The sequence below is a fragment of the Vibrio sp. RM-41-2B genome (genome assembly GCF_024744415.1).
GTDB classification, from domain to species: domain Bacteria; phylum Pseudomonadota; class Gammaproteobacteria; order Enterobacterales; family Vibrionaceae; genus Vibrio; species Vibrio diabolicus.
The window spans coordinates 1-115,343 of sequence record NZ_JAMQWD010000003.1 but is presented as its reverse complement, the minus strand read 5'-3'; the positions used below and the strand labels follow the sequence as shown (position 1 = coordinate 115,343).

Sequence of the window (115,343 nt, the reverse complement as noted above, 5' to 3'; positions counted from 1 at the left end):
TAATGCGCAACCAAGAGGGCGATGATCCAACGAAATTGGAGTCGGTTTTGGTTGGTAAGCCAGTTCCTGAGTTTCACTTAGAAGACTTAGCTGAACCTGGAAAACAATACGACCAGTCAATTTTTAAAGGTGAGCCGTTGCTCTTGAACGTTTGGGCTACGTGGTGTCCAACGTGTTATGCAGAGCATAAATACCTAAACGAATTGGCGGGTAAGGGCGTTAAGATTATCGGTATGAATTACAAAGATGATCGTAACAAAGCGGTAGGCTGGTTGAATGATCTCGGCAACCCTTACTTAATTAGCCTATTTGATGGTAGCGGTATGCTTGGTCTTGACCTTGGCGTTTATGGAGCACCAGAAACATTCATTATTGATGCAAATGGTGTGATTCGCTATCGCCATGTGGGGGATGTTAACCCACGTAATTGGTCAGAAACACTGGAGCCGCTTTACAACAAATTGGTTGAGGAGGCGAAGCAATGAGAAAGCTGATCCTTGCAGTTTTTGCTGCCATGACATTATCTCTTGCTGCTCACGCTGCCATTGAAGTATACGAGTTCGATAACTTGGAACAAGAACAGCAGTTCAAAGAGCTAAGCCATACGCTCCGTTGCCCTAAATGTCAGAACAACACGATCTCGGATTCTAACGCTGAACTTGCTCAGGACTTACGCCATAAGGTGTACGAAATGACCAAAGAAGGTAAGTCCAAAGATGAGATTGTTGATTACATGATCGCCCGTTACGGTAACTTCGTGACTTACAACCCACCATTTACGGTCGCGACTGCGATTTTGTGGCTAGGGCCACTCGCTGTAGTACTGGGTGGTTTTGGTTTGATTGTGCTGCGCAGCCGTAAATCTAAAGTTAAGGCAAAAGCGAGCAGTGACGAGCAATGGGATGAGCAAAAAGAAGCTCGTTTAAAAGCATTGCTTGAAGAAGAGAACAACGGAGATAAGAAGTAATGACACTATTTTGGATTTCCACCGTTGCTCTTACGCTTATTGCTTGTGCGCTGGTGGCTTTGCCGCTGCTTAAACAAAAAGCGAACAATGATGATGTGTTACGCGATGAGCTCAACAAGGCATTTTATAAAGACCGTCTATCTGAGCTTGCAGAAGAAACCGACGAAGGGCTGGTTGAAAGCGAAGACGAACTGATTTCTGATCTAAAGCAGTCTCTCCTTGACGATATTCCGGGTGATAAAGCGCAAAAAGAAACCAAGGTTTCACCAATCGCGGTTTTAGTTCCATCGGTAATTCTGACGGTGGCGTTGAGCTATGGCTTGTATTACAAATTTGGCGCGTCAGACGATATTGTTCAATGGCAAGAAGTGTCTGCAAATCTACCTGAGTTATCGAAAAAGCTGATGTCGGCTTCTTCTGAGCCGTTGAGTGACGATGAAATGGCGGATTTGACCCTTGCCCTTCGAACTCGCTTACATTACCAGCCGGAAGACTCGACAGGTTGGTTACTGCTAGGTCGTATTGCGTTAGCAAATCGTGATGTCACCACGGCTATCGATGCGATGGAAAAATCATATCGCCTAGAGCCAAAAGACCCAGATGTGATGTTGGGTTATGCACAAGCTCTGATGCTGTCTCAAGAGGAAATGGATCAAGCGACGGCTCGCTCATTACTCGGCAAGCTGATGCAGCAAGACTATGTCGATCTGCGTGTGTTTTCTTTGTTAGCGTTCGATGCGTTTGAGCGTCAAGACTTCCCGGCAGCCATCAAGTACTGGGGAATCATGCAGCAAATGATTGGTCCAGAAGATAGCCGCTACGAGATGTTGTCACGCAGTATTGAGAGTGCTCGTAAGCAAATGGGCGAAGCGGTTTCACCGGATAAGAGTGTTGCTGTGACAATTAATGTGGTACCAAATGCTCAGTTGGATCCAAACGCAGTTCTGATTGTGTCAGTACATCGTTCAGATGGCTCCCCAATGCCTGTGGCTGCTGCTCGTTATCCGCTAGGCACTTTCCCTCGCACAGTCGTATTAGATGATGGCAATGCCATGATGCAAGGACAAAAGTTATCTTCACTCGATAAGCTAATCGTCCGTGTGCGTATAGATTCTGACGGTAACGTAGCAACGCGTGATCAAGATTGGCACGGAGAAAGTGACGTCGTTGAATTTGGCGCACCAGTAGACGTGACCATTGATCAGCAATATTAATCGTTAGCGTCTGTCTCTGAAATATGACAACGGGGTAGAGTCTGTTGCCTTTAGTGGTATGACTTTAAACGATCGAGTAGAATACCGAAGGCCAGCGATTGCTGGCCTTTATTTATTCCCATATCTGAGTCATCTTTACTACGTATACTGCTCAACATACGTACAACGGTTCATTGGGTGACTTAGGTACATTAATAGTCGTTATGGAAAATAAAATGTATAACAAGGGTAAATCTACCTTCTTGTTACTGCTTGCAGTTGGACTGGTTGGCTGTTCAAGTGCGCCTGATGAAGCAGTAACAGGACAAGAAACAAATCAAACGACTTCTGATGTGTATGACCCGTTGGAAGGCTTTAACCGAACCATGTGGGAAATCAACTACGAATATTTAGATCCGTATTTGGTTCGTCCTGTATCACTTGCGTATGTGGAATACACGCCAGTTCCTATTCGTTCCGGTATCGCTAACTTCTTGTCGAACTTAGATGAGCCAGCCAGCATGGTTAATAACTTAGTCATGGGTAACGGCACGAAAGCCGTGGACCACTTTAACCGTTTTTGGATTAACTCGACGTTTGGTATTTTCGGTTTATTCGATATTGCAAGTGCCGCGGGTATCACGAAGTACGACGAGAAAGCGTTCAGTGATGCAGTAGGCCACTATGGTGTTGGAAATGGCCCTTACTTCATGATTCCAGGTTATGGCCCGTATACCTTACGTGAAGTGACAGATACCGTAGATAGTACGTATTTACCCCTCTCTTACCTCAACTTCTGGGCGAGTTTGGGTAAGTGGGCGTTTGAAGGCATGGAGAAGCGTGCTTTGTTAGTACCGCAAGAAGCACAGCTAGAATCGTCGCCGGCTCCATATATTCTTACTCGCGATGTTTATATTCAGCGTCAAAACTTTAAAGCAGAAGTTGAAACGGTGGAAGAAGTTAACATCGAAGAAGAAGAGTATTTAGACGAATACCTAGAAGACTTTTAAGCGCTGTTCTTTACAATATACAAATAAAAAAAGGCTTAGCTGATGCTAAGCCTTTTTTGTATTTTTGCTGTTTGGTTAGAAACGGTAGTTTGCTTGAACACCGATTAGCCAAACATTACCCGTAGTTTCGCCTACGAATTGGCCGCCGACTTGTTCTGCAGCGTCGTCTGACTTGTAACCACGAGACTCAACGATTGGTGCGTCTTTCGCGAAAATATAGGTGAAGCCAGCGTCTAGGCTGAAGTCTTTTGTCCAATCGTACGTTGCACCAATACTTAGCCAAGTACGGTCAGTTTCTGGAATAGTGATCGTACGGTTTTTGTCGCTTACCGCTGAAGTATCGTACGCAATACCAGTACGTAGCGCTAGCTTAGGATCAAGCTGGTAAGTGGCACCAACAGCAAAGCGGTAGTTATCTTCCCAGTTTTCTACTTTAACCATATGCGTGCCAGCGGTATCTAGACGTGCTTCCAATTTCTCGAAAGAGCTCCAATCCGTCCAGTTAAAGCTTGCGTGTAACGCAAGTTGGTCTGTTACTTGGTGGAAACTTGCCAGCTCAGCTGTTGCAGGCAGGTTTAGGTACATATAGCCGTTGTCACGCAGCTGTGGAAGCTCAGAAGTACCGAAGCCAAAACCTAGACCTTCAGCATGGCCTTCAAGCTTCAGTTCAACTTCAGATTTGTACGCGAAGCCGATACGGTTATTTTCATTGATCTGCCATGCAGTACCAACTTGCCAGCCCCAAGCGGTATCGTCACCTTCCATGTATTTTAGAGCGGTACCTTGAGGAACACTGATAGGATCGCCAGTTAAAGGGTGCTTTCCTACAACGTTATTCTTAGGAGCTGCTGCGCCAAAGCTGCCTTCGCCGATGATGTAACGGATACCACCACCAACGCTGATTGATTCATTGACTTTGTAAGCTGCATTTAAGTTCGCTTCCATTGTCGTTACGCTTGCTTCGTTACCGAAGTGCGATGCACCAAAGCCTTTCCCTAAATCGGTTTCCATGCCGTAGTTGGTGCCAAATGCCAAACCAATCGCGAATTTCTCATTGTATTGGTGTGATAGGTAGAAGTTTGGAATGATTGCATCATGGGCGAAATCATCTGAAGATGCAGAAGAAGTACTACCGTGGAAGTTTACATCACCTTCAATATCAATATTTGGGTTCACATAGATTGCACCAACGGACACTTGAGTGTCTTCCAAATAAGTTAGCATTGCTGGGTTACGCCATTGTGCACTTGCGTTGTCAGCCATTGCTGCTTCACCAGCATATGCTCGACCTAGGCCTGTTGCAGAATATTCAGCAAGTTGGAAACCTGCTGCGTTAGCCATGCCCGTTGTGCCAAGTAGGCTTAATGCCACTGCTGTTGATAGAAGAGTCTTGTTGGTTTTCATTCGAATGTTCGCTGATTTGTTTATAACGTGGGACGAAAGTTTAAAGGTAGAGTTTTTACTTTAGAAATGAAAATCCAACATAAGTAGTCATTTGGAATATTATTCTTTCAAGTGTTACTTGGGTGGTTTAATTGTCTGACTGTGAAAGGCTTGTAAATGGGATTCAGCGAACAGCTGTGCGTCCTAATTGTGAGATTTAGATACACGTGTTCACTCAAATTGAGTGGGCAATAAATCGCAGATATGAAAAAAGGCTGGAAATCCAGCCTTTTATATAAAGTATTTTTCTACTAACTAACAGCGAAGCGCTTAGAAGCTACGACTGTATTGTAAGCCGAATAGAATTGCGTCAGCATGAGTTGTTGCTGTTACACCGGTAGAAAGACTAGGAGCTAATTGAGTATTCTCATTAACTTTTACATCTTCACCTAACAAGTACGTGAAGCCAAAATCGATGTTTGAGCTATTATCAATATGGTAAGAGAAACCTGTGGAGAACCACTGGCGATCTGAGTCTGGTACCGAGATAGACGTTACTTTATCTTGAGCGCTTGTGTCGTACATGTAACCAGCACGAAGTGTCCAGTTGTTGTTTAGGTAGTAAGTACCACCAATTGCGTAGTGCCAGCCATCTTGCCATTGATAGTCTTTCGAGTAACCACCTTTAAGTAAACCCTGATTTAGGTTCTCAAAATCAATTTGGTCAAAATCTTTCCAACCGATGTATTGGATGCTGTAGTGTACAGCAAACTTAGTGTCTTGGATTTTGTGGAAACCAGAAAACTCGGCCATATCTGGTAGAGGTAGCGTGATTTCCTGACCTTTGTCGTCTTTCGCCGTAAATTCAGGGCTGTAACGATACGCTAGACCAAAACGGTTGTTTTCATCTAGTTCGTACACAGTACCAACGTTGAAACCAACAGCCCAACCATCAGCTTTATCTACGTCCAGAATTTTTTGACCGCCAACCCCTGGGACTGAAGAGCTAGTTGTACGCTTCATTGTGCCTTGGCCGTAGATTAAATCTAAACCAGCACCAAAGCTCCATTGTTCGTTTAAACGGTAAGAACCCGCAAAGCCAAAGTTGAAGCTTTTTACATCCGTAAGACCACCGTACTCGGTTGCGGTGTAGTTATCTGAAAATTCAGTTTTAGTGCCGAAATTAGAGTATGCGTTTACGCCCCATGCAAACTTGTCATTTACTGGAACGATTAGGTGAATGTTTGGAGCTATTGACGTATCACCCACATCATCAGTGTCAGCAACATTTACAGTACTGGAACCCAAAGGAGTATTAACGTTATATTTCGCATCTTTCACTTCAATCATTGAAGTAATGCTTTCGAAACCTAGCGAAAGCTCCATTTTATCAAATAGAGCCATTGCTGCTGGGTTACGAGCCATTACTGCGGCGTTATCTGCGATTACTGCATCACCAGCAAATGCACGGCCGATGCCAGTTGCTGATTGAGCGTTGATTTGGAAACCCGCTGCCATCGATTGACCTGAGGCAAAAGCTACCGTTACTGCTAGGAGAGTCTTTTTAAACAGACGCGTGTTCTGAGTCATTTGTTTTTCCTTATTAGATTCGTCTCTTTGGACGATAAATTGAGCTTTTGCTCAGTGGCGCAGATAGTAGTATCAATCGTTGCTTGGACAAATCCGACCATTGGATAAAATTGAATAAAAATTGCAGAAATGATGTCTAAAAGACGGGAAATTGCACTTAAAATGCGTAATTTAGAGTTTAAGCTCTAAATGCTATAGCGATGGTGAATGTTTTGTGTTCTATTTATACAAAAATGCCGCTAAATAAGATCATTTAGCGGCATTTAACCTTTTGAAGGCTGGAAATCGTCGAAGTTATTACATCGGTTTAATCATTGATGCAAGAGTCGTAGCGATAGCATCAATATTTTCACCTTCTTCTCCGACTAAAATCAGGCTTGAACTCCCGACGGGCTGAACGATTCCGGTCATGCCATCCTTATTAAAGTCGGTACTTTGTTCGCTAGGAATACCAGTAATAAATAACGTTACTTTACCTTTTGGACCTTGGAATACCATATGCACCGCATTGGATTCGCCAAAACCGCAGTGGTTTAGGTAGTAAACGTGATATGGAAAGTTTTCACTAAACTGGTAATGAAATGGCGACATTTTCGCATTAATTTGCGAGCTCGGTACATCCTCATCAAGATGACGAACAAAAGGTTCTTCATGAGTAACGTGTTTCATCGCGGTATCAGCTAAACTGGCTTGTGCTGGAGATACCAAAACATTTCCCCAGTTTACTTGACCAACTAATAATCCTGCGGTGAACGCAATAGAAGCGGCAAGTGCCATTGCTTTGCGCACAAAGTTTGGTCTGACGACCTTCTCTTCATCAAGTGCACTCGACGTCTGACTAAATAAAATCTTATCAGCGAGATCTTCAGGTACATCCACATTCATGGCTTGTTTAATTTTTACGTCGAGATCCAAAACGTCATCAACAAACTTATTGTTGGCGTCGCTACCAGCTAAAGCTTGCAGAATCTCTTCATCCTTTTGTTTTGGATCCGACAAAATACGACGACGAAATTCTAAATCATCCATTCTTTTGTCCTCTCTTAGTATCTTGAGAATCCAACATCTCTTTGAGTTGATTACGAGCGCGAAATAATCGAGTCATCACTGTATTTTTATTTAAATCAAGAATGTCGCCAATCTCTTCTCCGCTGAAACCACCGACAACTTGGAGAAATAAAGGTTCGCGGTATTCAACGTCGAGTTTCATGATCTGTGCTTGCAGCCATTCTTGCTGATGATGTGGGTCATCGCTGACTTTAGCATCATTGCCGTAATCATCGATATCAACTAAATCAAATTGTTTACGTTCGAAGCGGCGCGCATTTTCTCGTCTCAATATGGTGATGAGCCAAGACTTGGCTGCTTTTTCATCCTGGAGACTATCGAGTGACTTCCAGGCTCTAAGACAGGTTTCCTGAACTAGATCTTCCGCTATCGCTTTATCTTTGCACAACCAGTATGCGTAGCGATATAAGTCACGATGGTACCCTCGGACGAGCGCTTCGTATTTTCTTTGCTTGTCCATATCAGAGTTGACCGGACTGTTGGAATTTTTCTTTCCAAACATTTTTAATATGGCCACAGGAGCCTCCATCCTCGCTCTGTGAGTTTCTTATTTGTTCTGAGCATGACTTTACTTTTCAATAGCCTCGCGGTTTCGGTTGAGCGTGTGTCGTAGATAACCTCTGACACAATAAGCTATGTGGTTACTTAAAAGTGTATACGCAAATGCCAAATATCATCGAACATGAATTGGTAAAGATTGTTAACAATATCATCATTAGTAATCAATGGTTTGGATAAGTTCATTCGATGGGACATAAAAAGAGACTGTTAGCGGTGAATTTTTGAATAGGTTTGCATCGCTGAGCCTTTTAGATGTGCTTAAAGCTCGTAAAATCACTATAAAATTGATCTATTTCAAAATATCAAGCAGTGAAGGGGTTATAGTACATCTTGTCATCTCGTTAGTCATTGCGACTAACATGTTGAGCAAGATGACACTTCCTTTTGAAGGCTGACTTTACTTTCTCCTAATCAGGAAACTGATTAATTTTCAATTGGCGTAAGTTAATTGTTTTATAGATATTCCGACCACACAGTTATGTGTGGTTTTTTTTTGCTTCGATTTTACCTTCCATATACCTCTTACCGTTTTAACTCTCTATAGTTAATCATTATTAATCGCATAAGAATCAAAGAGGTAGAGTAATTGATCTACTTGCTTCACGTTTATTTAAACGCATGTTTGATAAATTTAACAAATTCATTACAATGCATCAGGTCAGACCTCTTGTATTTAAGGAGAAACAATGGGCAAGCAGGAAGTAAAAACACGCAATGGTGAGCGTGTCGCTATTGTCGCGGGGCTTCGAACTCCCTTTGCTCGTCAAAGCACGGAATTTAGCCAAGTGCCAGCGGTCGATTTAGGGAAAATGGTAGTAAGCGAAATGCTTGCTCGAACAGATATTGATCCGAAGTTAATCGAACAAGTGGTATTTGGACAAGTAGTACAAATGCCTGAAGCGCCAAACATCGCACGAGAAATCGTGTTAGGCACCGGTATGAACATTCATACTGATGCTTACAGTGTGACTCGTGCGTGTGCAACGAGTTTTCAAGCGGCGGTCAATGTCGCAGAAAGCATCATGGCGGGAACCATCGATATCGGTATTGCTGGTGGTGCAGACTCTTCTTCCGTCCTGCCTATTGGCGTATCTAAGAAACTGGCCGCTAATCTGCTTGCTCTAAGTAAGACAAAAACAATGGGTCAGAAGCTTAGCATCCTCAAAAACTTGAGCTTTAAAGACCTTATGCCAGTGCCTCCTGCAGTAGCCGAGTACTCGACGGGCTTGTCGATGGGACAAACTGCGGAGCAAATGGCAAAGACGCATGGTATTTCTCGTGCAGAGCAGGATGCGCTAGCACATCGCTCTCATACGCTGGCTTCCCAAGCTTGGAAAGAAGGTAAGATCCAAGGTGAAGTGATGACGGCTTTTCCCGAACCATACAAAAAATGGATTTCGGAAGACAACAATGTCCGTCACGACTCAACCGTAGAAGGGTACGCGAAACTTCGACCTGCCTTTGATCGCCAGTATGGCAGTGTTACGGCAGCTAACAGTACGCCACTGACTGATGGTGGTGCGGCAGTGATGTTGATGCGCGAAGGTAAAGCGAAAGAGCTTGGCATGGAGATTCTTGGCTACATACGTGGCTACGCATTTTCAGCGATCGGTGTGGAAAAGGACATGCTGATGGGACCGACGTATGCCACAGCGAAAGTGTTAGAAAATACAGGCTTGGAACTGTCTGATCTGACGTTGATCGACATGCACGAAGCGTTTGCTGCGCAAGCATTGGCGAATGTGAAGATGTTTGCTTCAGATAAGTTTGCTCAAGAAAATCTAGGTCGTTCGAAAGCGATCGGTGAAATCGACATGGATAAGTTTAACGTGCTTGGTGGCTCAATCGCTTACGGTCACCCATTTGCTGCGACTGGTGCGCGTATGATGACGCAAACTCTACGTGAACTGAAACGCCGTGGCGGTGGTATTGCATTGAATACCGCATGTGCTGCTGGTGGTCTTGGTGCGGCAATGATTCTGGAGGTTGAGTAATGAGCGAGCAAAAAGCATTTAGTCTAAAGGTTGATGAGCAAAATATTGCTTGGTTAGCGATTGATGTTCCTAATGAAAAAATGAATACGCTGCAGGCGGCTTTTGCTGATGAAATGAAAGAAATCTTTGCTCAGCTAAAAGACGCCAGTGGCATCAAAGGGATGATCATTCATTCCCTAAAGCCGGACAACTTTGTCGCGGGGGCCGATGTTCGCATGCTAGAAGCGTGCACGACCGCAAGTGAAGCAGAAGCATTAGCGAGGCAAGGTCAAGAGCTATTCCAGCAGCTTTCGGACTTACCATATCCTGTGGTTGCCGCTATTCACGGTCCATGTTTAGGCGGTGGCTTAGAGCTTGCTCTTGCATGTGATTATCGTGTTTGTACGGATTCAGATAAAACGCGTTTAGGCCTGCCAGAAGTACAGCTTGGATTGCTGCCAGGTTCCGGCGGTACGCAGCGTCTGCCACGTTTGATTGGCCTGTTACCGTCGTTGGACTTGATCCTGACGGGTAAACAACTTCGTGCGAAGAAAGCTAAAAAACTGGGCGTTGTGGACGCCTGTGTGCCTGACACCATTTTGCTCGACGTAGCAAAACAGTTTATCGACAAAGGTAAAAACAAGGGTACGAAAAAGCTATCCACGAAAGAAAAAGTGATGTCGGGTAGCGGGTTAGGGCGCAAGTTTGTGTTTGAACAGGCAGCGAAGAAAACCAATCAGAAAACCCGTGGTAACTATCCAGCAACGGTCGCGATTTTAGACGTTATTCAGCATGGTTTAGAGAAAGGTTTCGCCCAAGGACAAGAGCTTGAAGCGAAACGCTTCGGTGAGCTTGTGATGAGCTCTGAATCAAAAGCGCTCCGTTCTATCTTCTTTGCGACAACGGAAATGAAGAAAGAAAATGGTACGGATGCGAAACCCGCGCCAGTTCATAAAGTTGGCGTGCTTGGCGGTGGCTTGATGGGCGCAGGAATCAGCCATGTGTCTGTTGCAAAAGCGAAGGTGCCTGTCCGCATCAAAGACGTCAGCAACGATGGCGTTCTAAACGCACTCAACTACAACTACAAGTTATTCGAGAAACAGCGTAAACGTCGCATTCTATCAAAAGCCGATTTGCAAGCGAAAATGTTGCAACTGTCTGGCGGTGTCGACTTTACCAGCTTTAATCATATTGATGTCGTAATTGAAGCCGTTTTTGAAGACTTAGATCTTAAACAAAAAATGGTGGCGGATATTGAAGCGAATGCCAAGCCGGAAACCATCTTTGCGACCAATACTTCTTCGTTACCAATCCACAAAATTGCAGAAAAAGCGGAGCGTCCAGAAAACGTAGTGGGTTTGCATTACTTCAGCCCGGTAGAAAAAATGCCGTTGGTGGAAGTGATTCCGCATGAAACGACATCAGATGAAACCATTTCAACAGTCGTTGCACTTGCTAAAAAGCAAGGTAAAACCCCGATCGTAGTGAAAGACAAAGCGGGCTTTTACGTGAACCGCATTCTTGCGCCATACATGAACGAAGCGGCGCATATTCTGCTGGCTAACGAACCGATCGAAAAGATTGATACGGCGTTGCTTGATTTTGGTTTCCCTGTCGGCCCGATTACCTTACTGGATGAAGTCGGTGTCGACATTGGCGCGAAAATTATGCCGATTCTAGTCAACGAGTTAGGTGAGCGATTCAAAGGCCCTGACGTGTTCGATATCTTATTGAATGACGGTCGCAAAGGACGTAAGAGCGGGAAAGGTTTCTACACTTACAAAGGTAAGAAGAAAGAAGTCGATAAATCCATCTACAAGCTGCTTAAGCTCGATCCTGAATCTAAGCTGAGCGATAACGATATTGCGTTGCGCTGTGTACTACCAATGCTGAATGAAGCGGTACGTTGTTTGGATGACGGCATCATTCGCTCGCCACGTGATGGTGATATTGGTGCAATATTTGGCATTGGTTTCCCTCCATTCTTGGGCGGTCCATTCCGTTATATGGATCAGTTTGGCATTAAAGAACTGGTTGAGAAAATGAATGAGTTTGCATCGAAGTATGGCGATCGTTACGCACCGTGTGATGGTTTGCTTACTCGAGCTGGAGAAGGAACCACATTCTATTAAACGTTGCTTCGGTAAAGAAAAAGGCTTGCCAGTGGCAAGCCTTTTTCATAAATAAGAAATAGTTACTTCTTCTTGTCTTTCTTATCTTTATTGTGGCCTTTACCTGGGTTGTCGTCCCCGTGAACGCTGCTGTTGCCTTTGTTGTCTTTATCTTTCCACTGTTTTGAAGAGCAATCATCTGATTTGATAGAAACATTGTCTCCGCTTAGGCGGACACAGTCGTTACTTAGCTCAAAGCCATCACCTTTCACCGAGATTTCAGCGTGTGCAGATGCCAGTGGCAGTAAAATAGCCGCAAGTAGTAGTGCTTTTTTCATGATTACCTCATTAATTTATTTTTAGTGTGGTAATTAGAGCATAAGCCGCAATGGCGTAATTTCAATTTTCTGCCAATTATGGTGTCGATTCTATTTATGAGACCCACAATCTCATTGGTTTGTAGGTATATAGTTATTAATCGATAATTTTATTACTGCGCAATTAGATCATCCTAAGCCGCAATCTTTTGGCCTAAGTTGGAACTCTTCAATCGATCCAATTTCTTGCCCTAAGTGGATGCGCGGAGCGTCCGAATGCGATTGCCCTTGAGAGTGCATGACCAATCGGTTTGCCGTGCGAGGTTTCAACTCATTAACGACAAAGCGAATCATGTCTGCTCGGGTCAATTTCTTCAGTTCAGCAAGTACCTTGTCACGTTGGTTAAACTCGGTGTCTTTGTTTCCTATTGCAACCCAAAGACGCTGAGCACGACCTCGCAGTGTGGTGTCCGGCGTCGCTATTTGATTCCACAAGCCGCGCTTACTGCTATGCCACTGGTAATCGTTCAGTTCTAACAGCACCATATAAAAGGCATTTAAGAACTCATCGATTGAGGTAACCAGCTCGGCAGGCGCTGCATTGGGTGACTGCACATAAAGCACAATACCCGGATGACGGTTAAGTGGCATATTGCCAGTGCCCACCATGTAACCTAATTGCTGTTTTGTGCGGATCTCGTGGAAAAATGTTGCCGACATGAGATGGTTCGCCAATGAGTATAGAGCAATGCTACGAGGCTCAATATCCTCACACTGGTGGTAAATAACGACCGCCGAATCTTGCTGGTTACAATGTACTTCACGTTGAAAACTGCCGTTTTTTCCCAGCATGATGAGTGGGCGGAGCGCCTCTTCATAACGCTGCTCTTTTACTCTTAGGGCATCTTTTAAGGTCGTCGCCATGTCATGCGCTTGTTGACGCTGCCAATCTCCGTAAACAAACATTTCAACGTGCAGTTCTGCAAGAATTGATTCTACGAATACCGAGAGTTCATCGACTTCGATTTCTTCTAGCGCTTCGACTAAGGTTGCGAAAGGCGGGTTATTGGGTTGAAGTAGCCCTGTAAGTGCGTTAAACAGCTGCGAAATAGGACGATCTTGTGAAGCATTTCTCCAGTTACGTAACAGTTGCTGCTTGATGGTTTCAAAGCGTGCAGGGCTGAAATCTCGAGAAGCAAAACGGTGCAGGATCATTTCCAACAATTGAGGCAGTTTTTGGCTGAACCCTGAGAGGGTTAAGGTAACCCCGCCTTGGTGAGCATACATGTTGTAACCCATCCCTGCGATTTCCGCTTGATAGGTTTCTTTTGCTAGCGAATCGAGGAACATCTCGACACATAGGCGAGTTTTGACAATGTTCTTCGGTGATGCAACAGCATGAGAGCTGTCGATAGCGACATATACAACGCCTTTTGGCACGCGAAATTCATCATCTTGTAAATGCCAAAGTCGGAAGCCTTCGAGATCTTCAATTAACTCTGGTAGTGAACCACCATTTTCGAACGGCATGGGATCGAGATCGTAGCAAATATAAGGGTTCTTTTCTGGTAAGACGAACTGCCAGCTTGGATCGATTTGTTGATAGAAGCGGCGTTGCTCATCACTAAAAGGCGTGACGGAATACGGAGTAAAGTACCATTCGGCAGTACGGTTGTATTCCAGTCCTTTTGCAATCAGGGTTACGCGAACATTATCGATGGTTAAGTATTGCAGCAACGAACGCTGCAGTTGTTCATCATAGCCCGCCATTTTGTAGTCGCCATAAATGGTATCGTCTGGCTGATAATGCTGCATATTGATAACAAGATGGCTAACCAAATCCATTGGTCGAGATGGCTCCTGGAAACGAAACGCCGACTCAAGCACCGCTTGTTTTTCGAGATAGCGCCATTCATCTAGCCCGTCTTGTTTGATCATCGAGAGGTATTGAAAAACCGCTTGGATGATGTCGTCAACGTGGTTGAGACCCTGTGGGGTGAGTGTGCAGCTAACCGTAAAATCTCGATAGTTGCTACCACTAGCGCCGCCGCCCGCAGAAAGCGACGTAATCCAGCCCTCATTTTTTAGCTGGAGCATTAAGCTGCCTTCGCCTTCATAGCCGAGTAAATGCGCGAAGTAAGAGAGTGGTTTAACGCCGTAGTGCTTATCCATTCCCGGCATTGGGAAGGTGAGAATGAGTTTTCGAAATTCTTTGATGGGTTCAACTTGAACTAAAATCCCGGTACTTTCTTTGGTGCTAATGGGGACATCAATCGATTTTCCACGAAGGTGGTGGTTTGGGATATTGGCAAACATGGCTTCTACCCACGCTTGCTGTTCATCGAGCGACTGCGGCCCAAAGAGCGTCAACGTCATGAGATCGGCAGAGTATTGAGAGTGGTGAAACTCGACAATTTCGTCGCGGATGGATTTACCATCTCGGTCACCTAATGTATCTAGGTTGCCGACTGAGAACTTAGAGAAAGGGTGATCTGGATTGATGACTTCTTTATTGACTTGATACAGGCGGCGAGAATCGTCATTAAGTTTGAGTTTGTATTCGGAGTCGACAGCCTGGCGTTCTTTGTCTAAAGCTTCTTCGTTAAACAATGGTGCGGTAAAGAATTGGCTAAATCGATCTAAGGCATTTTCAAAGGCATTCGGAGTAACATCAAAAAAGAAACAAGTGTGCTCAGTACCCGTCCAAGCGTTATTTGTTCCTCCATGCTGGCTAATATAGCTTTGAAACTCGCCCACTTTAGGGTATTTTTCCGTACCCAAAAAAAGCATATGTTCTAAATAGTGTGCCAGACCTTGGCGATCGTTTGGGTCGTCGAAGTGTCCAACGTTCACTGCTAGAGCAGCTGCTGACTGTTGAGCTGTCTCGGAATGAATCAGCAGTACACGCAGATCATTGCTCAAGGTAATGTAGCGGTATTGATTTGAATCGTTAGGACTTAGATGCACGATGCGTCTCCAGATTTCGCATTACAGTAATTATGAACCCCTAGCTAGGGGGCGCAAAGTTTGCGTTTCGACAAATACTGCTTGCCGTATTTTTGTTATTCGTAGACTTCTGCACAGGCCCATCGCGTTTGCGTATGGGGAAGAACTGTTTGAATGAATGCTCTGAACTCAAAGCACAGTTAAATACTGTGATGAACTGAGTACATTCTTTTTAATAGATTGTTAAGAAAGTCGCTATCTTTAGCAAGCGAATTGGTATAATGAACAGATAATTATATCAGTATTTTTGTTTCGTCATTATTAAAGTTAGCCCCGTCTATCTAATAAAGATAGCAGTCAACCTTTTGGTAGCGTTAGCTATCCCTAGGAAATAACATGAAAATATTCATCATGCGTCACGGCGAAGCCGAGCATTTTGCAGATTCAGACGCAGCACGACAATTGACCCCAAGAGGCAGAGTCGAATCAGAAGCGGTTGCGAGAGCCTGTAAAGAACAAGGTTTTGCGCAATTCGATAAAGTGTTGGTGAGTCCGTATATTAGAGCTCAACAAACTTGGCAAGAGATCAGCGAGTATTTTGCTGCAAAAAGCATCGAAACTTGTGAAGATATTACACCTTACGGTCAATCTGAGCATGTATTTGATTTTGCAAGTGCATTGATTGAAGTGGAAAAACTAGACTCGCTTCTGCTTGTCTCTCATTTGCCTTTGGTTGGTTATCTCACTTCAGAGTTTGTAAAAGACATGGCACCACCGATGTTTCCTACATCAGGTCTAGTGTGTATTGAATACGATCTACAAACGCAAAACGGTGAAGTGCTGTGGCATATTACGCCATAAGCGTCGAAACCAAATAAGCATTTAAACATTAGATATAGAATGAAGAAAGGCAGGAAATTTCCTGCCTTTTTGTTTAATTGCTTCTACAGTGAGCTAGTTACTTTTCTGGAATAGAGAGCAAAACTAACAACGCACCATCACCGCCGAATTCTAGTGGCGCTTGGTGGAAAGCCATTACGTCTGGGTGTTGTGCTAACCAAAGTGGCGCTTTCTGTTTCAGGATGTGTTTACCAATGCCATGTTGCACACACGCACAGTGAATCTCGTTTTTGACGCAGTAGGCGATCATCGCACCAAGTTCGCGTTTAGCTTCTTGTTGTGTCATGCCGTGCATATCGAGGAATACGTCCGGTACATACACGCCGCGACGTAGACGTTTAACTTCATAAGTGGAGACGTCGTCACGTGCATAACGAGTTGGGCCTTCTTCATTTAAGAGAGGGACAAACTCGTCGGAGAAGTAAAACTCAGAATCACTCGCTTCCCGGTTGGAGCGCTTGATTTCTTTTTGCTTAGTATTTTTTTTTGGTTGCTGGATTATGGTATCCTGTCGCAACTTTTTTACGCCCTGTACTGCTTCCTGAAACAAGGCGAAATCGTCATCGTGTTCGGTGTCTTTTTTGCTCATTAGGTAAACAATTTCATTAATAAACTTTTATTGGCAGTATTGTAGCGCTTTTCGGAGGCAATTTTGGATAAGATTTTTGTAGAAGAAGCGGTATCGGAGCTGCATACCCTTCAAGATATGATTCGTTGGACGGTAAGCCGCTTTAACGCAGCGAACCTGTTTTACGGTCATGGTACTGATAATGCGTGGGATGAAGCGGTTCAGCTTATCCTGCCAACCTTATACTTGCCGATTGATGTGCCTCCGCACGTATTAAACTCTCGCCTAACGACCAGCGAGCGTCTGCGTATTGTTGAGCGTGTAGTAAAACGTATCAATGAACGTACACCAACTGCATACCTAACCAACAAAGCTTGGTTCTGCGGTCTTGAATTCTTCGTTGATGAGCGCGTACTTGTGCCACGTTCTCCAATCGGTGAGTTGATTCAAGCAGAATTCCAACCTTGGTTGGTGGAAGAGCCAGCGCGCATCATGGACCTATGCACAGGCAGCGGCTGTATCGCAATTGCATGTGCTCACGCGTTCCCTGAAGCTGAAGTGGATGCGATTGATATCTCAACGGACGCACTACAAGTCGCGGAGCAAAACGTACAAGATCACGGCATGGAGCAGCAAGTATTCCCAATTCGCTCTGACTTGTTCCGCGACCTACCAAAAGAGAAGTACAACCTGATCGTGTCTAACCCACCATATGTGGATGAAGAAGACATGAACAGCCTGCCAGACGAGTTCACACACGAACCTGAGCTTGGTTTAGCAGCCGGTACGGATGGCCTAAAACTTGTGCGTCGTATTCTTGCAAACGCACCAGACTACCTAACAGATAACGGCATTCTTATCTGTGAAGTTGGCAACTCAATGATTCATATGATGGAACAGTACCCACAGATTCCGTTCACTTGGATTGAGTTTGAGAACGGCGGTCACGGCGTATTCATGCTAACGCGTGACCAGCTGGTTGAGTGTGCCGAAGAGTTCAAACTGTACAAAGACTAATAGGGTCTTGCACTAAACGTCAAAACACCGAGCTTTATGCTCGGTGTTTTTTTATGCATAACTCGCCGATATTAACTCTTTACATCAAAACGTAATAAAGCCACTATGAATCCACGAAGAATTGGAAAGCAGTTGCGCTCTGGTTTGAGAGGGCGTAGCGATAAAAACTTGAGGAAGTAATGGCAGGAAACAGTATCGGACAACATTTCCGAGTGACGACATTCGGGGAAAGTCACGGTATCGCACTGGGATGTATCGTAGACGGATGTCCTCCGGGGTTAGAAATTACAGAAGCAGATCTGCAAATCGATCTCGACCGCCGTCGTCCAGGCACATCACGTTACACCACACAACGTCGTGAACCGGATGAAGTTAAAATTCTTTCTGGTGTTTTTGAAGGCAAAACCACAGGTACATCGATCGGTTTGCTAATTGAAAACACCGATCAGCGCTCAAAAGATTACTCGGACATCAAAGATAAATTCCGTCCGGGTCATGCTGATTATACTTACCACCAAAAGTATGGCATCCGTGACTATCGGGGTGGCGGCCGTTCGTCTGCTCGTGAAACCGCAATGCGTGTGGCGGCGGGGGCAATCGCGAAGAAATACTTGAAAGATGAGTTTGGTGTTGAGATTCGCGCGTACTTGTCACAAATGGGTGATGTTTCTATCGACAAGGTAGATTGGAACGAAATCGAAAACAACGCGTTTTTTTGCCCAGATGTGGACAAGGTAGAAGCGTTTGACCAACTTATCCGTGACCTGAAAAAAGAAGGCGACTCAATTGGCGCGAAAATTCAGGTTGTGGCAACTAACGTGCCTGTTGGTCTTGGTGAACCTGTATTTGACCGTCTGGATGCAGACATCGCGCACGCGCTAATGAGCATTAATGCGGTGAAAGGCGTTGAGATCGGTGATGGCTTTGATGTGGTAAACCAAAAAGGCAGTCAACACCGTGATACGCTTGCTCCTGAAGGTTTTGGCAGTAATCACGCGGGCGGTATTCTTGGTGGTATCTCAACTGGTCAAGACATTGTGGCTAACATTGCGCTTAAGCCAACATCAAGCATCACAGTTCCGGGTGAGACCATCACAAAAGAAGGTGAGCCAACTCAGTTGATCACCAAAGGCCGTCATGATCCTTGTGTGGGTATTCGTGCCGTACCAATTGCTGAAGCGATGCTAGCGATTGTGGTGATGGATCATTTGCTGCGTCATCGTGGTCAAAACCATGGCGTAACAACTGAAACACCGAAGATTTAAGAGCTTTGTGTCATTCCAGCGAGCTATAGCGAGACTAGGAATCTAATTTCAGCGCGATGAAAAGAGAAAGAAACATCTCTGACAACAGAGTGCTCGGATAATAGATCCTGAATCATGCTCCTTCGTCGCTGTTCAGGATGACTGAATATAAAATTATGCCACTCACTTAATCGCGGGTGGCACAATTTTATCAGGCAACCTTTTTTGTTTAAGTAGTTTTTGCTTAATGGAGTGAGCCTTCGGTTTCCAAATTGAAAGAAGGGAGACGCCACTTAAAACGTACCGCGGCCATACGCAGCATATAACCGGTGATCAGTGTAATGATAGTGGCTGTTACATCGGGAACATTAAATTCTAATAGCGCTAAGTACATTCCTGATGCGATAAGAGCGACAGAAGCGTAAAGTTCTTCATGCAGCACCAACGGTGTTTGGCGACAGATTAAGTCGCGGAGTAGCCCACCGAATACACCCGTTACTAGCGCTGAAACCATACAGATCCCAGGGTGTAAGCCCATGCCCATCGCAATCTTAGTTCCGATGATGCTGAACACGATCAAACCTAACGCATCAAGGCGGATGAATAGACCTTTTAGCTTAATCACCCATTTCGCTAAGCCTGTGGTAAGTACACCCGCAACACACGTGATTGCCAGGAACTCTGGGTTTTTTACCCAACCAAGAGGGTAGTGTCCCAGTAAAATGTCACGTACGGTGCCACCACCAATGGCCGTTGCACTGGCCACCAACATAACACCAAACCAGTCCATTTTTCTTCTACCAGCGCTCAACGCACCTGTCATGGCTTCAGCCGTGATACCAATGATATACAACACACTTAGCAACATAGGGAGACACTCAACGTAAAAAGTCACTACGTTCTACGTGAATCATCGTAGGCGCAGCAACAACACTTACAAAAGGTTTTATCATTCTTAAAAAGTGATTAAAACCAGCAACATGCCTGTAATCAAACCGCTTAAAAAACAGCAGTTTGAGCAGCATCAAAATAAGGCGAGAGTGTAGTAGCAAATGAGTACGCTGACGAATGAGAAATTATATGGAGAAAGCGATGTTCAGATAAATTCAACTAATAACCAAAACTGTGGGAGCACCTTTACCTTATAGATAAAAACAGCGACAATACGCAGCGCATGTCAAACTGAAGTACAAACTCGACGATGACCCACGAATACCAAGACCTTATCACCATTTTCAATGACACCTTTTTAGACCAATTTAATACGAAATTGGAGTTAGGTGGTGATGAGCCTATTTATCTTCCTGCTGATGATGAGCATCCTCATCATCGGATTATTTTTGCTCGGGTTTTTTATGCCTCCGCATTACACGAAATCTCGCATTGGTGTGTGGCAGGGCCAGAGCGTCGTTTGCTGGAAGATTTTGGCTATTGGTATGAACCCGATGGGCGCACGGAAGAAGTTCAAGCGGAGTTTGAGAAAGTTGAAGTGCGTCCGCAAGCTTATGAATGGATTCTGGCACAAAGTGCTGGCTTCCCTTTTACGGTGAGTTGTGACAATCTACACGGCGATTTTGAACCAGATAGGCTCGGCTTTATGCAGAAAGTGCATAAAGAAGTGTTGGGTATTTTGGAAGCTGGCTTGCCTTTGCGAGTGAGAATGCTTTCGGATGCTCTGCGTGCGTTTTACCAAACCAAGCCGCTGGAAGCGTCAGACTTTTGCGTTAAATAACCTCAAATAACCTCAGAGATACACCATGATTATTGAATTTGAAGAAAAACTACTGGAACTGATTGATGCTCGAATTGAAACAGCATCTGACGATGAATTGTTTGCTGGTGGTTATCTACGTGGTCACATCTCTTTGTCTGCGGCATCTTGTGAAGAAGAAGGCATTAGCGATATTACTGAACTGAAGTCACGCATTGAGAGCAGTTTGGAAGACGCTCGTACCGAATTAAGCCCAGCTGATCGCGCGATCGTCAGTGACTTGTGGCAAGAACTGCAGGCTCAGGCTTAATCTCCGAACGTCGTTCTCCATTTATCAGTCCAAGTCATTTACTACTTCGAAAAATTCGAACCTCTCCATAAAATTTTTGTGGTTGTAGCGAAACTGTTCAACTTTTATTCTGGTTAGCATAAAACGTGAACAAAGGATTACAACCATGAAAATTGTCGCATTTGGTGCTTCTACCAGCTCTACCTCAATCAATAAACTACTTGCTACTTACGCAGCAAACCAAGTCGAAGACGCTCAAGTGAACGTTTTAGACTTAAACAATTATCAAGTACCGATGTTTAGCGAAGACAAAGAGAAAGAAATTGGTCAAGCTGAAGGTGCTGTCGCATTTTTACGTGATTTGGCTGAGGCTGACGCTATTGTTGTTTCCTTCGCAGAGCATAACGGTTCATACCCAGCAGCGTATAAAAACCTATTTGATTGGGCGACGCGCATTGAGCGCAACGTATTCCAAAACAAGCCAGTCGTTTACTTAGCAACTTCTCCTGGTCCGGGTGGCGCACAGAGCGTTCTTGCAGCGGCAACAGGTTCCGCGCAATTTTTCGGAGCAGATGTGAAAGCATCGCTATCTGTGCCGAGCTTCTACGAGAACTTTGACGTGGAGTCTGGTGAGGCGGTAAATCCGGAAGTAGCAGAGCAAGTGAAACAAGCAATTGCACAGCTGAAGTAATTTCAACACGAGTGACTTAATGAGTTAGCGATTCCCGACACATACCTGCGTCGGGAATGTAAATGAGAGAATACTCTTACAGCTCGGTAATGGCTTTGCCTTTTCTTAGTTTACGAACCCACATTCGACTTGGATGAAGTTCGGTCAATACATCAACAGGTAATGGCAGCGGGTCTCCACAGATTTGCGAGGCCAACACTTCAGCTAACAATGGTGCAGAGCTCAGCCCACGAGATCCTAAACCTAAGAAGCAGAATAGGTTAGCGAACTGATGAACGGTTTCTACCTCTTCTGCTTTTTGATTTTGTAAGTTGGCGTATTGCGTTTTTATCGTCTCAAAGTCACCCACATTTCCGACAAATGGTAAGTGATCTCGGCTCACGCAGCGAATACCTTGGCGAGATCGATTGCCACTGATATCTACCTCTTTTGGCCATTCTTGGTTCGGTACGCACTTAACTAATTTTTCTGCGTTATCCTTCTGAGCGTTTTCATCAAATTCGTAGTCTAGGTGACAGCGATCGTAGCTTGCGCCTATGCACAGGTGCTGATTGTTTGGGTTAACAGGCGTCATGTAGCCGTCGTAACACAATACCGTTTTCAATTGACTCAGCGTTTCGGTTGCCGGAGCATGACTGACTTGCCCTTTCACCTGTCCCATCGGCAGGGAAGCGGTTTGGCTCAATGTTTGGAACTCATGGCCATTCGCAACCACAACGGTTGAGTGCTCAAATGTTTGACCACTCGCCGTTAGTAGCCAGAGCTGACGCTTTTCATCCCAATTTAATGCTTCAACGTGATGTTCAAACTTCGTTGAGAGTAACGATGTCTGTTCTAATTGTCTGGTTAACCCACGCGTTAGCTCGGCAGGGCACAACCATCCTCCCATAGGGTAGTGCACAGACGCCATATCAATAGGTAACCCGATAGTGTTCGCAGTTTCCTCGGCGGACAGCTTTTGAATGAGCTCTGGAGTGAAGTTACCCGCAAGCATTTTCTCCAGTTTGTCTGTGGATTTGTCATCCCACATCAACTGAGTTACGCCACACCAGTCATGATCAAAATCGATCTCTTGTGCTGCTTGTTCAACAAACTGACGTGCGAACAAAAATGCAGGAGCAAACACACGCGAAACGCCAGTATGGGGACCGTTCAACAATGGATACACGGCCCCTTGACGATTACCCGACGCTCCTTCGGCTGGTTGAGTGTCTTTGCAGTAAAGCGTGACGTTTTGGCCACGACGAACTAACGTTTTCGCTAACGCCGCGCTGGCTATACCACCACCAATGATGGCAATCGAATTAAGATTGCTAGATGCTGTGCGATTGAACCACGGGAGATGGTTCGACTGCTTTTCACGTTGCTCCATAGAGCCGGCGATCATTTCTCGCTTCGTGCCGAAACCTTTCACCTTCTTCATTGTAAAGCCTGCTTCGTTCAAACCGCGACGTACAAAGCCTGCTGCGGTAAACGTGGCAACTGTACAATCTTGCTTGGCTAGCTTTGCCATGTTGTTGAACAGGCCTTGGTTCCACATCTCTGGATTTTTACTTGGCGCGAATCCATCTAAGAACCAAGCATCAATCAAACCTTGTTCGTTGTATGGGACTTGCGGCATGCAGTCTTTAATGTCACCAAACCAAAGGTCGAGTGTGATTGCGCCGTCTTCTAAAACAATGCGATGACACTCCGGCACAGCGGCAGGGTAGTGCTTTTGTAACTTTTCCGCGTACTCAGCTAGCTCAGGCCAAGCTTCATGCGCCTTCTTTAAATCGGCTTTGCTTAATGGGTATTTTTCAAAGCTAATAAAATGCAGCTCTTTCAATGTTGCGTCCGGATGCTGACGACGAAACTCACTAAACCACTGGCATACTGCTAAGAAGTTTAATCCCGTGCCAAATCCTGTTTCACCAATGACAAAACGTCTTTGGTCAAATTCCTGCCATCTTTCTGGGAGATGATTTTGTTTTAAGAAAACGTAGCGTGTCTCTTCAAGACCGTTTACGTTAGAGAAGTAAACATCATCAAATTGGTCTGAAACCGGAGTACCAGCTTCGTTCCAACCAAGTTCTGCGTTTTTTATTGAAGTCATAATGGTGCAAATTTGTGATTTGGCGCGGTAAGAATGGGGCGATTGTACGAATTTATGGGAAAGCTGACCACTTTTGTTGACTATCTTAGTTATCATCTAGCGGATTTTTGAATTATAGGAATGTCATAATGAAACGAGTCGTAATCACCGGTATGGGTATTGTTTCAAGTATCGGTAACAACGTCGAAGAAGTTCTAGCGTCTCTTAAAGCGGGCAAATCTGGCATCACTGCATCTGAGCAGTTCAAAGAACACGGTCTTCGTTCGCAAGTATGGGGTGACCTAAAAATCAACCCGACGGAACACATCGACCGTAAGCAGATGCGCTTTATGGGTGATGCGGCTGCTTATGCATACCTATCAATGGAGCAGGCAATCGCAGACGCTGGTCTTACAGAGGATCAGGTTTCAAACGATCGTACCGGTATCGTTGCGGGTTCTGGCGGTGCTTCTGCATATAACCAAACGGTAGCGACAGACACGATGCGCGCAAAAGGCGTAAAACGAGTTGGTCCTTACATGGTTCCTCGTACTATGTCTTCTACGGTTTCCGCTTGTCTTGCTACGCCATTTAAGATTCGTGGTGTGAACTACTCAATGAGCTCTGCATGTGCTACTTCTGCACACTGTATCGGTCACGCGATGGAGCTTATTCAACTTGGTAAACAAGACATTGTTTTTGCTGGTGGCGGTGAAGAGCTTGATTGGTCTCAAACCATGATGTTTGACGCCATGGGTGCGCTGTCAACGAAATACAACGACACTCCAGACAAAGCATCTCGTACGTATGATGCGGACCGTGATGGTTTCGTTATCTCTGGCGGTGGCGGCATGCTGGTTATCGAAGAACTTGAGCACGCTCTAGCACGTGGCGCGAAAATCTACGGTGAGATCGTAGGTTACGGTGCGACTTCAGATGGCTACGACATGGTAGCACCATCAGGTGAAGGCGCGATCCGTTGTATGAAGATGGCGATGCAAGACGTTGACGGTGTGGATTACATCAACACGCACGGCACGTCGACACCAGTTGGTGACGTGAAAGAGCTTGGTGCGATCCAACAATTGTTTGGTGAGAACAGCCCAGCAATCTCTGCAACAAAAGCAATGACTGGTCACGCACTAGGCGCCGCTGGTGTGCACGAAGCGATTTACTCAACACTTATGCTAGACAAAAACTTCATTGCTCCAAGCATCAATATTGAAAACTTGGACGAAGCAGCTCAAGGTCTGGACATCGTGACAGAAGCACGTGATGCAGAGTTAACAACCGTAATGTCAAACAGCTTTGGCTTTGGCGGCACAAACGCAACTTTGGTTATTAAAAAGTACCAAGGTTAACTGAATTTGTTGGCGCGCCACGTGAGTGAGTACAGCGTCAACAATCCAGTTTCCAGAGCTTGATCAGTCACACTGATCGAACAGACGCAGACTCTATCCCATGGAGAGCGGGATAGGATCCTTTTGTTCTGGAACTTTGCCCGGCTATTTAGCCGGGCTTTTTCTTTTCTCAATTTCTGCTTTTTATGTTGCTTCCCGTTAAACGATTTCTTTGGAGCCAATCTCCTTGAGGTTTATTAGGGTTATTTCTTGAGATTTTTCGGGAAAAGGGCACAATCGTTTTAGTTTCGCATCTTGCGAATAAACGAACTCATACAAATGGATGTTAAAACGCTGGCGCTATGAAAATTATTGTTGATGAAAATATGCCGTACGCTGAAGAGCTATTCAGCCAACTCGGTGAAGTGATTCTAAAACTAGGTCGTACACTGACGGCTGATGATTTAGTGGATGTTGATGCCCTAATGATTCGCTCGGTAACCAAAGTGAATGCCGACCTGATCAGCAAAGCAAACAAGCTGAAGTTTGTTGGTACGGCAACAGCAGGTATGGATCATGTTGACCAAGCACTTTTAAAAGAGAAAGGCATTTTCTTCACTGCGGCGCCAGGGTGTAACAAAGTGGGGGTGGCGGAATACGCGTTCAGCGTAATGATGGTGCTCGCTCAGCAACAAGGCTTCTCGGTATTTGACAAGACGGTAGGTATTATTGGTGCAGGCCAAGTAGGTAGCTACCTAGAGAAATGTTTGAAAGGCATGGGAATTAAAGTTCTCATCAATGACCCATTCAAACAAGAGGCTGGTGATCCTCGTAGCTTTACTCCGTTGACAGAACTGATTGAAAGCTCAGACATCATTACACTACATACGCCAATCACCAGAGATGGTCCATATCCAACTCATCACTTAATTGATGAAACGGTTTTAAACTCGCTTCGTGGTGATCAGATTTTGATTAACGCCGCGCGAGGTCCAATCGTTGATAACGAGGCATTGAAGCAACGTCTTTTGAAAAACGACGGTTTTACCGCAGCGCTTGACGTATTTGAATTTGAACCAGAGGTTGATATGGAGCTTCTGCCTCTGCTAGCATTCGCAACCCCTCACGTTGCAGGCTATGGCTTGGAAGGGAAAGCTCGCGGTACGACGATGATTTTCAACAGCTACTGTGAGTTCTTAAATAACGAATTACGTGCGCATGCCAGCGATTTACTGCCAACCGCGCCTGTTCCTACTATGGTATTGGACAGAGCTTGGGATGAAGCAACACTGCATAACATCACGCAGTTAATCTATGATGTGCGTAGAGATGACGCTCTTTTCCGTCGTGAGATCAGTAAGCCAGGCGCTTTTGACCTGATGCGTAAAAACTACTGGGATCGCCGTGAATACAGCGCTGTCACGCTAGTGGGTAACAAAACATGTAACCTTGCTCCATTAGCAGAACTAGGTTTTCAGATTGAGGTAAGTCAATGAGCCAGCAATATAATGTTGCCATTTTAGGTGCGACCGGTGCGGTCGGTGAAACAATTTTAGAAGTGCTTCAAGAACGTAAATTCCCAGTGGGTGACATTCACTTATTGGCAAGTGAGCGTAGCGAAGGCAAGACTTATCGCTTTAATGGCAAAACGGTTCGCGTACAGAACGTTGAAGAGTTTGATTGGTCTCAAGCTCATATTGCGTTGTTCTCTGCTGGTGGTGAGCTATCTGAAAAATGGGCGCCAATCGCGGCAGATGAAGGTGTTATCGTTATCGACAACACTTCACACTTCCGTTACGAGTACGACATTCCTCTTGTTGTGCCAGAAGTAAACCCAGAAGCGATTGCAGAGTTTCGTAACCGTAACATCATCGCGAACCCAAACTGTTCGACCATTCAAATGCTGGTGGCACTAAAACCAATTCACGATGCAGTGGGTATTGAGCGTATTAACGTATCTACATACCAATCCGTATCTGGTGCTGGTAAAGCGGGCATTGACGAACTAGCAGGTCAAACGGCTAAGCTTCTAAACGGTCTGCCAGCGGATAAGAAGCAATTCTCTCAACAGATTGCGTTTAACTGTATTCCGCAAATCGATCAGATGATGGAAAACGGCTACACCAAAGAAGAAATGAAAATGGTGTGGGAAACACAGAAGATCTTTAACGATCCATCAATCACAGTAAACCCAACGTGTGTGCGTGTGCCGGTATTCTATGGTCATGCTGAAGCGCTTCACATTGAGACTCGCTCTCCAATCGATGCACAAGAAGTAGTTAACTTGCTTGAGCAAACTGACGGTATCGAAGTCTTCCACGGTGATGACTTCCCGACACAAGTGCGTGATGCGGGCGGTAAAGATCATGTTATGGTTGGTCGTATCCGCAACGATATCAGCCACCACAGTGGGGTAAACTTGTGGGTTGTGGCGGATAACGTGCGTAAAGGCGCAGCAACTAACGCGGTACAAATCGCTGAAGTCCTGATCCGCGATTACTACTAAGTCACTTACAGTTCATTTCAAAGCCTCGCACTGTGCGAGGCTTTTTTGTACGAACGGAACAAAATAGTGTGAGATTAGTACGAATATGGCGAGAGCCACACATTTTTTATTCTCAACGCTATAGTTTTGCATGTGATATCCGATATATTTAACCGATCACCATTTCAAATTGTATTTAGCACAAAACTGAGCCTTCTATGCGTCAAAATTATAAGCGTTTGTTAGCAGCCCTTGTGTTGATGAGCGCGACTCAGACATCATCAGTGGTTCAAGCCGAAGGAATTCGTCTTGTTGGACCGTCTGGTGAAGTGCAATCATCTCCGAGCTATGCTGAAGATATTGAGCGAGCATTACCTGCTCCTCCTGCAAATACTCAGCCGTCACGTTTCTTTGGTCCGACTGGTGAAAATCAAACACTATGGTCGATCGCTTCAGAATTACGACCTTCACGCGGTGTTACCGTTCAACAAACGCTTCTTGCCATTTATCGAATTAACCCTCAAGCGTTTGAGAACCAAAACATTCATGAGTTGATCCCAGGGAGTCGACTGCGAGTACCGTCTCTAGAGCAAGTGCAAAGCGCGACTACAGAGCAAGCTGTTGCGATTATGAAGGCGCACGAGGCTAAGTTAAAACAGCCGAAGCCGACAAATAGAGCCACGCCAGCGCAACGCGTCGCCGAGCAACCAAAGCCACAAATAAAAGTAGAACCCAAGCCTGTTGCTCCTAAACCAGAAACCACTGTAGCTGCGGAACCAAAACCGGTTCAAAAAACAATACCAGTTATTCCTGCGCCACCTGTGAACACCTCTCCGCAGGGTGAAAAGCAGGTCAGTGCGTTAAAAGACAAACTTCAAGGCTCACAAAGTGAATTAGAGTCATTGGAAGAGAAGAACCATCGTCTTCGCTTAATGTTGTCAGAAGTGCAAAGCGAAGTTGAAACCTTGAAAAATGAGCTGAATGACGAAGAACGCATTCGCTCGGAAGTCGAGAAACTGCTTGCTGAAGAGCGCCAGCGCCTTGCTGAGCAACAACGCATGCAGCCAAGTACGATTGACAAGATTTTGTCTAATGGTTGGCTTGTCGGCTTAGCGGCGCTTATTCCAGGTGCATTGCTGGCACTGTTGGTTGTGATGTTGCTTGGTCGCCGTTCTAAAAACAAAGAGGAAGAGCCTGCTGAGCAATCGCCACAGGAAACCGATCCATTAGCTGCGCCAATTGGTTTAGCGGCGACGGACGAGCTGGATGAAGAACTCACACTTGATGATGAGTTGTTCGCAGATGAAGATATAGATACTCAGGCTACACAAGAAGAGAAGCCAGACTTAGAAGAAGACGTCTTTGCCAACCTTGACGATGAAGAACTTGATTTCAATCTAGAAGGGGACGATGACCCATTTGCGGGTATCGGTGATGACGGCGATCTGGATGTTGGTCTGGATGAGTTTGAGTCATCAAACAATGGTATCCAAGTTAACGGCGAAGAAAAAGCGCTTGGTTTAGAAGAGATGGAGCGAGCCTTAGATGAGGTTGCTCCAGAACTAGAAGTGCTCGATGACGATGAGGCTGGCTTCGATCTTTCAGATGATACGAACGAGAAAGCAGACTCGCTTTCAGACGACGCGTTTGCGGAACTACTTGCAGCAGATGAACCGTCAGAAGAGTTACCAAGTGACACTGTCGATCAGGATATGCTTGATGACTTGTTTGCGGAACTTGGCAATGACGACTTCGACCTAGATACCGATGAACCTGAACTAAAACAGCCCGTATCGGATGATGATTTCAGCGCAGGAGAGGCATCTGATGACGATATCGATAAGCTATTAGCTCAATACGAGCAGCCTGTTACTGAGTCGACAGAAGTTGAAGGTGACGCCAGCGAAGACGCCGTTCTAGATGAAAACAGTACGGACTTACTCGATGAACTGATCGATTTTGACGAAGATGAAACAGACGACGAGTTTGACCCACTGAATGAGCTAGAAGCACTCTCTGGTTTTGAAGGTGATGACTCGATTGAAGAGTTAGATGCAGATAGCACAGATTTACTGGATGAACTCATTGATGACGTCACATCCGAACTTGATGAAGAGACAGAAACTGAGACTGAGTTAGATCCGTTTGATGATCTGATTCGAGAGGACGAAAGCCCTGCACAGAATAAATCGGAAGAGGAAGAGTTACTCGCTTCACTTGGTTTTGGCGAACCAGACGGCGACGAAAAACCATCTTCAATAGCCGAGTCAGAGCCCGCTCATGAAGAGCCGGAAATTGAGTCTGGTTTGGACATCGACGCTTTATTAAGTGACAGTCAACCAGACCCACAACAAACCGCGCCAGAGCAACCATTAACCGAGCCAGAAACTGCTTCAGAGCCATTTAGCAGCGATGAGTTTCTGGGTGATTTAGAGGACCTCTCACCAGAGAACGATCCTTTAATGAGCGAGCTAGACGACTTGTTTGAGTCAGACAGTGAAGAGCTTCAGCCTACAGAGCAAGAAAACGCGGACTTTTCTGCTGAACTGGATGCGCTATTTGATACTGAAGATGATTTAGCGCAGCAACAAGTTGAAGAGACGCAAGCTGAGATAGAGGAATCTTCGCCACAACAAGAAGAGGATGCCAATTCTAAGTCAGCGCAAGATGCATCAGTAGAGCCTGATGCTAAAGTGCCGCCTCAAGTTGAGACAGTAGAAGACGCTCCAGCGTTCACTCCGACACCAAATACAATAGAAAATGAATTTGGTGTTCCACAAGAAGAGGATTGGCTACTGGATGAGCCTGAACTAGAAAGTGAAACTCAACCAGAACAAGAACAAAACTCGGGTAACAAAAGTGAGCCAGAAAGTTCAGAACTAGCATCAGAAACTGAGTCGGCAACCAATGCAGAAGAAGAGTTCGATTTTGATGAACTCGATCTACCAGAGTTCAGTGAAGAAGACGCGCTGGCGTCCATGGCGGACGAACCTGCGTTTGATGACCCAGAGTCTATCGAGCCTGAGCGCTCTGAAGCTGAGTCGGCGACTGAAGCAGAAGAAGAGTTCGATTTCGATGAACTCGAACTGCCAGAGTTCAGCGAAGAGGACGCATTGGCGTCTATGGCGGACGAACCTGCGTTTGATGACCCAGAATCTATCGAGCCTGAGCGCTCTGAAGCTGAGTCGGCGACTGAAGCAGAAGAAGAGTTCGATTTTGATGAACTCGAACTGCCAGAGTTTAGTGAAGAAGATGCACTCGCATCCATGGCGGACGAACCTGCGTTTGATGACCCAGAATCTATCGAGCCTGAGCGCTCTGAAGCTGAGTCGGCGACTGAAGCAGAAGAAGAGTTCGATTTTGATGAACTCGAACTGCCAGAGTTTAGTGAAGAGGACGCATTGGCGTCTATGGCGGGCGAACCTACGTTAGATGAACCAGAATTTATCGAGCCTGAGCGCTCTGAAGCTAATTCGGCCACTGAAGCAGAAGAAGAGTTCGATTTCGATGAACTCGAACTGCCAGAGTTTAGTGAAGAGGATGCATTGGCGTCCATGGCAGGCGAACCTACGTTAGATGAACCTGAATCTATCGAGCCTGAGCGCTCTGAAGCTGAGTCGGCGACTGAAGCAGAAGAAGAGTTCGATTTTGATGAACTCGATCTACCAGAGTTCAGTGAAGAAGACGCCTTGGCATCTATGGAAGAAGAGCCAGAATTACCGAGCTCTGAGACTGCAGATATAGAACCAATCTCCGGTGAGGATGAAGAGCTAAGTTTTGACGACCAAGATCTTCCTGAGTTCAATGAGGAAGATGTTCTCGCATCAATGAATGAGAGTGCGCCAGAGACTCCTAATGTTGAAGCTGAGACATCGAGACCAAGTCTTCAAGCCGATAACGATCATGATGCTTTGTTTGAAGTCTTTGCGCAGCAAAACGGTTTTGATACTGAACCAGAAGTGCAGCCAACGGCGACAGAGGGTGAGCCGCTAAGTGACTTAGATGATGAATCTTCAATGGCTAACCTTCTTGCTGAAGACGCAAGTTCAGAGGTATTTGAAGGTCAGTTAGACAGTGACACCATCGCAAGCGCAGGTATGGATTTTGAAACCATGCTTGATGTTGGAGATGATTGGGATGGCTTTAAACCAGCTGCCGATAGCGTAAGTTCTGCGGAAGATGTGCCTGAGGACCAGCGTGATGTTTGGAATTCGAGTGACGCACTAAGTCAGCCAGAGATCGCGCAAGAAAACTGGGCAGAGCAAAGTGACTTGGATGACTTCGACCCAAAGAAAAATCAATTTATGACGATTGATGAATTGATGGCTCAGGTCGATAAAGAAGGTGGTGAGTTCGAAGAGGAAGATCTGAAGCTTGATGTCGGATTGAACGAGTTTCCAGATGTTATCGGTGAGATCGGCGATGTTGACGTAGATAGCAACGCTGAAGCTGCTGGAAAACTGGACCTTGCTAAAATCTATCTCGAGATGAACGATTCTCAAGGGGCGATAAAATTACTAGAAGAGGCGATTGTTTACGGTGAAGATGATATTCGCCGCGAAGCAAAGAGCCTGATTGATGCCATTAATGGCCGATAAATTGAAAAGGGTAGCGTTAGCTACCCTTTTTGTGTCTCGCTAGTATGGTGCAACCTCTACGTCATCCTTGTTGAAACTGGCAACTTGAGGTGACTTGAGTATATACTTCCCGCCCCATTTTAGAGTTCGAAGGTTAAGATGAGAATCGCATTAGGTATCGAGTACAACGGTACAAACTACTTTGGTTGGCAGCGCCAAAGAGAAGTGAAAAGTGTCCAAGAAGAGCTAGAGAAAGCATTGTCCGTTGTTGCTAATCACCCAGTTGAAGTGCAGTGTGCTGGTCGGACAGACGCTGGCGTGCATGGCACAGGACAAGTTGTGCACTTTGATACCAACGTTACTCGAAAAATGGTAGCTTGGACTATGGGCGCAAACGCGAACATGCCGAGTGATATAGCGGTTCGTTGGGCTAAGGAAGTCCCAGATGATTTCCATGCACGATTCTCAGCGACAGCGCGCCGTTATCGTTACATTATTTTCAATCATGCTTTACGACCTGGTATCTTAAACTCTGGTGTGAGCCACTATCATGGTGAGCTCGACGAGAAAAAAATGCATGAGGCAGGGCAGTATCTGCTTGGTGAAAATGATTTTACGTCGTTTCGTGCGGCGCATTGTCAGTCTCGTAGCCCATTTCGAAACTTGATGCATCTGAACGTTACGCGCCATGGGAACTATGTGGTTATTGATATTAAAGCCAATGCGTTCGTGCATCATATGGTTCGTAACATCACGGGTAGCTTGATAAAGGTTGGACGTGGTGAAGAGAGCCCTGAATGGATCAAATGGTTGCTAGAGGCTAAAGATCGCAAACTAGCGGGTGCGACAGCGAAAGCGGAAGGTCTGTACCTGGTAGATGTAGACTATCCAGAAGAATTTGGGTTACCTGAAGTGCCGATCGGTCCACTGTTTTTGCCAGATAATTTGAACTAATTTTACAAACTTATTTCAAAATATCGGTAGTGTTTACATTGAATGTGAGCGGAAAACATACGCTATTTATGATATCAAAAATAGGTACAACCAGTTTTTTATCTACAGTAGCTGCAAGATATGGTTTAATCCGTCGGTATTATGTCGAATTTATATCTTTCGCAATGAAGCGGAAGAGTTGAGAGAAAAGGTCTTCCATGAGTTGGCTTGAAAAGATTTTAGAGAAAAGCAACCTAGTAAGTTCACGCAAAGCTTCTATCCCAGAAGGTGTGTGGACTAAATGTACCTCTTGTGAACAGGTTTTATACCATGCTGAACTAGAGCGTAACCTAGAAGTTTGTCCAAAGTGTAACCATCACATGCGCATGAAAGCGCGTCGTCGTTTGGAAACGTTTTTAGATGAAGGCAATCGAGTTGAATTAGGTACCGAACTTGAGCCACAGGATAAACTGAAATTTAAAGATTCTAAGCGATACAAAGAGCGTATCTCTGCAGCACAAAAAAACAGCGGAGAGAAAGATGCGCTAGTTGTGATGCAAGGTGAACTGCTTGGTCTACCCCTTGTGGCGTGTGCGTTTGAATTCTCCTTTATGGGCGGTTCAATGGGTTCAGTTGTTGGTGCTCGCTTCGTAAAAGCGGTGGATGCAGCAATTGAAAACAATTGTGCACTTGTTTGTTTCTCAGCAAGTGGTGGCGCTCGTATGCAAGAGGCATTGATGTCTCTTATGCAAATGGCAAAAACCAGTGCTGCGCTTGAGCGTCTATCAGAAAAAGGTCTGCCGTTTATTTCGGTTCTCACTGACCCTACAATGGGTGGTGTATCAGCAAGTTTGGCTATGTTGGGTGATATCAACATCGGTGAACCTAAGGCGCTGATTGGCTTTGCTGGTCGTCGTGTTATCGAGCAAACAGTGCGTGAAGATCTTCCTGAAGGTTTCCAGCGTAGTGAGTTCCTGCTTGATCACGGTGCGATTGATATGATCGTTGACCGTCGTGAAATGCGTCAGCGTGTGGGTGGTCTAATCGCTAAGATGACTAACCACAAGTCTCCTTTGGTGGTTTCGGTTAACGAATCTCCAAATGAAGAGCCATATTCTGTACCAGAAGCGGACGAAAAAGGGTAAAGTATCAACTAACATAAAAACCAAAGAATTTAATGGTTAAAGTTAGATGACCCAAAACCCAATTCCTCAAGCCACATCTTCATTAGAGATGTGGCTTGATTATTTAGCAAATATTCATTCCTCAGCAATTGATCTAGGCTTAGACCGTGTCCAAGCGGTAGCAAACAAAGCCAATCTTACCAAACCAGCTCCAACCGTAATCACCGTTGCCGGCACCAATGGCAAAGGTTCAACGTGTGCGTTAATGGAAGCCATTTTACTCGATGCTGGCTATTCCGTCGGTGTTTACAGCTCTCCGCACCTGATTCGTTACAACGAGCGTGTACGTATTAATGGCGTCGACGTTGTAGATGCAAAGCACTGTGAAGCATTCGACTATGTAGAAAAGCAGCGTGGTGATATCAGCCTTAGCCTCTTTGAATTCGGTACGCTTGCTGCGCTACGTATTTTCCAAGTAGAGAAAGTTGACGTTGTCTTACTTGAAGTAGGACTTGGCGGCCGTCTAGACGCCACCAACGTTGTTGACCATGATGTTTCTGTTATTACGAGCTTAGCTATCGATCATGTGGATTGGCTTGGTGATGACATCAATGTCATTGGTTTTGAAAAAGCAGGCATTTACCGTCCAGGGAAGCCAGCAATTTGTGGTCAACCAACGCCACCGGCGACCGTGGCGGCTCATGCTGACGATATTGACTCTGAGTTCTTCCAAGTGGGTATTCAGTATGATTACCAACTGACTAATAATGGTTGGAAGTGGAGCAGTGGTGCATTTGCGTTAGAGGATTTACCTGTCCCATCGTTACCGCTACAAAATGCGGCAACAGCATTGATGGCGTTAGGAGCATCGGAATTGCAAATCACTGACATAAACATTGTCAATGGCTTGAATAATGCTCGCCTGGCAGGGCGTATGCAGGTACTGCATCACGAACCTGAAATAGTCCTTGATGTCGCTCATAACCCGCACTCTGCTGAGTATTTGGTAGAGAGAGTGAAGCAACAATATCTGGGTAAGAATATCCATATTGTGGTTGCAATGCTGCATGACAAAGACATTAAAGCAACCATTGAAGCGCTAACTCCAATTGCAACACAATGGTATCCAGCGTCGCTAACCGGACCGAGAGCGGCGACTGCTGGAGAGTTGTGCCAATACTTACCTGATGGGCAAGTTCATTTTGAAAACCCTGTTGACGCCTTTGAGAATGCAAGAAGCCACGCAAAGCAAGAAGACGTCATTCTGGTGGTTGGTTCATTCCATACTGTCGGAGAGGTATTGGAACATTGGCAATCAAAGAATAAATAAGCAAAGGTATTTTGATGGCAAGTAAATTCCAAAGTCGTTTAGTCGGCACCATCATTCTAGTCGCAGTCGGAGTGATTGTTCTTCCCGATGTGCTAGATGGTAAGAAACTGCACTACAAAGAAGAATTTGCCAGTATTCCTATCAAACCTGAACTTGATAGTGATGTGGAAAACTTCGAAATATTAGAGCCAGTGGAAGACGACATAGCGTTACCGGACTCTCCAGTTGAAGCGGTGGTGCAGGAGCAAGAGGGCGCCCAAGTGGCTGCTTCTGAGCCTGACCCAACGCCGACGCCTAAATCAGAGGTCATCAAACAGCCAGAGCAAGTTGAGGTGGCCACTCGTCCTGTGCAAGAAAAAAATCAATATGAAGATTCTGCTTGGATCATTCAGTTGATGGCGCTTAAGAATCACGAAAATGCGGTCGCGCTTGTCGCTGATTTGCAAAAGCGTGGCTATCAAGCTCATACAAAGAAAGAAAACGAGTTTACGAGAGTGATTGTTGGTCCTGATGTGTCAAAAAGTAAACTTGAACGACAAGTCAAGGAATTACAAAAAATTACAGGCTCAAAAGGTCAATTGCTTAAATTTAAGCCATTAAATCCATAAGAAAACGTTTGCGTCGGCATTTTTTCTGTTAAAATGCGCGCCAACTTAAGATGAAGAAAACATGAATTGGATAGATTTTATCATTTTAGGTGTGATCGGATTTTCAGCTCTGATCAGTTTAGTTCGCGGTTTTGCTAAAGAAGCTTTGTCTTTGGTGATTTGGTTTGGAGCGTTTTTTATCTCCAGCAACTACTACGCCAAATTGGCGGTGTACTTCACCAACATCGAAGATGACATGTTTCGTAACGGAGCGGCGATTGCGGCTTTATTTGTCGCGACCTTGGTAGTTGGTGCAGTGGTGAATTATGTCATTGGTCAACTGGTACAAAAAACAGGGCTATCAGGTACGGACCGAATTCTTGGGATTGTATTTGGTGGTCTACGCGGAGTCTTAATTGTTTCTGCGGTGCTGTTTTTTATGGATGCGTTTACTGCATTCCCAAGCTCGGATTGGTGGAAAGATTCACAGTTGATCCCTGAGTTCAGCCGTATCATCGCCCCATTCTTCGAGCATTTACAAGCAACATCAAGTTTTCTGTCTGGCACTATCTAGTAGTGCCAGCTACTGTCGCAAATCGAGGATTAGGACATGTGTGGTATTGTTGGAATCGTGGGCACAACGCCTGTAAACCAGTCTATTTATGACGCGTTAACGGTGTTACAGCATCGTGGCCAAGATGCCGCTGGTATTTGTACCATAGAAAGCAATCGTTTTCGTCTGCGCAAGGCGAACGGTTTAGTCAAGGATGTATTTGAAGCAAGACATATGCAGCGCCTGCAAGGCGAGGTCGGAATTGGTCATGTTCGTTACCCAACAGCAGGCAGTTCAAGCGCTTCAGAAGCTCAACCTTTCTACGTAAACTCTCCTTTCGGTATTACACTTGCCCACAATGGCAACTTGACCAACGCTAACGAAGTTCGTCAAAAGCTGTTTGAAAAAGATCGCCGTCATATCAATACCACTTCAGACTCCGAAGTATTACTAAATGTACTGGCGCACGAAATTGACTCAGTAAAAGGAAATGTCACGACAGAAGACGTATTCCGTGCAGTCACCAATGTGCATCGCACAATTCGTGGTGCTTACGCTGTGACTGCCATGATTATCGGTCATGGTATGATTGCATTTCGTGACCCACACGGTATTCGCCCTCTATGTTTAGGTAAGCGTGAAGTTAATGGCAGAGCGGAGTACATGGTTGCGTCTGAATCGGTAGCATTGGATGCCGTCGGTTTTGATTTTGTTCGTGATGTTGCACCTGGTGAGGCTATCTACGCAACGTTTGACGGTGAACTGTACACGAAGCAGTGTGCAGACAATCCTAAGCTGAACCCTTGTATTTTCGAGTTCGTGTATTTTGCTCGTCCAGACTCGTTCATCGATAAAATTTCGGTATACAGTGCTCGCGTTGAAATGGGTAAAAAGTTAGGCGAACGTATTCGTGAAGACTACGCAAATCTTGATATTGATGTCGTTATTCCTATCCCTGAAACGTCTTGTGATATCGCACTTCAAATCGCTCAAGCGATCGATATCCCTTACCGCCAAGGCTTCGTGAAAAACCGTTACGTGGGACGTACGTTTATCATGCCTGGTCAGCAACAACGTAAGAAATCTGTACGTCGCAAGTTGAATGCAATTCGTTCGGAGTTCAAAGATAAGAATGTGTTGCTGGTGGATGACTCTATCGTTCGTGGTACTACGTCAGAACAAATCATCGAAATGGCACGTGATTCTGGTGCGAAGAAAGTGTACATGGTATCAGCAGCACCAGAAGTTCGATTCCCGAACGTGTACGGTATTGATATGCCAAGTGCTACCGAGCTTATTGCTCATGGCCGAGACAACGATACAATTTGTAAGCAGATTGGTGCTGATGCATTGATTTATCAACGTCTAGAAGATTTGGTTGAGGCTGTCGGCCTTGGAAACCAAGATATTACTCAGTTCGATACATCCGTGTTTAACGGCGAATACGTAACGGGTGATATTGACCAACAATACCTAGACTTCTTAGATGGTCTTCGTAACGATGATGCGAAAACACAACTTGAAATCCAACAGGATTTAGCAAACCTAGAGCTGCATAACGAAGGCGCATAATAGGCGTTTTCTTGAGGCGTAAAAAAAACCAGAGCTCCGGCTCTGGTTTTTTGTATTCGCTATCGAATTAGTGAATGTTGTAAGCGATCACAAAGTCGATAAAGAGACGAACTTTCTCTGGCAGGTGATCTTTGTGGTTGTAAAGCATATAAATGTCGCGCGGGTTTGCACTCCAATCTGGCAGTATGCGTACCAAATCGCCGCTTTCGATGTATTCTTTGATCATGACATCTGGCATTAGCGTGATGCCTAAACCTTCGGAACAAGCACTGCGTACTACATTTAGTGCATTCGCCTGAAAGCGACCACGATCAACGTTTACTACAGACTCGCCTTTGCTATTAATTAAGGTCCACTTGATAAGAGGGTAGCCTTTTAGCAATGAATGGTTAGAGAGCTCTTCTGCGTGGTTTGGTGCCGGATTCGAGGCAAGGTAGTCAGGACTTGCGACAAGAATATCCTTCACTTCGCCAATCTTGCGTGCGATCAGGCTAGAATCACGTTGGGGCCCCACTCGAAAAATGACATCCCATTCAGTAGGGTCAAGCTTGTCTGCATTATTTTCTGTCGTTAGTTCGATATTGATGTCCGGATACTGCTTCATAAAGCTGTTGAACATCGGCATCATCATGCGCTTAGTTAAGTTATAAGGCGCCGATATCTTAATCTTGCCTGATGCTCCTCGGCAGTCGTCAGTGATTTCCTCTGCTGCCGTGGTTAGCCTTTGTAGCAAAGGGGAGCACTCATGGTAAAAACGTTCCCCGGCTTCTGTAAGCGAGAGTTTGCGAGCGTGACGGTTCAATAGTCGAAGATTGACAGAGTCTTCTAGCGCTTGAATGCGTCGGGTGATGGTCGCAACCGGGATCATGGTTTTTCGCGAAGTTGCGGTGTAGCTCCCATTTTCGACAACCAGTCGAAACAGGTTTAAGTCATCTAATTTCATATTTCCAGACACATTAAATTACCGATTACGGCTAATTTATAATTAACTTTGTGATCAAAGCTTGCTTTAAGTCAACATGTTGCATCATTTGAACACAGCAACCCTGTTTGAGTAAATACTGTTATACCCCGTAATATTTGTATAAACGCCGTTTTCAAGCTACGTTTTATAACAAGGCGGAACGGCCTCAAGTCTTGCTGCGCAACGTTTCGCCGGATGTAAACACAACAAAAATAATGACTTAATAATAAATCTGTTTTTTGACTTAGCTTTGTGAGGTGTAAAGGTATGTTTAAGACTCACAGTCAAACGGCAATGGTCTCGGCACAGGAAGTGGTTAATCAAAAACTAATTATGTTGGTGGATGATGATCCAATATTTCGTAAAGTAACCAATGCTTATTTAGAAAGTCAGGGTTTTAAAGTAGTAGAAGCTGAAAACGGCCTAGAGGCGCTTCAACAACTCAGGGAATGCCAACCCGATCTTATCTTGTGTGATTTATCGATGCCGGTATTAGATGGCATTGAATTCGTCGAAGAAGTCAGTCTTGAATATCCATACTTGCCGCTTATCGTGGTATCCGGCACGGATGAAATGTCCGATGTCGCGAAAGCGTTGCGATTTGGTATTAAAGATTTTCTTCCTAAACCGATAGGTAATTATGAGCACCTATCTCAGGCGATAGACAATACGCTCGAAGATACCGATAGCCATTTCTCCGAACAGCGAGACTTTTCAAGTCAGTGGTTCCGAGTCGATGACGGTGGCGAAATCCCAGATGAGCAAGAGCTTCACTGGCATCTAGAGTATTTGCAGCAGAACCCGAGTGCTGCAAGAGATTTACTGCATGCTCTATTGCCAGAGAAAGATGCTTCTCAAGGTGATTGGCGCTGCTCATACCGTTTATTGCAATCGACGGACGTTATGCCACTGGTGTTCGATTATCGTTGGTTAATGAATGGGCAATTTGCGTTCTATCTCGTTGACTCTGCTTCCCAGAGTAATGATGGTGTCGCGACGACATTGCTTGTTAGGGCTTTGTTTGACGATTACCTGCGTAATTTGAAGAGTTTCAGTGCTGATCTGAAGGATATGGTAGGGATCATTGAAAAAGGAATCGAGTGTTCAGAGTGCGCTGGTGCGGTTAATGCTGTATTTGGTGTCGCCGATCTGGCTTCGTCCTCCGTTTCTATCCTGCCTGCGGGTTTAGATAGCCATTGGTCTGACGGAAATACTAATCAACATATCGCGGCAGGTAACTGTTTAGGGGCAGGAAGTATGAAAAACTTCATAACCCGAGATTTACCGCTAGGTGTTGCTGGTCAGTTATCCATCGGTTGTTTAGGCTCTTCAAGTTTTAGCTTAAATATTGCCCGGAAATCACGACTGGTATAATTCTGACTTCATAACACAATAAGCAGCGTCTTGGCGCTGCTTATTGTCTTTTTAGAACCACAAAAAAACAACAAATGCTCGAACAATAACCTTACTTTTTGCTGGTGTTTAGATTTGGCTGTTTAAGGTATAGTCAACGCCTAAAACAATAATGACCCATTTGTGCAACGATAATTTAACGCTGTGCCTTGGGAGAAGCAAAGTCAACTAGTGAGAAGATACATCATGGCAGACAAAGATTTTAAAGAGCCTTATAATATTTTTTACTTTTTAGGTTTCATTGCAGTACTTTTAATTCCAACATTACCTGCAACGCTAACCTGGCTTCGTGTAATGAATGGTTACGCAGGCTTTTAATCTAGCTATTTTGTACCGGAGTTCACCATTCGTATTAAGCGTTACTTTTTCAATACCGTTGGTGGACTCTGTATTGTGCTCGGCATTGCCGGCATAGCCCTTCCGCTTTTACCCACCACTCCTTTCATTCTACTTGCTAGTGCATGTTTTATGCGTGGTAGCCCCGCATTTCATCATTGGCTACATAACCACAAAACGTTTGGACCGATTCTCGATAATTGGCATAAGCACCGGGCTGTTACTTCAAAAGTAAAACAGCGTGGCGCCATTTTTATTGCACTTAGTTTCATGGTTTCAATCGTTGTTGTTCCCCTTGTTTGGGTGAAAATTGGTCTTTTAGTGATGCTAATCGTTTTACTCGGCTGGTTTATGCGTCTGCCTGTGATTGAGTTGGTTGCTGACAGAGAAGAAAATCACTAAGATTGTAGAGAATAGTGTGCCCGCTCTTCGAGTGGGCGTTTGTATTTTCAGCGCCTGTGACTGTTACGAAAATAAGCACATAGTGGTGAAAACCTATTGTTCGTTGCCCTCGTGATACTGCGATTAGAGAGGGCGATGAGCCAATCTAAGTAAATCGGTATTATGACTACAGAAACAATTTCACTGATCAAATCTAGCATCAAAAGCATCCAAGACTACCCAAAGCCAGGCATTCTATTTCGTGATGTGACGAGCCTTCTTGAAGACGCAAAAGCATACCAAGCGACGATCAACCTTCTTGTTGAACGTTACAAAGATATGGGCTTTACCAAGGTTGTGGGTACGGAAGCTCGTGGCTTTTTATTTGGTGCGCCTTTAGCGCTTGAGCTAGGTGTTGGTTTTGTACCAGTGCGTAAACCAGGCAAGCTACCACGTCCTACTGTTGCTCAATCTTATGAGCTTGAATACGGCGTGGATACACTGGAAGTCCATACAGATGCCATCGTTGAAGGCGACAAAGTACTGGTTGTCGACGATTTATTGGCAACGGGCGGTACTATTGAAGCGACGACTAAGCTGATTCGCCAACTGGGCGGTGAAGTTGAGCACGCTGCGTTCGTTATCAACCTACCAGAAATCGGTGGTGATAAACGTTTAGAAGCACTAGGTCTAAACGTATACAGCATTTGCGATTTTGAAGGACATTAATACATTCAATGAGTTATTTAGCTTTAGCGCGAAAATGGCGTCCTAATCAGTTTGACCAAGTTGTCGGACAAAAACATGTCCTGACGGCGTTGGAAAACGCACTGGCGCAAAACCGTTTACACCATGCTTATCTGTTCAGCGGGACTCGTGGTGTGGGTAAAACGAGTATCGGTAGGTTGTTTGCCAAAGGCTTGAACTGCGAAACCGGTATTACCGCGACACCTTGTGGTAAGTGCGATACTTGTCGTGAAATTGATGAAGGTCGCTTTGTCGATCTTCTTGAAATCGACGCGGCATCACGTACTAAAGTTGAAGACACTCGCGAACTGTTAGACAACGTTCAATACAAACCTGCTCGTGGACGTTTTAAAGTGTACCTCATCGATGAGGTGCACATGCTATCGCGTCACTCTTTCAATGCGTTGTTGAAAACCCTGGAAGAGCCGCCAGAGTATGTGAAGTTCTTACTCGCGACAACCGATCCACAAAAGCTGCCAGTTACTATATTGTCGCGTTGTCTACAGTTCCATCTCAAACCGATCAGCGTTGATGATATTCATCAGCAACTTGACTACATTTTGGGTCAAGAGCAAGTATCGGCAGAACCAAAAGCACTGGGTATGATTTCACATGCTGCAGATGGCAGTATGCGTGATGCTCTCAGCTTGACCGATCAAGCAATTGCGTTAGGTAACGGTGCGGTGCAAACCGATATTGTCAGCCACATGTTGGGGACGATTGATACCGACCAAGCGATTCACTTACTGGAGTCAATCAGCAGCAAGCAACCTCAACAAGCCATGGATAAAATCCAGCAATTAGCAGCAAATGGTGTTGAGTGGGATGGTTTGTTGCAGCAAGTCGCAACACAGCTTCATCGAATTGCGATGTATCAAGCGCTGCCAGCGTCGCTAGACCGAGCGCAGCCAGATGCAGAAAAAATAGAGTTGTTGAGTAAAGCACTAAGTCCGCAAGACGTTCAGCTTTACTACCAAATTGCATTGAAAGGTCGTGAAGATTTGACTCTCTCGCCAAATGGGCGAGTCGGTCTGGAAATGATTGTGCTGCGTATGATGGCGTTCCGCCCATCAAATAACAGTGGGGCAAATGTTGTTTCTAGTAACTGCGAACCAGCTTCAGCCCCAGCTCAAAGTGCCAGTCAGCCAAAGACTGCACCAGCTCAGACAGTAGCTGCTCCTCGAACTCAGCAGCCGAGTCCAGCGCAAAGCACACCACAAGTGGCGCCTCAACCTTCATCCAATTCACAACCTGAGTATCACGCGAGTGGATATGAGACGGTTCCGCCACAGTATGATATGGCGCCGCCGATGAGCGAAAACCCAGCGCCGCAGCATGAAACGCCACCTCAACAAGTGCAAGAGAGCGTTTCAACACCGGCGCGCGGTGGTCTAAGCGGTTTACGTCACCAATTACGTTCTCAGCGTCAAGGCCTACAACAGAGCACTCCTCAAAATGGTGGCTCAAAAAAGCCTAAAGCGGCATCTGCACAACCAGAATCGGTTATCGACCGAGTAGCGCAATTGCATGGCAATTCCGCGCAGGTGTCGCCAAACTCAGCTCCGAAGTCGACGGAGCCGCAAGTTGAGGAAGCGTATCGCTGGCGTCCAAGTAAGCCTGTTGAGACAAAAGTGAATACAAAACTGACACCTACGCAGCTCAAGCAGGCACTTGAGCATGAGAAAACGCCTGAAATGGCACAAAAGCTCATCGATGAATCGTTAGAACATAATGAATGGGCGAAGCTAATCAGCTTAATGGAGATCCCTAAGCTGGTAGAGCAACTTGCGCTAAACTCTCATTATAGTAAGGAAGGAACAACCGTTTCGTTGCTATTGAGAAGCAGCCAAGCTCATTTGAATACAGATAGAGCTCAAGCCGAATTGCTTAAAGCACTTAATACCGTGTTAGGTGAAGAGTGCCACATGAGCATCGAAATAGGGGAGAGTGGAGAAACACCACTTGAACTTAGAGATAGGCTCTATCAAGAGAAATTACAGCAAGCGCTGAACAGTTTAGAAAACGATCCAAATGTTCAATTTATTGAACGTCGTTTTGCTGCAGAGCTTGATAAAGATAGTGTGCGCCCTATCTAATAATCGAATGGAATGGGGTTGAAAACCTAAGGTTATAACCCCATTAATTGATGCAACACCTCATTAAACCAGAGAGATAAACATGTTTGGTAAAGGCGGTATGGGCAACCTAATGAAGCAAGCCCAGCAAATGCAAGATCGCATGCAAAAGCTTCAAGAAGAAATCGCGAATATGGAAGTAACTGGCGAGTCTGGTGCTGGCCTAGTAAAAGTTACTATCACTGGTAGTCACAGCGTACGTCGTGTTGACATCGATGAAAGTTTGATGGAAGACGACAAAGAAATGCTTGAAGATTTGATCGCTGCGGCGTTTAACGATGCGGCCCGTCGTGTTGAAGAAACTCAAAAAGAGAAAATGGCTTCTGTAACTGGCGGTATGCAACTACCACCAGGTATGAAAATGCCATTCTAATCTGCTGATATTTAATTAAGCGGACTTTTAATGCGTACCAGTCATATGCTGGAGCAATTGATGGAGGCCTTACGTTGTCTACCTGGGGTTGGCCCCAAGTCGGCGCAGCGTATGGCCTTTCATTTGTTACAGCGCGATAGAAAAGGCGGTTTGCAACTTGCAGATGCGCTTAGCCAGGCAATGACAGAAATCGGTCATTGTACTGAGTGTCGAACCTTCACCGAAGAAGAAGTCTGTCATATTTGTACTAACCCAAAACGCCAAGAAAATGGTCAAATTTGTGTGGTAGAAAGCCCGGCAGACATTGCTGCAGTCGAAGCAACGGGCCAGTATTCTGGTCGATACTTTGTTCTTATGGGACATTTGTCACCACTAGACGGTATTGGTCCAAGTGATATTGGACTGGATGTGCTGGATTACCGCTTACGTCGCGGTGATATAGCCGAAGTGATTTTGGCAACAAACCCGACGGTTGAAGGCGAAGCCACTGCACATTACATCGCAGAGCTATGTAAAGAACACCAAGTTGATGCCAGCCGCATCGCGCATGGTGTGCCTGTCGGTGGAGAACTTGAGCTTGTTGATGGCACGACGTTGTCACACTCGCTGTTAGGTCGACACAGAATTTAATAAAAAGCCGCTGAATTCAGCGGCTTTTTTGATTTTGGGAGTTTGGGGTAAGTTAGTTGCTTAGTATTTCTACACCATGAACGTTCAGTCCCAAAACATTATGACAACTTTTATCAATAAGAAGCATAACCTTTTTGTTTTGAGCTTGAGCAGTTGCTACAGCTGAGAATAAGTCCATAGAGGTCGGTTGGCTATCTGGTAGATAAGTAAACTTCTTCTCGCTATTCGACACTTCACAGGGAGTCTCTGGTGTTTCATTAACATGAACTGACATCTTGTGTCCACCATCCCAGTAACGAGCTACCTTATCAATCGTGAATGGTCCATACCACTTCTGCCCTGAGCCAGCATTAGTTTCAGCAAGTGAGCTAAACGATAATAGAATAGTGAGTATGCCAATTAGTTTTTTTTTCATCTTTCTAGCCATGTTGATATTAGATTTTAGCTATAATATTCATTGAATATTATTAATAAACTTAAATATTAAGATATTAATTTGTTTGTGATGTCTATCACGCATTTTTGTTTTTGATATATGAAGTTTGGTTTTTTTTATTATATTGCCTGGTTTTGTCAATTTAGTGTCATATACATGCCTGTTAAAACCAAGTTATCCTTGTGTGCATTTTTGTTGGTCATAATTATTGCGACTGTTGGCTACGTTTTTAGGCTCAACTTCTCATATAAGAATAATGATGAAAATCTAAAGGAAAATAAGAAGATGGATACTTTGAATGTAACTAGTTTTTCAAAGTATGATAACTCTATAAAAATGCTGAGAACTGAATTGTTAAAGAGTCGGATTTTGGAAGGTGATTCAGAAGAACAGTCCGAAAATATAAATAAAAGAATTACTAATTTAGAAAATCAAATATCAGAACTATCTAATTGAAAGGCAGTTAAATGAAAAATTGGCTAGGTGTAATCTTTGCGGGGTTGTCTATTCCTGCAATAGCACAAACGATCGGTACTTTGCCCGGAGAGCTATCGATCGACAAGGGTGTCGCATATTATCAAATACCGATAACACTACCAGCAGGGAAAGGGGGTATAGCTCCTAATCTAGCGCTAAGCTACTCAAGCTCTGGGCCCGTAAGGTCTGAACTAGGGGGCGGCTTCTCGTTTAGCGGCCTGTCTGCCATAAAAAGGTGTGGTGACCATCAAGCGATTGAAGGGCAAGTAAGCTCAGTGACTTATAGTTTAACTGATAATTTTTGCTTAAATGGCACGCGTTTAATTGGTGAAAAAGGTGTAACTGGCAAAGATGGCTCTGAATACCGTTTACATGTAGATAACCAGTCAAAAATTATTCTGAATGGTGATTCAAATGCAGCATCAAGTTACTTCATTAAGCATGATAAAAGCGGTGCTGTTGAAGAATATCATTATAATAACCTTTCGAAGAGTTGGTTGTTGAGCTCCTATAAAAGCAACCCAAGTTCAGAGAGTATCTATTATAACTATGATAATTTAGGCCAGATATCATCGATACATTACGATTCTTTCAGTGTTGTCTTTAATTATCTTCCTATCAATAGTGGTGTTCCTACAAAACATTATAAGATAGACGGAAATGTCCATAGGTATGAATCAAAGCTGACAAGAATTGATATAAGTATAAACAATAAAATAAAAAATTATTACCGACTAGGTTATAAGGAGGTAATCGAAGGTCTTGGTGCCTCCTTTATTGATAGTATTACATATTGCGATGCGAAGGATGATTGTTTACCTGCCACTCAATTTGATTGGAAGGAACATAAAAGCCCAATGAAAGGCCAGATATTCTTTGATGAGAAAATCGCTAATATTGACTTAGGTCACTGGGGGAAAAACACTATCCCTAGTGATTGGGGAAATGCTAATAGAAGTTGGTGGGTTGATATTGATGGGAATAGCGTAGGTGACTTCTGTAAGACTGATGCCCATGGATTTACTTGCCACATGGATGTGTCTCAATCTAGTGTCGCTCGCACCTACAATATAAGTCAGTGGGGAGACGCTCATAGCCATTGGTGGTTAGATATAAATGGTGATAGTAAAACAGAGTTTTGTCGTATAGATGATGGCAAATTACTTTGTGATGCTTTTCATTCAAATAATACAACGACACAACTTTCTTGGATTGTGTTGAACTCCGGGATGAAGGACTTCCGTTGGTGGAGGGACATGGATGGTAATGGCGTACCAGAGTACTGTCGTCGTATAGGTGATGAACTTTTATGCAGTGAACCCAAAGAAGATGGCGAGTGGTCTGATTCAGTACACGTTCGTGGCATAGAATGGGGGCCAATTAAAGACACTTATTGGACCGATATAAATGGCGATGGTGGTAGTGAACTTTGTTCTGTCGAAGGGCAAACGATTAAGTGCACGTCTTTTTCGGGTAAATATCTAGTTCAAAAAAATATTAGTTTTCCAATTAGTTCTGTAGGTCAGCAAGATTCCCGTTGGTGGGTGGATGTGAATGGCGATAATGCCATCGACTTTTGTCGCATGACGGATAACGATGCTAGCAAAACAGTTAATCTAACTTGTTCTCTTGGCTCTCTTGGCTCTCTTGGTTCGTTGCATAAATTCGAAGACGATATAGAGTTTGTTAAAAGTGATGATTGGACAGGGGAGCTCGGGAGCGTAGATAAACGTTGGTGGCTCGATTTGGATCAGGATGGTGTTATAGATTTCTGCCGTGGCGTCGGTAACAAGGTCCAATGTGTCAACGCTTATAAGTACCAATATGAATTTGATGTTGATAATTGGGGGACTGGTTTTAACTCATTCCTTGATTTGAACCAAGATGGTAAGTTTGAGCTCTGTAAGAAGAGATCTAACCGTCTAGAATGTCAAACCACTGCTCAGAGCAACCATTCTCCATTATTGCTTGAAAAAGTGACAAATGGTCTAGGACATATTTCTTCAGTATGGTTTGGCCCATACGGTAATCACACGCCTTCTGACTCTTTTAAGTCTGATGATTCTGGTCTTTTTAACTTACCAGGCTCTTTCCCTGTAGCTTATCGTCTTGAGACCGACAACGGACATGGAAAAAATAACTACTTATTCCAATATGGTCCTGCAAAGCGCTCTAAAGATGGTCTAAAACACAATGGTTTCGAATGGATTCGACAGCGAAGCTTTGTTAATGAAAAAAACACTCTCAACCAAGAGTTTCAATTTAATACAGAATTTCCTTACTCAGGCACATTGAAAAAGCAAACCGACTATTTTGCGAATGGACAAAAGTGGTTAAATGGTTGCGGTGATTGTAGATCGGATGACTTTTGGAACTTTAGAGAGCTTAGTAAAAGTTCCAAATCTGAATTTGAATTTAAGACGCTAAAAAAAGAGTTCAGTGCTACGCAAATCGTTAAAAGTTCCCAACAGCTGTCTTCTGCAGCAGATAAGCATTTAAAGGGTTATAAGCTTATCGAATACAAAGATCAAAAATACGCAGCAAGCGCTGACAAATTTGTTCCTGTTGGCGGTTCAACACTGATGCCAATCATGATTCCTGCCACAGAGTTTTCTTTGGTTGAGGAGCGAACAACGGTACTAGAAGATCAAATACCAGTGTGGTTCATGACGCCAGTATCGGATGATTTGAATCGCGAGCTATCTGCATTATCTGGTCAAGCTCGATTCGTGAAGGCGATCACAGCTACAGAATACGATGAAATCGTCGAATGGGTTGAAACTCCAACAGTCGGTAACACCTTTGCATTTTATACCTCAGAACGAAAGGACTACCAATACTCTGAAAGTGGTGAACTTCTTAGTACAGTTACCGTAGAGCAGAGTGATGTCGATACATTTCTGAATGTTGGTAAAATTACAACGACAACAACCGGACTTAATCCGGTCACCGGTTATAGTGACACGTTTGTTGAAATTACCCAAAACGCGTATGTAAATAAGGTAGATTCTTGGTTAATCGGGTTGCTCGATTCGACTAAAACAACTTACATTCACAGCGATGGTAGCAGGATCTCTCAAGAGGCTACTTTCAAATATGACAATGAAACCGGTTTGTTGCGTGAGCACACGACGCTACCAAATACGCCATATTCCATGGTTACCATCAAAGAGCGAGATGAAAACGGTATTGTTACTAAAGAAAGCGTTACTGCGACTAACGGGGGGAGATTAGAAACTCGCTCTACTTCCTTTAAACATTCCTACGTAGGGAATAGTGTTGTAACCGAGGTGACAAACCCTGCTGGACACGTCTCGTCTCAAACTGTTGATCTATTGTCAGGGCTAATTGTAAAAGTTGATGAAAATGGTCTTTCTACTTCGACAAAACTCGATGGTTTTGGTAGAGAAGCCGAGGTGTCTGTTGTAAACACTTCTGTAAAATCTGAGATCAGTCGCTTTCCTGCGGGAGACAGTCGTTGCTTATTCAATGTTAACAATGCGAGTTACTGTGTTATCAATCAATCGAAAAACTCAGGCAAGAAGATCAGCTTTTTTGACTTTTTAGAAAGAGAAGTGAGAAGAGCCTCTTTATCGGTAAACGGTAAGTGGGTTTTCGTTGATTCTGGCTATGATGCATTTGGCAATTTAGTCTCTGCTTCAAAACCTTATTACCAAGGTGATATTCCTCAGTATATTGTCACTCAGTACGACAAATTAGGAAGAGTCATTTCGATAAAAGAACCTGGTCCTGCAGGTAAAGAAGACAGCTGGATTTCTTATTCTTACGGTCCTTTCACAGTAACCAAAACGGACGCCAAAGGTCGAGTTTCTAAAACTTTTACCAACGTATTAGGTTGGGAGATTGAGAAACAGGAGCCGAATGGTGGCAAAGTTATCTACGACTTCTATGCCAATGGAATGTTGAAATCTGCTATTGCGTCAGAAGGAGAAACAGTTCGTACCGAGTACAATATTCAAGGCAATAAATCTTTAGTAGATGATCCAGATCTAGGTTTGTGGACTTATGAATATGACGGTTTTGGTCAACTCGTTAATCAAACTGATGCTAAAGGTCAAAGTACTCATTTTGCTTACGACAACTTAGGTCGCAAAGTCGCTGAGAAAGTAGAATCCAAAGTTAAGCAAAGTGAGAAAGAAGTAACACACATCACCACAAAGGCATGGTTTTACGACAAAGTGGATGGACGCGTCTGGTTAGGAGGGCTACTAAAAGCAACTGTAGATGGAGAACTGGTTAAGAACTACTTCTACAACGGTCTGGGTTTACTGAGACGCGAAGAGACGATTACTCCAGAGCACACATTCGCACGAGATTTAGAGTATGACTCTAACGGGCAACTAATTCGAGAACATAGACCTAACAAGTTTACTCTAAACTACACCCGAGATGCTTTAACGGGTATTAATACGGAAGTCTGGGGAGATATTTCTCAAGCTCAAGTTAATTACACTGCAGCTGAATATCGCAACGTGATTGAGCCTCTAATCAATGAAGCCCTAAATAAAGCGAAAGATTATTTAGTTAAAGTAAAAGATTTACAAGAGCAGCAATTCTTCTACAAGCGACGCAAGGAAGAGTATCAGAAGCTTAAAGATCAGCTTATCTCATTTGACGGAGTGGCTGAAAATGAGGCATTTGCGCGCCAAATGAGGGCGGAGCTACATACTAGACCATTGCATATGTACACAAATGAATATGGCGAGCGTTATTTCAAAGTTTCCCCAAGGACAGTGGTGGTCTCTGGAAATGGTTTGATACCTGTAGTTCAGCAACCTAACTTCCATCTTAAGATTGAAGGTAACTTATTAAGAGAGGTAAGCCTTGATGAATGGGCTGCTTTTGAAGCAGGGTTGATCAATCAAAACCAAACTGCGTACTACGGCAACTATTCTGATGGCGGAAGTATAAGTTTAGCGACATTTGATTTGGAAAGGGACGATCCGCTATATGATCAAAGAATGCGTCAAATGTTTGATGAACTCAATTCACTCTCAAAAGAAGTAGATAGGCTTGAATATGTGCAAGATACAACGGAATTACGTGTAAATAGCTATCTTTTAGCTGCAGAACAACTAGTAAAATTAGTTAAGCAAGTCAAGCTTGTTTCACAGAAGTACAATAACCTAGCTGTGGAATCTGAAAATGAGTCAGATGCACTACGTTCCCTCAAAGATGATAACCCAGCTGCTGGACGGATTTCGTACTGGAAGCTCAACGATATGGACGCCGAAGGTCGAATTACATCAGAGGTTTTAGGAAATGGCTTAGTTAATAGTTTCGATTATCATGAGAGTAATGGTCAACTACTCAATATATACACTAGGCAAGGTTCCAAGCTGCTGCGTGGCGTTCATTACACCTACGACAGAATGGATAATGTGCAGAGTCGCCGAGATCTTGTTAATGATATACAAGAAAATTTCTACTACGACGATCAAGACCGACTAACAGACTACCATTTGTCTGGTATTGGTGCAGCACATGCTGAGAATCCGTTATTTAACAAAAAGTATTCCATGTCTTATGCTGCGAATGGCAATATCAAATATAAGTCTGACGTTGGTCATTATATCTACGCAGATCCGTTACACAAGCATGCGGTAACTCAAGCTGGGGATAATACATATCGCTACGATGAAAACGGAAATATGCTATCTGGCGGAGGGAGAACAATTGAGTGGACAGGCTTCAACAAGCCTTCACGTATTCAGCAAGAACAAGGCTGGGTTGACTTTAAATATGATGAGTCGAATCAGCGAGTCAGCAAGCGTAGTAGCGATGGAAGCAGAACTTGGTACCTCGGTAAGTCCTACGAGTTAAAAGAGCTAGCATCCGGGGACATTCAACAAACTCAGTACATTTATGCTGGGAATGGTCTGGTCGCTATAAATGTGAACTCATTGAAGACTGATGGACAAGGAAGCTATGCATCTGTAGATCGCCAAATTCGTTATAGCCATACAGATGCGCTTAAATCGGTTGATATGGTAAGTGATATGTGGGGGAATATTGTTGACCGTAAGCTATATGACCCTTGGGGCAAAGAGAGAGCGTTTACTTGGAAAGTTGACAATGTGTTGTTGCCTCAACCTGTATTGTTGAATCGTGCATTTACAGGGCATGAGATGCTTAATGAAGTTGACTTAATCCATATGAACGGTCGTTTATATGATGCAACATTAGCACGATTTATCAGCGCTGACGTTTACATACAAGCTCCTGATAATAGTCAATCATTCAATCGATACAGTTACGTTCTCAATAATCCTCTTAAATACAACGATCCTTCTGGCCATTTCTTTAAGAGAATTAAAAAAGAACTTAAACGTCAATGGAACGACGTACGAGAGTTCACCTCTCGTTACTCGAGAGAAATCGTCGGTATCGTTGTGGGGATCGTCGTCACTGTCGCCAGTGGTGGTACGTACAGTGTGTTGCTAGCCGATGCTGGTGCAAGTTTCTTCTCTGCAGGATCTCTTACTAATGCCATTGCTGCCGGTGCACTTGGTGGCGCCACTGGTGGGGCTGTAACCGGTGGGATCATTAGTGAAAGCTGGAACGGAGTTGGCAAAGGGGCTGCGATTGGTGCAATTACAGGCGCTATCGGAGGTTACAATAGCTTTAAGCCAACGAGAGGATTTGCACATGCAGCCACGAAAGTAAGTGTCGCAGCTGCTGGTGGTTGTGCTACAGGTGAGATCGCGGGTGGTTCATGTGAAAAAGGTGCAAAATTTGCCGCATTATCACAAGTTGTTGTGCTTAGCTTTGAGTACATGAAAAATGTTACAGATCGCTATAAGATTAGGTCTTGTGAAGTTGCTAACTCAGGCTCAGTCTGTAAGAACAATGTTGATGGTGAGCTATTGACTGACGGTACTCGTGGTAGCAAGCCTATGTGGAACGAGAAACCGACGCAAACTTTGTTCACGGAAGGAGGTATGGCGCGAGAGGCTTCTGGCGCACATCTTTACAATGAGAATGGGCTCATAGGACGTTTCGTTAACAAAGTATCTAAAGTTCATGATTACTTTAACTCTGATGTTTCGAGATTGTTTGGCTTCCATGGATATGACCAGATAACTGGATTTTGGTTAGAAGGAGGGACAATGTATAACCACTTGTTTCAAGCTTATAGTTTCTCTGGGATGCTGCCTGCTGCAATATATACAGGTGGTGCACTAGTCGCACCATATCCTATTTATCCTTATTCGCAGTTAGGGGATTAGGTAAAAGACAAAAGCCGCTGAATTCAGCGGCTTTTTTGATCTTGTGAGTTGGGAACGATTAATCGTTCGATTCTTTACCAAGAAGATTTTTGTAGATAACTGCACCAAGTACACCACCCAAAATAGGCGCAACCCAGAACAGCCATAATTGAGAAACTGCCCAGTCACCAACATACATTGCGACTGCTGTACTACGAGCCGGGTTTACTGAGGTATTTGTGACAGGAATGCTTATCAGGTGAATAAGAGTCAGACACAAACCAATCGCAATAGGTGCAAAACCTTGAGGTGCACGTTTATCTGTCGCCCCCATGATTACGATAAGGAACATCATCGTCATTATAACTTCAGAAACTAGCGCAGCGAGCATGGAGTACTGACCCGGCGAGTGTTCACCATAACCATTGGCGGCAAAACCAGAACCCACAACATCGAATCCAGCTTGTCCTGTCGCGATGACATAAAGAATGCCACCAGCGATCAGCCCGCCGAGCACTTGTGCGATGATGTAAGGCGCAACGTCTTTTGTCTCAAAACGACCGCCAGCCCAAAGACCAACCGTCACTGCCGGGTTCAAGTGACAACCTGAAATATGACCGATTGCAAATGCCATGGTTAAAACGGTTAAACCAAAGGCCAGAGCAACGCCCAGCAGACCAATACCCACGTCTGGGAAACCTGCAGCCAACACTGCGCTACCGCAGCCGCCCAATACTAGCCAGAACGTACCAAAAGCCTCTGCCAAATACTTGTTCATGTTATTTCCTAATTTCTGCTTAAATGACCCGCTGAACATAGTCGAGAATTGTCAATAAAGTGTGAGGGTGATCGCGCAAAAACTGCAAATAGGACGGTATGTGGCAAGAGTTCTCAAGGATGAGATAAAAGTAGGGAGAAGGGAGGTTGAATCTTAAAGTTGCCTTGGCCATCACTACCTGAGTAACAGCCAAGGCAAAGTAGGTTTTAGCTAAATGCGACGAAAGGTGATACGCACAGCAAAATACCAGTCGCAATAATCAAGTAAAGCGACGCGCCTTTGTATTTGTGTAAAGAAGGCACTTGATAGACAAGGTAAGCTGGAATCAAACAGCCAATCAAACCAAAGATAGGGCTACATACTGATGTGAAGCTCAGAACTGGTAGATTCAATACAATTGCACCCCACGCCATGAGAATCGCAAAGAGAATGATTCCTTTGGTGACCAAGTCTTTATTGATCTTCTCTTCAGGCATGACCTTTTTTAGAGCCAGCATCGCTAGACCTTGGCAAGAATCGCGGAAACCCAAGTACACGCCAAAAAACGCAGTCATTACTGAGAAAATATTCAGCATCAAACTCATTAGTTTTAGCGTCGTGCCGTCCATGCCTTGCGCAACCATCGCAAGAGCAGAGATGTTCTCTTCTGCTGCTTTAACCGCTTGTTCATGTGACATCGCAAGCGTAAAGGAAATCGCGTAGAAGAAGACGGTCACAAACAAGATACCGAAAGCAATTTTCATTGCGCGCATGGCTTTAAAGCGAGCAACCTCAATCGATTTTTCTTTTGATCGGTACGAGATCACCATTGGGCTCAAGCTTTGAATGAAGAGAATAGACGTTAGAGTAAACGGCAGTAGCTCAATTGCATCTTTCAAACCAGCGCCTGTTTCTGGAATTGCACCGACATTCGCTACATCCCATTTTTCGATCATCATGACGCCAAGTAATGCAACGGTACAAAGTTTAATCAGTACAAGACCAGTACTGACCTTAAACAAAATCTTTTCACCACGAGATGCAATAGCGACCAGCGCGCACACCAAAGCCAGACCATATAGCGGGTTTTCAGACAATAAGCCTTCCGTGATGCCAAAGCTATGTAAGAAAGATGCCGAGTCATTGTTGATGGCTGTTGAGTAAACAAAGACCCAAATCACCAACATGATGAAGTAGAGCACACCTAATAACGCCCCCCATTTTTTACCAAGGTAACCAGAAATGACGCCAGCGTAATCTTGGCACTTTGGTGAACTTGAGAGAGTGTTGATGAAAAGGCGTTGGAACAAGTACATCGCTGGGTAGCCGATCACGGCAGAGGCCAAGAATACCCAAAGGCCCAATACGCCTACTTTTACTGGTAAAAAGACAATACCGGCACCGATTGCCATGCCGATACTCATGATCACCCATCCCCAGTCTGTGCTATCAAACTTGGTCGCGGCTTTCCACTCGTCTAGGGCCATGCCTGCTTTTACGTGCGGTGGCTCTTTACCGATAGGTAAGGTTTGTGTAGGTGCTGTCACGCTCATTTTATTGTTTCTCTTGTTAGTATGAATTTTTCTCAAATTTAATTGAGAAAACATATATCACCAATTTTTTTGTGGAAAATTCAGATAAATTTGAGATCTTGGCGAGGAAGTTCAAATAAATTGGAGTTTTTAACGAGTTTTGTGATCTGATCTAGTTGTTTTATTCATATTTAATTGAAAAAATAACGCTAATACGGGAGTTAAATTAGAAAATTATTAATAAAAAATAAAATTTATGTGAGGATTTAAAAATGAAAAAATTGATTTCATCTGAACACGCGCCTGCTGCTATCGGACCTTATTCACATGGCACTAGCTATGGCGATTTGATTTTTACTTCTGGCCAATTACCCGTTGATAAGGCAACAGGAAAAGTAGTTGAAGGCGGCATCAGTGCACAAAGTCATCAATCTCTTACTAACTTGAAGCACGTTTTAGAGGCTGGTGGTGGCAGTATCGATACTGTTTTAAAAACAACGTGTTACCTATCGAATATTAATGACTTTGCCGAGTTTAACAAGGTCTACGCAGAGTTTTTCCAACAAGATTGTCCGGCACGCAGTTGCTTCGCAGTGAAAGATTTGCCTCTTGGCGTGTTAATTGAAGTCGAAGCGATTGCTCATAAAAAGTAATACGGAGAACAGAGCATGAACCAGCAATGGACACAATATATCCAAATCATTAAGCAAGTTGTGAAACCTGCATTAGGATGTACAGAACCCATTGCTGCTGCGTACGCGGCAGCAGTTGCTAGAAAAGAGTTGGGCACATCCGATATTGATGCGATAGAGGTGCGTGTTTCAGACAACCTATTTAAAAACTCGATGGGTGTTTTCGTACCCGGAACGGGCAAGATAGGCCTCAAAATTGCCGCCTCAGTTGGTGCATTAGCCGGTGACCCAACAGCAGAACTGGAAGTGTTGGCTCGGATTAATGAGCAGGATGTCGCTGCTGCGCAACAATTGATAGATGAAGAGCGGGTAACTGTAGCGCGCATGGATACGCAAGAATTCATTTATTGCAGCGTAACGCTCACTTCTGGTGACGATGTTGTTTCGGTCACGATCAGTGGCGGTCACACCAACATTCTTCAGATCATGCGTAATGACGACGTGATTTTTGATGCCCCATCACAGCAACGCGTTGCGACCGCTTCCGTTTGTGAAGGTGTAGATATTTCGATCAAACAAATCTATGAGTTTGCCACTCAAGCGCCTTTTGAAGAGATCAAATTCATTCTCCAAGCTGCAGAGCTCAATACCTTGCTGGCTCAAGAGGGTATCGACCGAGGTTACGGCCTAGAAATTGGACGCACGCTAAAAGGCAACATCGAGCAAGGCTTATTGGGTAATGACTTAATGAGTCGCATACAGATGATGACATCCGCGGCGTCTGATGCTCGCATGGGAGGGGCGACGTTGCCAGCCATGAGCAATTTCGGCAGTGGGAACCAAGGTATTGCCGCTACAATGCCAGTTGTAGTTGCCGCAGAAGCATTTCAAAACGACGAAGAACAGCTGGCTCGCGCGTTGATCATGAGTCATTTAGGGGCTATTTACATCAAATCTTATTACCCACCGTTATCCGCATTTTGTGGCAACACTGTTACCAGTGCGGCGGCATCTATGGCGCTGGTGTATTTAGCTGGTGGTACATTCGAGCAATCATGCTACGCCATTCAAAACGTCATCAGCGACAGTTCAGGTATGGTGTGCGATGGTGCGAAGTCCTCTTGTGCGATGAAAGTGTGTACTTCATCGACAACGGCGGTGCGCTCATATTTGATGGCGATGGGTAACCACAGTGTTAAGAATCAAGGTATAGTAGGCGAAGAAGTTGAGCAAACGATAAGAAATGTTGGCTCAATGGTTCGTTTCGGTATGCCGTATACTGACAAATCTATTATCGATATTATGTCGGCCTAACCTCCAGTTTTTGCTAAGGGAAGTAACATTGCTACTAAAGAAACTCACCAAGAGTGATCTCGATATTTTGAACTCTATGAAAAACGTCGTGGATGGCATTGCACGTATGTATGGTGAACACACTGAAGTGGTTCTCCACAGCTTAGATGCCGAAGCGCCGGAAATCATCAAAATCGCAAATGGGCACGTGACGGAACGCAGTGAAGGTGCCCCAATTACCAACTTAGCGAGAATGAAGTTAAGAGAGGGCAAGGACGTTTCTGATTCGTACCTGACGAAAACGTCGAACGGAAAGACCTTGCACTCCATTACGACAATTGTCAGAAATCCAAAAAACAAACCGATTGGTTTGCTGTGTATCAACGTGGATATGGATGCACCGATGCAGGCATTTTTAAAGGCAATGCTGCCTCAGCAACACACCGAGTGTTGTGTTGGTGGTGCTCGCTCACCAGAAACGTTTGCGCGTAATATCGATGAAACCATCATCAGCACGATAGAAACCGTACAAACAGAAGTGTGGGAAAATGAAGCCATTGCGCCTTCTAAACGTAACCGTGAACTGGTGACGCGACTGCACGGCTTAGGCATTTTTAAATACAAAGATGCTGTTTTAATGGTTGCAAACCATCTTGGCATCTCGCGCGATACCATCTACTTGTACTTACGAGAGCTTGGTAACGACTAAACGGGGGCTCTGAATAGATTAAGTAAGTTGCTCTAGCTCAGTGATGTTGTCGAGCGCTTCTTGGTTGGTTTTGCCACACACAACCGGACACGGTTTAAAATCGTGACAAACGTTGGGGCGCTCAGGCTTACCAAACAGCTTACACAAATTATCATCGTTGAGTTGTACGCAACGAACACCTGCTGGTTTGCCCTTGGGCATTCCAGGTATCGGTGAAGAGATACTTGGCGCAATACAGCAAGCTCCGCATCCTAATCGACAATCCATAATGTAAACCTCTTAAAAATTGAGGGGCAATTATGGTCATTTTGACGTGGATTGGAAGAGTCGCCTAAGAAAAAATAAAAAGGAGCACTCAATAGAGTGCTCCTTTTGGCTTTTAAACCGTTGTGATCATCTCAAGAAGCGGTTGTAAACAAACAGCAGAATAAATGCGCCTAGCGTTGCGGTGATGATGCTACCGATATTTACGCCAGTTGCCCCGCCGAAACCCAGAATACCGCCAAGAAAGCCGCCGACAAAGGCACCGGCAATACCGAGTAGCATTGTTGCAATCCAGCCACCCCCATCTTTTCCTGGCATGAGCCATTTTGCGAGTGCACCGGCGATTAAGCCCAAAATAATCCAAGAAATAATACCCATGAAAACTCCTTAATGCCTTCTTGATCAATTGAGTAATGGAAACTCGTTTAAGGATAGAACAGTAAAGCGAAAGTAGTTGAATATCTCTACTGTTATGTGTGAATGATTCGAGATCTTCTCAAAACTTGAACTTTTGCGTCGAGAGGGGTATAAATCGCCCCCTAAATTCCCTTGGTGAGACCTGAAGTATGAGCACTCCATTTTGGCAAAGTAAATCGTTAGAGCAGATGACAGAAGAGGAATGGGAATCTCTCTGTGATGGTTGTGGTAAATGTTGCCTGCATAAGCTAATGGACGAAGATACCGATGAAATCTATTACACCAATGTGGCCTGTAGCTGGCTAAATAGCAAAACGTGTTCTTGTAAGGATTACCCAAATCGTTTTACTTCGGGTGAAGAGTGCACCAAGCTGACGCGCGAAGACATCGACGATTTTACTTGGCTGCCGCATACGTGCGCTTACCGCCTGTTGGCTGAAAAGCAGCCTTTACCAGAATGGCATCCGTTGATTACGGGCTCGAAATCTGCGATGCACGCGGCGGGCGAAAGTGTCCGCAATAAAGTGGTATACGAGATTGATGTGGTGGATTGGGAAGACCATATTCTGAATCACCCCAATCGCCCGTAGTTAAATGTAAACAAGCCTTTCATCTAATAATGAAAGGCTTGTTTGTTATTGGGTTTCTCAACTTTGACGCCCAACTAACGAAATGCTGCTCAGTTTATTATTTAGTGTTGTAAACTTAGGTATATAATTTCAAGGCTTTACACTTCTATTCTTGGTCGTTTTGATCAGAACTGTTCCCTAAGAGGTAAACATGACGTTTCATTTCCCCCAGAAAATACGCCTGACATCTTGGGTGGTATTATTCGCGCTCATCCTCGGTATGATGGCCCCGATGGTCATCAATGCGAAAGATATTCAGGATACGCCAGAGCCCTCTGCTGCCGAAACTTCTATTGATAACTTGAATCGAGAAATTGTGGATTTATCCCAAGGTCTCTCGCAAGCGAGTGGTGATGAGCGCGACGCGCTTCAACTACAGCTGTTCCAAAAAAATGAAGAGTTAAGAAGTCAGTTAGCATCAGCGATTGAACGTGAAACTATCCCTCGTGACAAATTGATCTCCTTGGTTAAAAAGCAGGAAAAATACTCCGAGGACGCCACGAACTATCTGTCGGAAAAAATAAAGAAAGTCGTTGAAGATTTAAATAAAGCCAAGGATGAAGAGAAACTTGCTCTTGTTAATGATTACCGAGAGTTACAGCATTACCTCGATGTCAGCTTCGATTCAAGTTGGCAAAACCTTGCTTGGCTGAAAGAGTTAGGGGCTCAAAATGAGCGCGCAGAAGCGGAACTAAAGGATAAAGTTGATAAACGCATGCGTTTGCTGTCTGCCTCAATTGAGTACTTGAGTCAGCAAAGTGAGATCATCGGCTCTCAACTTTCGTCAAGCCCTGAATCGGAAAAAGCGTCACTGCAGCTAAGTCAGCTTATTACTAAGCAAAGACTGAATATTGCGACGGAAAGCCTACGCAATTTAATTTCGATTGGCGATAAAGTCGGTTTAGAAACGTCCGAATATAAACGCCAAATTTTCGAAGTGACAGGGAATATCACCCACGATTTACTGAATACTAAAGTAGTGTGGTCAATACTGAGCCATTGGTCCAACTCGGCACTAGACTGGTTTGCCGAAAATGCGCCACAGCACATTTTCCAGTTGTTTGTATTTGCGCTGATTTTATTGATAGCTCGTGGGCTTGCGAAGTTAACGCGCAAAGTGGTCAGCAAGGCGGTTTCATCGAAAAACTTAAAACTCTCACACTTGATGCAGGACTTCTTTATCTCAATGTCCGGCAAATTCGTGTGGGTGATTGGTATCATGGTGGGCCTATCTCAGCTCGGATTGAACCTAGCACCAATCCTAACCGGTTTTGGTATTGCTGGTGTGATTATCGGCTTCGCCTTACAAGACACCTTGTCCAACTTCGCGGCGGGTATGATGTTGCTTATTTATCGCCCATTTGATGTTGGTGACTTTGTGTATGCTGGTGGTGTGGATGGTAAGGTAAGCCATATGAGTTTGGTGAACACCACAATCCGTACGTTTGATAACCAAATTATTATTGTACCTAACAGTAAAATTTGGGGGGATGTGATTAAGAACGTCACACACGAGCGCATTCGCCGTGTGGATATGGTGTTTGGCATTGGTTATGCGGATGACTTGCTGAAAGCCGAGTCAGTGCTGTCTGATATCATTACTTCTCACCCTGCAGTACTTCGTACACCAGAGCCGATGATCAAAGTGCATACGTTAAACACATCATCTGTAGACTTTATTGTTCGTCCTTGGGTAAAAACTGATGATTATTGGGACGTGTATTGGGATGTGACAAAAGAAGTGAAACTGCGCTTTGACCGAGAAGGCATTTCGATTCCTTTCCCACAACAAGATGTGCATTTGCACATGGTAGAGAAGCAAGACGCGTAATCACAGCCACAACAGTACGAAAAGGCACTCTAGTAAAGAGTGCCTTTTTATTTGCATTAAGCGGTGTTTTTACAGTTCGTTAAAGAACGCCAATTTCGGTTCGCATTCTAACAAGTTGTCGATTTGGCTAATCAAAAGAGAAAAGTGTTCTGTTTTACCATGAAGATCGAACGCTTGTTGGTCTTTAAATTGCTCTTGAAAAACGAAGTGGCACGCATTGTCTTTATCTTGGAATAACTGATAACGAACACAACCTTCTTCATTGCGAGTGGGTTCAAGTGCTCGGGTGAGCACTACTTTCAGTTCCTGTTCTTTTCCCGGTTGTGCGTGAAAGGTAGCAGTCAAGTGAATCATGATGTTTACTCTTTTTGTTATAGGTAACGCCCTTGGCGTTGTAAGAACTCAATTTTGTAACCATCAGGATCAGTCACAAAAAAGAACGTTGCCAAATGCTTTTGTTGGTGATCAAAGGCTTTGATGTCACCCGCTTCAATACCGAGAGATTTAATGCGTTTGTGAGTTTGTTCGATGTCCTCTACGCTGACTGCAAGGTGACCGTAGCCTGAGCCGTGAGTATAAGGCTCAGTTTGATCGTGATTGTGTGTCAACTCTAATTCAAAGCCAGTTTCTTCGTTGGCTAGATAGGTCAGAGAAAAACCATCAAAGATGTATTGGTCTTTGATTTCTAGTTCAAGTACGTCGCGGTAAAATTGTAGAGAACAGTCCAGATCGCTGACTCGGATCATGGTATGAATCATTTTTGTCATGGGTACTCCTTGATAGTCCGCATAGGTTAGCGAGTTCAAAAGGAGTCTGGGTAGTACTCTAGTACGACAAATTAGAACATGCTCAATGGCTTACAACTCTGTTGCATAGCCTAAGAGGGTTATTGGTAGGTTGGTTAGCGGTTGGTTGTTATTAAGTGTTTAGTTGTGTCAGTGCTTGACGAATCGTCTCTTTAGGTTGGCGAGCGTAAGTGAGACAGGCGCAGCGGAGTAGGGAGGCAAAGTTGTTTACTTCACCATTGTATTCGAGCGCTTCTTGATAGACCGTACTAATAAACTTAGGAACAGTCATGTTTTGAGCGTTAGCAATTTCCTCAAGAATCGTCCAAAAGCTCGCTTCAAGTTTTACACTCGTTGCGTGACCATCAATACGGATAGAGCGGGTGATGAACTGATAGTTATCTTGGGGCTGCTTAGCAAATATTTCGCACATTTTTTTCATTCATATAATCAAAGACCTATAATTATTGAGGTTTATTGTTTAAAACGTCAACTATTTTCATGCATAAAAAAACGCTCCCTTATGAGAGCGTTTGAACTTCACGAGTCGTGAAGTAAGTGCAAGCCGATTATTTGATTTGTTGCTTTAAGTACTCACCTAACTGAGAGTGGTGCATGATTTTTGATACCGGAAGGATAGTTTCTGCCGGTCCCCAAGCAAATACGTTGACTGGGGTATGCGTATGAGTACCCGTTCCCCACACTGTGTTTTGCTTTGTTGCATGCTCACGCGCTAGCAAGTTGCCACGGTCGTTGTAAGGAAAGAACGCATCAAAGTCATTGATTGTAGGAACGCTCTCTTCGCTTAAGTATTTGTGTCCTGCGAGTCGGTATGGATTTGGTTTACTTGCTAATACGCGTTCTGCTTGCTCTGGTGTAATCGAAAAATCACTATTTGCATTCACAATTTCTGCAAACTTCTCTGGAGTTTGCTCTTTCTTATCAAGCTCTTGGAATTCGCTGATCATACCGTAGTAGCTTTTCTTCTGGTTGTATAAACCATCGAGGATTTCGAACTGACCAAAGTTGAAGTTTGGCGCGTAATCTTGATTTTTGAATGCTTCGCCATCGCGTTTTTGCGGTTTAGGCAAGTTTGCTGATGAGTAACTAAAGCCGAAAGAACCGGTCTCGTGGTCAGCGGTAACAATGATCAGTGTGTCATCACGGCCTTTTGCCCACTCATAAACCGAGTCTACCGCTTCGTCGAACTTGATCATTTCATGCAGCATCGTACCCGCATCGTTACTGTGGCCAGCCCAGTCAATTTGACCGCCTTCAACCATTAAGAAAAAGCCGTCTTTGTCTTTTGAAAGGATGTCGATTGCTTTGGTGGTCATTTCTTCCAGCGATGGCTGCGTACGTTTTGGATCGTTTTTGCTTTGACTGTAGGCAATACCATCGTTCATGCCCGAGTAAGCAAAAAGTCCAAGTAATTTGTCACCTTTAGCTTGTGTGAGCATATCGCGGCTGAAAGCCAGGTTGTAACCTTGGTCTTGCGCCTCAGTAAGTAAGTTGCGCTCATCTTTACGTTTCGACTTTAGGTAGACATTACCTTCAGTGAGCTTTTCAAGTTGCTCGTATGTCTCTCCCTTGTCGTTTGTCGACTTTGGAATCCAATGACGAAGTCCGCCAGACATCATCACGTCAACGCCAGTTTCTAGCATGTCCGCCGCAATACTGTTTTCTAGAGAACGGTGTGGTTGATGAGCGGCAAATGCGGCTGGCGTTGCATGAGTCATACGTGTATCAGAGACGAGACCCGTAGCCTTACCTTTGCTTTTGGCTTTTTCCAAAATGGTTTCAACGTGGTTGCCTTGGCTATCAATGCCAATGACTTCAGAAGCGGTAGGTATTCCTGTTGCTAGCATCGTTGCGGAGCACGCAGAGTCGACGACAATCGCGTCTTCTGGATTAGTCAGTGATGATCCAATCACACCTTCTTGAGCGAGTTTATACAAAGCGGTAGTTTCGCCTTGGTAAATCGAGTTAGGTGCGTGTTTGGCGTAGGTCTCTAGTAGACCAACTTGTTGAGGCCCCATGCCATCGCCGATCATCAAAATAACGTTTTTGATTTCGGCCGAGAGTGCATTAAAAGAGAGGGTTGATGCTGCCACTGCGGTAACGATTGGAGATACTAAGCGCTTCATTATATTTTCCTTGTTTATTAAAAGCGCTGGCATTAAAACAATGATTTATGACGATTTTGTGTCGGTAATAAAAGTTTAACTAAATTGTCGTCTTTGCTTGGGTTTGTAGAAAAAGTGAATCAACCTCTAACGTTTGTGAATTTAGAAAGAAGAAAGCCCACAAACGTGGGCTTGGATTACGCTTAGGAGTTGAAAGCATGGACTAAAGTTATCCATTCAGTGCCTTCACAAGAAACCTAGTTTAGGGAGCAATAAACGAGTATGCGTTTTAAGGTCATAAGAGCGGTCGAATTGAGGAGTATATAACCTACGTTTACGACATATCGTTCTTTGACGTATCAAATTATGGGCTGCAGTTAGTGATTTATTCAAATAGGATTTATTGTCGTAACGATTATTAGACCAACGCTAATATGATGCCACCGACAGTGAGGGCCGCAGAAAGGTATTGACCCGCAGAGTATGAGCCGTCTTCTTCTTCCTCGATTTTGTCAGGGTGATCCATGCCAAGTGCGCCATGTGTAAAGGACTCCACTTTTTCACCAACAGATTTATCTTCTGCTTCTACTCTCTTACTGTCGTGTTCGATTTGCTGCAGAGCGGCGAGGAGCGCTTTGCCCTCCGTGGACAGTGTCACCTTATTGTGTTCGACTTTTAGCGGCGAAGCGTTGCCTTCCTCTTGTGCAATACTTGTTTGCTTAGAGGCGACAGATTGTTTGGCATAGCTATTAACAGAAGTGCTTCCTACTGGATTCATCGAATACTCCTTGGAACATCGACACTCGGTCACTGAGTGCGGTAAAAAGCAGTTATATTACTATCGGCGGCAAAGTCTATTTCTGAAGCTATTTGGATAAAAACAGGTCTGCTTTTGCCGCTTCTGGTTTCTATTCGTGATCATTAGCAAAAAATAGACCAGCAGGAAGCAGACCGTTGTCACTCTATGAACTCGGAGCACTGTGATGATGCAACGCAACGACAAGGTAGTAACTTAAATTGGAGACCAGCTACTTACATTGAAGGTCGCTATTGCGCTTAGTGAGGTGTTGATATGCCGCCATACGGTGAGCATCTTGTACATATCGTACTGGTGGTGCAAGAACCTCTAACTGATAGTCAGTATTATCGGCAAGCACATTATCTGTTGGGCTAATTACAACTACTTTTAAGCTCGGATTGCGGCTTAAGATGGATGCAGCCGTACCTAACCCTTGCTCGGTATGAAACTTGCCCGCGACATGAACAACCTGAGCACCTGGTTTGGCGGTTAGGTAGTTAACAATAGACTCTGCCATGGTTTCATCCCAAGTTACTTGAGCTGCAAACTGTTTCTCGGTTTGTTCTGGTTTCCCATGATGCATGGATGCCATAAACTTCTCTTTGTATGGACTACTGGCCGTGTTGATGGATTCTGCAATAAACGTTCGCTGCTCATCATCGAGCTTGTTAACGTAGTCTATCCCCTGACGACCAATACATCGGACAATGCCCTTTGGTGCATTCGCTGCAATCACCGGGAGATTTTTCTGCTTAGCAAACTCAACGAGAGGGCGATAGTCGCTCTCATAATTGGGCCAAGCATTGGCTTGTTTCATCAAGTACTGTTCACCGATTTCCCCACGCAGGTAAGCGTCAACAACAGGTTGTTTGTCGCGGGTAAATTGTTCCATTGATAACGCGAGTGGGCGGTCATAAGATGAAAGTTGTTTGAGCATATCGGTTTGAAAGCGATGAACGCCAGCATGTGTGTGCCATTCACCAATAAGAATGACATCTGCTTGTTGCAGCTCTTTTGGTAGCTCGCTTAGAGCGATGTGCTCGCCAGAAGGGGTGTAAAGTTGGTAGTCGTAAAAAGTAGTGACTTCCGCAGAGGTAGGGTGAGAGTTGGTTGATGGAACAGAAGAACAACCAGTAAGTAAGCCAGCAAAGAGCAAGCTTAAAATAGAAAAGCGCATTGAAAAGCCTCCAAAAATGTCCGGATGATATTAATGGAGGCTGAACAATGAATCAATATAAATGATAACTATTTGCGTTTGTTGTCTGCCACTATTATTACAGAGTGGACTTTTTGCGATATACGCGCAGCATAAAATCAGCCTCACATTGATAGAGTGTAGCGGACTTCAACTCTTCACGAAGTGCATCGGTTGCTTTCCATGCGAACGGCGTCATTTGCAATAAATCGAATGCGGCCCCGTCCTTCAAATTCATAACATAGTTAAGATGTTGTTGATGCTCTAATTCATATCCTTCAATATGTTCTGGCTCTTCACTGTGAAGACGAACATCTTGATAAATGCGTTCACGTAGTTGGTATAAGTGACGGCTTGCAGGTGTCACCGTGATGACCACACCGTTCTCTTTTACAACGCGCTGAAGCTCTTCTGCCTTGCAAGGGGCATAAATGCGCAAAATAGCATCTAAGGATTCATTCGCGAAAGGAAGCCGATGGCTAGAAGCGACGCTAAAGTGACACTGTGTGTAGCGCTTCGCCGCATAACGAATCGCAACTTTTGAAATGTCCAATCCATATATCGTCGCATCGTCCGTTTGCGTTTGTATCGTTTTCTGCACTTGATCCGTGTAGTAACCCTCGCCGCAACCAATATCTAATAACTGATGACCGGTTCCCTCAGTGTATTTCGCGCACAGCTGCGCAACCTCTTGGCGCATTGGGTTGTAGTAATTCCCCTCAAGGAATCGACGACGAGCTTGCATCATCTCTTTATTGTCACCAGGATCTTTAGAACGTTTGTGGTGCGCTGGCATCAAGTTAACGTAGCCTTCTTTTGCTAAGTCAAACTGATGATTGTTTTCGCACTTAAACGTTTTTTCATTTAACTCTAGAGCTTGGTGGCATAAAGGGCATTGATAGTTCATGACGATCTCGAACAGAAAGTAGGGCGGCAAATTCTATCAAAAAGCGTGGTCTCAAGTGAAACAAAAAGAGCCGATGGAATCGGCTCATATTCAGTATTAGTGGAAGAAGTCGACTTGCTCTTTCAAGTTCCGAGCTTGTTGTTGCAGTTCAATGGCACTTTGCGAGGTTTTCGCGCTGGTGTCGCGGCTTTCTCGGTTTAGCTCACTGATAGAATGGGCATTTGCAGCAATTTCTTGGGATACTTGCGCTTGCTCTTCTGAGGTCGCAGCAATGGCGTCGGCTTGAGACGCTATCGACTGGACTTGTACTGCGATAGCTTCTAATGCTGTACCCGCGTCTTGTGCTTTGTCTAAGACCTGATTGGCACTGCGTTGGCTGTCAGTCATCATATTAACTGCATTATGAGTAGAGCCTTTTAGCTTCTCAATAATTTCAACAACATCCTGAACTGAGCTTTGTGTACGGTGCGCAAGTGTACGCACTTCATCTGCTACAACTGCGAAGCCACGACCTTGCTCACCTGCTCGTGCGGCTTCAATGGCTGCATTCAACGCAAGTAGGTTGGTTTGCTCTGCAATCTCATCAATCATCTTCGTGACGGTTTGAATACTCTCACTATCGCGATTGACTTGCTCGATAGCCGCTGCTGATTGATCCAATTGATCGTTAAGTTGAGCAACGTCGATACATACGCCTTCAACAATCGCGAGACCAGACTGGCTATCGGTATTTGCTGAGCGTACGTTTTCCGCAATGCTTTCGACTTGTTGTGCGACAGATTGAGCGGAAGAGGCCATTTCTTCAATCGCTGTCACAACTTGCTCGACTTCTTCTTGTTGGCGGTCAGCTTGGGTCAAATTGCTATGGGCATCGTTGGCAACGCTGGTGGAGTTGCTCTCTACTAAGTCGCTTGTGGAACGGATCTTACCAACAAGTTCATTGAGTTGACTTGCCATACTTGCGACACCCGTATTCAGGTTCGTAATTTCATTTTTTGATGCCTTACGAGACGATGGGACGTTCAAGCTGACCTCGCCGCCCGCCAAGCGAGTCATATAGGAGTTTAGAACGGTCAGAGGTTGTAAGCTGCGATTCAAGAAAAGTGTCAGTACAACAAAAGTAATGATTGCTGCTACCGAAGAAATGATGGCGATAAGTTTGAGTAGTGTATCACTGCCTTTGGTCACTTCTTTGATGAACGTACCACCCAGTAGTTTCCAGTTCCAGCCTGGTACTTCGGTAAACACTAAGTACTTTTCGCCGACTGTTGAGCCGAATTGGTAAGGGTAGAGAATTAATCCGCTCTTTTGTTCAAAAATTTTATGGAAAGGCTTATTACCCTCGTAGTCACGAACTTCTGTGATTGAAGGGTCGGTTGCACTTTTGGTCGGATGGAGTAGGTACTTACCAAGATTGTTGTCGTCGTTGTCGACAATGATGGTATAGCCAGTATCGCCCCATTTAATCTCCTCTAGCGCATCGAATAGCGTTTGTGTTGCTTGATCTACAGGCAAACCAATAAACGATAACCCTGCAACTTTTCCTGTAGCATCTTTAATTGGAGAGTAATAGGTAATGTATCGTTCGCCGTACAACTTTATTTGAGCGTAATATGGCTGACCAGCTTTTAGTTGCTGATAACCTGGGTGGTCGAGACCTAGCGTGGTTCCCACTGCTCGTTGACCTTGTGGATCTTTTAGTGAGGTAGATACACGGATAAAGTCATCTCCCAAAGGCGCGAATAAAGTCGCGATAGCACCGGTATCACGTGTGAAGCTATCGACCAGCTTTGTGTCGTTAATTAAGCTTTCACTGTATTGAGTGATGTTTGGTATTTCGTGACCCATGAAATCAACGGTATAGTTTTCGACATAAACACCGGCAAGGTAGCCATTACGAAAAGTGGACTCGAGCACTTTAGCGGTATGCAGATAAGCATCGAATTGGCCAGCAATGGTTTTTGCCATCGACTCTACTTTAGATTGGTGCTCTTTAAGGGTGCTTTCCAATAGAACATCGGAAGCGTTACGGTAAACAAGCGCAGCAATACTGCTGAAAGCAACGAATAGACACAAAGTGATAACCAGCTTTAACTGGAATCCGACACTTTGATTTCGGTATCTCTCTAACATAGATTAGTTCCTGATATTTTTATTATTTATGAGTTTTGTATCGGCATGCTATCGGTTTATATGATCGAATTTTTTGATATTTATTAATGAAATAGTCAAAAGTGACTGATAACCAATAAGTTAGTTGAGAGAGGACCATCTAGTCGGGGCTTTTATTACAAAAAAGGTCGGGTATTCCCGACCTTTGATCTGGTTATAACTACTGCACTGAAATTACAGTGACAAGTTCATGAGTCTCACCTGGCTGGAGCGTTTTACCTTGCTCGATACTTGGAGCGTGAACAGTAGATTCAACACACAGCATGGTTTGGTAACCATCGTCAGCCATATCAGCCATACCTTGTGCACCTTCTGCCCAAGGGTTCCAAAGTACCGCGGAGTTATGACCATGGTTTTCCACGCTTAATGTACGATTCAGTTCCGGATCTTTTACCAAAATTTTCGCTTCTGGTTGCGTGTAAACGCGATCAATGGTGTCTGTGAGTTGCAGAACATCACCACCTTGGCATACCGCATCAGCTTTCAAGCTATCAATGTACTCGGCACCCATGCCTGTTGTTTGTGCTTGCTTAATGTCTCCAACGTTTAGGTAAGTATGTAACGCGCCAGAGAAGGTCCAAGCTTCGTCATCGATGTTCATGACTTTGAGTGTCACTTTTAGCTCATCGCCAACTTCAACCACTAAACGAGCGTCAAACATATGTGGCCAAATATCGTGGATTTCTTCTGTCGGGAACAGAGCAAGTTCAACAATCACGCCGTTATCGTTCTCGCGATGTTCAACCAGCTCCCATTCAGCAGTACGTGCGAAACCATGAGCCGGTGCTGCAATACGGCCAAACCATGGCCAGCAAACGGGAATGCCGCCTCGCAGGGCTTTTTTCCCATCGAAAATCGCCTTCTCGCTCATCCAAATCAAATCTTCATGACCAGCAGGAGTGAACGAAACAACGTGACCACCATGTAAGGATATGCCTGCTGTCGCTTTCTCATGAATAACACGTACTACTTTGACCTGATCAATTTCAACGACAGTAACGTTATCAGATAACACGGTTAGAGCTGGGAGAGTTTTTAAATCCATGTGCTGTTTCCTATCATTGGGGAAAGTAGGGTTTCGACATCCGTCGCAAATACAATGCAACAGCGCCGAGGTATTCTCTCAAATTCCAGATACAAAAAAGGCGACTCTAGAGCCGCCTTTTCTTTAACGAAGTTATTCGCTAATTGCTAACTATCTAATTACTTAGAGATGTGAGCGATTAGGTCTAGAACTTTGTTTGAGTAACCGATTTCGTTGTCGTACCAAGATACAACTTTAACGAAGTTATCAGTTAGAGCGATACCAGCTTTAGCATCGAATACAGAAGTTTGAACTTCACCGATGAAGTCTTGAGATACTACTGCATCTTCAGTGTAACCTAGAACACCTTTTAGTTCGCCTTCAGAAGCTTCTTTCATTGCTGCACAGATAGCTTCGTAAGATGCGCCTTCTTTTAGGTTAACTGTTAGGTCAACTACAGAAACGTTAGCTGTTGGTACGCGGAAAGCCATACCAGTTAGTTTGCCGTTTAGTTCTGGAAGAACAACGCCTACAGCTTTAGCAGCACCAGTTGAAGATGGGATGATGTTTTGAGAAGCACCACGACCACCGCGCCAGTCTTTAGCAGAAGGACCGTCTACAGTTTTTTGGGTTGCTGTAGTAGCGTGAACTGTAGTCATAAGACCAGATTCGATACCGAACTTGTCGTTAAGAACTTTAGCGATAGGCGCTAGACAGTTAGTAGTACAAGAAGCGTTAGAAACGATGTCTTGACCAGCGTAAGTAGCGTGGTTAACGCCCATTACGAACATTGGAGTAGCGTCTTTTGAAGGACCAGTTAGAACAACTTTCTTCGCGCCAGCTTCGATGTGCTTACGTGCAGTCTCGTCAGTTAGGAAAAGACCAGTTGCTTCTGCAACAACGTCAACACCGATTTCGTCCCACTTAAGGTCCGCTGGGTTGCGCTCTGCAGTAACACGTACAGTTTTACCGTTAACGATTAGGTTACCGCCTTCAACTTCAACAGTACCGTTGAAACGGCCGTGAGTTGAGTCGTACTTAAGCATGTATGCCATGTAATCTACGTCGATAAGGTCGTTGATACCTACAACTTCGATGTCAGCACGCTCTTGCGCTGCACGGAATACGAAACGACCGATACGGCCAAAACCGTTAATACCTACTTTGATAGTCATTATAGTTGCTCCACAACTTAATTTCTGATTAAAGATAACTGGTAGTAAAATTACAGAATCCAGTAAACATCTGCAAGTGATAATCGGACTTAACTTGTTTAAAGTCAAAAAAAAGCGACGCTTTTTTTAACAATTCTTCGCAAATGTTCGTTTTTTAAACTTTTAACTGATTCTTCTGTAGTCCAGTTGGCGTAATATAACTGGTGAGATAAGTGCTCTTATCAAATTAATTACGCATGGTGTCCTGGTGAGAAAGTATGTGCTACAACTGTTAAGAGAAGCAAGTTTTTTGCTAAAAAAGTCAATACCAAAAACAGTAAAGAAGGAGCAGAAAGTCGTGGAACAAAACGGGAAAAAAGTGGCGAAGTCAGATGAGCAGTGGCGTGAGCAACTTTCTGAAGAGGAGTTTCGTGTCTGCCGAGAGCAAGGTACAGAACCGCCATTCAGCGGTAAACTGCTGCATAATAAAGAGACGGGTGTTTATGCTTGTACCTGTTGCAATGCCCCTCTCTTCGTCTCTGATAACAAGTATGACTCTGGCTGTGGTTGGCCAAGTTTTGATGCGCCCATAAATGATCAAGCGGTGCGCTATTTAGAAGATCTGAGTCACGGAATGGTACGTACAGAGATTCGTTGCGCCGCATGTGATAGCCATCTAGGACACGTTTTTGAAGATGGCCCACAGACCACGGGTGAGCGTTTTTGTGTTAATTCAGTGTCGTTAATTTTCAACAAATCAGAACAATAACGACAAAATTGTGCTCGATAGTGTTTTATCCTTTCAATACGATTTGTTGTAAGTAGAAAACAGAGTGTAGTTTCACCCAAAGAAAAACTCCCGCCAATTGCGGGAGTTTTTTCGTTTATATCTCTTTGGATATCATTGCTGGAGAGTAGTTCCCTCTCTCTATGGCTTTTGCCACCGATTCAGCTAATTCATCTAGCTGCTGATATTGCTCTGCATGACTAAAATTAAACATACGCTTGAGCTGCTTTTCATCAGCAAGCGGGACGTCGAATCTTTTTGCAACCATTGCCCACAGATACGCGCGCTTTTTTTCTCCAAGCCCTTGATGAATGCTTGCCATTGATTTGAGAATGATCGGATTAAGGTTGTCTTCATCCGATAAAGACAACGCTTTATTCAGCAGTATCAACGTTTTCTTAGCATCTCGATTAGTATAGAAAGTAGCTAATGCATATTGCATCTCAGCAGTATTTAACTTGGGTGAGCCTTCCATTTGTAAAAATGCGCGACGAGCTTGGATGTCACCCGTTTGAGACCACGAAAAATACAAAGTAGCGGGGTCTTCTGAGCCTTTTAACTCGTTTACGATGCGTTCTAGCTCATCAATACTGTGTACCAAAGCGTTAAAACGCTGTCTCTTGAGAGCACTTTGATCAATAGGTGTGATCTGAGAGGCGAGTTCTAAGCATTTCCTATATTCAGCGACCAGACCGTATTCGATAATTTGACTGGCTTCTGATGGATGTTTCAGTTGCTCAAACCGATGCCATACTAAGTTTGTTCTGGGAACTCGACATTGCCCGTCATCCATATTGAGCTGTTTGCAGCGCAGCTCTGGTGTTTTTTGGCACAACTCTTCGGTTGTCACGTTACCTTCGAAACAGCCCGTTAGTGCGAGACTTGTGAGGCCGAGAAGTAACCAGTGTGTTCTTTTCATGGCTTTGCTTGTGATCCGTTACACCAATTCATTTTCGTATTCTTGACTCAGTTTCTTAACCCGTTATGTTCTGTAAATAGAATGTAATAAGAAGGTACATTATGGACGCAGAACAACTATTACAAGCGATGACTCCAGAAGTTTATGATCGCTTAGTCTATGCAGTAGAAACGGGAAGATGGCCTGAGGGTACAACACTTTCTAAAGAGCAGCGAGATTCGTGTATGCAAGCTGTGATGTTGTATCAATCAAAACATAATACTGATGCGCAGCACATGACGGTTGCGGCAGGTGGTGAAATCAGCTTTAAATCGAAGCAAGAACTTAAAAAACAATTTAGCGGAGAAGAGAGCGACATTGTTCGTGTCAATCCGAACATTGATTAAGCGAACCTTTGATTTTTACAGGGTGTCGTTTACCGCTACTACTTTGACTTTAAAAGAAAAAAGCCCAATCTCTATTGGGCTTTTTAGATCGTAGTAAGCTTGAATTTACAGGCTCATCTCACCACGCAGTACTTGCTGCATTCTCTCTTTCACTTCTTCGTAAGAAAGGTTTTGGCTTAGAAGGTAATGCAGTTTTGCTAGTGCCGCTTCTGGCGTCATGTCAAAGCCGCTGATAACTCCAGAGTCTGCCAGTGCACAACCCGTGGCGTAGCCGCCCATATTCACTTTGCCTGCCAAACATTGAGTCAGGTTCACGACAATAACGCCGCGCTCAGAGGCTTCTTTAAGGTGGCCCAGTAGCTCAGGGTTTTGAGGCGCATTGCCCACACCAAAAGTCAACAGAATCATCGCATTTACAGGCTGACGAAGCGTATTACGAATAACTTCATGTGATATACCAGGGTACATGGTGATCACACCGATTGGTTGTGGTGTGATGTTGTGAACCTTAAATTCACCTTCTGGTTGTGCACCAACGGTTACGCTGTTGCTTACTTGAATATTGATCCCGGCTTCCAGTAGTGGAGGAAGGTTTGGTGAAGTAAAGGCATTAAAACCGTCCGCATGAGATTTTGTGCTGCGGTTACCACGCATCAACTGATTATTGAAGAACAAAGTCACTTCGTTGATCGGGTAGTTTGCGGCAATATGCAGAGCATTCAATAGGTTTGCTTGACCGTCAGAACGCAGCTCCGCAAGAGGGATCTGTGAACCTGTAACAATCACTGGCTTGCCAAGATTTTCAAGCATGAAAGACAATGCAGATGCTGTATATGCCATGGTGTCAGTACCATGTAGGATGACGAAACCATCGTATTTGTCATAGTTGTCACGAATATCATCCGCAATCTGCTGCCAGTCGGCAGGCGTCATATCTGATGAGTCAATCAGAGGATCGTATTCGTGGATAGTGTAATCCGGCATTTCAGGACGGTGAAACTCTGGCATGCTTGCTAGTTGCTTTTCCATAAAGCCAGCAACAGGCACATAGCCGTGATCCGATTTTTGCATTCCGATGGTGCCACCGGTGTAAGCGATGTAGATGTGTTTTCTAGTCATCGTTTTTTCTTTCATGTAGGGGAACAGAGGCGGGGATTATATACCTAAATAACCTTGAGATGCGAGGCTATGCGCACAGCATCAGAAAGTCATCTGAGGAGATGTTGAGCGTAATAAAAAGGGCACCTCAAGTAGAGATACCCTTTGCAATATTAATGAAAAAGCTACTGCACTTGGCAGTTCAAACAAAATGCGTATTGACCTTTAGGATCGTTAAAGCTTTGTAGCAAGCTTGCGTCTTGTTCGAACTGTTGAGCTACGGGTTGAAGACTTTTTGGTAGCAAGCTGGTTGCATCGATACCTAGAGAGACTTTCACCTGTTTCATGAACTCTTGTAAAAATAGTTCAGTGGGAGAAAGCGGTTCTTCTACCCAGTAAATGCCGTAATCGGTCACATTCGCCAGTTTTGCCGCTAGCTCTACAGCATCATCAAAGTCACCCATCTGGTCGACAAGACCAAAGGATAGTGCATCTTGACCAGTCCAAACTCGACCTTGAGCGACGTTGTCAACTTCCTCTAGAGACATATCTCGATTCTCGCCAACCAAAGAAATAAAGCGCTTATAACCGTGCTCGATACCTAATTGGAATACTTGAGACGCGCCGTCAGAAAGGCCAGTGGTAATACCGTCACCAGAGAACGGCGATGTGCCAACGCCATCAGTATTAATGCCTAACTTACTAAAGCCTTTTTCAAACGTGGTGATCACGCTAAAGATACCAATGGAACCCGTCAGGGTTGTTGGCTGAGCAACGATCTTGTCTGCGCTCATTGAAATCCAATAACCACCAGAAGCGGCTAAACTCGACATGGATACAACAACTGGCTTGCCTGCTTGTTTCAGTGCTTCTACTTCGTTGCGAATCACTTCAGAGGCAAAGGCACTACCCCCAGGGCTATCTACTCGCAACACGACCGCTTTCACCTTTTCATCATTGCGTGCTTGACGCAACAAGCTTGCGACGGTGTCACCTCCGACAGTACCACGAGGTTGTTGACCATCCATAATCGCGCCACTGGCTAGAACAACGGCGATATCGTGCTGAGGTAGTGTGTAATCAGGGCGAATCGTTGCAAGGTAGTCGTAGTAACCAATCGCGTTGTAGCTGTCTTTGCCGTCACTACCAAACTGCTTTGCAAATAGAGTGCGAATGTCTTGGCGTGTCGCGAGTTCATCAACCAAGCCCAGTTTAACCGCGAGCTGAGCAAGATCACCGTCCACTGACTTCATTTCGTCAATCAGCTCATCCATGGTTGGGTTAAGCACTTTCGCATCAATATTTCGGTTTGTCGTTACGTCATCAACAAAAGCACTCCACAATTGAGTAACCCAACGTGTTGCAGACTCTTTCGCCGCATCGGACATGTCATCACGAATAAACGGTTCGATAGCGGATTTATAAGTACCTACGCGAAAAACATGAGTAGAAACATCAAGCTTTTCCAATAACGTTTTGTAGTACATTGAATAGGCACTGTAACCTTTAATCAATACGCCGCCATCCGGTGCCAGGTAAACTTTATCAGCGTAACTTGCCAAGTAATATTGGCTTTGGTTGTAGAAATCACCTACAGCGTAAACTGGTTTACCTGACGCTTTAAATTCGTTCAACGCTTTCGCGATGTAACGTAATTTCGTGAGATTTGTTTCTGGCATGTCTCGCAGTGCTAGCACTAATCCAGACACTTTAGGATCGTCTTTCGCGTAGCGAATAGTATCAACGATATCGAAAAGGACGTTTTCTTTCGGTAACTCATTGCCCAAAAGGGAACCAGCAAAAGAGTCCATTGGATTTACATAGCGTCTTTGTTCGACAATCGGACCTGAAAGGTTCATCACCAATGCCGACTCTTTTTCGACGACGGGTTGACCGTCTCCGGTATAAGTAAAAGCAAAGTAGAAAACGGCAATCATCAGCAAGAAGATCAGGTTTGCCAGTGCGAGTCTGATAAAGGTGATGCTCTTCCATATCCCTTTAAATATCAAACCAATAAATTTGAAGAGTTTTTTCATCTTGTCTCCATAACGAGATAGTTACGCCGAGTCTAACAAAGTATGGGTTCTTATCTCTAAGATCTCAAAAGATAACATTTTTTTAGCTTATCACGACCACTCAACAATTGGCATATTTTCACGCGAGATTGATCGGTGTTACAAAAATGTAAACGCTTGTTTGATTTTTTGGTTGAGCGGGCTTAATCTGGTCAGACCATGATAATAACAATGGATGTTAAGTGATGTCTGCCATGTACCCAAACCTATTAAAGCCACTGGATCTCGGTTTTACACAATTACGAAACCGAGTCCTGATGGGATCAATGCACACGGGCTTAGAAGAGCACAAAGAAGGATTACAGAAGCTCGCGGCTTTCTATGAAGAACGCGTGAAAGGCGGTGTTGGACTGATTGTAACCGGAGGTTTTTCTCCTAACTTACGCGGTCGTTTGCACCCATTGAGTGCTGAGTTCAGCAAGCCAAAGCATGCCAAGGCCCACAAAGTTGTGACAGAAGCGGTGCACAAGCACGGTGGCAAAATTGCCCTACAAATTCTCCATGCTGGGCGTTATGCCATGCATCCATTCTCGCAAAGTGCGTCTGGCATTAAAGCGCCAATTGCAAAGTTTGCTCCGAGTGAAATGAGCGACCGCCAGATTAAGAAAACCATTGATGCCTTTGCGAACAGCGCTGAGTTAGCCCAGCTTGCTGGTTATGATGGCGTCGAGTTAATGGGCTCGGAAGGTTACCTGATAAACCAATTCTTATGTAAGCGCACGAACATGCGTTACGACGAATGGGGTGGCAGTTACAAAAAACGTATGCGTTTTCCGCTAGAAATTGTCAAAGCGGTTCGTAAGGCGGTGGGCGACAAGTTCATCATTATTTTCCGTCTCTCTATGCTGGATCTTGTCGAGCAGGGCAGTACATTTGAAGACGTTATCGAATTGGCGAAAGCGCTTGAAGAGGCTGGCGTCACGATTATTAACACTGGCATTGGTTGGCACGAGGCTCGAATTCCTACCATTGCGACTCAAGTACCACGCGGTGCGTTTACGTGGGTTACGGAAAAAATTAAACCTCACGTTTCGGTTCCTATCATCACTTGTAACCGAATAAATACGCCAGACGAAGCAGAACGTATTCTATCTTCTGGGCATGCCGATATGGTTTCGATGGCGCGCCCATTCTTGGCCGATCCTTACTTTGTTGCTAAAGCTGAGCAGGAAAAAGCGCAGCTCATTAATACGTGTATTGGTTGTAATCAGGCGTGTCTAGATAACGTGTTTAAAGGTAAGCGCGCCAGTTGCTTAGTGAACCCACTTGCGTGCTATGAAACCGAAATTGTTGTTGAACCAGCCTTTAAGAAGAAAAACATTGCCGTTGTCGGAGCAGGTCCGGCGGGCTTAGCTTGTGCGACTACACTGGCTGAACGTGGCCATAAGGTTGATTTGTTCGAAAAGAACGACCGCATCGGTGGTCAGTTCCGTCTTGCGATGCAGATCCCTGGTAAGGAAGAGTTTCGAGAGACGATACGATATTTCGCTAACCGTATTGATGAAACAGGCGTGAATCTGCACTTATCGACGGAAGCGAACTATGACTTACTCACAGAATACGATGAGATAGTGATGGCATCGGGTGTTGAGCCACGTAAAGTCAATATTGATGGAATTGATAACCCAGAGAAAGTCGTCGACTATCAAACACTCATTCGAGACAAAACGCCAGTCGGTGAGAAAGTGGCTATAGTTGGTGCTGGTGGTATTGGCGTAGATGTCGCGACCATGCTCACAGAGCCAGTTGGACAAACGTTGGATGACTGGTTGCATGAATGGGGAATCGACAAAGAGATGTCTCAACCGGGTGGTTTATACCCTTACCCTGATGCGGTCAGCGATAAAGAAGTCTGGGTGCTTCAGCGTCGTAAAGGTCGTGTAGGTAAAGGTCCGGGTAAAACGACAGGTTGGATCCATAAACGTACACTTGAAAAACGGGGCGTACATTTAGTCGGTGGCGTGTCTTACGATAAAATTGATGAACGAGGTTTGCACATTCATGTAGATGGAAAAGAACAATTATTGAACGCAGACAAAATCGTCATTTGTGCGGGGCAAGAGTCTGTTCGTCCATTTGAAGATAAATGGTCTGAACTCGGAGAGAAGATTCATATCATTGGCGGAGCTGACCATGCAGGTGAACTTGATGCTGTGCGTGCGATTCGTCAAGGTGTTAAATTGGCGGTAAAACTCTAGTCTTTCAATGTGTGTTTACTATGAAAGCTGCGCTTTGAGCGCAGCTTTTTTGTATAGAACTAGTCACTGATATCTGGCAGTTGTTTGGCCATTACCACGCCAGCAAGAGTAATAAAAGAGAACACTAACACCACAGCTGAAAGGCTCAAAAAGTTCGACATAACACCAAGAGAACTCATTAGAAGCAGCATTATCCCAACCACCGTGTTACTCACGGCTACATAGCTTGTCCGTTTGTCACCTTCTGCGATATCAACTAAGTGGGTTTTTCGTCCGACTCGTATTCCGTCGTGGGCAATACACACACAAAAGTAGAGCAGAGTAATCACGAATAGGAAGCTTTGGTTAGTGGTGACCCAAGTATCGTAAACAAATAAAACAACGCCAAGGAGCGCGCTCATCGTTGCGCCGATGAGCATCACACTGCGGCTAGATCGATCGGACATTCTTCCCCAGAAAGGACCTGATACAAAGGAGGCCAAGCCACTCGCAAACATAAAGAGAGCTAGCACCCATAGCTGTCCACCCAGAGATTGCTGTGCCAGCACAACGTAGTACGGTGCACTCAGCGCAGAACATAAAAATAGTGTCCGCGTGATAACGAATCGACGAAAGTTCACGTCTGTCTTAAGTAACGCGAGTTGTTTAAATGCTTCGAGGACGCCATTTCGACCACCGTCTACCTCACCGGCATACTCATTAATTCGCGCATAGACTAATGCCGCAACAAGCCATATGACGCCCGCTAAGCCTAAACTCAGACCGTAAAAGCGCTCTGTCGGCTCTACGTCCAATAGCCAGGCTAGTGCCAGAAGGCTAGCGAAAAGTAGTGTAACAAGGCCAGCAGCGCTTGAAGACCAGCCGTTGACTTGACCTCGTTAGTTTTTGGGGATGGTTTTTCCCAACACATCTTTTGATGCGACGGAATTTAAACCGCGTGAGAGACTGAAGATCACAAGACATGCAATTACACCATAACCCGCAGCAGCTCCTGTCAGAGTTAATGCGACCAATCCGATCGCAAATATGGAAAGAGCCTGCAAGATGCTGCCAATTACCCAGACCCATTTTCTTACAGGGAGGCGACGAATATAGTGCGCAATACTAAGTTGTGGGATAAGGGAACCTGACTCACGAATAGGAACCAGCCAACCAATTAAGTAAACCGGTGCCCCAAGACTTTGTAGTATCCACGGCAACGTGACTTTGGGGTTGATTAACGCATCGCCGACCTTCGTTAAAAACTGAGCAAGAATGATTTTAAGAAAGTTGCCGGGAACTTGATGACAAGCTGATTCAGGAATCGCCTTACAGGCACGGGCATCTTCGTCATTAACGATCTTTTCGTAAATGCTGTTTTGTTTATCCTTGTTCATCAACCAGCCTATGTTCAACTTATTCATTTCGCGAATAAATTAACATTAAATCCAGTTTGATGTTAAGTGAAGCACGTTATCAAGCCCACAGAAAACCGGTTGTTATTCGTAGGAACAGATTGTGCTAAAGTGGCGTAAACAAAATAACAACGATATTCGATAAGGATTCTTTCATGGACGCTCTCGATCTTTTGCTCAATCGCCGATCTATCGCGAAGTTATCTGCGCCTGCACCAGAAGGTAAAGCACTTGAGAACATCATTCGTGCAGGCCTTCGTGCGCCTGACCATGCGGGATTAACCCCTTGGCGTTTCGTTATCGCACAGGGCGATGGTTTGAAAAAACTGTCAGATATCTTGGTAAAAGCGGCAGAAGCTGAAAATAGTGATGAAGTGGTGGTCGAAAAGGTGAAAAATGCGCCATTTCGTGCGCCAATGGTGATCACGGTGATTGCTAAAGTAACGGAACATGAGAAAGTGCCGGCACTAGAGCAACACTTATCTGCGGGATGTGCCGTACAATCCATGCAGATGGCAGCCGTAGCGCAAGGCTTTCAAGGGTTTTGGCGCTCAGGTAAGTGGATGTTCCATCCAGAAGTTCATCAAGCGTTTGGTTTAGAAGGCGACGATGAGATTGTTGGTTTCTTGTACTTAGGTACGCCTGGTTGCACACCGATGAAAGTTCCTGAGCGTGACCTCTCTCAGTTTGTTGAGTTTTTATAACTGAGCACCTAGGTAAATTAACTGTTTATTTATACAGTTTTCCTTGATTTGTTAGGGCTACATTAGTTAATGTGGCCCTAATTATATTTATTTCCAAAACGTTATGTCTCGTCTGTTTATTGCTGAAAAACCAAGCTTAGGCCGTGCGATTGCCGCGGCACTGCCAAACCCTCAAAAGAAAGATCAAGGATTCATCCGCTGTGGGAACGGGGATATCGTTACTTGGTGTATCGGCCATTTGCTCGAACAAGTCGAACCTGACGCTTACGATGAGCGTTATAAAAAGTGGAATATGGCAGATTTACCAATTGTTCCGCAGCAATGGCAGCTCAGACCGAGGAAAAGCGCAAGTAAGCAATTAACAGTGATTCGTAAATTGCTCAAAGAAGCTAACGAAGTCATTCATGCAGGAGACCCAGACCGAGAGGGTCAGCTGTTAGTTGATGAAGTTCTCGACTATTGCAAGTTATCTAAAACCAAGAAGGAATCCACACAGCGTTTGCTGATTTCCGACTTGAACTTACCTGCGGTTAAACGCGCACTCAGTTCTATGCGCAGTAATCGCGAGTTTATCCCACTTTCAGTTTCTGCATTGGCCCGCTCTCGGGCTGATTGGCTGTATGGTATGAACATGTCTCGTGCTTATACCTTGCTTGGTCAAAAAGCAGGGTATCAAGGTGTTCTCTCGGTAGGGCGAGTGCAAACGCCAGTTCTTGGCTTAGTGGTGCGTCGTGATGAAGAAATCGAAAACTTTGTCCCGAAAGACTATTTTACCCTACATGCTCTGATCCCATATCAAGATGCCAATGGTACTTTTGATATTCGTGCTCGTTGGAAGCCAAGTGAGGCATGCAAGCCTTGGCAGGATGAAGAAGGGCGAGTGTTAAACCGTAAGTTAGTGGAAAACGTTGCAAACCGTATTGCAAATCAACCCGCTAAAGTGACGGAGTCGGAACAAAAGCAAACCAAGCAATCAGCACCATTACCTTATTCATTATCTGCTTTACAGATCGATGCAGCGAAGCGCTATGGTATGAGTGCGCAACAAGTACTAGATACTTGTCAGGCATTGTATGAAAAGCACAAGCTGATCACTTACCCGCGTTCAGATTGTCGCTATTTACCGATGGAACACTACTCGCAAGCAGGGACAGTGACAACTGCTATTGCGAATAACGCAAAAGAGCTGCAAGGTGCCGTTCAGGGAGCAGACTTAACATTAAAGTCCAAAGCTTGGAATGATAAAAAAGTGGATGCGCACCATGCGATTATCCCTACACCAAAACAAGCTAATGTGAATGCGCTTTCGGGTAATGAGATGAAAGTGTATCAATTGATTGCGCGCCAGTATCTCATGCAGTTTTATCCGGCGGCGGTTTACGCAGAAGCGAAATTGGTTTTCGATATCGCTGGTGGTACGTTTATCGCGAAAGGTCGTCAGTTAGTTTCGCCGGGTTGGAAAGCGCTAATGGGCAAAACTGACAAGGAAGATGAAGGTATTGATGCCGTGCCACCGTTACCAGAAGGCACCGTGTTAACTTGTCGTGAAGGGGAAATAAAAGACCGAAAAACCGAGCCACCAAAGCACTTTACCGAGGCATCGCTGTTGCAAGCGATGACCGGGATCGCCCGTTACGTTGCGGATAAAGAACTGAAAAAAATCCTTCGTGATACTGATGGGCTAGGTACGGAAGCGACTCGCGCTGGTATTTTGGACACGCTGTTCAAACGCCAACTGCTCACGCGTCAAGGTAAATCAATTCTCAGCTCTCCTGCGGGAAGAGGTCTCATTCATGCCTTGCCACAGGATTCAACGTACCCAGATATGACGGCTCATTGGGAGCACCAGTTACAAGGTATGGCAGAGAGAAATCAGGCATATCAGCCGTTTATGCAAGCACTAGAGCAACGCATTGATGGCTTGATGGCACAAGTAAAAGCAGGGCCGATCCCTGATTCATTGCGTCATCTACCCAAGGTGGAACGTCCTGCGTTTAAACGTAAAAAGCGTAGTTATTCAAAGAGTGGTGGCGCAACTAAATCTGGTGGAGCCAAAGGTAAGCGGACCTAAGACAAGCGCGGCGTAATTAAGCCGCGCTTACTTGAAAATAGATTACTCGAACAGGTCGCCGTGGTTTTGGATCGCGCCTCTTACTTCACCTTGAGTTAACACGCGTTTGTCCAGTACCTCTTTCACCTGGTTGCCTAAGTCAACTAATGTATCTCGATTCGCTTGAGTTTGGCGTTTACCAGCACTTCTCAAGCAGTAGTTTAGCTCGTGTTCTTCGCTAAAATTAACCAAATCCCTATCTGCTGCCATCGTGCCTTCTCCTTAATTGTTCTACTTTTTCATAAGTCTGGATTGGATATAGATAAATTCAAGTTAGATTGCGCGAATTATGCTGGTGGATCACCGGTGAACATTATGTTTGCCAACCAAGTCACGATTATGAAGCCTAGCTTAGATGTTATTTGGTCTATTGATGGTTGTTTCTTAACGCCGCTACCAAGGTAGTTCAGTACCATCGTAGTTAATAAATCGACCTGAAAGTTGCGGTGTACTGAGCTCTATCACGTTCGCGAGGCCCTGTGCGGAGGTTTGCGTATCTATCAATGCATTTGGTCCGCCCATTGCCGTTTTTACCCAACCAGGATGAAGCGCTAAAACGGTAAATCCTTCAGGTGTTAAATCATTACTCAAGCTTTTAACAACCGAGTTTAGCGCCGCTTTCGATGAACGATAAATATAACCGCCACCGGACGTATTTTCGGTCATGCTCCCCACTTTTGATGAGAGACAAGCAATCTTTTTTATCTTGCCTTGTTGTAAGCGAGGGTAACAGTGCTCAACCAGTTTTAACGGTGCAATGGTGTTTACTTCGAAGACTTTACGCCATTCCTCTACGTCAGTGTTTCCAAAGCCATATCCCTTGGGGCCGTAATATCCCGCATTGTTAATGAGTAAGTCGATGGCGGGGAGCTTATCTGCAAGCAGAGCGACTTGTTCGTAGTGAGTGACATCCAGTTCGTGCAAAACTAGATTGCTGTAATGTGAGGCTAGAGTTTGTAGTTCAGAACTGTTCTCTAAGGAACGGCTAGTAGCGTGTACTTGATGGCCTTGCTTCAGGTACAGCTCAGTTAAGCTAAGGCCAATGCCGCGATTTGCTCCGGTAATAAAGACGGTTTGACTCATACAAACACCTATATTTTTTGATTTCAGTTGAAAGTCATTGTGTTAGCTAAGCGCAATAAAATCAACCAGCCACCACGCACCAACAACGAAAGATGAAAATAGGGACAGAGCACAAAGAGAGCCAAACAGTGCGCCGAGAATAGCAAAGAAAGTAGAATTCATATGTATATTAAATTTAATTGTTATTGAAAATCATTATCAATTAAATTGCATTTTATTCAACCCTTGAAGTTGATACTATTTCGTTACCATTGTTATTAAGAATTTCTCATGCTGCCATTTATCTACCACCCGATTTATTCTCAACTTGAGTTGCCAGAGGGGCATCGTTACCCAATTATGAAATACCAGTACCTCTATGAATCGGTATTGGTGCATATGGAGAAAGGTAACTGGAAAGAACACGTGCAGTTTTTCCAGCCAGAAGCATTAACTGTTGAGGAAGTAAAACGTGTTCATGACCAGGAATATGTCGAGTTACTTGTTAGTGGAAACATGCCAGCTGCGAGGATGCGCCGAATAGGTTTTCCTTGGAGTGAGTCTCTCATTACCAGAACGCTAACTTCAGCAGCGGGCACGGCTCTGACCGCAAAAAAGGCACTTGAGTACGGTGTGGCCATTCATTTGAGTGGTGGGTATCATCACGCACACAAAGAGTTTGGCAGTGGTTTTTGTTTATTTAATGACTTAGTGATCGCGGCTAGGCAAGCACTCGAAGTTGAGAATGTCGATAAAGTATTGATCATTGACAGTGATGTTCATCATGGGGATGGAACAGCAACTTTATGTCACGATGAGCCAGATATCATCACGCTTTCTTTCCACTGTGATAAAAACTTCCCAGCGAGGAAGCCTCAGTCTGACCTCGATGTGCCTTTGGTGCGAGGAACAGGTGATGAGGATTTTTTAATGGCGTTTAAAGAAGTGGTCGATATGGCACTTAATCTTCATCGCCCTGATTTGGTTATCTACGATGCTGGTGTCGATATACATCAAGACGATGAGCTTGGATATTTTGATGTGTCGACGCAAGGGATTTTAGAACGTGATAGATTTTTAATGCAAACAGTGAAATCTCGAGGTATCCCTGTCGCAGCTGTCGTTGGAGGTGGATATCGAACGAATCATGCTGACCTCGTCCCAATCCATTTACAGCTCATTAATGCCGCTAAAGAAGTTTTTGTTGGTAAGTAAATACAACTAGACGTGAGTATCAACCTGATTCATAACGGGACACTGGAACGAAAAGGGCGCTAATTTTCTAATGGGTTCTTTCTGAATGTGGCGATTGCTTGGCTTGTATTCAAGGAGGGATTTGTACAAATCTTTTCAAATCTGGATATACGAAAAAGCCCGCTAATTTCTTAGCGGGCTTTTTCTAAATGTGGCGGAGAGATAGGGATTTGAACCCTAGATACGCTATTAACGTATGCCGGTTTTCAAGACCGGTGCTTTCAACCACTCAGCCATCTCTCCGTTGTTGAGGCGCATAATATAAGGCTTTGAAAATGTTGTAAACCCCTAGTTGAACTGATTGGATGTTTACTGCGCAAATTTGTGGTTTGTGTTGTTTAAATAAACAAAAACTCCCCAAAAAGGGGAGTTTGAATAGTATATGGATTGCTAGGTATTAATCGTTTTTAGAATAAAAACGCTGTAACTCAGTTAAACCTTGCATCAAAACTGGCAACTTCGGTGCATCATCTCGAAGTCGTTTGTAATTTTTGTCATACAACTTGTAGTTGCCAAACTTATCGATCACTGTGGTTTGTGAGCTAGTAATTAAGGCAAGCTCACGAGTGTCACCCGCTAGGATCCAACGGCGACGACTTTCGTCAAATAGGTTACGACCACTACTGTAATCATATGGGTTGGAAGATACACCGAGCATATCCTGCAACAACGTGACCGAAAGGTCCAAGTGGCTTGTGCTGTGATTAAATTCACCAGCCAACATTCCTGGCCATTGGATGACCATAGGAACTTGTAACTGATAACGGCTGTAGTTGCTGTTTGCGCCCCAGCTGTTCGTATTGGTTTCGTTAAACTCACTACCGTGATTAGAAGTGATAATCACGATGGTGTTTGTTAATAGTCCATTTTTTTCAAGCTCATCAATAATACTAGCGACGGTTTTATCCGCTGATTTCACCGCATATTCATAAGCTTTTTTGAAGCGATCACTTGCGGACATTTCTTCGTCATTATTTGAAGGGATCGATTCAAAATTATCAACGGTGGTGACTTCGATGTAACTAAACCATGGTTGACTCGCTTTCTCTGTTAACCATGTATTCCAGTTCGCGATAGATTGCTTATCGGTATGAGCTTGTGTGCCATCGAGGTCTTCCGCTAGTTTTAAGTCGCGGAAAATAATCTCTGAGTAGAGATCATCTTCAAACCCGCTGCCACTGAATAGGCCGAAGTTGTAACCCTGATCTTTCAGTACATCGAGTAACACTGGCGAAGCACCTTGCGCCTTGATGCTTGAGGCGTAACTGGTTGGTAAGCCGTAGAACAAACCAAAAGCCCCGTAAGTATCATTACTTGAACTGTAATGGTTACGGAAGTTCTGATTGTTTTCGGCAAACTCATAGAGGTTAGGCATCTCTTCTGGATTCAGCGCGTCTGCACGCAGGTTATTTACGCTGATCATCAACACGTTGAGCTTATTGACTCGACGGTTAAACTCTAGCTTTTCTAGAGGGTAATTGACTAACTCTACGTTGCCTTCATTTTCCGCTAAGCGTTTTAGGTATTCCTCACGGTCAAGTAGACCATGTTTTTCCATAAAGCTCTTCGCCGTCATCGGATAAGACAATGGGAAGTTTGAACGCTGACTGGTAATTGGATTGTAGAAGTATGCATCTGCCCAAATATAAACCAAATGGCTGGTCATAAAGCTGAGGAAAAATACAGCTGCTAGAGGACGTCCTACGTGCTTATGAGATAGTTTGCGCTGTTTTCGCCATACCCATTCGGATAGAGCGAGCTGAATAAGGAAGATCAGCGGCATTACAACAAACAGATGTTGTAGATCAGTGCTGAGTGCACTTTTATCTTCGCTGAATAGTAACTCCCAAACGACAGGAGTTAAGTGCAAATTGATCGACTGATACGCTTGGGTATCAATCAATAATATGGTTTGCCCAACGGTCGCGAAAATCACTGCCACCAAACGGAACAATTTCCGCGATGGCAGGATAAACGTTAACGGGAATAGAACGAGCAAGTAAAGCGCGAAAACTAGAAAGCCAAAGTGACCAACCCAAGAAACCGCCAGATAAAACTGACCAAGTAACGTCTCGGGCCAAGGAGACTGAACAATGTAGCGTGTGCCTATCAACATCGATGCAACGATATTAAAGAATGCAAACCAGTGACCCCAACCAACCAGTCGAGATACACGTTCGCCGTATGAGTTTCCGCTGTCTACCATGTATGTGTTCTATTGTCCGTTATTAGTGTGTTTTTGGTGTTTCTAAAGAAGACATCAGCGCCTGAGCAAATTTTTCAGCAATCGCTTTGCGTTGTGAAGCAGCAACACGTTGATTTAAGACATTGGTTGCGATATTTCCGGCAATCATTAGCGTCAACTCAGGAGAAGCAGCGTGTTTTTCAAGAACTGTTGCTACTTCAGCAAGAATTTTCTCTACTTGCTCGTCAGTATATTTAGATGTAATCGGCATAAAGACTCTAATAATGATAGTAAAAGCGGCTTATGATAACCTACAATGCCCATCAACTAAAACCTTGTAGCAAGATAAAATCACTATGAGCCTTCATCTTTCAAACGTTATTCTGCATCAACTGTGCAAAAACGATCAGGACGAGCTAGTTGTAAACTTTCGTCCAGCATCATTAGAGAACGATGCATCTACTGAAAACTTAGTCGCTGAGCTTCACCGAGTATTCCATTCTAAAGCTGGTAAAGGTTTTGGCTCTTTCCAGTCAGACAGCGAATTTCAATTTTGGCTTCAAGAAATGCGCAAAGGAGAGCGAGATTTTTACGACTTCTCACAAATTAGTGCAAATCGCTTGAAAGAAGAGTTGATTAAGTACCCATTTGCGGATGAAGGTATTTTGGTTTTCGCTGAGTATCAGAGTTTAGCAACGGACTACTTGTTCATCGGTATCTTACCAATGAACCAAAGTTTAAAAGTGACCGAAGGTTTGGACATCAGTGCGACGGATTACCTAGATATCACCAAAATGGATATTGCGGCACGAATTGACTTGTCGAGCTACGACACTGACAAGGAATCTAATCGTTACTTGCAATACATCAAGGGACGCGTTGGCCGTAAAGTGGCGGATTTCTTCCTAGATTTCCTGCAAGCGGACATCGGCTTAGATACTAAACAACAAAACTTAGTGTTAATGCAGGCGGTGGATGATTTTTGTGCTGACTCGAAGCTAGAAAAGCAAGAAGTGAATGAGTACAAGAAACAAGTTTACGATTACTGCAATGAGCAAATTAAATCTGGTGATGAGGTTCAAATCTCAGAGCTTTCTGGAGAGCTTCCTCCAAGCCAAGATGGCACAAGCTTTATGGATTTTACCAAAGAGCAAGGGTACGAGCTTGAAGAATCGTTCCCTGGTGACCGTGCGACGGTTCGCAAACTGACTAAATTTGTTGGTGCTGGCGGTGGCTTGAATATTAGCTTTGATAGCCTATTGCTTGGCGAGCGTATTTTTTATGACCCAGAGACGGATACCTTAACGATTAAAGGTACGCCTCCAAATCTAAAAGATCAGCTGAGTCGCAACTAAAACCGTATCGTCAAATTAAGAGAGCCAATGGCTCTCTTTTTTTATGTGAATAAGAAACATCCATAGTATATGCTTGTAATTAATGGAGATATGCGAGGAGCGAGAGTTGCTGAAGCTAAAAGAAGGAATGAGGCGGTTTGTTTGGTTCTGGTTCGTTTTATGGTGTGTTTTAGCGCTAGGGATTTGGTTGCAAGCCAAACAAACGATTCAAACCATTTCAACAGTGAATGAGCTAGGAAGCAAAGTCGAAGAAGTCAGACACTTTTTTAACTTTGATCTGCCTTATCGTGTTAAGCACGTCGACCAAGTTTCACTAAAACTTCAGTTAGCCTATGCAGTTCGCTTACAGCTGGAAAGTGAGTTTTCTGAAGGAAAAATCACACCAGATATTACTCAATTGCTTTATGCGACCGATCGATTTTTAGAAAGTGCTCGAGCCTTTGTAGGGAGTGACAGTGAGCTTGTATCATTGGCTGAACAGTTGCGAAGAAGCCGCGCCCGAGCTGAGAACTCTGAGCAAATTCAATCAATGTACTATCGCTTAGGCGCACTTGTTTTGGAGTCTATTTTTAGTGACTCAGCAACGAATAGCGATACTTATCGTGATTTAGACCGACTCTTTATCGAGTCGGACACGCTTTCTCCTCAAGAGCGAAGTGCTTTTCAGCGTCAACTTGCCCAGGCTTCAAGCGCGCTATCTGCCAAGGCGCAAGGCAGCTATCTAGTTAATCAACTGCTTAATCCTGATTTCCCGAACCAGTTAACTTCGATAAATGATCAGTTGGAACAAAAGTTGATGACCTTTGTTACTTGGTTGTCAGTAATCAGTGGTTTATTTCTTTCTCTTATTTCATGGGGGCTTTTCTCCCAAAGAACCGTTCAGCCGCTAACACCATCAAGAGCAGAAGATAAAGAGTCTGAACAAGCTGGTGGGTCTTACGTTGTTTTTTCTGCTCAGTCCGAAAGCGCTCAAAACGGCCAAGTTAACGAACAGAGTCATAATGAGCCGAACACATCACAAGTGGCAGTCGTGGAACGTGAGCCGTATATAGATATCAATAAGATGCTGGACTCGCTATCGGGAGATGAAAGCGCGGTGCGAATGTTACTTGAAGTCTTTATTCAGGATCACTCTGGCGATGGTTCAAAAATGCATCGGCTATTAGAAGAGGATAAAGAGCAAGCGCAAAGAGCGGCTCATAGTCTTAAAGGGGTCTCGGGAAGTTTAGGGGCAATGCCATTGCACTGCATTTCGTGTGATATTGAGCTGTTGATTAAACAAGGGCAACAAGTGCCGGAAGAGAAACTGACACGTTTAGATGATGTCCTAAAGCAAACCATACTTTTCGCTAACCACGTTCTCAATAGTGAAAAGATACAAGAAGCGCTAACAGATTGATATTGCTCTGACTTACAATCATCAGAGTTGGGGTATTAAAGGCCCGAACTATATGACTTAGTTCGCTTTATTCCTGTTCCATACAATTTGTTAAAGGTACTTTCATGTCCGTTCGTCGATTGTCTTCAATGATGTTGATAGGGTTGGTTGTGATGCTTTCAGGGTGCTCCCTGTTAGAAGTGAAAATCGAGAGTCAAACCGTCCCTCTTACCAAACAAGAGCTTAATATGCGTCTCCTGACTCGTGAGTATGCGCAACAGTTTTTTGCTCAGGTAGAGCAAGCTGCTGATGCATTGCACGATCAATATGAGCCGCATGATAAAGTCCATCAATCTTATATTTTGCTTTGGAAGATAAATGCTGAAGAAGGTCTTCAAGCCGCAGCATACCAAGTCTCGCCAATGGCAGCACTGATTGATACTTGGACTTTTACGCTACAGATGGATCAATTCTTTACGACTGGCCCTGGTAATGAACTATTTGCGACAGATGAGGCAAAGTTAGTTTCTGCTCACTTAGCGAAAGAGGTGGATAAACTGGCTCAATCTCTGTTGAAACAAGAAGCGTACATCAAGACACAAGCGTTTGTTGCAGAGTTCGTTAAGCAACATCCATTCGCGGACTTAAGTATGATCAGGACGCCAGCTTACCGTGGGTGGTTAGATGCGAATCAAATTAGCGAGGAAGAGGCAGTGACTACGCTAGGTACAATGCCAGAAGCATTAGGGGATGTCTCGGATCGTCTAAGCCTTGTATCAGAACAGACCCCCAAAATTATGACTTGGAAGGCGCAGTTATTAGCATTAAATAGCTCTGCCAGCATCGAAAAAGTTAATGCTGCGCTAAATAGCCTACAAGTTACGGCTGATTCGATGAAGGACTTTATTGATAACAATCCAGAGTACATGCGCTATTTGGCAGAGCAAATGGCGGTAGAGTTACAACCTTTGGTTGACGATATTGACCAAAAAACGCAAGCGCGTTTATCTCAATTGGGTGAGGAGCGCCAAGCTTTAGAGCTGATGGTAGCCAGAGAGCGCCAAGAAATCGCGCAGATCATTACCCATGAGCGTGAGAAGTTTGCTCAAGATATGGACCGAGTCTCGCAGGAAGTGGTCAGTTTAGCTATGACCAAGCTGATTGAGCTCGTTAAAAGTACCATTATCTACTTCATCTTGTTCATTGCCGTTATATTCTTTGCACCACTTGGCTTGGGCTATTGGTTTGGTAAGCGTGCAGCAGTGAAAACGCAAGCCAAACAAAGTTAACGTTTGGTTGAGATATAAAAAAGAGCGCTCACGCGCTCTTTTTCTTTGTCTTTCACTCGGAAAGAGAGATTCTTCCTACCTATGCGAACTTAAGCGGTTTGCTGCTTCAGTTCGCCTTCTGCTTGTTCAACTGCTTCCGCCGTTGGTTCGCATTTATCAACAAACCAACCCATGTAGGAGCTGATGATGGTCACAATGATACATACAAAACTTAGCCACATGAACGGTGCATAAGATAGTGTCGCAACACCCAGAATACTTGCCATGTAGATACCATTGTCACTCCATGGAACCATACCTGAGGTTAATGTGCCGCCGAACTCTGCGTTACGAGACAAGTTCTTACGTTTGTAGCCTAGGCGATCGTAGTTCTTCGCACAGATTTTTGGTGTCAGGATAAGTGAAACGTACATCGCTGAACCAAATACGTTCCCCATAAAGGCTGTACCGATTGTACTTGTTGCCAGTGAACCTGCACTTTGAACGCGTTTTTCAAACAGCTTAGCGATAGTTTCTAACACACCCACTTTATCTAGTAGACCACCAAAACCAAGGCCGAATACGATAACTGCTACCGAGCCAAGCATTGAAGACATGCCGCCACGGTTAAGAATTGAGTCAATGAAATCTACGCCTGAAGAAATCGCAAACGGAGCCCAAGCGGTGTTGAACGCGGTTAGGAAGTCCACATCTTGAATCATTACTGCCCAAATAATACCGAGCAGAGAACCAAAACTGATCACTGGGAATGAAGGCATACGCATTGCTAGAAGTGACAATACGATGATCACAGGAACAAATGAGTAAGGCGTGATGTAGAATTGCTGCTCCATCGCTTTAATTACAGAGTCTACCTGGCTCATGTCAACTTGACCTGCGTAGTGGAAACCAAATGCAGTAAACATAATGCCTGTAATAATGTAGCTAATGAGTGCGATCGGCAGCATGCCTTTAATATGTTCCATTACTTCAACGTTAGACATAGATGAAGCAAGGATGACGGAATCCGATAGAGGCGACATTTTGTCACCAAAGTAACAACCTGAAAGCACCGCACCAGCTGTAATTGGTGCAGGAACGCCAAGGCCTTGGCCAATACCCATCATCGCAATACCAGCAGTACCAGCAGCGCCCCAAGAGGTGCCAGTCGCTAGCGCAGTCAATGAACAGATGATCATGGTTGCGAGCAAAAAGATAGAAGGGTGAATTGCTTTAAGGCCGTAGTAAATGATGGTTGGAACAATACCACCAGAGATCCACGTACCAACAAGCGCGCCAACGGCAAGAAGAATTAAGACGGCTCCAAGTCCATTGGAAATGCCATTTAGTGCAGCTTTTTCCAGATCTTTGTACTGATGACCAAGCTTAATGCCTAATATCATGATAATGAACCAACCGATGTACAGCGCTAGCTGGATCGGTAGGTCTAGCTTGGCAGTGAACGAAAATGCCAGCAGTAGAAATAAACCGAGCGAGATAAATACCTGTATCAAGCTTGGTAGGCGTGGTGTAACTTGCTTCATATGTGCCTCTGTCAATCTTGGAGCAATAGAGGAAGGCGCTCCTTGTTGTAATCGCGCATAACATACATTAACAAAAATTATATTTCGAATATTTGGTGTTTTATCTTGATGTTCGTCGGCAAAAACGTTTGCTTGTGAAATTAACTGTTAGTTTGTTTTGACTTTTTTGGTTTTAAATGTTGTGTAATGTGAAATTATTGTGCTTCATGTGTTATTTTATCACTGAGTGGTAAGACCAATTTGGAGTAACAGGGCTTTCCCTACTTGAAAAATGGCCGAAATCGCAAACCAAACACTAAAAAATCTCGTTTAACACGAATTTTCATAGGAAAAGGTTAAAAAATAGGCTTATTTACAAAATAGGGGTTGAGATTTTGATGCGAAAAATTAACTATGGGGTAGGTTTTTTAATACATGGAGAGTTAATACGATGAGAGTTGGTTTAGTTGGTTGGCGCGGTATGGTTGGTTCAGTCCTTATGCAGCGTATGGTTGAAGAGAAAGACTTCGACCTAATCGAACCAGTATTCTACAGTACTTCTCAAGTTGGTATTCCTGCTCCTAACTTAGGAAAAGACGCAGGCTTACTGCAAGACGCGTATGATATTGAAAGCTTAAAACAGCTTGATGCGGTAATTACATGTCAAGGTGGTAGCTACACAGAAAAAGTTTACCCAGCACTTCGTCAAGCCGGTTGGAAAGGCTACTGGATTGACGCAGCATCTACGTTACGTATGGCGGAAGATTCCATCATCACGCTTGATCCTGTGAACTTAAAGCAAATCCAACAAGGCATCCACGGTGGCACGAACACATTTGTTGGTGGTAACTGTACGGTTAGTTTAATGCTAATGGGTCTAGGTGGCTTATTCGAGAAAGGCCTTGTTGAGTGGACAAGCGCAATGACGTACCAAGCCGCTTCTGGTGCTGGCGCGCAAAACATGCGTGAACTGATCTCGCAAATGGGCGTTATCAATGACTCTGTAAGTTCCGAACTTGCAAACCCATCAAGCTCTATCCTAGATATTGATAAAAAAGTTGCAGACACAATGCGCAGCGGTTCTTTCCCTACCGATAAATTCGGTGTACCACTAGCTGGCTCGCTTATTCCGTGGATCGATGTGAAACGTGATAACGGTCAGAGTAAAGAAGAGTGGAAAGCGGGCGCAGAGGCAAACAAAATTTTGGGCTCACAAAGCTCGCCTGTGCCAATCGATGGTACTTGTGTCCGTATTGGTGCGATGCGCTGTCACTCTCAAGCACTCACTATCAAGCTTAAGCAAAATGTCCCAATGGATGAAATCGAAGAAATCATCGCCACTCATAATGACTGGGTTAAAGTGATTCCTAACGATCGTGATATTACCGCGCAAGAACTTACACCTGCAAAAGTAACAGGCACTATGTCCGTACCAGTAGGTCGTCTACGTAAGATGGCAATGGGTGATGACTTCCTAAATGCTTTCACTGTTGGTGACCAACTACTTTGGGGCGCAGCAGAACCATTGCGTCGTACGTTACGCATTATTCTTTCTGAGAAAGCATAATCACATCAATCTTTGTTTGATGACAAAATAAAAGAGCTCCCTAGGGAGCTCTTTTTTATGCTTCGTCTTCTCCACGAACAACGCGTTTGTCAGGATCGGCCAGTTCACTACCACAGTGTTTACAGTAAGTCGCATCAGAGTCGTGCCCGGCGTGAGAACAGTTAGGACACTTCACTAATACTTTGTGCGATTGCATTTCTTGGTGAAGCTCTGCTGTGAAAATACCAGTAGGGACCGCCAAAATTGAATAACCCAACAACATGGTGAGTGAGGCAAGTCCTTTTCCGAGATCTGTTTGAGGTACCAAGTCACCATATCCAACCGTTGTGATGGTCACAATAGCCCAATAAATACTTTTCGGAATGCTAGTAAATCCGTTTTCAGGCCCCTCAATGACAAAAATCAGTGACCCAAAGATCGTGACCATAATGGCGACAGAGCTAAAGAAGATAAAAATCTTTCTGCGCGCCATCAGTAGAGAGCGTAAGAGGATGTTGGACTCTTGAAGATAGCGGACCAACTTGAGTATGCGGAATATTCGCATGACTCGCAGTGCTCTTATTACACCCATAAAGGAGGCAGAAGGGAAAAACAGTGCTAAGTAAGTAGGTAAAATCGCGAGTAAATCAACGATGCCATAAAAGCTTTTCGCATAGGCGGCTGGTTTTGGAGAGCAATAAAGCCTGAGAAAATACTCAATAGTGAATAAACCGGTAAAAGTGTACTCCAAGTATTTCAGCTCTTTTGTCCATTCGGCGCGCACGGATGGTATTGAGTCTAAGACCAGTACGATTAGAGAACTGATAATCGCGATAATGAGTGCAATATCGAAGGTTCGACCAGCTTTGGTATGAGTACCAAAAATGGTGACATAAAGAGTATGTTTGAGAGAGTCAGTCGTCATGACAAAGCGATCCATTGTTGAATCGCTCTATCATACAATTTTATAGAAACTCAGGCTAATCCTGGAAATAAGTTACGTAAACCATTGGCGATAAACTCAATACCCAATGCGCCTAATATCAAACCCATGATACGGGTAATGACGTTGATACCAGTTTGGCCCAAAAATCGCACGATCAGTGGGGCAGAGCGGAACAACAGCCACGAGCATAGACAGAACAAGCCAATTGTAATGCTGATGCCTAACGTATCAAACATGCTTGGGTAGCGTGCACCGTAAACAATAGTAGAACTGATTGCGCCTGGTCCTGCCATTAGCGGCATCGCAAGAGGAACAACACCGATCTGCTCGCGACTCACGTATTCTGATTTTTCCTGTTTGTTTTGTTTATCTTCCCCCAGTTTACCGCTCATCATCGAGAACGCGATGCTAAGTAGCAGTAGCCCACCTGCAACACGAAACGAATCCAGAGAAATGCTGAACATATCTAATAGTAACTGGCCAGCAAAGAGCGAAATGATCAGAATGATAGCAACAGCCACGTTCGCTGTGGTTGCCGTATTGCGCTTTTCGTCTGGTGTCATATGTCCGGTTAGTGACACAAACACAGGCATGATACCAACAGGGTTTACTGCGGCGACCAAACCAAGAAAAAACTGCAAGAAGATAGCAAGTTCAAAAGTTTGCATGTTGCGTACTCATTAAAGTTCACATTAGTGAAAAGGCGAAGGGGTAATTTGGGCGTAATGTAAGGCAAAAGTTGGGTTGGAAGAAATGAAAAAAACTAACGCATTTCCTACTGTTTTAGTGAGAAAAACTAATTCTTTAATAAACTGTATCTAATCTGGAAAAGAATTGTTGCGTATAAAGTTGCTGTCAAAGTGTGCTGTTTTACATAAACGTTAACATTCGCACACTTTTGATAAAAACTAAGGTGGTTTGTAGAGAGATGTATTCGGTTCGATATACTCTCAGTAGCACAAGGAATTGGGCCTACATGTAATTTTGTTGGCTAAAAATGAAACTTTTTTACAGGTTGTTGTAGTTTCTTTTATTTATTTGTCTATTTGCTTCTTTTTTGTTCAATAAAAAGTGAAGGTTAATTTATTTGTTTATCAGTGAGTTATGTCGTTTTAGTGTGATGAGGCACCACTTTGGTGGTATTTAGGTCGTGAGAACTGATCCAAGTCAATTTTTTTCACACTCTGAAATATTATACTCAGTCCTGAAAGCAATTTACTAAGACGTTTGTTTTCTAAGTGACTGATAAACAGTAAAAACGATAAGTAATAGCCTTAGTAAAAAGTTTTTAATATTTGTTAATTTTAGGAGATTCCCTATGCCTGTAACTAATATGGCTGAACTAGATGCAATGATTGCTCGCGTTAAGAAAGCGCAAGAAGAGTTCGCTACTTACTCTCAAGAGCAAGTAGACAAAATCTTCCGTGCAGCATCGCTTGCAGCTAACCAAGCCCGTATCCCGCTAGCTCAACAAGCGGTTGAAGAATCTGGTATGGGTATTGTTGAAGATAAAGTAATCAAGAACCACTTCGCTTCTGAGTTTATCTACAACAAATACAAAGACGAACAAACGTGTGGCATCCTAGAAGAGGATGACAACCTAGGTACTATGACTATCGCTGAACCTGTAGGTATCATCTGCGGTATCGTACCAACGACTAACCCTACATCTACAGCGATCTTCAAATCTCTAATCTCTCTGAAGACTCGTAACGGTATCATCTTCTCACCACACCCACGTGCGAAAAACTCGACTAACGATGCAGCTAAACTTGTTCTAGATGCAGCAGTAGCAGCAGGTGCACCAAAAGACATCATCGGTTGGATCGACCAACCTTCAGTTGAGCTATCAAACGCTCTAATGAAACACGATGACATCGCGCTTATCCTTGCAACTGGTGGTCCAGGCATGGTTAAAGCAGCTTACTCTTCTGGTAAACCAGCAATCGGTGTAGGTGCAGGTAACGTTCCTGTTGTTATCGACGAAACTGCTGACATCAAACGTGCAGTAGCTTCTATCCTTATGTCTAAGACTTTCGACAACGGCGTAGTATGTGCTTCTGAGCAGGCTGCAATCGTCGTTGATGAAGTTTACGATGAAGTGAAAGAGCGTTTTGCTTCTCACAAAGCTTATGTACTAAGCAAAGCAGAAGCAGAAAAAGTTCGTAAAGTTCTTCTTATCGATGGCGCGCTAAACGCGAAAATCGTAGGTCAGCCAGCAGCGGCAATCGCTGAAATGGCAGGCGTTAAAGTTCCAGCAGACACGAAAGTCCTTGTTGGTGAAGGTCTAGGTAAAGTGTCTCACGATGACGCATTCGCTCACGAGAAACTATCTCCAACACTAGGTCTATTCCGTGCTGACAACTTCGAAGACGCGGTTGCTCAAGCGGTAACTATGGTTGAGATCGGTGGTATCGGCCACACATCTGGTCTTTACACTAACCAAGATACTAACGCTGACCGTATCCGTTACTTCGGTGACAAGATGAAGACAGCTCGTATCCTAATCAACATCCCGACTACTCACGGTGGTATCGGTGACTTGTACAACTTCAACGTTGCGCCTTCTCTAACTCTAGGTTGTGGTTCATGGGGTGGTAACTCTATCTCTGAGAACGTAGGTCCTAAACACCTAATCAACAAGAAAACTGTAGCGAAGCGAGCTGAAAACATGTTGTGGCATAAACTACCTAAGTCAATCTACTTCCGTCGTGGTAGCCTTCCAATTGCTCTAGGCGACCTAGAAGGTAAGAAACGCGCATTCTTAGTAACTGACCGTTTCCTATTCAACAACGGTTACGCAGATGACGTAGTAAGCCTACTTAAAGCTCAAGGCATGGAAGTTCAAACATTCTTCGATGTTGAAGCTGACCCAACGCTTTCTGTAGTAGAGAAAGGTGCGGCTCAAATGGCTAGCTACCAACCAGACGTTATCCTAGCGCTAGGTGGTGGTTCACCAATGGATGCTGCGAAGATCATGTGGGTAATGTACGAGCACCCAGAAACTCACTTCGAAGAACTAGCAATGCGCTTTATGGACATCCGTAAACGTATTTACAAGTTCCCTAAAATGGGTCAAAAAGCTGAGCTTGTATGTATCACTACAACTTCAGGTACTGGTTCAGAAGTTACACCATTTGCGGTTGTTACTGACGACAAGACTGGCGCTAAATACCCACTAGCTGACTACGAAATCACGCCAAACATGGCTATCGTTGATGCTAACCTAGTGATGAACATGCCTAAGTCTCTAACAGCATTTGGTGGTTACGATGCAGTAACTCACGCTCTAGAAGCTTACGTATCTGTTCTTGCGAACGAATACTCAGATGGTCAGGCTCTACAAGCACTTAAGATGCTAAAAGAATACTTACCTTCAAGCTACGCGAACGGCGCTAACGACCCAATCGCTCGTGAGAAAGTACACAACGCCGCAACTATCGCTGGTGTGGCATTTGCTAACGCATTCCTAGGTGTTTGTCACTCAATGGCGCACAAACTAGGTGCTGAGTTCCACATTCCACATGGCCTAGCAAACGCACTACTTATCTCTAACGTTGTACGTTACAACGCGAACGATAACCCAACTAAACAAACAGCGTTCTCTCAATACGACCGCCCACAAGCACGTCGTCGTTACGCTGAAGTTGCTGACCACTTAGGTCTAAGCCAAGCTGGTGACCGTACTGCTCAGAAAATTGAACGTCTACTAGCATGGTTGGATGAGCTAAAAGTGAACCTAGACATCCCAATGTCTATCCAAGCGGCAGGCGTAGCTGAAGCAGACTTTATCGCGAAACTTGATGAGCTAGCAGTTGAAGCGTTCGATGACCAATGTACTGGTGCGAACCCTCGCTACCCACTAATTAGCGAACTTAAAGATGTGTTAATGGCTTCTTACTACGGTAAAGCATTCGTTGAAGGTGAAACTTTCGAAGGTACAACAGTTATCAAGAAGAAAGCAGACCAAGAAGCAGCGAAAGCGGCGCCTAAAGCAAAGAAAGAAAAAGCTGACGCGTAATTAAGAGTCGTGTGAGTAAGGTTTTCGCTAGCACGAAACCTTAACCGGGAAAAAGTAAAGCCCCAGTCATTTGACTGGGGCTTTTTTTGTTGAAAGAGTTGAGTAATAGCGATCCCTTGACGCAACAAACACGTTGTCCATTCATACTTCTGTAGCAACCACTCTGCCACTAAAATACTCATTTGATACGATATATGCGGTATTGCGAACCAATTCATCTTGGATCTCGGCCCAGTGTCTTTCGTTAAGTTCTTCTCTTGTATGGTTTACCGAAGGAATGACGCCACCCACCCGAATATTAAATGGAGTGAGCTCTTTTGCCCAACTGTGAGTAAAACCTGATACCAAAGCAGCCATGCTTTCGACTCCCGTTAAATCTTCATGGCTGTCATGGGAAATGACGTTAACAATTACCCCTTTCTTATTTCTAGCGCGAAATCGTTCGGCTCCCACCTGGCCATAGGTGTAGAGGAAACGTGCTGCAGAAGACAAGTGATCAATGTAAGTACTCATAGGTTCGGGAGCCATCAAGCCAGGCATGGGAGAGCTCGTCCAGCAATTGACTATCACGTCTGGTGTCGCACGCAGCTGCGATTCTATCTGATCAAACAGTAAGTTAATGGACGTTGTGTTATCACTGCACACATTCATCGCATAGACTTTATCTGTGAAGGCACTAATCTGCTCATAGCTCGATTTTAGAGCGCTAGAGTTTTGGTCACAAAGAATCAACGTCGCTCCAAGGTGAGCAAAGTGACTAGCACAAGTCCTTCCTATAACAGAACCTGCAGACGTGACGAGAATAATTGATTCTTTAATATCCATAACACCTTCACTGTATCCCTGTGTGAAAAAAATACACCAGTGGTTTGTGCTATTAGCATGGTTGAAATTAGAAAGGCTCAGTGTGAAAGACTTCAAACTAACGCTTTTGGATGAGGACTATTGTGCGGTAATTTGTAAGGCGTCACATTTCTGACTGTGGATACTGCAAGCTGTTGGTTGAACAATGCTCTCTATACTTGCAGTTGAATTTGATACTGACGTTGAGCCGTCACTAGTTGATTGTATAGCCCTGCATCTGGGATAAGGTTTTTGTTGCGCTCGCCCAATTTGCGTCGCTCATGACCGGATAGGTTGTGATAAACGTCTTCAGGAAGGTTAAACGTATCTTCCGGCAAGTAGGTCAGGGCGTCTGGTTTCAAGTAGTGACTCAGTTTCGCTGAGGGTAGACCTGCACCGTGGAATTGTTTTGCTTGTTGTGCTGCTAGCTCATAGCTGCTGCTATCAGAACGAAGAGCTTGAGGCGTTGACAATTCAAGTTGTTGGCGGAGTATATCATCGCTAGTGGCTACTTCTTTGATTTCCTCTACAGGTACAACGTCGCGTACATCGTTAGAAAACATCGACAAAATCAGTGCAAAATCGGCACGACGTCCTTCGTGGACAGCATGGTTGATACCATTGCCGAACTGAAGTTCGTTAATAATTGCCGCTTTGTCTAAAGTATGAATTTGCATGATGTTCCTCGCTCGATGCCATTTTAACGGCGTGTCTGAGAAGAACTTTAGGAAAAAGAAGAGATTAAATTGGAGTTTTTAAGCGAAAAATAAAAAGCTCGCTGGTTCAGCGAGCTTTTAAAATAAGACTAAATTGAACTTAGGGGGAAGTAAAATTACTTCGCTAGGTTCTCAGCTACGAAGTCCCAGTTTACAAGTGCCCAGAAGCCGTTCATGTAATCAGGACGTACGTTGCGGTAATCGATGTAGTATGCGTGTTCCCACAGGTCAACAGTTAGAAGTGGTGTTGTACCTTCTTCTGTTAGAGGAGTAGCAGCGTTAGAAGTGTTAACGATCTCTAGAGAGCCGTCAGCTTTCTTAACAAGCCAAGTCCATGAAGAACCGAAGTTGTTGATTGCTGAATCAGTAAACTTCGCTTTGAATTCTTCGAAAGAACCGAATGCTGCGTTGATTGCGTCAGCAACTGCGCTAGTTGGCTCGCCGCCTGCGTTTGGAGCAAGACAGTGCCAGTAGAACGTGTGGTTCCAGATTTGCGCTGCGTTGTTGAATACGCCACCAGTAGAAGTCTTGATGATCTCTTCTAGAGTTTTGCCTTCGAACTCAGTGCCAGGGATAAGACCATTTAGCTTAACAACGTAAGTGTTGTGGTGCTTACCGTGGTGGTAGTCTAGAGTCTCTGCTGAGATGTGTGGTTCTAGTGCGTCTTTCGCGTAAGGAAGAGCTGGTAGTTCAAATGCCATTACTCGATTCTCCATTGATTTGAAAGGATGACCTTTCGATTGCTTCCAGTGTTTTTTATAGCTATGTAGCCTTTAAGGCTGACTTGCTAAGTATTTTAGCAAGTTTTTACTTTATTAAAACCCCGATATGAAAATATTTTAAGGGGTTAGCGGCTGTGAAGTGCTGAATTGTTCGCCATCAAGCAACCTAAAGTTAAGCCTTATTAATTATATGGTTTTTATTCTGTCGTTATTGAGTAGAATGTGGCAAATAAACAAAGTTCAAACCCATGAATGAGGAAGCGATGGAAACTATCGACAAAATCAAACAGCAGATCTCTGAAAACTCAATCCTGCTGTACATGAAAGGATCACCGAAACTGCCAAGCTGTGGTTTCTCTTCTCAAGCGTCACAGGCTCTAATGGCATGTGGTGAGAAGTTCGCTTACGTAGACATTCTGCAAAACCCAGATATCCGTGCTGAGCTACCAAAGTACGCACAATGGCCAACATTCCCTCAACTATGGGTTGAAGGCGAGCTTATCGGCGGTTGCGACATCATTCTAGAAATGTTCCAAAAAGGTGAACTTCAGCCTCTAATCAAAGAAGCTGCAGCGCGCGCTGAAGATCAAGCTGAGTAATTCGTAAATACTCACATTTAGCGATAGAATACGAAGGAGCCGTACTGGCTCCTTTTTCTTTTTAGGTTAGTGGAATGAACATAAAGCTTTATTATGTCTTACAACCCTCTAAAGCCTATCCAGTCCTTGCTATGCCTTGTTATATAAGAGATTAATAATCTACTTAATCTGACTAAGACTTATCAATAACGACAAAAACTGACCTCTGCCGCCACTTTGTCGCCATTAATATTAGCTGGTGAGATACGAAAGAATCGCTTGGTAAACCAAACAGAGCGCCTAGATAAGTCACTAATGAGAAACCCAATCTACATTAGATTTAGAGCTCATTCGTTGTTTGATACTTTCCTTTTTCTTAGCTCCAGATTCAATTATTTCATTTGTAGTTTGCCTGATTTAATCGCTTTCATAATAGCGATTGAATCGTCACGAGATGGGCCTGAACCCCATTTAGCCTCAGGTTCATAATCGATTTGGCTGTTGTCACTTGCCAATACTCTAACTTTCTCTTCTTCACTAACTCTATCGAAGATAATCTCTGTTTCCGTACTTTCATCAAGGTTCATACGAAAAGTTCCCACATATCTGTAAAGATTAAATCCCAACGAATCACGAGCTTTTGCAAAAACTATAGTTTTTCTACTGCCATCAGCGACTTCACGCTCTTTTTGTTTTTGTATAGATACTAGGGCCTCTTCATTATTGTTAAGCGCACGTTCTATGATTTTCTTCCCATCTGCGGTTAACTCGTTGTGCCATAGACCGTGCTCATAAAGTCTTGGAAACCAAACCATATCTTTTGAACCATCAGGAATTTGCCAAGCTCCTCGTTGATAGCCTTTTCCCTTGAAACCAAAGCATCGCAGTGCTTCAATTTGTTTCTGGAATACAATATTGCCTTTGATAGAAACGACACCTGACTCGATAACTGGTTTAGCAGAGTATCTGCGTTCAAAGTCCCACGGGCAGAATTCATTATTTGATATCTGTTCGTTTTTCAAAGCTAAAATTTTGTTAACAATAGAGTCTACGTCGGAACAAATTTCGTTGAGGGGACGGTCTTGTTTGTTGTTATCCGCTATTTTAATGCGAGTAATAGAATGCTCAGTTACTTGTATGATATCTAACTCTCGCTTCGAATCTGCGTCCCTCTGACCTTCATGAAAGCGTTCATCTATCTCTACATGGATGTTAAATTGGGGGAAATACAAATCCGTGAGAGCCCTAGTCCCATCAGGGAAGCGTACCAATTGCTGTGTAATAAATTCAATATCATCAGGTAAAGCGTGGATAATTCGTGTAACAATAAAAAATTCCCATTTCTTGTTACGAATCTTACTGATACTACGCAATATATATTCAGTTTTTGTTAGTTGCATACCTGCACCTTTCGTGTTGTTGAACTTAATCATTTACAAATACAAGCTACCACGTAATCATTTAATTGCATAAAGTGAAATTTTGATGAAATAAGCACAATATAAGGTGAGGTAGGGAAAAATCATGAGCCAGGCAGTTATCGAATACGATCCTTTGGTACCAACCGAGAAGCACCCAGAAGGTATATCTCTCTGGTGGTTAGCAATTAACATAGGTACAGATAAAGAGGCATACACTAGCTTTGTTTGTAAGCCTACCAAACGCCAAATTCGACAGTTTAAAAAGAAAAATGCCCAAGCTTTATGAACTTCTAGCCCTAAATCTTTAGTGAACTTAGAGGATTAAACCTCACAGCATCACTCAAATGGTTTGGTGAAAAGTGCGCGTAAATCATCGTGTGATCGATATGCTGATGGCCTAGGATTTCCTTCAATACAAGAATGTTGCCGCCATTAGTCATAAAGTGGCTCGCGAACGTATGACGTAAAACGTGAGTCGCTTGGCCTTCTGGTAAGTGGGGCAGGGCTTTAGTTAACCATTTGTACGCCACGCCGTAACCGCAAGTGAAAAGGCGGTCATTGGTTGGCTTATAGATTTGGTTATACAACTCTTCAGAAATCGGTACCGTTCTGTTTCGTTTGCCTTTGGTATTGTTGTAGGTAATGCGGTATTTCGTCAGGTTAGAACCCTTCAGATAAATTGCTTCCCTGATACGCGCACCAGTCGCCAGGCAAACCTTATATATCTTCGTTAGCTCATCACCAACCGGGCTTTGTTGAGCAACTTCAAACAAGTGTCGAATTTCCTGTTCGGTCAGGAACGCAAGTTCGGACTCTGGCTTTTTGATTGCCTCAATACCATCAACCGGATTAGGCAGTTTCCACTCTCCAAGCTTTATCAACTTATTGAACAACGCTTTGAGCAACCCAAAGTCCACATTATTCGAAGCAATGGAAAGCTCTTTGTGTTGCTGGCCACGACCTTTGTTAGAACGGCTAGAACGATAAGTGGCGAGTTGTTTAGCGTTAAGGTGTGAAGCGATAGGGTTGCCCAAGTCTGAAACCATGCTTTCTAAACGCAGGCGAGTATGATCACCGGACTTGAGATTCTTACCATGCAGTTTGAACCATAATTTGACTAAATCAGACATCCTACGATGATCGGGCTTATTTCCCAGCCACGGCTTATCATCCACCTCTTTCATTAAGTGCAGTTCAAATGCAGTAGCTTCACCTTTGGTCGCGAAGCGTTTACGGACTCGTTTACCAGAGCGGCCTTGCGGGTAACACTCACAAAGCCAAGGTTTCTTACTGCCGTCTTTGAGGTTTCGAATTGTCATAAATAATATTGAAAATAGAGCTGTATGTATATACAGTAATTGTATTGTTTGAAAAACTCAATGTTTAAGATGATGAAGGGCGAACATGGTTTATGGCAGTTGTTTGAGTAGTTTTCTTTCCATAACGATGAGTTTTTAGTGAGTTGTTTGTCAATTGTGAGTATTGGTTCTATTGGGTACCTTCTCAATTGTTTGTATTAGAACGGTATTAGACCTAGTAATGATTAACCGAGAAAGTATGAGTGGGTATGATGTGGTTTATTTATGTTTGATAGGCACGCAAATATATGTTCCACACTGCTATAGGCCCATTAGATGGGGATACTTGGGAAGGCTTTATTCAAGCGGTTTTCAAAAAAAAGTACGATAACTATCAGGAAATGGTGGCGTCTCCAGGAGATCTCGGTATCGAGGGGTTTGTGTTGCACGAGGGGATTTTGATTCAATGCTATTGCCCCGATGAAAACTACGATACTAAAACGCTGCATCAAAAGCAGATTGATAAAATAACAAGAGATATAAATAAACTAACCAAATATGAGAGCGAAATAGCTAAACGCCTTGGAGAATACAAAATGTCTCACTGGTGGTTTATCACTCCAAGAATTGCAAAGAACGATATTCATGCTCATGCTCGACTAAAGGCATCTGAGGTCAAGAGCGCGGGCTTGTCCTTCATTGCTAATGATTTTGAAATTTTAGTAAAAGATTTAGAAACGTATATTCAAGAGATAAGAGCAATACAAGTCCTTAATGGTACACAATTAAGTTTTAGTAGTGCTTCTGGGGCGGTGATAACTGAGCCCGAATTAAAAACAGAGTACGATGATAATATAAGTGACAAAAATGAAATTCGTAGCGTTGTCAAAGATATGTATAAGCCTTCGGTTCATGATCGTTTAAATGAACTGACTAAGAAAAATTATTTGAGTGGGTACGATATTTTGAGGCGTATTTTTACTGAGTCACCTGAGCTTTATGAGCGTATAGCTAAGTTAGTTAATAAATTTGAGGATGAAGTCGAAGAGTTGTCGCTCACTTGGGAAAGCACTCCTCAAAACCTGATTACAGGTGTTGAAGATAGGTTGATGGCTCGATTTAGTAAAGATCTATATATATCGTCAATCGAACATGAAGATTTGGTCTCAATAACCAAACATATGGTTGCTCGCTGGATTGCAGAGTGCCCAATGAGGATTGAATAATGAGTAAATTGGTGTTCTCACGGAAAAAGTCTGCGGTGATACCAGAGCTTCGGCCAATGTATAAGATTGGTAAGATACTACTTATCCTCAAATTGTGTTGTTCAGGGGGGAAAGCAAGCCTACTAAAATTGCATCTGTTCAACTGGGCGATGCTGGAGGAGAAGCGAATGAAAGCGTTACAACTCTCAGCAGAAAAAAAAGAAATGTTAATTGGTGTTTGGGGGATAGACCCTTCCCTAAATATGGCTTTAAGTTACGCTGTTTCCGAGGGACTTGTCGCTAGAACATCAAATGGATCATACCAATTGACAGAAAAAGCCGAGAGTTTTATCTCTGGCTCTGGACTATTGAAGCTTTTCGATACTGACACAGTAGAGCTGAAGTTGATAGCAAAAAAAATTACAGAAACAATGATTACCAAAGCGGCTAAAAGGTGGGCAGATGAAATTTAATCAATTGTTTGTCAAAGTCTCTGCCACAGACAATAAAGACTATGGCTACAAAATAGGATTTGGCTCCGGACTTAATATAATCCGAGGAGATAACTCTTCAGGCAAGAGTACTTTTGTGAACTCTCTAATCTATGCCTTAGGGATGGAAGAGATCATCGGCTTAAAAGGAAATATTTCTTTGCCGTATGCACTTAAAGATCGATTTGTTCTTGATAGTGAAGAAAAACGAGTAATTAGTTCGACAGTTTATCTGGAAATAGAGAATAAATTTGGACAAATAATCACTCTAAAAAGGGCAATTGTTTCTAAAGAGGTAGATACAAAACTAATTCAGGTGATAGAGGGGCCATATTTAACAAATCCTGAGCTTAGAAATTTACATAGTCAATATACGTTTTTGCATGACGCAGGTTCGGCACAAGATCAACGAAAAGGTTTTTATGCGTATTTGGAACGATTCCTAGGGTTAGAGCTTCCAACGTTGTCAGATAACAAAGGTCGAGAAACGAAATTGTATTTGCAGTCCGTTTTCGCTGCCCTACTGATAGAGCAAAAAGGAGGCTGGACGGATTATATTGCAAATATCCCATATTATGGTGTTAGTGGAATGAGAGAAAAAGTAGCTAGTTTTTTACTTGATCTCGATAGTTTCAGAAATGCTAAAAAGCTAAGTGAGCTACAGTCTAAACGCTCTGAGATCATGACGTTTTGGTCTGAGTTGGTAACAGAAATCAAAGTTACCGCAGAAGGTAAGTACTTATCTATCACAGGTGTTAGTAAGACACCCACATCTGAGTTTGACCCTAACCTCGTTTTGATTGGTGAGAACGTTGATGGCAATTTCATAACGATTGATACTTTGAAACAACAGCTATTTGATGAATTAGAACTGTTGAATAAAGGCCGAAAAGATAATTTAGACGATGAACCTGAAGGACTAGTTCAAGAAATTGAACGAGTACAAAATAGGATTGACGAGTTATTGCTCATGCAGGGAATGTGTGGGAAGCAGATTAAAATAAATGAATCTCAGCAACACCAATATATTGATAGTTTAAAAAGTATTGAGAAAGATTTAAAAGATAACAAGTTGACTGAAAAACTTGTCAAATTTGGAGCAAATGAAGCTGACTTGGATTTTGTAAAAGGTAAGTGCCACACTTGCCTAAATCCTATTGATGACATACTGATATCGCCTGACAGTGTAGCGATGCCTATGACCCTTCAAGAAAACATTACGCACTTAAACAACCAAAAGAAGATGACGCAATCACTGCTTGATGGGCTAGCAAAAAACATTGAGAGAGATAAAAATCAGTTGTTAGCCATAAACCGAGAAGTGGTCAAACTTAGAAAAGAGCTGGTTTCTTTGAAAAGAGATATAAAATCTACAGAAAGTGTTAAAGAAGCAGATGTAAGGCGCAGAGTTTATATCGAAAACCGCCAGCAAGAAGTTGTTCAAGTTGAAGAAAAAGTAATCAGCACTCTTGCGACGTTATCTGGATTGGCTATTAAGTATAAGAAGTTAAACGGAGATATTGAGTCATTGTCAAAATATTCAGTATCAAGAAAGGATATGAGTAAAATTAAATCATTTACGGAAGGTTTTAAATCACTAGCGAAAAAGTTTGGCTATCGAAGTGCTGACGTAGGCGAGATAGAGATTAAGTCAGAAACGCTACTGCCATACCTAAAAGATAAAGAATTAAGGGGGAGGGTTGAAAGAAATAATTCTACTGACATTAAAACAGATTCATCTGCGAGTGATTTTGTAAGATTAATATGGTCCTATTTGATCTCTTTATACAAGGCCTCGTCTACTCATAGTGGCAATCATCTCGGTGTACTTTTGTTTGATGAGCCTGCTCAGCATTCAATGAGTACTCAGAGTGTAAATGAGATGCTAAAGACCCTAGCTGATACGAGAGGGCTACAAAGCATAGTCGCGGCGTCTTTTGATGAAAATGAAGAGGCATATGCATCTTCAGTGACGGGATTGAGCCCAAATAGCTATAAATTAGTACGGCTACCTAGAAAAATTATTGCAGAATTATAATTATTCAAAGGCACCAATCTGGTGCCTTTTCATTTACGTATTTTCTCTAGCTTTGCATATAGAGATTTAAACTCACTGAACACTATTGGTGATTCTTCGTGCTCTAATAGAGCGATGAGTTGAGCGTAGGAAACGAAAGATTCAACAAGTAAGCTTCCTCCCAGTTTATTAATAACTTTAATATCATAAATACCTAAGTTGATTCCCATTGCTAACCGCTCAAATGCACTGAGGCCATTGATAATCTGCTCACGATTACTCGAACCTAGGTGTCTTTTTGCGATATCTTCTGTCCATGGTTCTTTATGTATTTTAGAGAGATTATTCACTGCTTCGGTTAGAGCGTTTTGCGAAGCTTCCCAGTAATCAAGAGTTTTAGTTTTTCTCTCTCTATTAGTACTTTTTACATATGTAGTAGCACTTACAATGAAAGTAACCACAGCTGTAACTGAAGCAATGATGGTTGCTATATCTGCGGGAGAGAGCGGTTTAGTAGACACTACTTTTTCTCCAACGCCACCGCTACGCGGCCAATCACTTTTATATCTTCTTCTGATACTTCAACCGTCGCGTTGCCAAACACGACTGCTAGTTTGTTTGGTAATCTTTGAATGTGGTTGATGGATAGACGCCCATTCATATCAATCAAATACTCGCCACTCACTGCATCGTTCTGTTTTTTATCTACCAAAAATCGGCCTTCGTTCGTTTCGATCTCAATGGTGTTGCTGGCTTCTAAATCCCAAGAGTTGAACATGCGTTGTGCGTATGGGATTTCTCCAGTTGGCAAAAGTTGACCGTTCGTGAGGCAGAAGCTCTTAATCGCTACGACGGCTAGCTGAGGGTTATGTAACTCTGGACTAGATGAAGTTACCTCTGCTTCAGGCGCTTTTTGATTGCCCCAAAAAGAATGGTGTAATTCGGCTTCAGGATAGTCGTTGGGAAGAATCAGCTCTTTAACCGGGATGCCCGTACGTAAATGAGTTCTTACAACCAGTTCGTGTGAGTTTCTGTTGTGTGAGTTCCAAGTACTAAAAGTGGTTTTAGGTACACCATATATCTGCGCCAGTTCTCCAAGAGAATTTACGCCATTGATTTCTTTTAGTTTGTCAGTGAATGCCTCGCCTTTGATGTAATCAAAAATAGCCAATTCTGCACTCATAATCGTTCACCATTATGTGATTGATTTCAATTTTGTACGAAAATACGTTGACCGTACGAAAAATCGGATCAATACTAAACTTGTTTTCGGATGTTACGCCGACCAAAGCAAGAGACAACCGAAGAAGATAGATATAAATACAAGGATATCACCATGTTAACGTACAAGATACCTCCACTAAGTCCATATGTGACTTACGAAGAATACTCTCGCCTTACTGGTTTACCTATGGGCACCATCAAACAATACGTGACTGAAGGTCGCGTCATCATCAAGCCAAAAGACAAACGCCGCGATAAGCCGCTGATTAACATGGTTGCTATGCACGAAATGGCGGCGCGTGAAGCCATTGCTGCGCTTGGGTAAGTAATGGGCTTTTCCTCTCTTATTCCAACTAAAACGCACTGCCCAATGTGGCTAAATGTGTTCGCGTTGGTTGTCATTCTCGTACCGCCTTTGATGTAAGAGTGTGGATCATGGACGCAAATATCGCTATGTGCGGATTCCGCGAACGCAAACAGCAATCTTTTAACGCTGCATGCTGCGACTTCGCTATCAATCATAATATGGAAAAGCTGGCTCCACGCATCGGCCTAACTGGGAGAATGCTGCGTAACAAGCTAAACCCAGAACAGCCTCACAAACTAGATCCAGTGGATTTGGCATTGCTGAGTAAAGAATCCGGCGATTACACCATTGTGAACACACTCTTTGCTGACCTTGGTGTCGTGACGGTTCAGTTACCTCAAGACGGGGAAGAGAAGAACCTTCTAGAGCGCACGTTACTTAACAACCAATATTCAGGTGAGCTGTCTAGCGATGCAATGCACATGTGCAGCGCAGACCGTTTACCTCGCAGTCAAAAGCGCAAAACCATTGCCAAGGTTCAAGCGGCCATCGGCAACTTGGTTTTGTTCGTCAACGATTTAGAAAACCGCACCACCGGCTTTCAGCCACTCATGCAAATGGGCACAGATTTCCTAGCCAACGGTGCGCCACTTCCAGGCTTAGCCTAAGGAGAACCAATGAGTCAGCTAGCTATTCAACAAGAACAACAAAAGCAAATACCCAACGCCAGCGAGAGCATTGCCGCTTGTAAAGCCTTGTTCAATGGTTCCGCTACACGCGGCAAGTTCAAAAAATTGTGGGACGCTATGCCACCACGTTTTCGCGGTATGGTTTTAGTCGCCGGTGATCTGAAAGCCTCGGAGCACGTGCGAGAGTTTGAAAGCTTCAATGATTTGGAACTTCAAAAAATCCGTAACGGCATGCAACAGATTAAAGAAATCGCGACGTTGTTCGATCGCAATCTTGGTGATGTTCGACGCCTCAAGCATTACCAACTCAGTAGTACGCATTAATTCTCCAAGCCTTTGCCCCTGTAACAGGGGGCTTTTTTTCGTCTTAGCGTAGGAGCATAAAAGATGAATCTAAATGAAGTTGCAAACAAACTCGCTATCCAAACAACCATCAATAGTCTGTTCGCTTTGGCGTTGGATAGCTCAGACGTCATCAGTATTCGTATCGAGTACTCATCAAAAATGAGCCTTCTCAACGTGATTGTGTTCGACGAAAACACAACGAATAACGCTCACAACGTTGTATTGATTGATAAAGAGCGTGCGCTAGAAGAACTACTAAATATTGAAGATTACCTGATTGAACGCATTGCTATTCGTCGCGATAAGAAAGAACTGGAGCCTGATTTATGCAATATGCCGCAATAATGCTTTGTCCAGCTGGCGGTGTTATCCGCCATGAAGACACTCAAGAAGTTGCCAATGTAATGGTTGGCGACTTCGACTCACTAGACCAAGCGATCGAACAAGCGTGTGTATCCCTCAGTTGCACTCATTTAACTAAAGGAGTTCTGAGTAAAGGCAATGGGAAAGGCGGCTTTATGTTGGTAACGACCCAAGAACTGGAGGCGGTATGAAAAATAAAAAGATTACTTCAGTTAGTGTCGGTGATGATGTCATTCAAATTTTGGAAGGACGAACAAAGACATATGAAAAGTGTGCTATTGCATATTTTGCCGGGCCGGAAGGATGGGGCATAACCATGACTATTCGACTCGAAGAGGTCGAAGGTTTTCTGAAGTCTCCTGATACACAGAGACTATTCGTTAAGTTTTCGAAAGAAAAATTAGGGATAGAGTATGAACCAGTCTGACCTTCTCTATATCGGCGGGGCAGTGATGCCCCTTGACCGAATCAAAAATAATGACGCCAGCTATAAAGCTGGTTTTTTAGGTTCCAAAATTTACTCAGACCAAGAACAAGCACTTCTAGATAGTGGAATGGTCAAAAAAATAGCGATATATGACCGCGTTCCCAATCGAAAGTCTAAGCGCGAGCGAGATCTTCAAGAGCGAACTGACTTCTATAAATCTGTAAATTACCTCTCGGAACACGACCGCGAAGCGGCGGCGAGAATCGCCGAAGAGTATAGGCTAGTCAAAGGGCGCAAAAGTCCGACAGAGAAATTTCGCCACAGAAAAGACAAGCAAATTAAGCAATTGATGAGCCTGAGCAAGTCTCTACGCCCTAAAAGTATCATCAGCAATGCCGACGCCAACTTTAGCCATGATGCTTTGTATGAAATGAACGAGCGCTCCAAACCTGCCATTCTCAATCAGAATGGAAAACGAGGACAAGGCGAACCTAAAAAGATTCCTATTTCAATGCAGCTAATGCACCGGTCTTGGAATGAAACTTATAAGTTTCAGGCGGTAACCGAAACGCCATCTAGTGCTGCGCCTTCGGAAAACAGTGGTGAGAGGTTCTCGGAAAAGCTGACGTCCCGTTCAGTTTCTAAAATCTTTGAGGCAGGGGCTTACACCGCAGCTTGCCATGGTGGTTTCTCTACTTTTCTCACTCTGACTTTCACCAAGGCACAACGAATGGCCATATTCGGTGGAATGTTGGATGGAAGTGAGTGTGTCAGCATGGGGTCGCATCATCCAATAATCTATAAGCGCAACATGGTGACAGTACATCCTAAGCGTGGTGAAAAGAAAGTTGACCAACCAATCACGGATATTGGTGGAGAATACTGGCTGTTTCCAACCTTAGATAGTAAGCGTGTTAAAGCTATGAACCAGGGCAGTGTCGTAGCCGGGCCGTATTGCGATCTTAAACAAAAGCCCAAGCAAGAGTTCTCGATGGAAAAAACCTTAGAGACAACAATAGGTAAAGAAGTTTCTCGTTTTCTTGATGGCGCAAAGAAAATGTATCAACGCGGCTGGGTTGCGGACCATACCATCCAAGTTGATAAAGATAGTGGACGAAAGTACTGCGACTTATCTCAGGAGAAAGTTGCTAAACATGTTCAGCCCGGCGATGTTGGCCCGACTGACTTGCCTGCTGATTTCCATTACATATGGGTAGCCGAGTGTCCAGCCAATGAAGATGGAGAGCCTAATCCGCACGTTCATATTTTGCTACGTTGGACTGTACCAGAGCATCTCTTTAGCCCTTGGGCTAAGCGACTTGAAAAAATATGGGGACATGGATTTGCGAAACTAGAGCGAATCAAAAAGCCAAAAGCCGCCGGTTCCTACATTATCAAGGCTGTTGGCTATGCTGCGAAAGGTGAAAATGCTGATCAAGGGCTAATCAAGGGAAATAGATACAATATAGCGAAGTGCTCAAGAGCTCCTGCCTGGGAAACTCTTGCTTCGTTTGAAGCTGGCAATATGACCGCAATAATTAAGGAGTTGGGCTACAAACTTGAGCAGTGGAAAAAGCCAATTAAGCGGCAAATCCGCAAGCTACGAAATGCCAAAGAGCAAACCATCAAGGCCAAAGCGATCGCCAAAAAGCAGCAGAAATCTGAGGAGTATCAGAACAAGCTTTATCAGAGAATCATCCGTTTGGAAAAGCAGGCCGAAAAGCTGAGTCAGAACTTACATAGCAGGGGAGTGCATGTGAATACGAGCAATCGCTTCTGCATTACGTTTGAAGGAGAACTGGCTAAGGATAAAGTAGACAAGTTTATGGTTTGGGCTGCTGGTGCAAGAGGGTGGTCATTGAATTGTAGAGATCTGGACCTGAGCGATATAAAACAAGACGCGAGCCACTTCTATCAATCTGAATATCAGCGATTTAAAGAGAATCAGTCCTATTGGCAATCACTATTACATGAACCTGTACCACATATGGAAGTTGATGAAAGTGAGCTTTCTTATTGGTATAGCATTACGGCAGATTATCTCGAAGGGCGGCTTTTTCCAATATTGACTTAGTCCGGTTTGTGTCGTCATAAGAACTTAAAGGTTAGAGTAGTGAACCGCTATTTCTTAAAGTTGATTTAAAGTGCTATTTCTTGCATAAAAATCTGAGCTGTAGGCCACATAAAGGCTATTGATTATTTGCTCGTCAGTTATGTGAATGTTATCCAACGGCTTTGTTTGTTCGAGGGATACGAGTATGAAGCATAATTTGAGTATAGTTGGACGAAAAACGAATCGTCCTAGTAATCCAACTGCAGCTGAGTTGGCCTTAGATCGTTTTGATGCGTTAGTCGACGATTTCTATAGCAAGTATCGTGTGGCTCCACCTGCGGGTGAAACTGAACAGCAAAGAGCAAAACGATTGCAGTTTGAAGCACAAGACTTGAGGTTTTTGAAAAAAATGAGGATTGAACTCATTGCTCATGCTCGAGTTGAAGATATGCAATCTAAGTTGCAATCATACTCCGCAGAAAACTTAAAAAAAAATGCGAAAGAGTTGTTCGTTGAAAAGCATCATCCGACGACGAAACTAGCTAATAACCTAACCGCTGCAGGAGAGCCTAAACCAACTAAAAACCATGAGCCTCACCATATCATTCCTGGCTCGGGAAGGTTTAGAAAAGCAGAAATGAGAGCCGCAAGATTAAATTTGCACATGCATAAAATTGGCATTAATGCGCCCGTAAATGGTGTTTGGTTAACAAATTATGCAAAACATACGGACTTTAACTGGGAAGCACCTAAGTCTCCGGCTCACCGTTCGATCCATACATTTAATTATGAAACTTGGATTAGTTCCAAATTTTCGAAGGGTATTCCGAGTAAACAGCACTTTGAGGCTAACTTACTTCGGGTCAAAATGGAGTTAAAGAGTGGCACCTACCCTAAAGAGGTCTTGGAAGCTAAGAATGAAGTTTGGAAAGGATGATGACGGTTTATAAAATTACAGATGATTTAACTAAGTT

103 protein-coding genes and 1 tRNA gene (1 of these 104 running past the window's edge) are annotated in these 115,343 nt (G+C 44.0%); 59 read left to right on the top strand and 45 right to left on the bottom strand.

The features are described 5' to 3' along the window. The 4 genes from NB463_RS00575 to NB463_RS00560 form a co-directional block, all read left to right on the top strand. A protein-coding gene (locus NB463_RS00575; RefSeq protein ID WP_012841537.1) for a DsbE family thiol:disulfide interchange protein crosses the window boundary here: on the top strand, positions 1–485 show its 3' portion. Its footprint begins 70 nt before the window's first position; only the last 485 of its 555 coding nucleotides appear in the window; its start codon lies off the left edge, out of view; it ends in the stop codon at positions 483–485. Further along, positions 482–967: a cytochrome c-type biogenesis protein gene (locus tag NB463_RS00570; RefSeq protein WP_005380519.1), complete on the top strand. Its 486-nt coding sequence runs from the start codon at positions 482–484 to the stop codon at positions 965–967. The genes NB463_RS00575 and NB463_RS00570 overlap by 4 nt, the downstream gene beginning before the upstream one ends. After that, complete coding sequence (gene ccmI / locus NB463_RS00565) at positions 967–2,181, top strand: c-type cytochrome biogenesis protein CcmI (RefSeq protein WP_258431088.1); 1,215 nt, start codon at positions 967–969, stop codon at positions 2,179–2,181. Before NB463_RS00570 ends, ccmI begins: the two co-directional genes overlap by 1 nt. 215 nt (positions 2,182–2,396) lie before the next feature. Next, positions 2,397–3,170 carry an MlaA family lipoprotein gene (locus tag NB463_RS00560; protein ID WP_258431087.1) on the top strand — a complete coding sequence of 258 codons (774 nt, stop codon included), beginning with the start codon at positions 2,397–2,399 and terminating at the stop codon, positions 3,168–3,170. A 75-nt stretch (positions 3,171–3,245) separates the two neighbouring features. Here the strand turns inward: NB463_RS00560 and NB463_RS00555 are convergent, their stop codons facing one another. The 4 genes from NB463_RS00555 to NB463_RS00540 all read right to left on the bottom strand — a co-directional run bounded on the left by NB463_RS00555 (position 3,246) and on the right by NB463_RS00540 (position 7,740). Continuing rightward, the gene (locus NB463_RS00555; RefSeq protein ID WP_258431086.1) at positions 3,246–4,574 is read right to left on the bottom strand and encodes an outer membrane protein transport protein; all 1,329 of its coding nucleotides are present in this window, start codon (positions 4,572–4,574) and stop codon (positions 3,246–3,248) included. Between the two features lie 309 nt (positions 4,575–4,883). Further along, on the bottom strand, positions 4,884–6,143 hold the full coding sequence (locus NB463_RS00550; protein WP_203347041.1) for an outer membrane protein transport protein: 1,260 nt from the start codon (positions 6,141–6,143) through the stop codon (positions 4,884–4,886). 297 nt (positions 6,144–6,440) lie between these two features. Next, positions 6,441–7,172, bottom strand: a complete 732-nt coding sequence (locus NB463_RS00545; protein WP_258431084.1) for a DUF3379 domain-containing protein — start codon at positions 7,170–7,172, stop codon at positions 6,441–6,443. After that, entirely contained in the window at positions 7,165–7,740 is a 576-nt protein-coding gene (locus NB463_RS00540) for a sigma-70 family RNA polymerase sigma factor (protein ID WP_029836529.1), read from the bottom strand. Before NB463_RS00540 ends, NB463_RS00545 begins: the two co-directional genes overlap by 8 nt. A 718-nt stretch (positions 7,741–8,458) precedes the next feature. Between NB463_RS00540 and fadI the strand changes: the two genes are divergently transcribed. Together fadI and fadJ are read left to right on the top strand one after the other, a co-directional pair. Further along, positions 8,459–9,766, top strand: a complete 1,308-nt coding sequence (gene fadI, locus NB463_RS00535; RefSeq protein ID WP_005394284.1) for an acetyl-CoA C-acyltransferase FadI — start codon at positions 8,459–8,461, stop codon at positions 9,764–9,766. Further along, positions 9,766–11,877 carry a fatty acid oxidation complex subunit alpha FadJ gene (fadJ, locus tag NB463_RS00530; protein ID WP_005394283.1) on the top strand — a complete coding sequence of 704 codons (2,112 nt, stop codon included), beginning with the start codon at positions 9,766–9,768 and terminating at the stop codon, positions 11,875–11,877. The genes fadI and fadJ overlap by 1 nt, the downstream gene beginning before the upstream one ends. Before the next feature lie 62 nt (positions 11,878–11,939). Here the strand turns inward: fadJ and NB463_RS00525 are convergent, their stop codons facing one another. Continuing rightward, positions 11,940–12,194 carry a hypothetical protein gene (locus NB463_RS00525; RefSeq protein ID WP_005397900.1) on the bottom strand — a complete coding sequence of 85 codons (255 nt, stop codon included), beginning with the start codon at positions 12,192–12,194 and terminating at the stop codon, positions 11,940–11,942. A 168-nt stretch (positions 12,195–12,362) separates the two neighbouring features. Next, positions 12,363–15,140 (bottom strand): insulinase family protein, encoded by a 2,778-nt coding sequence (locus tag NB463_RS00520; RefSeq protein WP_258431083.1) that lies wholly within the window; start codon positions 15,138–15,140, stop codon positions 12,363–12,365. Between the two features lie 375 nt (positions 15,141–15,515). Here NB463_RS00520 and sixA point away from each other — a divergent pair, with 375 nt between their 5' ends. Beyond that, positions 15,516–15,980 (top strand): phosphohistidine phosphatase SixA, encoded by a 465-nt coding sequence (gene sixA / locus NB463_RS00515; RefSeq protein WP_005397904.1) that lies wholly within the window; start codon positions 15,516–15,518, stop codon positions 15,978–15,980. A 97-nt stretch (positions 15,981–16,077) separates the two neighbouring features. Here sixA and smrB read toward each other — a convergent pair whose 3' ends face one another. Beyond that, positions 16,078–16,608: an endonuclease SmrB gene (gene smrB / locus NB463_RS00510; protein ID WP_012841540.1), complete on the bottom strand. Its 531-nt coding sequence runs from the start codon at positions 16,606–16,608 to the stop codon at positions 16,078–16,080. A 63-nt stretch (positions 16,609–16,671) separates the two neighbouring features. Between smrB and prmB the strand changes: the two genes are divergently transcribed. Together prmB and aroC are read left to right on the top strand one after the other, a co-directional pair. Then, on the top strand, positions 16,672–17,604 hold the full coding sequence (gene prmB, locus NB463_RS00505) for a 50S ribosomal protein L3 N(5)-glutamine methyltransferase (RefSeq protein ID WP_005397909.1): 933 nt from the start codon (positions 16,672–16,674) through the stop codon (positions 17,602–17,604). Between the two features lie 179 nt (positions 17,605–17,783). Beyond that, on the top strand, positions 17,784–18,869 hold the full coding sequence (gene aroC / locus NB463_RS00500; protein WP_005397911.1) for a chorismate synthase: 1,086 nt from the start codon (positions 17,784–17,786) through the stop codon (positions 18,867–18,869). 223 nt (positions 18,870–19,092) lie between these two features. On the opposite strand, the gene NB463_RS00495 is transcribed toward aroC, so the two are convergent. Further along, a complete protein-coding gene (locus tag NB463_RS00495) occupies positions 19,093–19,716 on the bottom strand; it encodes a trimeric intracellular cation channel family protein (protein ID WP_074191661.1) in 624 nt (207 codons plus the stop codon). Between the two features lie 333 nt (positions 19,717–20,049). On the opposite strand from NB463_RS00495, the gene NB463_RS00490 reads away from it, so the two are divergent. From NB463_RS00490 to NB463_RS00480, 3 genes are all read left to right on the top strand, one after another. Beyond that, positions 20,050–20,580, top strand: coding sequence for an elongation factor P hydroxylase (locus NB463_RS00490; RefSeq protein WP_258431082.1), 531 nt, complete (start codon positions 20,050–20,052; stop codon positions 20,578–20,580). 25 nt (positions 20,581–20,605) lie between these two features. Continuing rightward, entirely contained in the window at positions 20,606–20,869 is a 264-nt protein-coding gene (locus NB463_RS00485; protein ID WP_005397926.1) for a YfcL family protein, read from the top strand. A gap of 145 nt (positions 20,870–21,014) precedes the next feature. Beyond that, positions 21,015–21,539 (top strand): NADPH-dependent FMN reductase, encoded by a 525-nt coding sequence (locus tag NB463_RS00480; protein ID WP_053808780.1) that lies wholly within the window; start codon positions 21,015–21,017, stop codon positions 21,537–21,539. A 76-nt stretch (positions 21,540–21,615) separates the two neighbouring features. Here NB463_RS00480 and mnmC read toward each other — a convergent pair whose 3' ends face one another. Continuing rightward, positions 21,616–23,634 carry a bifunctional tRNA (5-methylaminomethyl-2-thiouridine)(34)-methyltransferase MnmD/FAD-dependent 5-carboxymethylaminomethyl-2-thiouridine(34) oxidoreductase MnmC gene (gene mnmC, locus NB463_RS00475; RefSeq protein WP_145473600.1) on the bottom strand — a complete coding sequence of 673 codons (2,019 nt, stop codon included), beginning with the start codon at positions 23,632–23,634 and terminating at the stop codon, positions 21,616–21,618. 128 nt (positions 23,635–23,762) lie between these two features. Between mnmC and fabB the strand changes: the two genes are divergently transcribed. The 10 genes from fabB to purF all read left to right on the top strand — a co-directional run bounded on the left by fabB (position 23,763) and on the right by purF (position 38,114). Next, a complete protein-coding gene (gene fabB, locus NB463_RS00470; RefSeq protein ID WP_145532776.1) occupies positions 23,763–24,974 on the top strand; it encodes a beta-ketoacyl-ACP synthase I in 1,212 nt (403 codons plus the stop codon). 341 nt (positions 24,975–25,315) lie between these two features. Beyond that, a complete protein-coding gene (locus tag NB463_RS00465) occupies positions 25,316–26,449 on the top strand; it encodes a 4-phosphoerythronate dehydrogenase (RefSeq protein ID WP_145532778.1) in 1,134 nt (377 codons plus the stop codon). After that, positions 26,446–27,459 carry an aspartate-semialdehyde dehydrogenase gene (locus NB463_RS00460; RefSeq protein WP_005397941.1) on the top strand — a complete coding sequence of 338 codons (1,014 nt, stop codon included), beginning with the start codon at positions 26,446–26,448 and terminating at the stop codon, positions 27,457–27,459. Before NB463_RS00465 ends, NB463_RS00460 begins: the two co-directional genes overlap by 4 nt. A 197-nt stretch (positions 27,460–27,656) precedes the next feature. After that, positions 27,657–32,036, top strand: coding sequence for a FimV/HubP family polar landmark protein (locus NB463_RS00455; protein ID WP_258431081.1), 4,380 nt, complete (start codon positions 27,657–27,659; stop codon positions 32,034–32,036). 138 nt (positions 32,037–32,174) lie between these two features. Beyond that, positions 32,175–32,969 carry a tRNA pseudouridine(38-40) synthase TruA gene (gene truA, locus NB463_RS00450; RefSeq protein ID WP_047010110.1) on the top strand — a complete coding sequence of 265 codons (795 nt, stop codon included), beginning with the start codon at positions 32,175–32,177 and terminating at the stop codon, positions 32,967–32,969. 197 nt (positions 32,970–33,166) lie between these two features. Next, positions 33,167–34,093 carry an acetyl-CoA carboxylase, carboxyltransferase subunit beta gene (gene accD / locus NB463_RS00445; RefSeq protein ID WP_005397203.1) on the top strand — a complete coding sequence of 309 codons (927 nt, stop codon included), beginning with the start codon at positions 33,167–33,169 and terminating at the stop codon, positions 34,091–34,093. A 46-nt stretch (positions 34,094–34,139) separates the two neighbouring features. Beyond that, complete coding sequence (folC, locus tag NB463_RS00440) at positions 34,140–35,402, top strand: bifunctional tetrahydrofolate synthase/dihydrofolate synthase (protein ID WP_047010111.1); 1,263 nt, start codon at positions 34,140–34,142, stop codon at positions 35,400–35,402. Between the two features lie 14 nt (positions 35,403–35,416). Then, the gene (locus tag NB463_RS00435; protein WP_047010112.1) at positions 35,417–36,010 is read left to right on the top strand and encodes an SPOR domain-containing protein; all 594 of its coding nucleotides are present in this window, start codon (positions 35,417–35,419) and stop codon (positions 36,008–36,010) included. Positions 36,011–36,071: 61 nt separating this feature from the next. Further along, complete coding sequence (locus tag NB463_RS00430) at positions 36,072–36,563, top strand: CvpA family protein (RefSeq protein ID WP_005380590.1); 492 nt, start codon at positions 36,072–36,074, stop codon at positions 36,561–36,563. A 36-nt stretch (positions 36,564–36,599) separates the two neighbouring features. Beyond that, positions 36,600–38,114 carry an amidophosphoribosyltransferase gene (gene purF, locus NB463_RS00425; protein WP_005397209.1) on the top strand — a complete coding sequence of 505 codons (1,515 nt, stop codon included), beginning with the start codon at positions 36,600–36,602 and terminating at the stop codon, positions 38,112–38,114. Positions 38,115–38,181: 67 nt separating this feature from the next. Here the strand turns inward: purF and NB463_RS00420 are convergent, their stop codons facing one another. Continuing rightward, complete coding sequence (locus NB463_RS00420; protein WP_005397211.1) at positions 38,182–39,057, bottom strand: LysR family transcriptional regulator; 876 nt, start codon at positions 39,055–39,057, stop codon at positions 38,182–38,184. A 288-nt stretch (positions 39,058–39,345) separates the two neighbouring features. Between NB463_RS00420 and NB463_RS00415 the strand changes: the two genes are divergently transcribed. The 7 genes from NB463_RS00415 (at position 39,346) to recR (ending at position 45,093) form a co-directional block, all read left to right on the top strand. After that, the gene (locus NB463_RS00415) at positions 39,346–40,452 is read left to right on the top strand and encodes a response regulator (protein WP_005397213.1); all 1,107 of its coding nucleotides are present in this window, start codon (positions 39,346–39,348) and stop codon (positions 40,450–40,452) included. Positions 40,453–40,677: 225 nt separating this feature from the next. After that, complete coding sequence (locus tag NB463_RS00410; protein WP_005380608.1) at positions 40,678–40,809, top strand: hypothetical protein; 132 nt, start codon at positions 40,678–40,680, stop codon at positions 40,807–40,809. A 33-nt stretch (positions 40,810–40,842) separates the two neighbouring features. Continuing rightward, positions 40,843–41,229: a YbaN family protein gene (locus tag NB463_RS00405; RefSeq protein WP_371131105.1), complete on the top strand. Its 387-nt coding sequence runs from the start codon at positions 40,843–40,845 to the stop codon at positions 41,227–41,229. A 162-nt stretch (positions 41,230–41,391) separates the two neighbouring features. Further along, a complete protein-coding gene (gene apt, locus NB463_RS00400; RefSeq protein ID WP_150919184.1) occupies positions 41,392–41,937 on the top strand; it encodes an adenine phosphoribosyltransferase in 546 nt (181 codons plus the stop codon). 8 nt (positions 41,938–41,945) lie between these two features. After that, positions 41,946–44,051, top strand: coding sequence for a DNA polymerase III subunit gamma/tau (gene dnaX / locus NB463_RS00395; protein WP_258431077.1), 2,106 nt, complete (start codon positions 41,946–41,948; stop codon positions 44,049–44,051). Between the two features lie 82 nt (positions 44,052–44,133). Then, complete coding sequence (locus NB463_RS00390; RefSeq protein WP_005380618.1) at positions 44,134–44,463, top strand: YbaB/EbfC family nucleoid-associated protein; 330 nt, start codon at positions 44,134–44,136, stop codon at positions 44,461–44,463. Positions 44,464–44,493: 30 nt separating this feature from the next. After that, complete coding sequence (gene recR / locus NB463_RS00385) at positions 44,494–45,093, top strand: recombination mediator RecR (protein ID WP_031780610.1); 600 nt, start codon at positions 44,494–44,496, stop codon at positions 45,091–45,093. A 52-nt stretch (positions 45,094–45,145) separates the two neighbouring features. On the opposite strand, the gene NB463_RS00380 is transcribed toward recR, so the two are convergent. Then, positions 45,146–45,508, bottom strand: a complete 363-nt coding sequence (locus NB463_RS00380; RefSeq protein ID WP_041852910.1) for a hypothetical protein — start codon at positions 45,506–45,508, stop codon at positions 45,146–45,148. Positions 45,509–45,996: 488 nt separating this feature from the next. On the opposite strand from NB463_RS00380, the gene NB463_RS00375 reads away from it, so the two are divergent. Further along, positions 45,997–53,256: an RHS repeat-associated core domain-containing protein gene (locus NB463_RS00375; protein ID WP_258515956.1), complete on the top strand. Its 7,260-nt coding sequence runs from the start codon at positions 45,997–45,999 to the stop codon at positions 53,254–53,256. A gap of 58 nt (positions 53,257–53,314) precedes the next feature. On the opposite strand, the gene aqpZ is transcribed toward NB463_RS00375, so the two are convergent. Both aqpZ and NB463_RS00365 read right to left on the bottom strand, forming a co-directional pair. Next, complete coding sequence (gene aqpZ / locus NB463_RS00370; protein ID WP_048625836.1) at positions 53,315–54,013, bottom strand: aquaporin Z; 699 nt, start codon at positions 54,011–54,013, stop codon at positions 53,315–53,317. A gap of 206 nt (positions 54,014–54,219) precedes the next feature. Further along, complete coding sequence (locus NB463_RS00365) at positions 54,220–55,479, bottom strand: amino acid permease (RefSeq protein ID WP_258430693.1); 1,260 nt, start codon at positions 55,477–55,479, stop codon at positions 54,220–54,222. Positions 55,480–55,796: 317 nt separating this feature from the next. Here NB463_RS00365 and NB463_RS00360 point away from each other — a divergent pair, with 317 nt between their 5' ends. Genes NB463_RS00360 through NB463_RS00350 form a run of 3 tightly spaced genes read left to right on the top strand, consistent with a single transcriptional unit; the run spans position 55,797 to position 58,158 of the window. Beyond that, positions 55,797–56,177, top strand: coding sequence for a RidA family protein (locus NB463_RS00360; RefSeq protein ID WP_005397224.1), 381 nt, complete (start codon positions 55,797–55,799; stop codon positions 56,175–56,177). A gap of 15 nt (positions 56,178–56,192) precedes the next feature. After that, positions 56,193–57,470: an L-cysteine desulfidase family protein gene (locus NB463_RS00355; protein WP_258431447.1), complete on the top strand. Its 1,278-nt coding sequence runs from the start codon at positions 56,193–56,195 to the stop codon at positions 57,468–57,470. 28 nt (positions 57,471–57,498) lie between these two features. Next, positions 57,499–58,158 carry a helix-turn-helix transcriptional regulator gene (locus NB463_RS00350; RefSeq protein WP_005397228.1) on the top strand — a complete coding sequence of 220 codons (660 nt, stop codon included), beginning with the start codon at positions 57,499–57,501 and terminating at the stop codon, positions 58,156–58,158. A gap of 18 nt (positions 58,159–58,176) precedes the next feature. On the opposite strand, the gene NB463_RS00345 is transcribed toward NB463_RS00350, so the two are convergent. Continuing rightward, positions 58,177–58,425: a YkgJ family cysteine cluster protein gene (locus NB463_RS00345; protein WP_025574470.1), complete on the bottom strand. Its 249-nt coding sequence runs from the start codon at positions 58,423–58,425 to the stop codon at positions 58,177–58,179. Between the two features lie 126 nt (positions 58,426–58,551). Beyond that, positions 58,552–58,800: a GlsB/YeaQ/YmgE family stress response membrane protein gene (locus tag NB463_RS00340; RefSeq protein ID WP_005397239.1), complete on the bottom strand. Its 249-nt coding sequence runs from the start codon at positions 58,798–58,800 to the stop codon at positions 58,552–58,554. Positions 58,801–58,988: 188 nt separating this feature from the next. Between NB463_RS00340 and NB463_RS00335 the strand changes: the two genes are divergently transcribed. Beyond that, positions 58,989–59,429: a YcgN family cysteine cluster protein gene (locus NB463_RS00335; RefSeq protein ID WP_005384948.1), complete on the top strand. Its 441-nt coding sequence runs from the start codon at positions 58,989–58,991 to the stop codon at positions 59,427–59,429. Between the two features lie 271 nt (positions 59,430–59,700). Beyond that, positions 59,701–61,299, top strand: coding sequence for a mechanosensitive ion channel family protein (locus NB463_RS00330; RefSeq protein WP_005397241.1), 1,599 nt, complete (start codon positions 59,701–59,703; stop codon positions 61,297–61,299). Positions 61,300–61,368: 69 nt separating this feature from the next. Here NB463_RS00330 and NB463_RS00325 read toward each other — a convergent pair whose 3' ends face one another. The 10 genes from NB463_RS00325 to gap all read right to left on the bottom strand — a co-directional run bounded on the left by NB463_RS00325 (position 61,369) and on the right by gap (position 71,482). Continuing rightward, positions 61,369–61,653: a putative quinol monooxygenase gene (locus NB463_RS00325; protein ID WP_258431452.1), complete on the bottom strand. Its 285-nt coding sequence runs from the start codon at positions 61,651–61,653 to the stop codon at positions 61,369–61,371. Positions 61,654–61,670: 17 nt separating this feature from the next. Then, positions 61,671–62,066, bottom strand: a complete 396-nt coding sequence (locus NB463_RS00320) for a VOC family protein (protein ID WP_258431453.1) — start codon at positions 62,064–62,066, stop codon at positions 61,671–61,673. Between the two features lie 151 nt (positions 62,067–62,217). Next, entirely contained in the window at positions 62,218–62,517 is a 300-nt protein-coding gene (locus NB463_RS00315) for a ribbon-helix-helix domain-containing protein (RefSeq protein ID WP_031780613.1), read from the bottom strand. A gap of 136 nt (positions 62,518–62,653) precedes the next feature. Beyond that, complete coding sequence (locus tag NB463_RS00310) at positions 62,654–64,231, bottom strand: alkaline phosphatase (RefSeq protein WP_258431454.1); 1,578 nt, start codon at positions 64,229–64,231, stop codon at positions 62,654–62,656. A gap of 397 nt (positions 64,232–64,628) precedes the next feature. Beyond that, entirely contained in the window at positions 64,629–64,988 is a 360-nt protein-coding gene (locus NB463_RS00305; RefSeq protein ID WP_047010122.1) for a hypothetical protein, read from the bottom strand. Positions 64,989–65,238: 250 nt separating this feature from the next. Then, positions 65,239–66,186: a ChaN family lipoprotein gene (locus tag NB463_RS00300; RefSeq protein ID WP_258431455.1), complete on the bottom strand. Its 948-nt coding sequence runs from the start codon at positions 66,184–66,186 to the stop codon at positions 65,239–65,241. A gap of 97 nt (positions 66,187–66,283) precedes the next feature. After that, the gene (gene rlmA, locus NB463_RS00295) at positions 66,284–67,111 is read right to left on the bottom strand and encodes a 23S rRNA (guanine(745)-N(1))-methyltransferase (RefSeq protein ID WP_258431456.1); all 828 of its coding nucleotides are present in this window, start codon (positions 67,109–67,111) and stop codon (positions 66,284–66,286) included. Positions 67,112–67,207: 96 nt separating this feature from the next. Beyond that, positions 67,208–69,244, bottom strand: coding sequence for a methyl-accepting chemotaxis protein (locus tag NB463_RS00290; protein WP_258431457.1), 2,037 nt, complete (start codon positions 69,242–69,244; stop codon positions 67,208–67,210). A 199-nt stretch (positions 69,245–69,443) separates the two neighbouring features. After that, complete coding sequence (locus tag NB463_RS00285; protein ID WP_012841555.1) at positions 69,444–70,328, bottom strand: D-hexose-6-phosphate mutarotase; 885 nt, start codon at positions 70,326–70,328, stop codon at positions 69,444–69,446. Positions 70,329–70,486: 158 nt separating this feature from the next. Beyond that, entirely contained in the window at positions 70,487–71,482 is a 996-nt protein-coding gene (gene gap / locus NB463_RS00280; RefSeq protein WP_012841556.1) for a type I glyceraldehyde-3-phosphate dehydrogenase, read from the bottom strand. A gap of 337 nt (positions 71,483–71,819) precedes the next feature. Between gap and msrB the strand changes: the two genes are divergently transcribed. Further along, a complete protein-coding gene (gene msrB / locus NB463_RS00275) occupies positions 71,820–72,230 on the top strand; it encodes a peptide-methionine (R)-S-oxide reductase MsrB (RefSeq protein WP_047010128.1) in 411 nt (136 codons plus the stop codon). A 115-nt stretch (positions 72,231–72,345) separates the two neighbouring features. Here the strand turns inward: msrB and NB463_RS00270 are convergent, their stop codons facing one another. Further along, a complete protein-coding gene (locus NB463_RS00270; RefSeq protein ID WP_258431458.1) occupies positions 72,346–73,167 on the bottom strand; it encodes a DUF2989 domain-containing protein in 822 nt (273 codons plus the stop codon). Between the two features lie 101 nt (positions 73,168–73,268). On the opposite strand from NB463_RS00270, the gene NB463_RS00265 reads away from it, so the two are divergent. Next, the gene (locus NB463_RS00265) at positions 73,269–73,553 is read left to right on the top strand and encodes a YeaC family protein (protein WP_005380700.1); all 285 of its coding nucleotides are present in this window, start codon (positions 73,269–73,271) and stop codon (positions 73,551–73,553) included. Positions 73,554–73,658: 105 nt separating this feature from the next. Here the strand turns inward: NB463_RS00265 and ansA are convergent, their stop codons facing one another. Both ansA and sppA read right to left on the bottom strand, forming a co-directional pair. Beyond that, positions 73,659–74,672 carry an asparaginase gene (gene ansA, locus NB463_RS00260; RefSeq protein ID WP_046874512.1) on the bottom strand — a complete coding sequence of 338 codons (1,014 nt, stop codon included), beginning with the start codon at positions 74,670–74,672 and terminating at the stop codon, positions 73,659–73,661. A 164-nt stretch (positions 74,673–74,836) separates the two neighbouring features. Further along, positions 74,837–76,687, bottom strand: a complete 1,851-nt coding sequence (sppA, locus tag NB463_RS00255) for a signal peptide peptidase SppA (RefSeq protein WP_012841560.1) — start codon at positions 76,685–76,687, stop codon at positions 74,837–74,839. A gap of 224 nt (positions 76,688–76,911) precedes the next feature. On the opposite strand from sppA, the gene NB463_RS00250 reads away from it, so the two are divergent. Beyond that, complete coding sequence (locus NB463_RS00250; protein ID WP_258431459.1) at positions 76,912–78,924, top strand: NADPH-dependent 2,4-dienoyl-CoA reductase; 2,013 nt, start codon at positions 76,912–76,914, stop codon at positions 78,922–78,924. Positions 78,925–78,983: 59 nt separating this feature from the next. On the opposite strand, the gene NB463_RS00245 is transcribed toward NB463_RS00250, so the two are convergent. Together NB463_RS00245 and NB463_RS00240 are read right to left on the bottom strand one after the other, a co-directional pair. Next, the gene (locus tag NB463_RS00245) at positions 78,984–79,718 is read right to left on the bottom strand and encodes an MFS transporter (protein WP_258515955.1); all 735 of its coding nucleotides are present in this window, start codon (positions 79,716–79,718) and stop codon (positions 78,984–78,986) included. Between the two features lie 84 nt (positions 79,719–79,802). Next, positions 79,803–80,300 carry a hypothetical protein gene (locus NB463_RS00240; RefSeq protein WP_258515954.1) on the bottom strand — a complete coding sequence of 166 codons (498 nt, stop codon included), beginning with the start codon at positions 80,298–80,300 and terminating at the stop codon, positions 79,803–79,805. Positions 80,301–80,473: 173 nt separating this feature from the next. Here NB463_RS00240 and NB463_RS00235 point away from each other — a divergent pair, with 173 nt between their 5' ends. Next, on the top strand, positions 80,474–81,022 hold the full coding sequence (locus NB463_RS00235) for an NAD(P)H nitroreductase (protein WP_053808804.1): 549 nt from the start codon (positions 80,474–80,476) through the stop codon (positions 81,020–81,022). 103 nt (positions 81,023–81,125) lie between these two features. Then, entirely contained in the window at positions 81,126–83,093 is a 1,968-nt protein-coding gene (locus NB463_RS00230; RefSeq protein WP_258431461.1) for a DNA topoisomerase III, read from the top strand. Between the two features lie 42 nt (positions 83,094–83,135). Here the strand turns inward: NB463_RS00230 and NB463_RS00225 are convergent, their stop codons facing one another. Together NB463_RS00225 and NB463_RS00220 are read right to left on the bottom strand one after the other, a co-directional pair. Then, positions 83,136–83,342: a hypothetical protein gene (locus tag NB463_RS00225; protein WP_005380717.1), complete on the bottom strand. Its 207-nt coding sequence runs from the start codon at positions 83,340–83,342 to the stop codon at positions 83,136–83,138. Positions 83,343–83,525: 183 nt separating this feature from the next. Continuing rightward, complete coding sequence (locus NB463_RS00220) at positions 83,526–84,215, bottom strand: SDR family oxidoreductase (protein ID WP_053808806.1); 690 nt, start codon at positions 84,213–84,215, stop codon at positions 83,526–83,528. A gap of 270 nt (positions 84,216–84,485) precedes the next feature. Between NB463_RS00220 and NB463_RS00215 the strand changes: the two genes are divergently transcribed. Further along, positions 84,486–85,409, top strand: a complete 924-nt coding sequence (locus NB463_RS00215) for a histone deacetylase family protein (RefSeq protein WP_258432451.1) — start codon at positions 84,486–84,488, stop codon at positions 85,407–85,409. Positions 85,410–85,600: 191 nt separating this feature from the next. Here the strand turns inward: NB463_RS00215 and NB463_RS00210 are convergent. From NB463_RS00210 to NB463_RS00200, 3 genes are all read right to left on the bottom strand, one after another. Further along, positions 85,601–85,691, bottom strand: a tRNA-Ser gene (locus NB463_RS00210). Between the two features lie 154 nt (positions 85,692–85,845). Beyond that, positions 85,846–87,654 (bottom strand): DUF3413 domain-containing protein, encoded by a 1,809-nt coding sequence (locus NB463_RS00205; RefSeq protein ID WP_046874519.1) that lies wholly within the window; start codon positions 87,652–87,654, stop codon positions 85,846–85,848. 22 nt (positions 87,655–87,676) lie between these two features. Beyond that, entirely contained in the window at positions 87,677–87,904 is a 228-nt protein-coding gene (locus NB463_RS00200; RefSeq protein ID WP_005380722.1) for a YejL family protein, read from the bottom strand. An 85-nt stretch (positions 87,905–87,989) separates the two neighbouring features. Here NB463_RS00200 and yejK point away from each other — a divergent pair, with 85 nt between their 5' ends. The 3 genes from yejK (at position 87,990) to NB463_RS00185 (ending at position 91,655) form a co-directional block, all read left to right on the top strand. Next, positions 87,990–88,988 carry a nucleoid-associated protein YejK gene (gene yejK, locus NB463_RS00195; RefSeq protein WP_005396521.1) on the top strand — a complete coding sequence of 333 codons (999 nt, stop codon included), beginning with the start codon at positions 87,990–87,992 and terminating at the stop codon, positions 88,986–88,988. Positions 88,989–89,070: 82 nt separating this feature from the next. After that, entirely contained in the window at positions 89,071–90,387 is a 1,317-nt protein-coding gene (locus tag NB463_RS00190) for an Hpt domain-containing protein (protein WP_257082658.1), read from the top strand. Between the two features lie 104 nt (positions 90,388–90,491). Further along, a complete protein-coding gene (locus NB463_RS00185; RefSeq protein ID WP_053808809.1) occupies positions 90,492–91,655 on the top strand; it encodes a hypothetical protein in 1,164 nt (387 codons plus the stop codon). Between the two features lie 89 nt (positions 91,656–91,744). Here NB463_RS00185 and nhaC read toward each other — a convergent pair whose 3' ends face one another. Next, a complete protein-coding gene (gene nhaC / locus NB463_RS00180; protein ID WP_005396525.1) occupies positions 91,745–93,178 on the bottom strand; it encodes a Na+/H+ antiporter NhaC in 1,434 nt (477 codons plus the stop codon). Positions 93,179–93,608: 430 nt separating this feature from the next. Here nhaC and asd point away from each other — a divergent pair, with 430 nt between their 5' ends. Continuing rightward, positions 93,609–94,724 (top strand): aspartate-semialdehyde dehydrogenase, encoded by a 1,116-nt coding sequence (gene asd / locus NB463_RS00175; protein ID WP_005396526.1) that lies wholly within the window; start codon positions 93,609–93,611, stop codon positions 94,722–94,724. A gap of 55 nt (positions 94,725–94,779) precedes the next feature. Here the strand turns inward: asd and NB463_RS00170 are convergent, their stop codons facing one another. Beyond that, positions 94,780–95,643, bottom strand: coding sequence for an ion transporter (locus tag NB463_RS00170; protein WP_258432450.1), 864 nt, complete (start codon positions 95,641–95,643; stop codon positions 94,780–94,782). A gap of 35 nt (positions 95,644–95,678) precedes the next feature. After that, positions 95,679–96,317 carry a YchE family NAAT transporter gene (locus tag NB463_RS00165; protein ID WP_258432449.1) on the bottom strand — a complete coding sequence of 213 codons (639 nt, stop codon included), beginning with the start codon at positions 96,315–96,317 and terminating at the stop codon, positions 95,679–95,681. Positions 96,318–96,967: 650 nt separating this feature from the next. Here NB463_RS00165 and adhE point away from each other — a divergent pair. After that, on the top strand, positions 96,968–99,670 hold the full coding sequence (gene adhE / locus NB463_RS00160) for a bifunctional acetaldehyde-CoA/alcohol dehydrogenase (protein ID WP_012841564.1): 2,703 nt from the start codon (positions 96,968–96,970) through the stop codon (positions 99,668–99,670). 141 nt (positions 99,671–99,811) lie between these two features. Here adhE and NB463_RS00155 read toward each other — a convergent pair whose 3' ends face one another. The 3 genes from NB463_RS00155 to sodB all read right to left on the bottom strand — a co-directional run bounded on the left by NB463_RS00155 (position 99,812) and on the right by sodB (position 101,930). After that, positions 99,812–100,495 carry an SDR family oxidoreductase gene (locus NB463_RS00155; RefSeq protein WP_012841565.1) on the bottom strand — a complete coding sequence of 228 codons (684 nt, stop codon included), beginning with the start codon at positions 100,493–100,495 and terminating at the stop codon, positions 99,812–99,814. 191 nt (positions 100,496–100,686) lie between these two features. Next, on the bottom strand, positions 100,687–101,190 hold the full coding sequence (locus tag NB463_RS00150) for a VC2046/SO_2500 family protein (protein ID WP_005396531.1): 504 nt from the start codon (positions 101,188–101,190) through the stop codon (positions 100,687–100,689). Positions 101,191–101,345: 155 nt separating this feature from the next. Continuing rightward, the gene (gene sodB / locus NB463_RS00145; protein ID WP_258432448.1) at positions 101,346–101,930 is read right to left on the bottom strand and encodes a superoxide dismutase [Fe]; all 585 of its coding nucleotides are present in this window, start codon (positions 101,928–101,930) and stop codon (positions 101,346–101,348) included. A gap of 284 nt (positions 101,931–102,214) precedes the next feature. Here sodB and NB463_RS00140 point away from each other — a divergent pair, with 284 nt between their 5' ends. Further along, a complete protein-coding gene (locus tag NB463_RS00140) occupies positions 102,215–102,550 on the top strand; it encodes a Grx4 family monothiol glutaredoxin (protein WP_017635833.1) in 336 nt (111 codons plus the stop codon). Positions 102,551–102,921: 371 nt separating this feature from the next. On the opposite strand, the gene NB463_RS00135 is transcribed toward NB463_RS00140, so the two are convergent. Continuing rightward, the gene (locus tag NB463_RS00135) at positions 102,922–103,929 is read right to left on the bottom strand and encodes an AbaSI family restriction endonuclease (RefSeq protein ID WP_258515952.1); all 1,008 of its coding nucleotides are present in this window, start codon (positions 103,927–103,929) and stop codon (positions 102,922–102,924) included. Between the two features lie 124 nt (positions 103,930–104,053). On the opposite strand from NB463_RS00135, the gene NB463_RS00130 reads away from it, so the two are divergent. Further along, positions 104,054–104,236 carry a DUF7279 family protein gene (locus NB463_RS00130; protein WP_140052884.1) on the top strand — a complete coding sequence of 61 codons (183 nt, stop codon included), beginning with the start codon at positions 104,054–104,056 and terminating at the stop codon, positions 104,234–104,236. A 10-nt stretch (positions 104,237–104,246) separates the two neighbouring features. Here NB463_RS00130 and NB463_RS00125 read toward each other — a convergent pair whose 3' ends face one another. Beyond that, positions 104,247–105,269 (bottom strand): phage integrase, encoded by a 1,023-nt coding sequence (locus NB463_RS00125; protein ID WP_140099318.1) that lies wholly within the window; start codon positions 105,267–105,269, stop codon positions 104,247–104,249. A 287-nt stretch (positions 105,270–105,556) separates the two neighbouring features. On the opposite strand from NB463_RS00125, the gene NB463_RS00120 reads away from it, so the two are divergent. The 3 genes from NB463_RS00120 (at position 105,557) to NB463_RS00110 (ending at position 108,982) form a co-directional block, all read left to right on the top strand. Next, a complete protein-coding gene (locus tag NB463_RS00120; protein WP_258515951.1) occupies positions 105,557–106,474 on the top strand; it encodes a hypothetical protein in 918 nt (305 codons plus the stop codon). Positions 106,475–106,641: 167 nt separating this feature from the next. After that, positions 106,642–106,926 (top strand): hypothetical protein, encoded by a 285-nt coding sequence (locus NB463_RS00115; RefSeq protein WP_258515950.1) that lies wholly within the window; start codon positions 106,642–106,644, stop codon positions 106,924–106,926. Then, positions 106,916–108,982, top strand: a complete 2,067-nt coding sequence (locus NB463_RS00110) for a hypothetical protein (protein ID WP_258515949.1) — start codon at positions 106,916–106,918, stop codon at positions 108,980–108,982. Before NB463_RS00115 ends, NB463_RS00110 begins: the two co-directional genes overlap by 11 nt. 29 nt (positions 108,983–109,011) lie before the next feature. On the opposite strand, the gene NB463_RS00105 is transcribed toward NB463_RS00110, so the two are convergent. Next, complete coding sequence (locus NB463_RS00105) at positions 109,012–109,482, bottom strand: DUF4760 domain-containing protein (RefSeq protein WP_258515948.1); 471 nt, start codon at positions 109,480–109,482, stop codon at positions 109,012–109,014. Then, the gene (locus tag NB463_RS00100) at positions 109,482–110,144 is read right to left on the bottom strand and encodes a helix-turn-helix domain-containing protein (protein WP_140099109.1); all 663 of its coding nucleotides are present in this window, start codon (positions 110,142–110,144) and stop codon (positions 109,482–109,484) included. The genes NB463_RS00105 and NB463_RS00100 overlap by 1 nt, the downstream gene beginning before the upstream one ends. Before the next feature lie 153 nt (positions 110,145–110,297). Between NB463_RS00100 and NB463_RS00095 the strand changes: the two genes are divergently transcribed. The 8 genes from NB463_RS00095 to NB463_RS00060 all read left to right on the top strand — a co-directional run bounded on the left by NB463_RS00095 (position 110,298) and on the right by NB463_RS00060 (position 115,306). After that, a complete protein-coding gene (locus NB463_RS00095) occupies positions 110,298–110,510 on the top strand; it encodes a hypothetical protein (protein WP_017821157.1) in 213 nt (70 codons plus the stop codon). Positions 110,511–110,620: 110 nt separating this feature from the next. Further along, positions 110,621–111,160 carry a phage regulatory CII family protein gene (locus NB463_RS00090; protein WP_104971994.1) on the top strand — a complete coding sequence of 180 codons (540 nt, stop codon included), beginning with the start codon at positions 110,621–110,623 and terminating at the stop codon, positions 111,158–111,160. A 9-nt stretch (positions 111,161–111,169) separates the two neighbouring features. Further along, the gene (locus tag NB463_RS00085) at positions 111,170–111,505 is read left to right on the top strand and encodes a hypothetical protein (RefSeq protein WP_140099111.1); all 336 of its coding nucleotides are present in this window, start codon (positions 111,170–111,172) and stop codon (positions 111,503–111,505) included. Positions 111,506–111,568: 63 nt separating this feature from the next. After that, positions 111,569–111,871: a hypothetical protein gene (locus NB463_RS00080; protein WP_140099114.1), complete on the top strand. Its 303-nt coding sequence runs from the start codon at positions 111,569–111,571 to the stop codon at positions 111,869–111,871. Further along, positions 111,853–112,080, top strand: coding sequence for a hypothetical protein (locus NB463_RS00075; RefSeq protein WP_104974954.1), 228 nt, complete (start codon positions 111,853–111,855; stop codon positions 112,078–112,080). The genes NB463_RS00080 and NB463_RS00075 overlap by 19 nt, the downstream gene beginning before the upstream one ends. Continuing rightward, positions 112,077–112,316, top strand: a complete 240-nt coding sequence (locus NB463_RS00070) for a hypothetical protein (protein ID WP_140099116.1) — start codon at positions 112,077–112,079, stop codon at positions 112,314–112,316. The genes NB463_RS00075 and NB463_RS00070 overlap by 4 nt, the downstream gene beginning before the upstream one ends. Beyond that, entirely contained in the window at positions 112,303–114,390 is a 2,088-nt protein-coding gene (locus tag NB463_RS00065) for a rolling circle replication-associated protein (RefSeq protein WP_140305229.1), read from the top strand. Before NB463_RS00070 ends, NB463_RS00065 begins: the two co-directional genes overlap by 14 nt. A 184-nt stretch (positions 114,391–114,574) precedes the next feature. Beyond that, the gene (locus NB463_RS00060) at positions 114,575–115,306 is read left to right on the top strand and encodes an AHH domain-containing protein (RefSeq protein ID WP_086484683.1); all 732 of its coding nucleotides are present in this window, start codon (positions 114,575–114,577) and stop codon (positions 115,304–115,306) included. Positions 115,307–115,343: the final 37 nt, after the last annotated feature.

Bases quoted from the DNA above. Each gene is read 5' to 3' on its own strand.
- NB463_RS00570 (WP_005380519.1), top strand. From the start codon at position 482: ATGAGAAAGCTGATCCTTGCAGTTTTTGCTGCCATGACATTATCTCTT.
- ccmI (WP_258431088.1), top strand. From the start codon at position 967: ATGACACTATTTTGGATTTCCACCGTTGCTCTTACGCTTATTGCTTGT.
- NB463_RS00560 (WP_258431087.1), top strand. From the start codon at position 2,397: ATGTATAACAAGGGTAAATCTACCTTCTTGTTACTGCTTGCAGTTGGA.
- NB463_RS00555 (WP_258431086.1), bottom strand. From the start codon at position 4,574: ATGAAAACCAACAAGACTCTTCTATCAACAGCAGTGGCATTAAGCCTA.
- NB463_RS00550 (WP_203347041.1), bottom strand. From the start codon at position 6,143: ATGACTCAGAACACGCGTCTGTTTAAAAAGACTCTCCTAGCAGTAACG.
- NB463_RS00545 (WP_258431084.1), bottom strand. From the start codon at position 7,172: ATGGATGATTTAGAATTTCGTCGTCGTATTTTGTCGGATCCAAAACAA.
- NB463_RS00540 (WP_029836529.1), bottom strand. From the start codon at position 7,740: ATGGAGGCTCCTGTGGCCATATTAAAAATGTTTGGAAAGAAAAATTCC.
- fadI (WP_005394284.1), top strand. From the start codon at position 8,459: ATGGGCAAGCAGGAAGTAAAAACACGCAATGGTGAGCGTGTCGCTATT.
- fadJ (WP_005394283.1), top strand. From the start codon at position 9,766: ATGAGCGAGCAAAAAGCATTTAGTCTAAAGGTTGATGAGCAAAATATT.
- NB463_RS00525 (WP_005397900.1), bottom strand. From the start codon at position 12,194: ATGAAAAAAGCACTACTACTTGCGGCTATTTTACTGCCACTGGCATCT.
- sixA (WP_005397904.1), top strand. From the start codon at position 15,516: ATGAAAATATTCATCATGCGTCACGGCGAAGCCGAGCATTTTGCAGAT.
- smrB (WP_012841540.1), bottom strand. From the start codon at position 16,608: ATGAGCAAAAAAGACACCGAACACGATGACGATTTCGCCTTGTTTCAG.
- aroC (WP_005397911.1), top strand. From the start codon at position 17,784: ATGGCAGGAAACAGTATCGGACAACATTTCCGAGTGACGACATTCGGG.
- NB463_RS00495 (WP_074191661.1), bottom strand. From the start codon at position 19,716: ATGTTGCTAAGTGTGTTGTATATCATTGGTATCACGGCTGAAGCCATG.
- NB463_RS00490 (WP_258431082.1), top strand. From the start codon at position 20,050: ATGACCCACGAATACCAAGACCTTATCACCATTTTCAATGACACCTTT.
- NB463_RS00485 (WP_005397926.1), top strand. From the start codon at position 20,606: ATGATTATTGAATTTGAAGAAAAACTACTGGAACTGATTGATGCTCGA.
- NB463_RS00480 (WP_053808780.1), top strand. From the start codon at position 21,015: ATGAAAATTGTCGCATTTGGTGCTTCTACCAGCTCTACCTCAATCAAT.
- mnmC (WP_145473600.1), bottom strand. From the start codon at position 23,634: ATGACTTCAATAAAAAACGCAGAACTTGGTTGGAACGAAGCTGGTACT.
- fabB (WP_145532776.1), top strand. From the start codon at position 23,763: ATGAAACGAGTCGTAATCACCGGTATGGGTATTGTTTCAAGTATCGGT.
- NB463_RS00465 (WP_145532778.1), top strand. From the start codon at position 25,316: ATGAAAATTATTGTTGATGAAAATATGCCGTACGCTGAAGAGCTATTC.
- NB463_RS00460 (WP_005397941.1), top strand. From the start codon at position 26,446: ATGAGCCAGCAATATAATGTTGCCATTTTAGGTGCGACCGGTGCGGTC.
- NB463_RS00455 (WP_258431081.1), top strand. From the start codon at position 27,657: ATGCGTCAAAATTATAAGCGTTTGTTAGCAGCCCTTGTGTTGATGAGC.
- truA (WP_047010110.1), top strand. From the start codon at position 32,175: ATGAGAATCGCATTAGGTATCGAGTACAACGGTACAAACTACTTTGGT.
- accD (WP_005397203.1), top strand. From the start codon at position 33,167: ATGAGTTGGCTTGAAAAGATTTTAGAGAAAAGCAACCTAGTAAGTTCA.
- folC (WP_047010111.1), top strand. From the start codon at position 34,140: ATGACCCAAAACCCAATTCCTCAAGCCACATCTTCATTAGAGATGTGG.
- NB463_RS00435 (WP_047010112.1), top strand. From the start codon at position 35,417: ATGGCAAGTAAATTCCAAAGTCGTTTAGTCGGCACCATCATTCTAGTC.
- NB463_RS00430 (WP_005380590.1), top strand. From the start codon at position 36,072: ATGAATTGGATAGATTTTATCATTTTAGGTGTGATCGGATTTTCAGCT.
- purF (WP_005397209.1), top strand. From the start codon at position 36,600: ATGTGTGGTATTGTTGGAATCGTGGGCACAACGCCTGTAAACCAGTCT.
- NB463_RS00420 (WP_005397211.1), bottom strand. From the start codon at position 39,057: ATGAAATTAGATGACTTAAACCTGTTTCGACTGGTTGTCGAAAATGGG.
- NB463_RS00415 (WP_005397213.1), top strand. From the start codon at position 39,346: ATGTTTAAGACTCACAGTCAAACGGCAATGGTCTCGGCACAGGAAGTG.
- NB463_RS00410 (WP_005380608.1), top strand. From the start codon at position 40,678: ATGGCAGACAAAGATTTTAAAGAGCCTTATAATATTTTTTACTTTTTA.
- apt (WP_150919184.1), top strand. From the start codon at position 41,392: ATGACTACAGAAACAATTTCACTGATCAAATCTAGCATCAAAAGCATC.
- dnaX (WP_258431077.1), top strand. From the start codon at position 41,946: ATGAGTTATTTAGCTTTAGCGCGAAAATGGCGTCCTAATCAGTTTGAC.
- NB463_RS00390 (WP_005380618.1), top strand. From the start codon at position 44,134: ATGTTTGGTAAAGGCGGTATGGGCAACCTAATGAAGCAAGCCCAGCAA.
- recR (WP_031780610.1), top strand. From the start codon at position 44,494: ATGCGTACCAGTCATATGCTGGAGCAATTGATGGAGGCCTTACGTTGT.
- NB463_RS00380 (WP_041852910.1), bottom strand. From the start codon at position 45,508: ATGAAAAAAAAACTAATTGGCATACTCACTATTCTATTATCGTTTAGC.
- NB463_RS00375 (WP_258515956.1), top strand. From the start codon at position 45,997: ATGAAAAATTGGCTAGGTGTAATCTTTGCGGGGTTGTCTATTCCTGCA.
- aqpZ (WP_048625836.1), bottom strand. From the start codon at position 54,013: ATGAACAAGTATTTGGCAGAGGCTTTTGGTACGTTCTGGCTAGTATTG.
- NB463_RS00365 (WP_258430693.1), bottom strand. From the start codon at position 55,479: ATGGCCCTAGACGAGTGGAAAGCCGCGACCAAGTTTGATAGCACAGAC.
- NB463_RS00360 (WP_005397224.1), top strand. From the start codon at position 55,797: ATGAAAAAATTGATTTCATCTGAACACGCGCCTGCTGCTATCGGACCT.
- NB463_RS00355 (WP_258431447.1), top strand. From the start codon at position 56,193: ATGAACCAGCAATGGACACAATATATCCAAATCATTAAGCAAGTTGTG.
- NB463_RS00345 (WP_025574470.1), bottom strand. From the start codon at position 58,425: ATGGATTGTCGATTAGGATGCGGAGCTTGCTGTATTGCGCCAAGTATC.
- NB463_RS00340 (WP_005397239.1), bottom strand. From the start codon at position 58,800: ATGGGTATTATTTCTTGGATTATTTTGGGCTTAATCGCCGGTGCACTC.
- NB463_RS00335 (WP_005384948.1), top strand. From the start codon at position 58,989: ATGAGCACTCCATTTTGGCAAAGTAAATCGTTAGAGCAGATGACAGAA.
- NB463_RS00330 (WP_005397241.1), top strand. From the start codon at position 59,701: ATGGTCATCAATGCGAAAGATATTCAGGATACGCCAGAGCCCTCTGCT.
- NB463_RS00325 (WP_258431452.1), bottom strand. From the start codon at position 61,653: ATGATTCACTTGACTGCTACCTTTCACGCACAACCGGGAAAAGAACAG.
- NB463_RS00320 (WP_258431453.1), bottom strand. From the start codon at position 62,066: ATGACAAAAATGATTCATACCATGATCCGAGTCAGCGATCTGGACTGT.
- NB463_RS00315 (WP_031780613.1), bottom strand. From the start codon at position 62,517: ATGTGCGAAATATTTGCTAAGCAGCCCCAAGATAACTATCAGTTCATC.
- NB463_RS00310 (WP_258431454.1), bottom strand. From the start codon at position 64,231: ATGAAGCGCTTAGTATCTCCAATCGTTACCGCAGTGGCAGCATCAACC.
- NB463_RS00305 (WP_047010122.1), bottom strand. From the start codon at position 64,988: ATGAATCCAGTAGGAAGCACTTCTGTTAATAGCTATGCCAAACAATCT.
- NB463_RS00300 (WP_258431455.1), bottom strand. From the start codon at position 66,186: ATGCGCTTTTCTATTTTAAGCTTGCTCTTTGCTGGCTTACTTACTGGT.
- rlmA (WP_258431456.1), bottom strand. From the start codon at position 67,111: ATGAACTATCAATGCCCTTTATGCCACCAAGCTCTAGAGTTAAATGAA.
- NB463_RS00290 (WP_258431457.1), bottom strand. From the start codon at position 69,244: ATGTTAGAGAGATACCGAAATCAAAGTGTCGGATTCCAGTTAAAGCTG.
- NB463_RS00285 (WP_012841555.1), bottom strand. From the start codon at position 70,328: ATGGATTTAAAAACTCTCCCAGCTCTAACCGTGTTATCTGATAACGTT.
- gap (WP_012841556.1), bottom strand. From the start codon at position 71,482: ATGACTATCAAAGTAGGTATTAACGGTTTTGGCCGTATCGGTCGTTTC.
- NB463_RS00270 (WP_258431458.1), bottom strand. From the start codon at position 73,167: ATGAAAAGAACACACTGGTTACTTCTCGGCCTCACAAGTCTCGCACTA.
- NB463_RS00265 (WP_005380700.1), top strand. From the start codon at position 73,269: ATGGACGCAGAACAACTATTACAAGCGATGACTCCAGAAGTTTATGAT.
- ansA (WP_046874512.1), bottom strand. From the start codon at position 74,672: ATGACTAGAAAACACATCTACATCGCTTACACCGGTGGCACCATCGGA.
- sppA (WP_012841560.1), bottom strand. From the start codon at position 76,687: ATGAAAAAACTCTTCAAATTTATTGGTTTGATATTTAAAGGGATATGG.
- NB463_RS00250 (WP_258431459.1), top strand. From the start codon at position 76,912: ATGTCTGCCATGTACCCAAACCTATTAAAGCCACTGGATCTCGGTTTT.
- NB463_RS00240 (WP_258515954.1), bottom strand. From the start codon at position 80,300: ATGAACAAGGATAAACAAAACAGCATTTACGAAAAGATCGTTAATGAC.
- NB463_RS00235 (WP_053808804.1), top strand. From the start codon at position 80,474: ATGGACGCTCTCGATCTTTTGCTCAATCGCCGATCTATCGCGAAGTTA.
- NB463_RS00230 (WP_258431461.1), top strand. From the start codon at position 81,126: ATGTCTCGTCTGTTTATTGCTGAAAAACCAAGCTTAGGCCGTGCGATT.
- NB463_RS00225 (WP_005380717.1), bottom strand. From the start codon at position 83,342: ATGGCAGCAGATAGGGATTTGGTTAATTTTAGCGAAGAACACGAGCTA.
- NB463_RS00220 (WP_053808806.1), bottom strand. From the start codon at position 84,215: ATGAGTCAAACCGTCTTTATTACCGGAGCAAATCGCGGCATTGGCCTT.
- NB463_RS00215 (WP_258432451.1), top strand. From the start codon at position 84,486: ATGCTGCCATTTATCTACCACCCGATTTATTCTCAACTTGAGTTGCCA.
- NB463_RS00205 (WP_046874519.1), bottom strand. From the start codon at position 87,654: ATGGTAGACAGCGGAAACTCATACGGCGAACGTGTATCTCGACTGGTT.
- NB463_RS00200 (WP_005380722.1), bottom strand. From the start codon at position 87,904: ATGCCGATTACATCTAAATATACTGACGAGCAAGTAGAGAAAATTCTT.
- yejK (WP_005396521.1), top strand. From the start codon at position 87,990: ATGAGCCTTCATCTTTCAAACGTTATTCTGCATCAACTGTGCAAAAAC.
- NB463_RS00190 (WP_257082658.1), top strand. From the start codon at position 89,071: ATGGAGATATGCGAGGAGCGAGAGTTGCTGAAGCTAAAAGAAGGAATG.
- NB463_RS00185 (WP_053808809.1), top strand. From the start codon at position 90,492: ATGTCCGTTCGTCGATTGTCTTCAATGATGTTGATAGGGTTGGTTGTG.
- nhaC (WP_005396525.1), bottom strand. From the start codon at position 93,178: ATGAAGCAAGTTACACCACGCCTACCAAGCTTGATACAGGTATTTATC.
- asd (WP_005396526.1), top strand. From the start codon at position 93,609: ATGAGAGTTGGTTTAGTTGGTTGGCGCGGTATGGTTGGTTCAGTCCTT.
- NB463_RS00170 (WP_258432450.1), bottom strand. From the start codon at position 95,643: ATGGATCGCTTTGTCATGACGACTGACTCTCTCAAACATACTCTTTAT.
- NB463_RS00165 (WP_258432449.1), bottom strand. From the start codon at position 96,317: ATGCAAACTTTTGAACTTGCTATCTTCTTGCAGTTTTTTCTTGGTTTG.
- adhE (WP_012841564.1), top strand. From the start codon at position 96,968: ATGCCTGTAACTAATATGGCTGAACTAGATGCAATGATTGCTCGCGTT.
- NB463_RS00155 (WP_012841565.1), bottom strand. From the start codon at position 100,495: ATGGATATTAAAGAATCAATTATTCTCGTCACGTCTGCAGGTTCTGTT.
- NB463_RS00150 (WP_005396531.1), bottom strand. From the start codon at position 101,190: ATGCAAATTCATACTTTAGACAAAGCGGCAATTATTAACGAACTTCAG.
- sodB (WP_258432448.1), bottom strand. From the start codon at position 101,930: ATGGCATTTGAACTACCAGCTCTTCCTTACGCGAAAGACGCACTAGAA.
- NB463_RS00140 (WP_017635833.1), top strand. From the start codon at position 102,215: ATGGAAACTATCGACAAAATCAAACAGCAGATCTCTGAAAACTCAATC.
- NB463_RS00135 (WP_258515952.1), bottom strand. From the start codon at position 103,929: ATGCAACTAACAAAAACTGAATATATATTGCGTAGTATCAGTAAGATT.
- NB463_RS00130 (WP_140052884.1), top strand. From the start codon at position 104,054: ATGAGCCAGGCAGTTATCGAATACGATCCTTTGGTACCAACCGAGAAG.
- NB463_RS00125 (WP_140099318.1), bottom strand. From the start codon at position 105,269: ATGACAATTCGAAACCTCAAAGACGGCAGTAAGAAACCTTGGCTTTGT.
- NB463_RS00120 (WP_258515951.1), top strand. From the start codon at position 105,557: ATGTTCCACACTGCTATAGGCCCATTAGATGGGGATACTTGGGAAGGC.
- NB463_RS00115 (WP_258515950.1), top strand. From the start codon at position 106,642: ATGAAAGCGTTACAACTCTCAGCAGAAAAAAAAGAAATGTTAATTGGT.
- NB463_RS00110 (WP_258515949.1), top strand. From the start codon at position 106,916: ATGAAATTTAATCAATTGTTTGTCAAAGTCTCTGCCACAGACAATAAA.
- NB463_RS00100 (WP_140099109.1), bottom strand. From the start codon at position 110,144: ATGAGTGCAGAATTGGCTATTTTTGATTACATCAAAGGCGAGGCATTC.
- NB463_RS00095 (WP_017821157.1), top strand. From the start codon at position 110,298: ATGTTAACGTACAAGATACCTCCACTAAGTCCATATGTGACTTACGAA.
- NB463_RS00090 (WP_104971994.1), top strand. From the start codon at position 110,621: ATGGACGCAAATATCGCTATGTGCGGATTCCGCGAACGCAAACAGCAA.
- NB463_RS00085 (WP_140099111.1), top strand. From the start codon at position 111,170: ATGAGTCAGCTAGCTATTCAACAAGAACAACAAAAGCAAATACCCAAC.
- NB463_RS00080 (WP_140099114.1), top strand. From the start codon at position 111,569: ATGAATCTAAATGAAGTTGCAAACAAACTCGCTATCCAAACAACCATC.
- NB463_RS00075 (WP_104974954.1), top strand. From the start codon at position 111,853: ATGCAATATGCCGCAATAATGCTTTGTCCAGCTGGCGGTGTTATCCGC.
- NB463_RS00070 (WP_140099116.1), top strand. From the start codon at position 112,077: ATGAAAAATAAAAAGATTACTTCAGTTAGTGTCGGTGATGATGTCATT.
- NB463_RS00065 (WP_140305229.1), top strand. From the start codon at position 112,303: ATGAACCAGTCTGACCTTCTCTATATCGGCGGGGCAGTGATGCCCCTT.
- NB463_RS00060 (WP_086484683.1), top strand. From the start codon at position 114,575: ATGAAGCATAATTTGAGTATAGTTGGACGAAAAACGAATCGTCCTAGT.